This window comes from Streptomyces sp. CHD11 (assembly GCF_018638295.1).
GTDB lineage: Bacteria > Actinomycetota > Actinomycetes > Streptomycetales > Streptomycetaceae > Streptomyces.
This window is the reverse complement of sequence record NZ_JABTTS010000005.1, coordinates 56,233-170,861: the sequence shown is the minus strand read 5'-3', so window position 1 is coordinate 170,861 and position 114,629 is coordinate 56,233. Positions and strand designations below refer to the sequence as shown.

At 71.7% G+C, this 114,629-nt stretch carries 105 protein-coding genes, 3 pseudogenes and 1 riboswitch (1 of these 109 running past the window's edge); of the genes and pseudogenes, 60 read left to right on the top strand and 48 right to left on the bottom strand.

All coding sequences use genetic code 11. The annotated features are described in order from the left end of the window. From gap to pgi, 6 genes are all read left to right on the top strand, one after another. Positions 1-505: the 3' portion of a type I glyceraldehyde-3-phosphate dehydrogenase gene (gene gap / locus HTV45_RS07425; protein WP_215204824.1), read on the top strand. 503 nt of this gene lie to the left of the window's left edge; 505 of the gene's 1,008 nt are visible here — the last part of the coding sequence; the start codon falls outside the window, past its left edge; its stop codon occupies positions 503-505. A gap of 162 nt (positions 506-667) precedes the next feature. Further along, positions 668-1,879, top strand: a complete 1,212-nt coding sequence (gene pgk / locus HTV45_RS07420) for a phosphoglycerate kinase (protein WP_215204823.1) — start codon at positions 668-670, stop codon at positions 1,877-1,879. A gap of 40 nt (positions 1,880-1,919) precedes the next feature. After that, on the top strand, positions 1,920-2,675 hold the full coding sequence (gene tpiA / locus HTV45_RS07415; RefSeq protein ID WP_215204895.1) for a triose-phosphate isomerase: 756 nt from the start codon (positions 1,920-1,922) through the stop codon (positions 2,673-2,675). A gap of 101 nt (positions 2,676-2,776) precedes the next feature. Further along, positions 2,777-3,007, top strand: a complete 231-nt coding sequence (gene secG, locus HTV45_RS07410) for a preprotein translocase subunit SecG (RefSeq protein ID WP_215204894.1) — start codon at positions 2,777-2,779, stop codon at positions 3,005-3,007. Positions 3,008-3,218: 211 nt separating this feature from the next. After that, on the top strand, positions 3,219-3,554 hold the full coding sequence (locus HTV45_RS07405; RefSeq protein WP_079110552.1) for an RNA polymerase-binding protein RbpA: 336 nt from the start codon (positions 3,219-3,221) through the stop codon (positions 3,552-3,554). 165 nt (positions 3,555-3,719) lie between these two features. Beyond that, on the top strand, positions 3,720-5,375 hold the full coding sequence (gene pgi / locus HTV45_RS07400; protein ID WP_215204822.1) for a glucose-6-phosphate isomerase: 1,656 nt from the start codon (positions 3,720-3,722) through the stop codon (positions 5,373-5,375). A gap of 216 nt (positions 5,376-5,591) precedes the next feature. Here the strand turns inward: pgi and HTV45_RS07395 are convergent, their stop codons facing one another. Genes HTV45_RS07395 through HTV45_RS07385 form a run of 3 tightly spaced genes read right to left on the bottom strand, consistent with a single transcriptional unit; the run spans position 5,592 to position 9,179 of the window. Beyond that, complete coding sequence (locus HTV45_RS07395; RefSeq protein ID WP_215204821.1) at positions 5,592-7,874, bottom strand: ABC transporter permease; 2,283 nt, start codon at positions 7,872-7,874, stop codon at positions 5,592-5,594. 40 nt (positions 7,875-7,914) lie between these two features. Next, positions 7,915-8,667, bottom strand: coding sequence for an ABC transporter ATP-binding protein (locus tag HTV45_RS07390; RefSeq protein WP_215204820.1), 753 nt, complete (start codon positions 8,665-8,667; stop codon positions 7,915-7,917). Then, complete coding sequence (locus HTV45_RS07385; RefSeq protein WP_215204819.1) at positions 8,664-9,179, bottom strand: PadR family transcriptional regulator; 516 nt, start codon at positions 9,177-9,179, stop codon at positions 8,664-8,666. The genes HTV45_RS07390 and HTV45_RS07385 overlap by 4 nt, the downstream gene beginning before the upstream one ends. A gap of 127 nt (positions 9,180-9,306) precedes the next feature. Here HTV45_RS07385 and HTV45_RS07380 point away from each other — a divergent pair, with 127 nt between their 5' ends. The 5 genes from HTV45_RS07380 to HTV45_RS07360 all read left to right on the top strand — a co-directional run bounded on the left by HTV45_RS07380 (position 9,307) and on the right by HTV45_RS07360 (position 16,009). Further along, positions 9,307-10,578 (top strand): ABC transporter substrate-binding protein, encoded by a 1,272-nt coding sequence (locus tag HTV45_RS07380; RefSeq protein ID WP_215204893.1) that lies wholly within the window; start codon positions 9,307-9,309, stop codon positions 10,576-10,578. Positions 10,579-10,771: 193 nt separating this feature from the next. Continuing rightward, on the top strand, positions 10,772-12,391 hold the full coding sequence (locus HTV45_RS07375; protein ID WP_215204818.1) for a glycoside hydrolase family 13 protein: 1,620 nt from the start codon (positions 10,772-10,774) through the stop codon (positions 12,389-12,391). Between the two features lie 80 nt (positions 12,392-12,471). Continuing rightward, complete coding sequence (locus HTV45_RS07370; RefSeq protein ID WP_215204892.1) at positions 12,472-13,800, top strand: ABC transporter substrate-binding protein; 1,329 nt, start codon at positions 12,472-12,474, stop codon at positions 13,798-13,800. A gap of 5 nt (positions 13,801-13,805) precedes the next feature. Continuing rightward, entirely contained in the window at positions 13,806-15,173 is a 1,368-nt protein-coding gene (locus HTV45_RS07365; protein WP_215204817.1) for an ABC transporter permease subunit, read from the top strand. Beyond that, complete coding sequence (locus tag HTV45_RS07360; protein WP_215204816.1) at positions 15,170-16,009, top strand: carbohydrate ABC transporter permease; 840 nt, start codon at positions 15,170-15,172, stop codon at positions 16,007-16,009. Before HTV45_RS07365 ends, HTV45_RS07360 begins: the two co-directional genes overlap by 4 nt. A gap of 150 nt (positions 16,010-16,159) precedes the next feature. Here the strand turns inward: HTV45_RS07360 and pgl are convergent, their stop codons facing one another. From pgl to tkt, 5 genes are read right to left on the bottom strand one after another with little or no spacing between them, the layout of a single operon-like run. Further along, entirely contained in the window at positions 16,160-16,930 is a 771-nt protein-coding gene (gene pgl / locus HTV45_RS07355) for a 6-phosphogluconolactonase (RefSeq protein ID WP_215204815.1), read from the bottom strand. After that, positions 16,927-17,979 carry a glucose-6-phosphate dehydrogenase assembly protein OpcA gene (opcA, locus tag HTV45_RS07350; RefSeq protein ID WP_215204814.1) on the bottom strand — a complete coding sequence of 351 codons (1,053 nt, stop codon included), beginning with the start codon at positions 17,977-17,979 and terminating at the stop codon, positions 16,927-16,929. Before opcA ends, pgl begins: the two co-directional genes overlap by 4 nt. Beyond that, entirely contained in the window at positions 17,976-19,499 is a 1,524-nt protein-coding gene (gene zwf / locus HTV45_RS07345) for a glucose-6-phosphate dehydrogenase (RefSeq protein WP_215204813.1), read from the bottom strand. Before zwf ends, opcA begins: the two co-directional genes overlap by 4 nt. A gap of 4 nt (positions 19,500-19,503) precedes the next feature. Continuing rightward, positions 19,504-20,622, bottom strand: coding sequence for a transaldolase (gene tal, locus HTV45_RS07340; RefSeq protein WP_215204812.1), 1,119 nt, complete (start codon positions 20,620-20,622; stop codon positions 19,504-19,506). 34 nt (positions 20,623-20,656) lie between these two features. Further along, positions 20,657-22,762, bottom strand: a complete 2,106-nt coding sequence (tkt, locus tag HTV45_RS07335; protein WP_215204811.1) for a transketolase — start codon at positions 22,760-22,762, stop codon at positions 20,657-20,659. A gap of 366 nt (positions 22,763-23,128) precedes the next feature. Between tkt and HTV45_RS07330 the strand changes: the two genes are divergently transcribed. The 4 genes from HTV45_RS07330 to HTV45_RS07315 all read left to right on the top strand — a co-directional run bounded on the left by HTV45_RS07330 (position 23,129) and on the right by HTV45_RS07315 (position 26,475). Next, the gene (locus HTV45_RS07330) at positions 23,129-24,082 is read left to right on the top strand and encodes a heme o synthase (RefSeq protein ID WP_215204810.1); all 954 of its coding nucleotides are present in this window, start codon (positions 23,129-23,131) and stop codon (positions 24,080-24,082) included. Positions 24,083-24,175: 93 nt separating this feature from the next. Beyond that, on the top strand, positions 24,176-24,508 hold the full coding sequence (locus HTV45_RS07325; RefSeq protein ID WP_215204809.1) for a hypothetical protein: 333 nt from the start codon (positions 24,176-24,178) through the stop codon (positions 24,506-24,508). 84 nt (positions 24,509-24,592) lie between these two features. Further along, positions 24,593-25,699 carry an amidohydrolase family protein gene (locus tag HTV45_RS07320; protein WP_215204808.1) on the top strand — a complete coding sequence of 369 codons (1,107 nt, stop codon included), beginning with the start codon at positions 24,593-24,595 and terminating at the stop codon, positions 25,697-25,699. Positions 25,700-25,740: 41 nt separating this feature from the next. Continuing rightward, positions 25,741-26,475 (top strand): nucleotidyltransferase, encoded by a 735-nt coding sequence (locus tag HTV45_RS07315; protein WP_215204891.1) that lies wholly within the window; start codon positions 25,741-25,743, stop codon positions 26,473-26,475. Here HTV45_RS07315 and HTV45_RS07310 read toward each other — a convergent pair. From HTV45_RS07310 to HTV45_RS07300, 3 genes are all read right to left on the bottom strand, one after another. Further along, positions 26,433-27,443: a heme A synthase gene (locus tag HTV45_RS07310; protein WP_215204890.1), complete on the bottom strand. Its 1,011-nt coding sequence runs from the start codon at positions 27,441-27,443 to the stop codon at positions 26,433-26,435. The genes HTV45_RS07315 and HTV45_RS07310 overlap by 43 nt on opposite strands. A gap of 70 nt (positions 27,444-27,513) precedes the next feature. After that, positions 27,514-28,284: an ABC transporter permease gene (locus tag HTV45_RS07305; protein ID WP_215204807.1), complete on the bottom strand. Its 771-nt coding sequence runs from the start codon at positions 28,282-28,284 to the stop codon at positions 27,514-27,516. Positions 28,285-28,372: 88 nt separating this feature from the next. Next, a complete protein-coding gene (locus HTV45_RS07300) occupies positions 28,373-29,296 on the bottom strand; it encodes an ABC transporter ATP-binding protein (RefSeq protein WP_215204806.1) in 924 nt (307 codons plus the stop codon). A gap of 322 nt (positions 29,297-29,618) precedes the next feature. On the opposite strand from HTV45_RS07300, the gene HTV45_RS07295 reads away from it, so the two are divergent. The 14 genes from HTV45_RS07295 (at position 29,619) to HTV45_RS07230 (ending at position 39,755) form a co-directional block, all read left to right on the top strand. Beyond that, positions 29,619-30,332, top strand: a complete 714-nt coding sequence (locus tag HTV45_RS07295) for a metalloregulator ArsR/SmtB family transcription factor (protein ID WP_215204805.1) — start codon at positions 29,619-29,621, stop codon at positions 30,330-30,332. Further along, positions 30,329-31,750, top strand: a complete 1,422-nt coding sequence (gene sufB / locus HTV45_RS07290) for a Fe-S cluster assembly protein SufB (RefSeq protein ID WP_215204804.1) — start codon at positions 30,329-30,331, stop codon at positions 31,748-31,750. Before HTV45_RS07295 ends, sufB begins: the two co-directional genes overlap by 4 nt. A gap of 58 nt (positions 31,751-31,808) precedes the next feature. Next, positions 31,809-33,026, top strand: a complete 1,218-nt coding sequence (gene sufD, locus HTV45_RS07285; RefSeq protein ID WP_215204803.1) for a Fe-S cluster assembly protein SufD — start codon at positions 31,809-31,811, stop codon at positions 33,024-33,026. Continuing rightward, a complete protein-coding gene (locus HTV45_RS07280; protein WP_215204802.1) occupies positions 33,023-33,340 on the top strand; it encodes a non-heme iron oxygenase ferredoxin subunit in 318 nt (105 codons plus the stop codon). The genes sufD and HTV45_RS07280 overlap by 4 nt, the downstream gene beginning before the upstream one ends. 7 nt (positions 33,341-33,347) lie before the next feature. Then, positions 33,348-34,112, top strand: a complete 765-nt coding sequence (sufC, locus tag HTV45_RS07275) for a Fe-S cluster assembly ATPase SufC (protein WP_215204801.1) — start codon at positions 33,348-33,350, stop codon at positions 34,110-34,112. Next, entirely contained in the window at positions 34,109-35,380 is a 1,272-nt protein-coding gene (locus HTV45_RS07270) for a cysteine desulfurase (RefSeq protein WP_215204800.1), read from the top strand. The genes sufC and HTV45_RS07270 overlap by 4 nt, the downstream gene beginning before the upstream one ends. 11 nt (positions 35,381-35,391) lie before the next feature. After that, positions 35,392-35,856 (top strand): Fe-S cluster assembly sulfur transfer protein SufU, encoded by a 465-nt coding sequence (gene sufU, locus HTV45_RS07265; protein WP_215204799.1) that lies wholly within the window; start codon positions 35,392-35,394, stop codon positions 35,854-35,856. Further along, entirely contained in the window at positions 35,853-36,185 is a 333-nt protein-coding gene (locus HTV45_RS07260; protein WP_103542438.1) for a metal-sulfur cluster assembly factor, read from the top strand. Before sufU ends, HTV45_RS07260 begins: the two co-directional genes overlap by 4 nt. Before the next feature lie 60 nt (positions 36,186-36,245). After that, positions 36,246-36,566, top strand: coding sequence for a multidrug efflux SMR transporter (locus HTV45_RS07255; protein WP_215204798.1), 321 nt, complete (start codon positions 36,246-36,248; stop codon positions 36,564-36,566). Next, the gene (locus HTV45_RS07250) at positions 36,566-37,108 is read left to right on the top strand and encodes a TetR/AcrR family transcriptional regulator (RefSeq protein ID WP_215204797.1); all 543 of its coding nucleotides are present in this window, start codon (positions 36,566-36,568) and stop codon (positions 37,106-37,108) included. The genes HTV45_RS07255 and HTV45_RS07250 overlap by 1 nt, the downstream gene beginning before the upstream one ends. A gap of 301 nt (positions 37,109-37,409) precedes the next feature. Then, complete coding sequence (dapD, locus tag HTV45_RS07245) at positions 37,410-38,399, top strand: 2,3,4,5-tetrahydropyridine-2,6-dicarboxylate N-succinyltransferase (RefSeq protein ID WP_215204796.1); 990 nt, start codon at positions 37,410-37,412, stop codon at positions 38,397-38,399. Between the two features lie 124 nt (positions 38,400-38,523). After that, positions 38,524-38,763 carry a hypothetical protein gene (locus HTV45_RS07240; protein ID WP_215204795.1) on the top strand — a complete coding sequence of 80 codons (240 nt, stop codon included), beginning with the start codon at positions 38,524-38,526 and terminating at the stop codon, positions 38,761-38,763. Between the two features lie 216 nt (positions 38,764-38,979). Further along, on the top strand, positions 38,980-39,396 hold the full coding sequence (locus HTV45_RS07235) for a phage holin family protein (RefSeq protein WP_215204794.1): 417 nt from the start codon (positions 38,980-38,982) through the stop codon (positions 39,394-39,396). Continuing rightward, positions 39,393-39,755, top strand: coding sequence for a DUF3618 domain-containing protein (locus tag HTV45_RS07230; RefSeq protein ID WP_215204793.1), 363 nt, complete (start codon positions 39,393-39,395; stop codon positions 39,753-39,755). Before HTV45_RS07235 ends, HTV45_RS07230 begins: the two co-directional genes overlap by 4 nt. 36 nt (positions 39,756-39,791) lie before the next feature. Here the strand turns inward: HTV45_RS07230 and HTV45_RS07225 are convergent, their stop codons facing one another. Next, on the bottom strand, positions 39,792-41,603 hold the full coding sequence (locus HTV45_RS07225; RefSeq protein WP_215204792.1) for an endonuclease/exonuclease/phosphatase family protein: 1,812 nt from the start codon (positions 41,601-41,603) through the stop codon (positions 39,792-39,794). Between the two features lie 212 nt (positions 41,604-41,815). Here HTV45_RS07225 and HTV45_RS07220 point away from each other — a divergent pair, with 212 nt between their 5' ends. Both HTV45_RS07220 and HTV45_RS07215 read left to right on the top strand, forming a co-directional pair. After that, complete coding sequence (locus tag HTV45_RS07220) at positions 41,816-43,252, top strand: hypothetical protein (RefSeq protein ID WP_215204791.1); 1,437 nt, start codon at positions 41,816-41,818, stop codon at positions 43,250-43,252. Positions 43,253-43,365: 113 nt separating this feature from the next. Further along, positions 43,366-44,802, top strand: a complete 1,437-nt coding sequence (locus tag HTV45_RS07215; protein ID WP_215204790.1) for an alkaline phosphatase PhoX — start codon at positions 43,366-43,368, stop codon at positions 44,800-44,802. A gap of 175 nt (positions 44,803-44,977) precedes the next feature. Here HTV45_RS07215 and HTV45_RS07210 read toward each other — a convergent pair whose 3' ends face one another. The 8 genes from HTV45_RS07210 to HTV45_RS07175 form a co-directional block, all read right to left on the bottom strand. Continuing rightward, positions 44,978-46,168 (bottom strand): TerD family protein, encoded by a 1,191-nt coding sequence (locus HTV45_RS07210; RefSeq protein WP_215204889.1) that lies wholly within the window; start codon positions 46,166-46,168, stop codon positions 44,978-44,980. An 85-nt stretch (positions 46,169-46,253) separates the two neighbouring features. Next, positions 46,254-46,478 (bottom strand): hypothetical protein, encoded by a 225-nt coding sequence (locus HTV45_RS07205; RefSeq protein WP_215204789.1) that lies wholly within the window; start codon positions 46,476-46,478, stop codon positions 46,254-46,256. A gap of 134 nt (positions 46,479-46,612) precedes the next feature. Beyond that, entirely contained in the window at positions 46,613-47,602 is a 990-nt protein-coding gene (locus tag HTV45_RS07200) for a zinc-dependent alcohol dehydrogenase family protein (protein ID WP_215204788.1), read from the bottom strand. Beyond that, positions 47,599-48,483: a carbohydrate ABC transporter permease gene (locus HTV45_RS07195; protein WP_251691540.1), complete on the bottom strand. Its 885-nt coding sequence runs from the start codon at positions 48,481-48,483 to the stop codon at positions 47,599-47,601. Before HTV45_RS07195 ends, HTV45_RS07200 begins: the two co-directional genes overlap by 4 nt. Beyond that, the gene (locus HTV45_RS07190) at positions 48,483-49,427 is read right to left on the bottom strand and encodes a carbohydrate ABC transporter permease (RefSeq protein ID WP_215204787.1); all 945 of its coding nucleotides are present in this window, start codon (positions 49,425-49,427) and stop codon (positions 48,483-48,485) included. Before HTV45_RS07190 ends, HTV45_RS07195 begins: the two co-directional genes overlap by 1 nt. Next, positions 49,424-50,794 carry a sugar ABC transporter substrate-binding protein gene (locus HTV45_RS07185; protein ID WP_215204786.1) on the bottom strand — a complete coding sequence of 457 codons (1,371 nt, stop codon included), beginning with the start codon at positions 50,792-50,794 and terminating at the stop codon, positions 49,424-49,426. Before HTV45_RS07185 ends, HTV45_RS07190 begins: the two co-directional genes overlap by 4 nt. A gap of 128 nt (positions 50,795-50,922) precedes the next feature. Beyond that, positions 50,923-51,705 carry a DeoR/GlpR family DNA-binding transcription regulator gene (locus tag HTV45_RS07180; protein WP_215204785.1) on the bottom strand — a complete coding sequence of 261 codons (783 nt, stop codon included), beginning with the start codon at positions 51,703-51,705 and terminating at the stop codon, positions 50,923-50,925. A 312-nt stretch (positions 51,706-52,017) separates the two neighbouring features. Beyond that, positions 52,018-52,827, bottom strand: coding sequence for an NAD(P)-dependent oxidoreductase (locus HTV45_RS07175; protein ID WP_215204784.1), 810 nt, complete (start codon positions 52,825-52,827; stop codon positions 52,018-52,020). Positions 52,828-53,063: 236 nt separating this feature from the next. Between HTV45_RS07175 and HTV45_RS07170 the strand changes: the two genes are divergently transcribed. Both HTV45_RS07170 and HTV45_RS34140 read left to right on the top strand, forming a co-directional pair. After that, a complete protein-coding gene (locus HTV45_RS07170) occupies positions 53,064-54,023 on the top strand; it encodes a 5-dehydro-4-deoxyglucarate dehydratase (protein ID WP_215204783.1) in 960 nt (319 codons plus the stop codon). Next, positions 54,020-55,186, top strand: a complete 1,167-nt coding sequence (locus tag HTV45_RS34140) for a hypothetical protein (RefSeq protein ID WP_308309251.1) — start codon at positions 54,020-54,022, stop codon at positions 55,184-55,186. Before HTV45_RS07170 ends, HTV45_RS34140 begins: the two co-directional genes overlap by 4 nt. 38 nt (positions 55,187-55,224) lie before the next feature. On the opposite strand, the pseudogene HTV45_RS34135 reads toward HTV45_RS34140, so the two are convergent. The 3 genes and pseudogenes from HTV45_RS34135 to HTV45_RS07155 form a co-directional block, all read right to left on the bottom strand. Further along, positions 55,225-55,860, bottom strand: a pseudogene (locus HTV45_RS34135) (DUF2332 family protein); the annotation flags it as partial. Between the two features lie 91 nt (positions 55,861-55,951). Beyond that, positions 55,952-57,094 (bottom strand): citrate synthase, encoded by a 1,143-nt coding sequence (locus HTV45_RS07160; protein WP_215204781.1) that lies wholly within the window; start codon positions 57,092-57,094, stop codon positions 55,952-55,954. Positions 57,095-57,318: 224 nt separating this feature from the next. Beyond that, positions 57,319-58,533: a septum formation family protein gene (locus HTV45_RS07155; protein ID WP_215204780.1), complete on the bottom strand. Its 1,215-nt coding sequence runs from the start codon at positions 58,531-58,533 to the stop codon at positions 57,319-57,321. Positions 58,534-58,621: 88 nt separating this feature from the next. On the opposite strand from HTV45_RS07155, the pseudogene HTV45_RS07150 reads away from it, so the two are divergent. Beyond that, positions 58,622-59,012, top strand: a pseudogene (locus HTV45_RS07150) (hypothetical protein). Here the strand turns inward: HTV45_RS07150 and HTV45_RS34130 are convergent. Next, positions 59,004-59,153: pseudogene (locus HTV45_RS34130) on the bottom strand (IS5/IS1182 family transposase); the annotation flags it as partial. The pseudogenes HTV45_RS07150 and HTV45_RS34130 sit on opposite strands and share 9 nt — an antisense overlap. 141 nt (positions 59,154-59,294) lie before the next feature. On the opposite strand from HTV45_RS34130, the gene HTV45_RS07145 reads away from it, so the two are divergent. The 15 genes from HTV45_RS07145 (at position 59,295) to HTV45_RS07075 (ending at position 75,448) form a co-directional block, all read left to right on the top strand. Next, positions 59,295-60,509, top strand: coding sequence for a helix-turn-helix domain-containing protein (locus HTV45_RS07145; RefSeq protein ID WP_215204887.1), 1,215 nt, complete (start codon positions 59,295-59,297; stop codon positions 60,507-60,509). Between the two features lie 125 nt (positions 60,510-60,634). Continuing rightward, on the top strand, positions 60,635-61,057 hold the full coding sequence (locus HTV45_RS07140) for an ATP-binding protein (RefSeq protein WP_215204779.1): 423 nt from the start codon (positions 60,635-60,637) through the stop codon (positions 61,055-61,057). After that, the gene (locus tag HTV45_RS07135; protein WP_215204778.1) at positions 61,054-61,263 is read left to right on the top strand and encodes a hypothetical protein; all 210 of its coding nucleotides are present in this window, start codon (positions 61,054-61,056) and stop codon (positions 61,261-61,263) included. The genes HTV45_RS07140 and HTV45_RS07135 overlap by 4 nt, the downstream gene beginning before the upstream one ends. A 108-nt stretch (positions 61,264-61,371) precedes the next feature. Beyond that, complete coding sequence (locus HTV45_RS07130) at positions 61,372-61,965, top strand: TIGR03086 family metal-binding protein (protein WP_215204777.1); 594 nt, start codon at positions 61,372-61,374, stop codon at positions 61,963-61,965. A gap of 513 nt (positions 61,966-62,478) precedes the next feature. Further along, the gene (locus HTV45_RS07125; RefSeq protein ID WP_215204776.1) at positions 62,479-63,168 is read left to right on the top strand and encodes a GntR family transcriptional regulator; all 690 of its coding nucleotides are present in this window, start codon (positions 62,479-62,481) and stop codon (positions 63,166-63,168) included. Beyond that, the gene (locus HTV45_RS07120) at positions 63,165-64,073 is read left to right on the top strand and encodes a dihydrodipicolinate synthase family protein (RefSeq protein WP_215204775.1); all 909 of its coding nucleotides are present in this window, start codon (positions 63,165-63,167) and stop codon (positions 64,071-64,073) included. Before HTV45_RS07125 ends, HTV45_RS07120 begins: the two co-directional genes overlap by 4 nt. Continuing rightward, positions 64,070-65,809: an L-arabinonate dehydratase gene (gene araD / locus HTV45_RS07115; RefSeq protein WP_215204774.1), complete on the top strand. Its 1,740-nt coding sequence runs from the start codon at positions 64,070-64,072 to the stop codon at positions 65,807-65,809. Before HTV45_RS07120 ends, araD begins: the two co-directional genes overlap by 4 nt. Positions 65,810-65,905: 96 nt before the next feature. Then, positions 65,906-66,838: a carbohydrate ABC transporter permease gene (locus tag HTV45_RS07110; RefSeq protein WP_215204773.1), complete on the top strand. Its 933-nt coding sequence runs from the start codon at positions 65,906-65,908 to the stop codon at positions 66,836-66,838. After that, on the top strand, positions 66,835-67,731 hold the full coding sequence (locus HTV45_RS07105) for a carbohydrate ABC transporter permease (protein ID WP_215204772.1): 897 nt from the start codon (positions 66,835-66,837) through the stop codon (positions 67,729-67,731). Before HTV45_RS07110 ends, HTV45_RS07105 begins: the two co-directional genes overlap by 4 nt. Further along, the gene (locus tag HTV45_RS07100; RefSeq protein ID WP_215204771.1) at positions 67,728-68,909 is read left to right on the top strand and encodes a Gfo/Idh/MocA family protein; all 1,182 of its coding nucleotides are present in this window, start codon (positions 67,728-67,730) and stop codon (positions 68,907-68,909) included. The genes HTV45_RS07105 and HTV45_RS07100 overlap by 4 nt, the downstream gene beginning before the upstream one ends. Beyond that, complete coding sequence (locus HTV45_RS07095) at positions 68,906-69,751, top strand: PmoA family protein (protein ID WP_215204770.1); 846 nt, start codon at positions 68,906-68,908, stop codon at positions 69,749-69,751. Before HTV45_RS07100 ends, HTV45_RS07095 begins: the two co-directional genes overlap by 4 nt. Further along, positions 69,748-71,286 (top strand): glycoside hydrolase 43 family protein, encoded by a 1,539-nt coding sequence (locus HTV45_RS07090; RefSeq protein ID WP_215204769.1) that lies wholly within the window; start codon positions 69,748-69,750, stop codon positions 71,284-71,286. The genes HTV45_RS07095 and HTV45_RS07090 overlap by 4 nt, the downstream gene beginning before the upstream one ends. After that, positions 71,283-72,638, top strand: coding sequence for a sugar ABC transporter substrate-binding protein (locus HTV45_RS07085; RefSeq protein ID WP_215204768.1), 1,356 nt, complete (start codon positions 71,283-71,285; stop codon positions 72,636-72,638). The genes HTV45_RS07090 and HTV45_RS07085 overlap by 4 nt, the downstream gene beginning before the upstream one ends. 230 nt (positions 72,639-72,868) lie before the next feature. Then, complete coding sequence (locus HTV45_RS07080; RefSeq protein WP_215204767.1) at positions 72,869-74,206, top strand: polysaccharide lyase family 1 protein; 1,338 nt, start codon at positions 72,869-72,871, stop codon at positions 74,204-74,206. A 177-nt stretch (positions 74,207-74,383) separates the two neighbouring features. After that, on the top strand, positions 74,384-75,448 hold the full coding sequence (locus tag HTV45_RS07075; protein ID WP_215204766.1) for a dienelactone hydrolase family protein: 1,065 nt from the start codon (positions 74,384-74,386) through the stop codon (positions 75,446-75,448). Between the two features lie 280 nt (positions 75,449-75,728). On the opposite strand, the gene HTV45_RS07070 is transcribed toward HTV45_RS07075, so the two are convergent. Both HTV45_RS07070 and HTV45_RS07065 read right to left on the bottom strand, forming a co-directional pair. Next, entirely contained in the window at positions 75,729-76,202 is a 474-nt protein-coding gene (locus HTV45_RS07070) for a GNAT family N-acetyltransferase (RefSeq protein ID WP_215204765.1), read from the bottom strand. Between the two features lie 3 nt (positions 76,203-76,205). After that, positions 76,206-76,979, bottom strand: a complete 774-nt coding sequence (locus HTV45_RS07065) for an IclR family transcriptional regulator (RefSeq protein WP_215204764.1) — start codon at positions 76,977-76,979, stop codon at positions 76,206-76,208. A gap of 140 nt (positions 76,980-77,119) precedes the next feature. On the opposite strand from HTV45_RS07065, the gene HTV45_RS07060 reads away from it, so the two are divergent. Continuing rightward, positions 77,120-78,649, top strand: a complete 1,530-nt coding sequence (locus HTV45_RS07060) for an aldehyde dehydrogenase (NADP(+)) (RefSeq protein ID WP_215204763.1) — start codon at positions 77,120-77,122, stop codon at positions 78,647-78,649. Positions 78,650-78,655: 6 nt separating this feature from the next. Here HTV45_RS07060 and HTV45_RS07055 read toward each other — a convergent pair whose 3' ends face one another. Both HTV45_RS07055 and HTV45_RS07050 read right to left on the bottom strand, forming a co-directional pair. After that, entirely contained in the window at positions 78,656-79,318 is a 663-nt protein-coding gene (locus HTV45_RS07055; RefSeq protein WP_215204762.1) for a response regulator transcription factor, read from the bottom strand. 93 nt (positions 79,319-79,411) lie between these two features. Further along, positions 79,412-81,136 carry a histidine kinase gene (locus tag HTV45_RS07050; protein WP_215204761.1) on the bottom strand — a complete coding sequence of 575 codons (1,725 nt, stop codon included), beginning with the start codon at positions 81,134-81,136 and terminating at the stop codon, positions 79,412-79,414. A 285-nt stretch (positions 81,137-81,421) separates the two neighbouring features. Here HTV45_RS07050 and HTV45_RS07045 point away from each other — a divergent pair, with 285 nt between their 5' ends. The 4 genes from HTV45_RS07045 (at position 81,422) to HTV45_RS07030 (ending at position 84,614) form a co-directional block, all read left to right on the top strand. After that, positions 81,422-81,958: a hypothetical protein gene (locus tag HTV45_RS07045; protein ID WP_215204886.1), complete on the top strand. Its 537-nt coding sequence runs from the start codon at positions 81,422-81,424 to the stop codon at positions 81,956-81,958. 53 nt (positions 81,959-82,011) lie between these two features. Beyond that, entirely contained in the window at positions 82,012-82,620 is a 609-nt protein-coding gene (locus tag HTV45_RS07040; protein ID WP_215204760.1) for a DUF1349 domain-containing protein, read from the top strand. Between the two features lie 135 nt (positions 82,621-82,755). Continuing rightward, the gene (locus HTV45_RS07035; protein ID WP_215204759.1) at positions 82,756-83,466 is read left to right on the top strand and encodes a DsbA family oxidoreductase; all 711 of its coding nucleotides are present in this window, start codon (positions 82,756-82,758) and stop codon (positions 83,464-83,466) included. A gap of 95 nt (positions 83,467-83,561) precedes the next feature. Next, entirely contained in the window at positions 83,562-84,614 is a 1,053-nt protein-coding gene (locus HTV45_RS07030) for an aminotransferase class V-fold PLP-dependent enzyme (RefSeq protein ID WP_215204758.1), read from the top strand. Positions 84,615-84,737: 123 nt separating this feature from the next. Here the strand turns inward: HTV45_RS07030 and thpD are convergent, their stop codons facing one another. The 5 genes from thpD to HTV45_RS07005 form a co-directional block, all read right to left on the bottom strand. Further along, positions 84,738-85,640, bottom strand: coding sequence for an ectoine hydroxylase (thpD, locus tag HTV45_RS07025; RefSeq protein WP_215204757.1), 903 nt, complete (start codon positions 85,638-85,640; stop codon positions 84,738-84,740). 6 nt (positions 85,641-85,646) lie between these two features. Continuing rightward, on the bottom strand, positions 85,647-86,045 hold the full coding sequence (locus HTV45_RS07020) for an ectoine synthase (RefSeq protein WP_215204756.1): 399 nt from the start codon (positions 86,043-86,045) through the stop codon (positions 85,647-85,649). Between the two features lie 30 nt (positions 86,046-86,075). Further along, on the bottom strand, positions 86,076-87,347 hold the full coding sequence (ectB, locus tag HTV45_RS07015) for a diaminobutyrate--2-oxoglutarate transaminase (protein ID WP_215204755.1): 1,272 nt from the start codon (positions 87,345-87,347) through the stop codon (positions 86,076-86,078). Between the two features lie 74 nt (positions 87,348-87,421). Then, a complete protein-coding gene (gene ectA / locus HTV45_RS07010) occupies positions 87,422-87,928 on the bottom strand; it encodes a diaminobutyrate acetyltransferase (protein ID WP_215204754.1) in 507 nt (168 codons plus the stop codon). 482 nt (positions 87,929-88,410) lie between these two features. Beyond that, positions 88,411-89,511 carry an aminotransferase class V-fold PLP-dependent enzyme gene (locus HTV45_RS07005; RefSeq protein WP_215204753.1) on the bottom strand — a complete coding sequence of 367 codons (1,101 nt, stop codon included), beginning with the start codon at positions 89,509-89,511 and terminating at the stop codon, positions 88,411-88,413. A 195-nt stretch (positions 89,512-89,706) separates the two neighbouring features. Between HTV45_RS07005 and HTV45_RS07000 the strand changes: the two genes are divergently transcribed. The 5 genes from HTV45_RS07000 to HTV45_RS06980 all read left to right on the top strand — a co-directional run bounded on the left by HTV45_RS07000 (position 89,707) and on the right by HTV45_RS06980 (position 94,427). Then, complete coding sequence (locus HTV45_RS07000; protein ID WP_215204752.1) at positions 89,707-90,555, top strand: ABC transporter substrate-binding protein; 849 nt, start codon at positions 89,707-89,709, stop codon at positions 90,553-90,555. 4 nt (positions 90,556-90,559) lie between these two features. After that, the gene (locus HTV45_RS06995; RefSeq protein WP_215204751.1) at positions 90,560-91,396 is read left to right on the top strand and encodes an amino acid ABC transporter permease; all 837 of its coding nucleotides are present in this window, start codon (positions 90,560-90,562) and stop codon (positions 91,394-91,396) included. Beyond that, the gene (locus HTV45_RS06990; RefSeq protein WP_215204750.1) at positions 91,393-92,190 is read left to right on the top strand and encodes an amino acid ABC transporter ATP-binding protein; all 798 of its coding nucleotides are present in this window, start codon (positions 91,393-91,395) and stop codon (positions 92,188-92,190) included. Before HTV45_RS06995 ends, HTV45_RS06990 begins: the two co-directional genes overlap by 4 nt. Positions 92,191-92,211: 21 nt before the next feature. Next, the gene (locus HTV45_RS06985; RefSeq protein WP_215204749.1) at positions 92,212-93,303 is read left to right on the top strand and encodes an amidohydrolase family protein; all 1,092 of its coding nucleotides are present in this window, start codon (positions 92,212-92,214) and stop codon (positions 93,301-93,303) included. A 200-nt stretch (positions 93,304-93,503) separates the two neighbouring features. Next, positions 93,504-94,427: an SCO1860 family LAETG-anchored protein gene (locus HTV45_RS06980; RefSeq protein ID WP_215204748.1), complete on the top strand. Its 924-nt coding sequence runs from the start codon at positions 93,504-93,506 to the stop codon at positions 94,425-94,427. 95 nt (positions 94,428-94,522) lie between these two features. On the opposite strand, the gene cobC is transcribed toward HTV45_RS06980, so the two are convergent. From cobC to cobM, 6 genes are read right to left on the bottom strand one after another with little or no spacing between them, the layout of a single operon-like run. Next, entirely contained in the window at positions 94,523-95,593 is a 1,071-nt protein-coding gene (gene cobC, locus HTV45_RS06975) for an Rv2231c family pyridoxal phosphate-dependent protein CobC (RefSeq protein ID WP_215204747.1), read from the bottom strand. Next, the gene (locus tag HTV45_RS06970; RefSeq protein ID WP_215204746.1) at positions 95,583-96,485 is read right to left on the bottom strand and encodes a sirohydrochlorin chelatase; all 903 of its coding nucleotides are present in this window, start codon (positions 96,483-96,485) and stop codon (positions 95,583-95,585) included. The genes cobC and HTV45_RS06970 overlap by 11 nt, the downstream gene beginning before the upstream one ends. After that, the gene (locus HTV45_RS06965; protein ID WP_215204745.1) at positions 96,482-97,087 is read right to left on the bottom strand and encodes a precorrin-8X methylmutase; all 606 of its coding nucleotides are present in this window, start codon (positions 97,085-97,087) and stop codon (positions 96,482-96,484) included. The genes HTV45_RS06970 and HTV45_RS06965 overlap by 4 nt, the downstream gene beginning before the upstream one ends. Then, positions 97,084-98,769 carry a precorrin-3B C(17)-methyltransferase gene (gene cobJ / locus HTV45_RS06960; RefSeq protein ID WP_215204744.1) on the bottom strand — a complete coding sequence of 562 codons (1,686 nt, stop codon included), beginning with the start codon at positions 98,767-98,769 and terminating at the stop codon, positions 97,084-97,086. The genes HTV45_RS06965 and cobJ overlap by 4 nt, the downstream gene beginning before the upstream one ends. Next, positions 98,766-100,001, bottom strand: coding sequence for a precorrin-6y C5,15-methyltransferase (decarboxylating) subunit CbiE (gene cbiE / locus HTV45_RS06955; protein ID WP_215204743.1), 1,236 nt, complete (start codon positions 99,999-100,001; stop codon positions 98,766-98,768). The genes cobJ and cbiE overlap by 4 nt, the downstream gene beginning before the upstream one ends. Continuing rightward, a complete protein-coding gene (cobM, locus tag HTV45_RS06950; RefSeq protein WP_215204742.1) occupies positions 99,998-100,816 on the bottom strand; it encodes a precorrin-4 C(11)-methyltransferase in 819 nt (272 codons plus the stop codon). The genes cbiE and cobM overlap by 4 nt, the downstream gene beginning before the upstream one ends. 98 nt (positions 100,817-100,914) lie before the next feature. On the opposite strand from cobM, the gene HTV45_RS06945 reads away from it, so the two are divergent. Beyond that, positions 100,915-101,643 (top strand): ZIP family metal transporter, encoded by a 729-nt coding sequence (locus HTV45_RS06945; RefSeq protein ID WP_215204741.1) that lies wholly within the window; start codon positions 100,915-100,917, stop codon positions 101,641-101,643. A 17-nt stretch (positions 101,644-101,660) separates the two neighbouring features. Here HTV45_RS06945 and cobI read toward each other — a convergent pair whose 3' ends face one another. From cobI to HTV45_RS06900, 9 genes are all read right to left on the bottom strand, one after another. Further along, a complete protein-coding gene (gene cobI, locus HTV45_RS06940; protein ID WP_215204740.1) occupies positions 101,661-102,401 on the bottom strand; it encodes a precorrin-2 C(20)-methyltransferase in 741 nt (246 codons plus the stop codon). Further along, positions 102,386-103,846 carry a cobyrinate a,c-diamide synthase gene (locus tag HTV45_RS06935; RefSeq protein WP_215204739.1) on the bottom strand — a complete coding sequence of 487 codons (1,461 nt, stop codon included), beginning with the start codon at positions 103,844-103,846 and terminating at the stop codon, positions 102,386-102,388. The genes cobI and HTV45_RS06935 overlap by 16 nt, the downstream gene beginning before the upstream one ends. Then, complete coding sequence (cobO, locus tag HTV45_RS06930) at positions 103,840-104,448, bottom strand: cob(I)yrinic acid a,c-diamide adenosyltransferase (RefSeq protein ID WP_215204738.1); 609 nt, start codon at positions 104,446-104,448, stop codon at positions 103,840-103,842. The genes HTV45_RS06935 and cobO overlap by 7 nt, the downstream gene beginning before the upstream one ends. Then, positions 104,448-106,442 carry a putative cobaltochelatase gene (locus tag HTV45_RS06925; protein WP_215204737.1) on the bottom strand — a complete coding sequence of 665 codons (1,995 nt, stop codon included), beginning with the start codon at positions 106,440-106,442 and terminating at the stop codon, positions 104,448-104,450. The genes cobO and HTV45_RS06925 overlap by 1 nt, the downstream gene beginning before the upstream one ends. Further along, entirely contained in the window at positions 106,439-110,092 is a 3,654-nt protein-coding gene (gene cobN / locus HTV45_RS06920) for a cobaltochelatase subunit CobN (protein ID WP_215204736.1), read from the bottom strand. Before cobN ends, HTV45_RS06925 begins: the two co-directional genes overlap by 4 nt. Next, positions 110,089-111,600, bottom strand: coding sequence for a cobyric acid synthase (locus HTV45_RS06915; RefSeq protein ID WP_215204735.1), 1,512 nt, complete (start codon positions 111,598-111,600; stop codon positions 110,089-110,091). The genes cobN and HTV45_RS06915 overlap by 4 nt, the downstream gene beginning before the upstream one ends. Continuing rightward, on the bottom strand, positions 111,597-112,538 hold the full coding sequence (locus HTV45_RS06910) for a cobalamin biosynthesis protein (RefSeq protein ID WP_215204734.1): 942 nt from the start codon (positions 112,536-112,538) through the stop codon (positions 111,597-111,599). The genes HTV45_RS06915 and HTV45_RS06910 overlap by 4 nt, the downstream gene beginning before the upstream one ends. Before the next feature lie 118 nt (positions 112,539-112,656). Continuing rightward, positions 112,657-112,801: riboswitch (cobalamin riboswitch) on the bottom strand. 196 nt (positions 112,802-112,997) lie between these two features. Next, positions 112,998-113,219 carry a hypothetical protein gene (locus tag HTV45_RS06905; protein WP_215204733.1) on the bottom strand — a complete coding sequence of 74 codons (222 nt, stop codon included), beginning with the start codon at positions 113,217-113,219 and terminating at the stop codon, positions 112,998-113,000. Positions 113,220-113,250: 31 nt separating this feature from the next. Then, positions 113,251-114,498 carry an inorganic phosphate transporter gene (locus HTV45_RS06900; RefSeq protein WP_215204732.1) on the bottom strand — a complete coding sequence of 416 codons (1,248 nt, stop codon included), beginning with the start codon at positions 114,496-114,498 and terminating at the stop codon, positions 113,251-113,253. Positions 114,499-114,629: the final 131 nt, after the last annotated feature.

Here is a 114,629-nt window from a genome sequence, read left to right as displayed (position 1 = left end):
CTTCGGCATCGTCAAGGGCCTGATGACGACGGTGCACGCGTACACCAACGACCAGCGGATCCTCGACTTCCCGCACAAGGACCTGCGTCGCGCGCGTGCCGCCGCCGAGAACATCATCCCGACCACCACCGGTGCCGCGAAGGCCACCGCGCTGGTGCTGCCGCAGCTCAAGGGCAAGCTGGACGGCATCGCGATGCGCGTCCCGGTCCCGACCGGCTCGGTCACCGACCTGGTCGTCGAGCTCGGCCGCGAGGTCACCAAGGAAGAGGTCAACGCCGCCTTCCAGAAGGCCGCCGAGGGCGAGCTGAAGGGCTACCTCGAGTACACCGAGGACGCGATCGTCTCCTCCGACATCGTCAACGCCCCGGCGTCCTGCACCTTCGACTCGTCCCTGACCATGGTCCAGGACGGCAAGAGCGTGAAGATCATCGGTTGGTACGACAATGAGTGGGGCTACTCCAACCGCCTGGTCGACCTGACGGTCTTCGTGGGCAACCAGCTCTGATCGTGGAGCAGACGGCCTGATATGAGTGCAGGGCTCGGCCGGTGCGGCAACGCGCGGGCCGAGCCCTGACGCACGTATCGGAACAGCCGCTCTTCTTCGATCACGAGCGATCACGAGCGATCACGAGCTCAGCCGAACACGAGCTCTAGCCAGGGAGCCCCTATGAAGACGATCGACGAACTCCTCTCCGAAGGCGTCGCGGGCAAGCGGGTCTTCGTCCGCGCCGACCTCAACGTGCCGCTGGACGGCACCGCCATCACCGACGACGGCCGTATCCGCGCCGTGGTGCCCACCGTCAGGGCACTCGCAGGGGCGGGCGCCCGCGTGGTCGTGGCCTCGCACCTGGGCCGCCCCAAGGGCGCCCCGGACCCGGCCTTCTCCCTCGCCCCGGCCGCCGCGCGCCTCGGTGAACTCCTCGGCGCCGACGTCGCCTTCGCGACCGACACCGTCGGTGACTCCGCCACCGCCACCGTCGCCGGCCTCGCCGGCGGACAGGTCGCGGTCATCGAGAACCTGCGCTTCAACGCCGGCGAGACCAGCAAGGACGACGCCGAGCGCGGCGCCTTCGCCGACCGGCTGGCCGCCCTCGCCGACGCGTACGTGGGCGACGGCTTCGGAGCGGTGCACCGCAAGCACGCCTCGGTCTTCGACCTCCCGGCGCGGCTGCCGCACTACGCCGGACACCTCATCGCCACCGAGGTCGGCGTGCTGAAGAAGCTCACCGACGACGTCCGGCGGCCCTACGTGGTCGCCCTCGGCGGCGCCAAGGTCTCCGACAAGCTCGCCGTCATCGACCAACTGCTCGGCAGGGCCGACCGCATCCTCATCGGCGGCGGCATGGCGTACACCTTCCTCAAGGCCCAGGGCCACGAGATCGGCTCGTCCCTGCTGCAGGAGGACCAGATCCCGGTCGTACGGGAGTACATGGAGCGCGCCGGGAAGACCGGCGTCGAACTGGTGCTGCCGGTCGACACCCTGGTCGCGGCCGAGTTCCCCGACATGAGGACCAAGGCGCCGGCCCACCCCGACACCGTCGCCGCGGACGCCATGCCGGCCGGCCGGATGGGCCTGGACATCGGCCCGCAGACCCGCAAGCTGTACGCCTCGAAGCTCGCCGACGCCGGCACCGTCTTCTGGAACGGTCCCATGGGCGTCTTCGAGCACCCCGATTACGCCGAGGGCACCAAGGCGGTCGCCCAGGCCCTCATCGACTCCCCGGGTTTCACCGTGGTGGGCGGCGGAGACTCCGCCGCCGCGGTCCGTACCCTGGGCTTCGACGAGCAGGCATTCGGCCACATCTCGACCGGAGGCGGCGCCTCCCTCGAATACCTCGAGGGCAAGACGCTCCCCGGCCTCGCCGCACTGGAGGACTGACCCTCACATGACCGCACTGGAAACAGGCCGCACGCCGCTGATGGCGGGCAACTGGAAGATGAACCTCAACCACCTCGAGGCCATCGCCCACGTCCAGAAGCTCGCCTTCGCCCTGGCCGACAAGGACTACGAGGCCGTCGAGGTCGCCGTCCTGCCGCCCTTCACCGACCTGCGCTCCGTGCAGACGCTGGTCGACGGTGACAAGCTGAAGATCAAGTACGGCGCCCAGGACATCTCGGCGCACGACGGCGGTGCCTACACCGGCGAGATCTCCGGCTCCATGCTGGCCAAGCTGAAGTGCACCTACGTGGCCGTCGGCCACTCCGAGCGCCGGCAGTACCACGCCGAGACCGACGAGATCGTCAACGCCAAGGTGAAGGCCGCCTACAAGCACGGCATCACCCCGATCCTCTGCGTCGGCGAGGAGCTGGAGGTCCGTGAGGCGGGCAACCACGTCGCCCACACCCTCGCCCAGGTCGAGGGCGGACTGAAGGACCTGCCGGCCGAGCAGGCCGAGACGGTCGTCGTCGCCTACGAGCCGGTGTGGGCCATCGGCACCGGCAAGGTCTGCGGCGCCGACGACGCCCAGGAGGTCTGCGCCGCCATCCGCGGGAAGATCGCCGAGCTCTACACCCAGGAGCTGGCCGACCGGGTCCGCATCCAGTACGGCGGCTCGGTCAAGTCCGGCAACGTCGCCGAGATCATGGCGCAGGCCGACATCGACGGTGCGCTGGTCGGCGGCGCCTCGCTGGACGCCGACGAGTTCGTCAAGATCGCCCGATTCCGCGACCAGTGAGTATGCGGTAACGGCGATTCGTCGTACCCTTGCGGGGTCCAGCAGTGTGCTGGGCCCCGCGTCGTCCATCCGAGTCCGAGGAAGTTGGTCCAGCCGTGATTATGGGGTTCACCATCGCCCTGATCGTCTTCAGCCTGCTGCTGATGCTGCTGGTGCTGATGCACAAGGGAAAGGGCGGCGGTCTCTCCGACATGTTCGGTGGTGGCATGCAGTCCTCCGTCGGCGGCTCCTCGGTCGCCGAGCGCAACCTCGACCGGATCACCGTCGTGGTCGGTCTGCTCTGGTTCGCGTGCATCGTCGTGCTCGGCATCACCATGAAGACGAACAACTGACCCGAGGGCGCATTCCGCTCGCATTTCCGGTTGAGGCCCCATGTTCGGTACGCGCGGCTGAGCGCTTGCCTATCATGGGGCTTGCGTCTGGGAGCGAGGGAAGGTAACTCCTATCACTGGACGCGCGTTGGGCCTTACGTAGACTGAGGCGCCCGCGGCGAAGCGGAAGGCCGACTCGCTTCGCGGCACCATCACGCAGGGAGTTACGACCGTGGCAAGTGGCAACGCGATCCGGGGAAGCCGGGTCGGGGCGGGGCCGATGGGCGAGGCCGAGCGCGGCGAGTCCGCGCCGCGGCTGCGCATCTCCTTCTGGTGCTCCAACGGGCACGAGACACAGCCGAGCTTCGCGAGCGACGCGCAGGTGCCCGATACCTGGGACTGCCCCCGCTGCGGATTCCCGGCCGGGCAGGACCGCGACAGCCCTCCGGACCCGCCGCGTACCGAGCCCTACAAGACCCACCTGGCCTACGTGCGGGAGCGCCGCAGTGACGCGGACGGCGAGGCGATCCTCGCCGAAGCGCTCGCCAAGCTGCGGGGCGAGATCTAGGGCCTTTCCGGCCGCGGCGCACCCAGGACCTGCGGGCAGGTCCTGGGTGCTTCCGACGGGCCGGTTCCGGACCCCGGACTCCTCCGGCCTTCTTCACCGCTGATCAATTAGGTTGGGAACAGCCGGCACAGCGGGGACACCCAAGGAAGAAGGCTGAAGTCCGAGATGAACGCAGACGGCCGTACGAGGCTCAATCAGACGCCCGAATGGACCGCACTGGCCAAGCACCGTGAGGAACTCGGCGAGGCGCGGCTGCGCGAACTGTTCGCCGCCGACCCCGGCCGCGGCACCGGGTACACCCTCCGGGTCGGTGACCTGTACGTCGACTACTCCAAGCACCTGGTCACCGACGAAACCCTGCGGCTGCTGAGGGAGTTGGCCGCCGCCACCGACGTGTTCGGGCTGCGCGACGCCATGTTCCGCGGCGAGAGGATCAACACCACCGAGGACCGGGCCGTGCTGCACACCGCGCTCCGGGCCGCCCGGGACTCGGTGATCGAGGTCGACGGGGAGAACGTCGTACCGGCCGTGCACGCCGTCCTCGACCGGATGGCCGACTTCGCCGGCCGGGTCCGCTCCGGTGAATGGACCGGCCACACCGGCAAGCGCATCCGCAGCATCGTCAACATCGGCATCGGCGGCTCCGACCTGGGCCCCGCCATGGCGTACGAGGTGCTGCGCGCCTGGACCGACCGGGACCTCACGCTCCGCTTCGTGTCCAACGTGGACGGCGCCGACCTGCACGAGGCGACCCGGGACCTGGACCCGGCCGAGACGCTGTTCATCGTCGCGTCGAAGACCTTCACCACCATCGAGACGGTCACCAACGCGACCTCGGCGCGGACCTGGCTGCTCAACTCCCTCGGTGGGGAAGAGGACGCCGTCGCGAAGCACTTCGTCGCCCTGTCGACGAACGCCGGCAAGGTCGCCGACTTCGGCATCGACACGTCGAACATGTTCGAGTTCTGGGACTGGGTCGGCGGCCGCTACTCCTTCGACTCGGCGATCGGGCTGTCGCTGATGATCGCCATCGGCCCGGACCGCTTCCGGGAGATGCTCGACGGATTCCGCACCGTGGACGAGCACTTCCGCACCGCCCCCGCCGAGTCCAACGTGCCACTGCTGCTGGGCCTGCTGGGCGTCTGGTACGGCAACTTCCACGACGCGCAGTCGCACGCGGTCCTGCCGTACTCCCACTACCTGTCGAAGTTCACCGCCTACCTCCAGCAGCTCGACATGGAGTCCAACGGCAAGTACGTCGACCGGGACGGGCGCGAGGTGGAGTGGCAGACCGGCCCGGTCGTGTGGGGCACGCCGGGCACCAACGGGCAGCACGCCTACTACCAGTTGATCCACCAGGGCACGAAGCTGATCCCGGCCGACTTCATCGGCTTCGCCGAGCCCGTCGCCGAGCTGAGCGACGAACTCAAGGCGCAGCACGACCTGTTGATGGCCAACTTCTTCGCTCAGACGCAGGCTCTCGCCTTCGGCAAGACCCCGGAGGAGGTGCGCGGGGAAGGGGTGCCGGAGGAACTGGTCCCGCACAAGACGTTCAAGGGCGACCACCCCACCACCACGATCCTCGCGCGCGAGCTGACGCCGTCCGTGCTCGGCCAGCTCGTCGCCCTGTACGAGCACAAGGTGTTCGTACAGGGCGCGATCTGGAACATCGACTCCTTCGACCAGTGGGGCGTCGAACTCGGCAAGGTCCTCGCCAAGCGCGTCGAGCCCGCGCTCACGGAAGGCGCGGATGTCCCGGGCCTGGACGCGTCCACCAAGGCCCTGGTCGCCACCTACCGGGAGCTGCGCGGCCGGCGCTGACCCCACGCGGCCGGCGCTGACCCTACGCGGGTGAGCGGACGGTGGCCGTGGGCCTCGTATGCCGCCCCCGCCGCCCCTTCCCGGTCCCGTCCCCCGGGGGCTCCGCCCCAGGTCCGGGAGCCGGAGGGGCTGGAAGTCAGCCCCTCCGGCGTCTGAGGAGCCGGGGTCTGGGGCGGAGCCCCGGGTTCGGGACGGGAAAGGGCGGCGGGGGCGAATTCAGGCCACCGCGCTCAGGGTGTCCGCGAGACGACGTCGGGCCGCTCGCGCGGCGGGAAGAGCGGCGAGGGCGCCGGCGCCCAGCACGGCGGCCGTCCCGAGCAGCAGCAGGAGCACGGGTGAGGGCCCCTGGGCGATCCCGGCGCCGATACCGCTCGATCTCCCCTGCGCGTCGATCAGCCAGTGCGCCAGCGGCAGACCGAGGGCCAGGGCGAGCAGCACGGCCGCCAGGGCCGTACCGGCGGTGGCCGTGACCGTGACGGCGGTGATCTGGCGGGGGGAGAGCCCGACGGCCTTGAGCGCCAGCAGATCGCGCTCGCCCTCACGGACCGTGCCGCCGATGGCCGTCAGCAGTTCGATCAGCCCGATCAGCGAGAGGATCACGATCAGCCCGAGCACGACCGCGCGCAGCGGGGACAGCCCGTCCGCCGGATTGGCCACCGTGTGCACCTCCAGGTGACCGCGGCCCGCCGAGGCCAGCCGGGCGGCGACCGCGTCCGGGTCGGCACCCGGCTCCAGCCGCAGCTGGTAGAGGCTGGGCCTGAGGTCCGGGTCGTTGGCGCGGAGGGTGTCGAGCGAGGTGGAGATGACCCGGCCGGCGTTCTCCGGTTCGATGCTGCGGCCGACGATGTGCAGGATCTGCGGCTGGTCGCCGACGGTCATCCGCACCCAGTCGCCCACCTGGACGTGCAACAGGTCGAGCAGGCCCTGCCCGGCCACCGCCTCGTCCGGCCCGCGCGCGGCGCGGCCCTCGGCCAGCGTGAACGGGTACGGCTCCCGTTGGGTGCCCAGTCCGCGCAGGGCGATGGTCGCGGTCTGGCCGGGGACCAGCGCGGCCACCTCCACGCCCGGGTAGGCCGCGGCGACCTGCGGATCGCGCTCCAGCAGGGCACGGGTCCCCCGGTCGCCCAGCGAGGCGTCCGCGCGGACACCGAGCGCGGTGGGCAGGCCCATCCGCTCGGGACTGGTGTGGAAGCGGTCGATGGTGGTCCAGGCGCTCAGCGCCACGACGATCAGCAGCAGCGGCAGGGCCAGCCTGCCCACCGCGCCCAGTGAGCGCGACCGGCGGGCGAACGCCTTGTGCCAGCCCAGGACCAGCGCCGGCGGCACCCGCGCTCCCAGCGCCCGCCGCGCCACACCGCTCAGCCGGCCCGCCGGTGAGGCCGCGGGCCGCGGCACCGGGACCGGCGGCACCCGGCCCGCCCGCCAGGCGGCCAGGCCGGTGGTCGCGCCGATGAACAGCACCGCCCCGGCCGGCACCGTGACCAGTGCCACGGTGTGACCGGGCAGCCCCTGCCACACGGCTACCGCGTCGCCGAGCCGCCCCGGCACCGCACTGCCCAGCACCTCGGTGAGCGCGGCGGCGGCCACCGCCCCGAGCAGGGCGTAGACCAGGTGCTGGACCAGGAAGACCCGGACGACCTGACCGGGCGTGAAGCCGATCGCCTTCAGGATGGAGAGGTCGCGCAGATGCCCCCGGATCCGGGTGGCGATCGCCCCGTGCACGGCGAATCCGGCGGCGGCCAGCGCGCCGAGCCCGAACAGGCCCAGCACCTGCCCCAGGAGCCGGTTGTCACCCTGTGCCTCGGCGCGCGCCTGCTGCCAGGTGGCCACCTCGCCGATCGCCCCGGCGCCCAGCTCGGTCACCGCCCGCTGCACCGCGTACCCGGTGTCGCCCGGGTCGGTCAGCCGCAGCCCCATCACCTGGCTGTCCGGGTCCGGCACGGCCGGGGGCAGAACCCACACCAGGCCCGTGCGCTCGCCCGGCCGGTAGCGGGGTTCGGCACTGTCGGCGATGCCCACCACGGTGAGCTTCCGCGCGGTGCCGGGCACGGTGAGCGTGTCGCCGGGGGCCGTCAGCAGCGCGCGGGCGAGCCGGCTCTCCAGCACCACCCCGTCCGGGGCGGCCGGGTCCAGCCAGTGTCCGGAGGTGACCAGCGGGCGGCCCACCCGCGGCTCGGCGGAGGTGCCGCGCAGCTCCACGGAGGCACGGCCGGCCTGCGAGGCGAGGGTGAGCGAGGCCGCCGGGTAGGGGCCGGCGACGGCCTCCACCCCGTCCAGACCGGCCAGTCTCCCGGCGTCGGCGGCTGCGGTGGTGTGCAGCGTGACGTGCGCGCCGTGCGCCTGGGTGAAGACCCGCTGCCAGGGATTGGTGGCGTACCCGAACAGGGCCGCGGCCAGCAGCAGGGAGACGACGATGCCCGCGGTGGCGAGCACCAGGAACAGCGCCTCGCCGCGGTGCGTCCGCAGATCGGAGTGCGCCCAGCGCAGAGTCGCTCGCACCGGCGGTCAGCTCCTCGGGGGACGGTCGTGGCAGCGCATGTCAGTCCCTGAGCTCCAGCACACCCGATGCCCCGGCACGGCGCGGCGGCGTGCCGCCGTCGAGTTCCGCGTCGTCGGCGATCCGGCCGTCGAAGAAGCTGATCACCCGGTCCGCGGCGCTGGCCAGCCGGGCGTCGTGGGTGACCAGCGCGATGGTCTGCCCACGCCGGTGGAAGCGGGACAGCAGCCGCATCACCTCGCGGGTGCCCTTGCTGTCCAGGCTGCCCGCGGGCTCGTCGGCCAGCAGCAGCGGCGGATGGTTGACCAGCGCCCGGGCGAGGGCGACCCGCTGCTGCTCACCTCCGGACAGCTCGCCCGGCATGCTGCGCTCCTTGCCCTCGAGGCCGAGTTCGCTGAGGAGCTCCTCCCGCCCGGCGCGGGCCTTCTTCGGCGGTACCCCGGCGAGCAGCGCGGGCAGCTCCACATTGTCGGCGACCGACAGATCGGAGACGAGGTTGAAGAACTGGAAGACGATCCCGATGCGCCTGCGGCGCTCCACGGCCCAGCGGGCCTCGCTGTAGCCGTCGGTGCGCTCGCCGTCCAGCCAGAGACTGCCCGCGTCCGGCCGCTGTAGCCCGCCGAGCAGATGCAGCAGCGTCGACTTGCCCGCACCGGACGGACCGGTGATCGCCACGAACTCACCGCGCGTCACCCGGAGGTCGACGCCGCGCACGGCATGCGCCGGGGCGCCCTCGCCGTGGTGCGTCTTGACCAGGCCTTCGGCGCGCAGCACTTCAGCGACGCTCTCGCTCACCGAAGCTCCTCCAGCTCTTCCTGGCACCGTTCCAGCCAGTCGAGGTCGGCCTGCAGATGCAGCATGGCGCCCTCGATCAGCAGTTGGGAGATGCGGTTGTCCCGGTCCTCTGCGGCGGCCAGCTTCGACAGCTGCCGCATGGTGTTCAGATACTGTCGCCGCTGCCTGTTGATCAGGGCGATCCGGTCGGTGAGACCGGTCTGCGGGGCCAGCGCCAGTTTCATGAAGAACTCGTCCCGCACCCGCGGTTCGTCCGCCGTCTCCTCGTACCAGACGCGCAGCGCCTCCCGCCCGGCGTCGGTGAGGTGGTAGACCTTCTTGTTGGGCCGGCTGGACTGCTCGACGGCCTCGCCCTCGATCAGTCCGGTCTTCTCGAGGCGGCCGAGGGTGACGTAGATCTGGCCGACGTTCGGCTGAGGGTACGCGGAGCCCAGCAGTTGCTCAAGGTCCTGCTTGAGCTCATATCCGTGGGCCGGGCCGCGGGCGAGCAGCGCCAGGAGGGGCAGCCGCACTCGTGCTCTCCTCCTCGCGTCCTGTGGGCAATGTGCCGCAGGCCCTAGTATCGCCCATACCTAACAGGTATACATGGCCACTGACCCCGGCAAGGGTGCCCGGGTGCCGGTGTACAGGGAGGAACCTATGCGGTGGATCCATGCCGCGGGTAGGGGCCTTCTCGTCCTGGTCGTCGTCCTGACCGGTTACGTCGCCTCCGGCGCGCGGACCGACCAGGCAGGCGGGAGCGGTCGCGGACCGCTCACCCTGGCCACCGCGGGCGATCTCACCGGGTATCTCGGGTCGGTGCTCGAAGGCTGGAACCGTACCCATCCCGGCGAGAAGGTCACCCTCGTCGAACTGCCCGACTCCGCCGACGAGACCCGGGCACAGATGATCACGGACCTGCGCGGCGGTGAGCGAGGCCGGTTCGACGTGCTCAACATCGACGTCAGCTGGACCTCGGAGTTCGCCGCCGCCGGCTGGATCCGCCCGCTGCCCCGGGACCGCTTCCCGCTCGACACCTTCCTGCCCCCGGTCGTGGCCACGGCGACCTACGACGACCGGCTGTACGCCGTCCCGTACGTCACCAACGCCGGGCTGCTCCTGTACCGCGCGGACGTCCTCGCCGAAGCGGGCGTCCCGCCGCCGCGCACCTGGGCCGAGCTGGAGCGGGCCGCGAAGACGGTCGCCCCCGCGTACGGACTCGACGGCTACGCGGGCCAGTTCCTCCCCTACGAGGGCCTCACCGTGAACGCGGCCGAGGCCGTGTACTCGGCGGGCGGCACCATCCTCGGCGACGAGGGCGAGCGGGTCACCGTGAACTCCCGGGCGGCGAGGAAGGGCATCGGCTTCCTCGCCCGCGGGGTCAGTGAGGGCTGGATCCCGCAGGAGGCGCTGGCGTACAAGGAGGAGGAGTCCAAGCAGGCCTTCCAGGACGGGCGGCTGCTCTTCCTGCGCAACTGGCCCTATGCCTACGTCGCCGCCTCCGCGTCCGGTTCCAGGGTCGCCGGCCGGGTCGGCGCCGTACCGCTGCCGGGCCCGGACGGCCCGGGCACCAGTGTCCTCGGCGGCTCGAACCTGGCGGTCAGCAGCCATGCCCGGCACCCCGACTCCGCCGCGCGGCTGATCGCGTACCTCACCAGTGAGCGCGTCCAGCGCCAGGTGCTCACCCGGGGCGCGCTGCCGCCGGTACGGGCCGACGTGTACGCGGATCCGGCGCTGATCCGGCGCTTCCCGTATCTGCCGACCCTGCGCGAGAGCGTGCTCGCCGCCGCTCCGCGCCCCAAGAGCCCGCACTACGACCAGGTGAGCCTGGTGGTGCAGGCGGTGGTGCACGACGCGATGACCGGGCGGCAGACGCCCGAGGCCGCGGTGCGCCGGCTGGCGGGCGAACTCGCCGCCGTCTCCGCGCGGTAGAGCGATCGCGACCCTCTTCTAGTTACTTGTTAGGTAACGCGGGTGTCTCAAAGGTGCCTGGTGTGCCTCGGTATGTACCGATTCATGCGCCACAACCGCCCAGTAGCTCGGGCAACTTCATTGACACCCTCTCGACATGTCTACCTAACATGTATGCATAACGAACGAGGCTCCTCACAGACAGGTCACTGGGGTGAACAGGCAGCACTGGTGGCGGGACGCGGTGATCTACCAGGTGTACGTCCGCAGCTTTCTGGACAGCACCGGTGACGGCATCGGCGATCTCGCCGGGGTCAGGGCGGGACTGCCGTACCTGAAGAAGCTCGGCGTGGACGGGATCTGGCTGAGCCCCTTCTACCCCTCGCCGCAGCACGACCACGGCTACGACGTGGCCGACTACCGCGACGTCGACCCCGTCTTCGGCGACCTCGCCGAATTCGACCGGCTGACGGCCGCCGCCCGCCGCCTCGGCGTCAAGGTCCTGCTGGACATCGTCCCCAACCACTGCTCCAGCGAGCACCTCTGGTTCCGCGAGGCACTCGCCGCTGCCCCCGGCGGCCCGGAACGCGCCCGGTTCCACTTCGCCGACGGCCGCGGGCCGGACGGCGCCGAGCCGCCCAACAACTGGCACGCCATGTTCGGCGGCCCCGCCTGGACCCGTGTCACCGAGCCCGACGGCAGCCCCGGCCAGTGGTACCTGCACATGTTCACGCCCGAACAGCCGGACTGGAACTGGCGCGACCCCGACGTCGCCGCCGACTTCGACCGCACCCTGCGCTTCTGGCTGGACCGGGGCGTCGACGGCTTCCGCATCGATGTCGCCGCCGGCCTGTTCAAGCACCCGGCACTGCCCGACTCCCCGGACCCGGAGGCCGACGCCCGCACCCGCGACTCGGTCAACCCGCTCGCCTGGAACCAGCCCGAGGTGCACGACGTGTGGCGGCACTGGCGCGCCGTGTGCGAGGAGTACACCGCCCGCGACGGCCGCGAACGCCTCCTGGTCGGCGAGGTCTCCGTCCCCACCGCCCGCGAGCACGCCCGGTACGTCCGCGCCGACGAGCTCCATCAGGCCTTCTTCTTCGACCTGCTGGGAGCCCCCTGGGACGCCGACGCCTTCCGCAAGGTCATCGCCGAGGCCATGCAGGACATCGCCGGCACCGGTTCCACCGTCACCTGGGTCCTCAACAACCACGACCAGGTCCGCACCGTCACCCGCTACGGCGAACCCGCCCCCGAGGGCAGCGGACTCGGCGCCGCCCGCGCCCGCGCCGCCGCCCTGCTGATGCTGGCGCTTCCCGGAGCCGCGTACATCTACCAGGGTGAGGAACTGGGCCTGCCCGAGGTCATCGACCTGCCCGACGACGTGCTCACCGACCCGATCTTCCGCCGCACCGGCAGCCGCGCGCGGATACGGGACGGCTGCCGGGTGCCGCTGCCCTGGTCGGGGCACGCCTCCCCGTTCGGCTTCACCTCCGGCGCCGAGGGTGCCAAACCCTGGCTGCCGCAGCCGGAGTACTTCGCCGAGTACGCCACCCACCGCGCCCTCGCCGACACCCGCTCCTCCTGGCATCTGTACCGCGACGGTCTGCAACTGCGGTCAGCCCTGCCCCAGCTGGGTGAGGGGACGCTGAGCTGGCTGGACACCCAGCCCGGCGTCCTCGCCTTCGCCCGCGGCGACGACCTCGTCTGCGCCGTCAACTTCACGGCCGCCCCCGTACCCGCTCCGGTCCCCGGCACCCCGCTGCTCGCCAGCGGGCCCTGCCCGCCCGGAGTGCTGCCCGGCTCCACCGCCGCCTGGTGGATCGACTCCTGAGCGGGGCGCCCGAGGCGGGCGCCGTGCTTACGAAGCAAGCAAGTCCGGTCAACTCCCGTATCCCCGAAGGGACATCGATGATGATGCGACGACGTACCACCCTGCTCACCGGATGCACCGCCCTCGTCCTCGCGCTCGGCGCGACCGCCTGCGGCGGCGGCGAGCCCGTCGCGGCCGGCGGCGGCGACAAGTCGCTCGACGGCCAGAGCGTCACCGTGGCCGGTGTCTGGTCCGGCAGCGAGCAGAAGAACTTCCAGAAGGTGCTGGACGCCTTCACCGAGAAGACCGGCGCCAAGACCCAGTTCGTCTCCACCGGCGACAACGTCTCCACCGTCGTCGGCAGCAAGATCGAGGGCGGCAACGCCCCCGACGTCGTCATGGTCCCGCAGGTCGGTGTGCTCAAGCAGTTCGCCGAGAACGGCTGGCTCGAGCCGCTGGACAAGAAGGTCGGGGCAACCGTCGGCGAGAACTTCGCCGACGTCTGGCAGAACTACGGCACCGTCGACGGCGAGCTGTACGGCCTCTACTTCAAGGCCGCCCACAAGTCCACCGTCTGGTACAGCGCCGAAGCCCTCGAACAGGCCGGCGTCACCCCGCCGAAGACCTACGACGCCATGCTCGAGGACGGACGGACCATCTCCGACTCCGGGCTCGCGGCCTTCTCCGTCGCCGGGCAGGACGGCTGGACCCTCACCGACTGGTTCGAGAACGTCTACCTCTCCCAGGCCGGACCCGAGAAGTACGACGCCCTCGCCGCGCACGAGATCAAGTGGACCGACCCCACCGTCGTCGAGGCGCTCACCACCCTCGGCGAGCTGTTCAAGGACAAGCAGCTGATCGAGGGCGGCCAGAAGGGCGCCCTCAACACCGACTTCCCCGGCTCCGTGGAGAAGGTCTTCGGACCCGAGGCCGAGGCCGCCATGGTCTACGAGGGCGACTTCGTCGCCGGCGTCGCCAAGGACCAGTTCGGCAGGAACATCGGCACCGACGCGAACTTCTTCCCCTTCCCGCCGGTCGGCGACGGCCGGGCCCCCGTGGTCAGCGGCGGTGACGCGGCCGTCGTCCTCAAGGACGGCAAGAACGGCAAGGCCGGTATGGCGCTCCTGGAGTACCTGGCGACCCCCGAGGCCGCCGCGGTGTGGGCCGAGGCGGGCGGCTTCCTGTCCCCGAACAGCAAGCTCGACCCCGCCTCCTACGGCGACGACGTCACCCGCGCCACCGCCGAGTCCCTGATCGAGGCCGGTGACTCCGTCCGCTTCGACATGTCCGACCAGGCCCCCGCGGCCTTCGGCGGCACCAAGGGCGCCGGCGAGTGGAAGATCCTCCAGGACTTCCTGCGCGACCCGTCCGACCCGGCGAAGACCGCGGCCGAGCTCGAGAAGGCCGCCGCCAAGGCCTACGGGAACTGACGGCCATGACCGCCACCCTGGTGAAAGAGGCGAGCCCTCCGGCACCTGTGCACCCCGACAGCGCGCGCGCCCGGCGCCAGCGCCGTCGGGGGCGGGTCATCGCCCTGCTGTTCGCGTTCCCCGCGCTGCTCCTGCTGGGCGCGCTGGTGGTCTACCCGGTGCTGTTCTCCATCGGCCGCAGCTTCTTCGACGCCTCCGGCAACGAGTTCGTGGGCGGCGGGAACTACACCGAGATGTTCCGGGACCCGACCACACTCAAGGCCGTCCGCAACACCGCCATCTGGGTGGTGGTCGCGCCGACCCTGCTGACCGGGCTGGGGCTGATCCTGGCCGTCCTGGTGGAGAAGGTCCGCTGGGCCACCGCCTTCAAGCTGCTGCTGTTCATGCCGATGGCGGTGTCCTTCCTGGCGGCCGGCATCATCTTCCGGCTCGCCTACGACGAGGACCCGGACAAGGGTGTCCTCAACGCCGCCGTCGTCTCCGTCCACGATGCCTTCGAGGGCAGCTCCTCGTATCCGGCCGCCCGCGCACGCGAGGGGGAGGGGCTGATCAAGGGGACGGACGGTTCGTACGTCACCGGTGCGCAGGTGTCGCCCGGCGGGACGGCGGCCGTGCTGGGGCTGGTCGGGGTCGCCCCCAAGGACCTGCCCGGGGACGCCGCACCCGCCCTCGCGGCGGCGGCCGGGAAGGCCGGCGCCGACGAGGTGCGCGGTGTGGTGTACCTCGACTTCACGCCCGGCGGAGGAGGGGAGCCGGGCGTGGTGGACCAGGAGGAGAGCGGACTGCCCGGGGTCACCGTCGAGGCGGTGCGCGACGGTGACACGGTCGCGCGCACGACGACCGCGGCCGACGGATCCTTCCGGTTCACCGGTCTGGACGGCGGCGCGTACGCCCTGAAGCTGCCCTCGTCGAACTTCGCCCCGCCCTACGACGGCATCTCCTGGCTCGGCCCGGCGCTGGTCACTCCGGCGATCATCGGGGCGTACCTGTGGATCTGGACCGGGTTCGCGATGGTGCTGATCGGCGCGGGGCTCGCCGCGCTGCCCCGGGACGCGCTGGAAGCGGCCCGTATGGACGGCGCGGGCGAGTGGCAGATCTTCCGCCGGATCACCGTCCCGCTGCTCGGGCCGGTCCTCACCGTCGTCTTCGTGACCCTGGTGATCAACGTGATGAAGGTCTTCGACCTCGTCTACATCATCGCGCCCGGGCCCGTGCAGGCGGACGCGACCGTGCTCGCGACCCAGATGTGGCTGGTGTCCTTCGGCGGCGGCAACAACCAGGGGCTGGGCAGCGCGCTCGGGGTCCTGCTGCTGCTCCTGGTCATCCCGGCCATGGTGTTCAACGTCCGCCGGTTCCGAAGGAGTGAGCGATGAACGCGGTGCGGCGTGCGCTGGGCAACGTGGTGGTGCAGGCGTTCCTGGTGGTCATCGGACTGGTGTGGATGACCCCGCTGGCGGGCCTGTTCCTGTCCTCGCTGCGGTCGGCGGAGGACACCGCGAAGGGCGGGTGGTGGACCGTTTTCACCGGCCCGGGTCAGCTGTCCTTCGAGAACTACTCGGCGCTGCTGGAGAACTCGGGCATCACCCAGGCGTTCTGGAACACCGTGCTGATCTCGGTGCCGACGACCGTACTGGTCGTGGTGCTGGCGGCGCTCGCCGGATACGCCTTCGCCTGGCTGGACTTCCCGGGGCGGGACGCCGTCTTCCTCGCCGTCGTCGCGCTGTTGGTCGTGCCCGTGCAGATCGGGCTGCTGCCGGTCGCCAAACTCTTCGGACAGCTGGGCCTGTTCGGGACGATCCCCGGCGTCGTGCTCTTCCACGTGGCGTACGGGCTGCCGTTCGCGGTGTTCCTGCTGCGGAACTACTTCGCCGAGATGCCGAAGGAGATGCTGGAGGCGGCGCGGATGGACGGGGGCAGCGAGTGGCGGATCTTCACCCGGCTGGTGCTGCCGGTGGGGCGGCCGGCGATCGCCTCCCTCGCGATCTTCCAGTTCCTGTGGGTGTGGAACGACATGCTGGTCGCGCTGCTCTTCGCGGACAGCTCCTCGCAGCCGCTCACGGTGCAGTTGCAGTCGCAGATCCGGCAGTTCGGCAGCAACATCGATGTGCTCGCGCCGGGGGCGTTCCTGTCACTGATCGTGCCGGTGGTCGTGTTCTTCGCGTTCCAGCGGCACTTCGTGCAGGGGGTCATGGCGGGGTCGGTGAAGTAGGGGAGCGGCGGCGGGGACGGTGGGGGATCCCGCCCCCGCCGCCGCCCCTTCCCTTCCGGTCTCCGGGGCCGCGCCCCGGACCGCCATCGGCCCTGGACGGGCTGCCGTGTCCTCGGACTCCTCCGGAGGGGGTGCCTCCAGACGGGCCGTCTACGCCGACGCCGGTGGGTAGAGGGCGCGGGGCAGCTGGGAGGCCGCTGCCGCGTCCAGGAGCCAGAGAGTGCGGGACCGGCCCTGGGCGCCCGCTGCCGGGGCCTGGATCTCGCCGGCGCCCGAGAGGGCGATCGCCGCTGCCTCCGCCTTGTCCTCGCCCGCGGCCAGCAGCCAGACCTCCCTGGCCGCCCGGATCGCCGGAAGGGTCAGCGTCACCCTGGTCGGCGGGGGTTTGGGGGCGCCGTGGACGCCCACCACCGTGCGCTGCGACTCACGGACCGCGGGGTGTTCCGGGAAGAGGGAGGCCACGTGCGTGTCCGGGCCCACGCCCAGCATCAGGACGTCGAAGTCGGGCACCGGGTCACCCGCGGCGGCCAGTTCCTCCGCGTAGGCGGCCGCCGCCGCGTCCACGTCCGAGCCGTGCGGCCCGTCCGACGCGGGCATGGCGTGCACCCGCTTCGGGTCCAGCGGCACCGCGTCGAGCAGTGCCTCGCGGGCCTGGGTGACATTGCGGTCCGGGTCGCCCTCCGGGAGGAAGCGTTCATCGCCCCACCACAGGTCCAGCCGGGACCAGTCGACCGCGTCCCGGGCCGGGGCCCCGGCCAGCGCGGCCAGCAGACCGTTGCCGTTGCGGCCACCGGTCAGGACCACGGACGCCGAGCCCCGAGCGGTCTGCGCGTCCACGATCCGGGTGATCAGGCGGGCCGCGGCCGCCCGCGCCATCAGGTCCTTGTCCCGGTGCACGACCAGCTGTGGTGTCGTACTCACTTCGCCGCCGCCCTCTTCACCGGTGCCTGCGCCGTCGCCTGGGCCGCGGGAGCTTTCGCAGCCGACTCGACGGGGGCGGGGATCCCTTCCCGTTCTCCTTTGGCCGGTGCTCCGTCCCCACCCGGTGACTTCAGGCGCTCCACGCCGTAGCGCAGGGCGGAGGCGTAGGTGTCGTCCGGGTCGAGGCGGCGCAGTTCCTCCGCGATCAGCTCGGCCGTCTCCCGGCGCTTGAGCGCCACCCCGCGCTGGGGCTGGCCCTGTATGGAGAGGGTCGCCAGCGATCCGTCGGCGCGGTCCAGCGAGATCGGGCCGCAGTCGGTGTCCATGCGCACCGCGGTGAGCCCGGGGCCGTGGGAGCGCGAACGCCTGACGGGTACGTCCAGCCGGTCCGCGAGCCACATCGCCAGCAGCTCACAGCTCGGGTTGAACTCCTCGCCCTCCACCTCCACGCTCTGTACCTCGCACGCGACCTGGTCCAGCGCCGCGGCCAGCATCGAGCGCCAGGGCGTGATGCGTGTCCACGACAGGTCCGTGTCGCCGGGGGTGTAGGCGGCGGCGCGGGCGGCGAGCTCCTCCACCGGCTTCTCGCAGGCGTAGGTGTCGGTCACCCTGCGCTGGGCCAGCGCGCCCAGCGGGTCCTGCGCCGGGTCCAGCGGGGCGTTGACCGGCCACCACACCACGACCGGGGCGTCGGGGAGCAGCAGCGGAAGTACCACCGACTGGGCGTGGTCGACGACGTCGCCGTAGAGACGCAGGATGACGGTCTCGCCGGTACCGGCGTCCGCGCCGACCCGCACCTCGGCGTCCAGCCGGGACCGGGTGCGGTCGCGGAGCGAGCGGGAGACGCGCTTGATGACGACGAGGGTGCGCGAAGGGTGCTCGTGCGAGGCGTCGCTCGCCGCCCTCAGCGCGTCGTAGGCGTTCTCCTCGTCCGTGACGATGACCAGCGTCAGCACCATGCCGACGGCAGGTGTGCCGATGGCGCGGCGGCCCTTCACCAACGCCTTGTTGATCTTGCTGGCCGTGGTGTCCGTGAGGTCTGTTTTCATGGCCGGCGCCAGCTCCGTCCGTCTCGCTCGAGCATGTCGTCCGCCTCGACGGGTCCCCAGGTGCCGGCCGGGTACTGGGCCGGCCTGCCGTTGGCGTCCCAGTACTCCTCGATCGGGTCGAGGATCTTCCAGGACAGTTCGACCTCCTCCGTGCGCGGGAAGAGGTTGGAGTCGCCGAGCAGGACATCGAGGATGAGGCGCTCGTACGCCTCGGGGCTGGACTCGGTGAAGGACTCGCCGTAGGCGAAGTCCATCGACACGTCCCGGATCTCCATCGACGTGCCCGGCACCTTGGAGCCGAAGCGTACGGTGACGCCCTCGTCGGGCTGGACGCGGATGACGATCGCGTTCGAGCCCAGTTCCTCGGTGGCGGTGGAGTCGAAGGGGGAGTGCGGCGCCCGCTGGAAGACCACCGCGATCTCGGTGACCCGGCGGCCCAGCCGCTTGCCGGTGCGCAGGTAGAAGGGGACACCCGCCCAGCGGCGGTTGTCGATGCCGACGCGGATCGCCGCGTAGGTGTCGGTCTTCGAGGAGGCATCGATGCCCTCCTCCTCCAGATACCCGACCGCCTTGGCGCCGCCCTGCCAGCCGGCCGCGTACTGCCCGCGCACGGTGTCCCGGCCCAGGTCCTTCGGCAGCCGGACGGCACCGAGCACCTTGGTCTTCTCGGCCGCCAGCGAGTCCGCGTCGAAGGAGGCGGGCTCCTCCATGGCGGTCAGCGCGAGAAGCTGCAGGAGGTGGTTCTGGATGACGTCACGGGCCGCGCCGATGCCGTCGTAGTAGCCGGCCCGCCCGCCGATGCCGATGTCCTCGGCCATGGTGATCTGCACGTGGTCGACGAAGGACCGGTTCCAGATCGGCTCGAACATGGTGTTGGCGAAGCGCAGCGCCAGGATGTTCTGGACGGTCTCCTTGCCCAGGTAGTGGTCGATCCGGAACACCTGGTCCGGGGCGAACACCTCGTGCACGATGCGGTTCAGTTCCTCGGCCGACTTCAGGTCGTGGCCGAACGGCTTCTCGATGACCGCGCGCCGCCAGGAACCGCCCGTCTGGTCGGCCAGCCCGTGCTTCTTCAGCTGCTGGATGACCACCGGGAACGAACGCGGCGGCACCGACAGGTAGAAGGCGAAGTTGCCGCCCGTGCCCTGGGCCTTGTCCAGTTCCTCGATCGTGCCGCGCAGCCGCTCGAAGGACTCGTCGTCGTCGAAGGTGCCCTGCACGAAGCGCATGCCCTGGATGAGCTGCTGCCAGACCTCCTCGCGGAAGGGGGTTCTGGCATGCTCCTTGACCGCGTCGTGGACCTCCTGCGCGAAGTCCTCGTTCGCCCACTCCCGGCGGGCGAAGCCCACCAGCGAGAAGCCCGGCGGCAGCAGCCCCCGGTTGGCGAGGTCGTACACGGCCGGCATGAGCTTCTTCCGCGACAGGTCACCCGTGACGCCGAAGATGACCAGGCCCGACGGCCCCGCGATACGCGGGAGCCGTCGGTCCGCCGGGTCACGCAGCGGATTGCTGCTCGACAAGGTTTCAGCCCTCCGAGGGGGCGAGGCGCTGCAGCTCGGCCTCGGTCGACTTCAGCAGGTCGTTCCAGGAGGCCTCGAACTTGTCGACGCCCTCGTCCTCGAGCAGCTGCACCACGTCGTCGTACGCGATGCCGAGCGCCTCGACCGCGTCGAGGTCGGCGCGCGCCTGCTCGTAGGTGCCGCGGACGGCGTCGCCCCGGATCTCGCCCTGCTCCTCGGTGGCGTACAGCGTCGCCTCGGGCATGGTGTTCACCGTGTTCGGCGCCACCAGCTCGTCGACGTACATGGTGGCCTTGTAGGCCTTGTCCTTCACACCGGTCGACGCCCACAGCGGACGCTGCTTGTTGGCGCCGGCGCGCTCCAGCGCGCTCCAGCGGTCCGAGGAGAAGACCTCCTCGTACGCCTGGTAGGCCAGACGCGCGTTGGCGATCGCGGCCTTGCCGCGCAGCGCCTCGGCCTCGTCGGTGCCCAGCGCGTCGATGCGCTTGTCGATCTCGGTGTCCACGCGGGACACGAAGAAGGACGCCACGGAGTGGATCTTCGACAGGTCCAGACCGCGCTCCTTCGCCTTCTCCAGACCGGTCAGGAACGCGTCCATGACCTTGCGGTAGCGCTCCAGGGAGAAGATCAGCGTGACGTTGACGCTGATACCCAGGCCGATGGTCTCGGCGATGGCCGGGATACCGGCCTCGGTCGCCGGGATCTTGATCAGCGTGTTGGGCCGGTCCACCAGCCAGGCAAGCTGCTTGGCCTCGGCCACCGTCGAACGGGTGTTGTGCGCCAGCCGCGGGTCGACCTCGATCGAGACCCGGCCGTCCTGGCCACCGGTGGCGTCGAAGACCGGGCGCAGGATGTCGGCGGCGTCGCGGACGTCCGCCGTGGTGATCATGCGGACGGCCTCTTCGACGGTGACCTTGCGGGCGGCGAGGTCGGTCAGCTGCGTGTCGTAGCCGTCGCCCTCGGAGATCGCCTTCTGGAAGATCGTCGGGTTGGTGGTGACGCCCACGACGTGCTGCTGGTCCATCAGCTCGGCGAGATTGCCGGACGTGATGCGCTTGCGCGACAGGTCGTCCAGCCAGATCGCGACGCCCTCGTCGGAAAGGCGCTTCAATGCGTCTGTCATGGAAATTCCATCTCCTACGTGTCGTATATGGGCGTCAGCGCTGGGCTGCGGCAATCCCAGTAGTTGAATCAAGTACAGTCCGCGCGACGGCGGCCACGTTCTCGGCGGTGAAGCCGAACTCCTCGAACAGCACCTTGCCGTCGGCGGAGGCACCGAAGTGCTCCAGGGACACGATCCGGCCGGTGTCCCCGACGAACCTGTGCCAGGTGAGGCCGATCCCCGCCTCGACAGCCACCCGCGCCCTCACGGAGGGCGGCAGGACGCTGTCCCGGTACCCCTGGTCCTGCTCCTCGAACCACTCCACGGACGGCATCGACACCACGCGCGTGGGCACACCGTCGGCCTGCAGCCGCTCGCGTGCCCCGACGGCCACGTGGACCTCGGAGCCGGTCGCGATCAGGATGACCTCGGGCTCACCGCCCTCGGCCTCGAACAGCACGTAGCCGCCGCGCGCCGCGTCCTCGTTCGGCTCGTACGTCGGCACGCCCTGACGGGTCAGCGCCAGACCGTGCGGGGCGCCCTTGCCGAACTCCTTCGTCCAGCGGGTGAGGATCTCCCGCCAGACGATCGCGGTCTCGTTGGCGTCCGCCGGGCGGACGACGTTCAGCCCCGGAATGGCACGCAGCGCCGCCAGGTGCTCCACCGGCTGGTGCGTCGGTCCGTCCTCGCCCAGACCGATGGAGTCGTGCGTCCACACGTACGTCACCGGCAGGTGCATCAGCGCCGACAGCCGCACCGCGTTGCGCATGTAGTCGGAGAACACCAGGAAGGTGCCGCCGTAGATACGGGTGTTGCCGTGCAGCGCGATGCCGTTCATCTGGGCGGCCATCGCGTGCTCACGGATGCCGAAGTGGATCGTGCGGCCGTACGGGTCCGCCTCGGGCAGCGGGTTGCCGGCCGGGAGGAACGACGACGTCTTGTCGATCGTGGTGTTGTTGGAGCCCGCCAGGTCGGCCGAGCCGCCCCACAGCTCCGGGACCACCGCGCCGAGCGCCTGGAGCACCTTGCCGGACGCGGCACGGGTGGCGACGCCCTTGCCCGGCTCGAACACCGGGATGGACTCCTGCCAGCCCGCCGGCAGGTCGCCCGCGGCGATCCGGTCGTACTCGGCGGCACGCTCCGGGTTGTTGTCCCGCCACTGCTGGTAGGACTTCTCCCACACCGCGCGGGCCGCCTCGCCCCGCTCCAGCGCCTTGCGGGTGTGGCCGATGACCTCGTCGGTCACCTCGAACGACTGCTCGGGGTCGAAGCCCAGTACCCGCTTGGTGGCCGCGACCTCGTCGTCGCCCAGCGCCGAGCCGTGCGCGGCCTCGGTGTTCTGCGCGTTCGGGGCGGGCCAGGCGATGATCGAGCGCATGGCGATGAAGGACGGGCGGTCCGTGACCTTCTTCGCCTCCTCGATCGCGTCGTGGAGCGCGTGCGGGTCCAGGTCGCCGTCCGGCTTCGGGGCGACCCGCTGCACGTGCCAGCCGTACGCCTCGTACCGCTTGACGGTGTCCTCGGAGACGGCCGTCTCGGTGTCGCCCTCGATCGAGATGTGGTTGTCGTCCCACAGCAGGACCAGGTTGCCCAGCTTCTGGTGCCCGGCCATCGAGGACGCCTCGGCGGAGATGCCCTCCTGGAGGCAGCCGTCACCGGCGATGCAGTACACGAAGTGGTCGAACGGGGACTCGCCCTCGGCGGCCTCCGGGTCGAACAGGCCGCGCTCGTAGCGGGCGGCCATCGCCATGCCCACCGCGTTCGCGACACCCTGGCCCAGCGGGCCGGTCGTGGTCTCCACACCCGTGGTGTGGCCGTACTCCGGGTGGCCCGGGGTCTTCGAACCCCAGGTGCGGAACGCCTTCAGGTCGTCCAGCTCCAGGCCGAAGCCGGCCAGGTAGAGCTGGGTGTACAGGGTCAGGGACGAGTGCCCGGCGGACAGCACGAAACGGTCGCGCCCGACCCAGTCGGCGTCCGCCGGGTCGTGCCGCATCACCTTCTGGAAGAGGGTGTACGCGGCAGGTGCCAGGCTCATCGCCGTACCCGGATGGCCGTTACCGACCTTCTGTACGGCATCGGCGGCCAGGACGCGGGCGGTGTCGACGGCCCGCTGGTCCAACTCGGTCCACTCGAGGTCTGTGGTGGTCGGCTTTGTGCTCACCCTGAGTCAGGGCTCCTCTCCACATGGATTCGGATGCCGGTGACTGCCCACCGGCGTGGTCGAGCCTACCCCCGTAGGACAGGCGTTTTTCCAGGTCATTCCAGAGTGCGGGCACCTTTTCGGATCCGCCTGCCGAGTGCGGGTTTCCGCGTTCGGCAGATGAATACGGAGCCGCTCATCCGGGTGCTCAATCGAGCCCCCGGACGCACCTCGGAGGGCCCCGTCCGAACCGCCGGGGAAGGCACCTTCCAACACGGGCCGACCCCCGCGAATATCCGGGTCTGGGCAACGTCTACAGTGGCGTGGTACGCGCGAGTCCTTACCCCCGCTTCACCTGGGGAGGCTTGCTGGGATGTCTCTGTAGGGGTGTACGTGACGGCCGTTGAATCCCGTCCAGCCGGGGTGCTGGGGACCAGTCGGAGCACTGCCCACCGGCCGTTCGGGGCCCGTGTGATGGCCTTTGTGGCGCTCACCAAGCCGCGGATCATCGAGTTGCTGCTCATCACCACGGTCCCGGTGATGTTCCTGGCGCAGCGGGGTGTGCCCGACCTGAAGCTGGTGTTGCTGACCTGCGTCGGCGGCTACCTGTCCGCGGGCGGCGCCAACGCGCTGAACATGTACATCGACCGCGACATCGACGCGCTGATGGACCGCACCTCGCAGCGTCCGCTGGTGACCGGCATGGTCGGCCCGCGCGAGTGCCTCGCCTTCGGTATCGCCCTCGCGGTCGTGTCGACCCTGCTCTTCGGCCTCACCGTCAACTGGCTGTCGGCCTGGCTCTCCCTCGGCGCGCTCCTCTTCTACGTCGTCGTCTACACGATGATCCTCAAGCGCCGTACGTCGCAGAACATCGTCTGGGGCGGCATCGCCGGCTGTATGCCGGTACTGATCGGCTGGTCCGCCGTCACCGACTCGATGGCGTGGGCCCCGGTCATCCTCTTCCTCGTCATCTTCTTCTGGACGCCGCCGCACTACTGGCCGCTGTCGATGAAGGTGAAGGACGACTACGCGCGCGTCGGCGTGCCGATGCTGCCGGTCGTCGCCGGGAACAAGGCCGTCGCCAAACAGATCGTGCTCTACAGCTGGGTCATGGTCGGGGTGTCGCTGCTGCTCACTCCGCTCGGCTACACCGGCTGGTTCTACACGGCCGTCGCCCTCGCGGCGGGCGGCTGGTGGCTGTGGGAGGCCCACGCGCTGCTCCACCGCGCGAAGGCCGAGGTGACGGGCGGGAAGCTCAAGGAGATGCGCCTGTTCCACTGGTCCATCACCTATGTGTCGCTGCTCTTCGTGGCCGTCGCGGTGGACCCGTTCCTGCGGTAGCCGCAGCCGGACCGCCGCTCGGGCGGGGTGCGTGGCCAAGGCCACGGACCCCGCCCGTCGCCGTCCGCTCTACCCGTCGGTAGCATCCTGGTCATGGCAGACACGCAGCAGGTGGACCCGAAGGCAGGGAAGAAGGCGGCCCGGCTCGCCCAGCAGATCGGCGGCTTCGCCGGGGCGCACGGCGGCGCCGAGGGGAAGATCCAGTACCTCGGACAGCGCGGCGCCCGGATCGTCCTGGTGGGCGAGGACGGCGCGTGGGGCGACCTCGTCGCGCCCTCCACGGAGATCGCGCGGCAGTCCGCCGAGAAGGCGGGCATCACCGTCCACGAGGACTTCGACGGCGACTTCGCGGCGAAGGTGAGGACGGGTCCGTACGAGTGGAGCCGCATGGCGGGCATCCAGGTCGGCGGCCCTTCCAACGGCTGAAGCCGCTCCGGGCAACACCTACTGACCGGTTCACCCGTTAGGACCTGTAGGCAGTGACAGCGTCCACACGGGGAGAGTCCGGAGATGATCGACCCGCCGTCCCTCGTGGACCAGTACTGCCACGGCGTACTCCGCACGGAGCTGGGCCTCGGCACCTTCGAGGCCCAGCTCGCCCGCACCGAGGGGCCACCCGCCCCCGGCACCACCCTCTTCGACACCCAGACCGGGTTCGCCGTACGGCGCTGGTGCCCGCCGCTGCTCGGCCTGGAGCCGCACTGCCCGCCCGCCCGGTATCTCGCCCGGCGCCGTGAGCTGGGCGTGATGGAGGCCGGGCGGCGGCTGCTGCGGGGCAGCGGGATCACCGCCTACCTGGTGGACACGGGGCTGCCCGGCGACCTCACCGGGCCCGCCGAGCTGGGGCGGGCGGGCGAGGCCGACGCGCACGAGATCATCCGCCTCGAACAGCTGGCCGAACAGGTCGCCGACACCTCCGGCACCGTCGCGTCCTTCCTCGCCAACCTCGCCGAGTCCGTGCACGCGGCCGCCGCGCACGCGGTCGCCTTCACCTCCGTCGCCGGCCTGCGGCACGGTCTGGCGCTCGCCCCCGACCCGCCCGGGCCGGGGGAGGTGCGCGGCGCGGCGGGGCGCTGGCTGGCCGGGCGCAGGCCAGGGGGCCGGCTGAGCGACCCGGTGCTGCTGCGGCATCTGCTGTGGGTCGCCGTGGCCTCGGGCCGGCCCCTCCAGCTCCACGCCGGGCTCGGCGCGCCGGGCGCCCGCGTCGACCGCACCGACCCGGTCCTGCTCACCGACTTCGTCCGGGCCACCGCGGGCCTCGGCACCGACCTCGTGCTGCTGCACGGCTACCCGTACCACCGCCACGCCGCCCATCTCGCCGGTGTCTTCCCGCACGTCCACGCGGACTGCGGGGCCGCGCTGGTCCGCACCGGCGCCCGCGCGGCGACCGTCCTCGCGGAGATCCTGGAGCTCGCCCCCTTCGGCAAGATCCTCTTCTCCACCGGCGCCCGCGGTCTGCCCGAGCTGCACGTGGTCGGCGCGCACCTGTTCCGTGAGGCACTCGGCCGGGTGCTCGGCACCTGGGTGGCCGAGGGCGCGTGGTCGCCGGACGACGCCCGGCGGGTGGCCCGCATGATCGCTTCGGGAAACGCGGGCAGGGTGTACGGGCTGGGGTGAGCGGGGTGTACGGGCTGGAGTGAGCGGTGAAGACGGGGCCGATGCCGACCGACGCCCTGCTCGCCCGCTTCCTCGACGGCCTGGCGCCGCTCGGCCCCGTCGCCGTATGGGCGCACGGCTCGCCGGCCGGGGGCGACTATGTGGAGGGCCGCAGCGACCTGGACCTGATCGCGGTCCCGGACCATCCGGTCGGCCCGCGGACGGTGTGGCGGATCGCGCTGCTGCACGCCCGGCTACGGGCCGAGCCGCTCGCCGACCGGCTCCACTGCACCTACCTCACCCCGGACACCGCGGCGGGCGCCGGGCGGCGCCATCCCACCTGGGCGCACGCGCAGCTGTTCAAGCGCCCCGTCACTCCCGTCACCCGGACCGAACTGCACGCCTTCGGCCGCGTCCTGCGCGGGGTGCCGCCCGCGGACGTACTGCCGCCGGTGCCGGACGGTGAACTCGCCGCGTTCGTGGTGCGCGACCAGCGTGACTTCTGGCGGCGGGAGGTGGACCGGACCGCCCACTGGACGCAGGACGTGTGGGTCGACCTGGGCCTGCCGACCTTCGCCCGTGCCACCGTCACGCTGCGTGAGGGCCGCCTGATCTCCGAGCGGGAGGCGCTGGACGTGCTGCCCGGCCCCGGTGCGCCCGGCGAGGTCGTCGACGACATCAGAAGGCGGCGCTACGACGACACCGCGCCGCCGGCCGGGGACCGGGTACGGCGCCGGGCCCGCCTGACCCGGGCCTACCTCGGGCCGGCGATCGACGCGCTGGTGGCCGGCTCCTGAGCGGGTGGCACGAGGGCGTCCGGGGTCGTGGCCTCCGGGCGCTCGCGCAGCGACAGCAGGACCCGCACCACCCAGATCCACATCACGCACGAGCCGAACATGTGCAGGCCGACCAGGACCTCGGGGAGGTCGGTGAAGTACTGGACGTAGCCGATGGCGCCCTGGGCGAGCAGGATCAGGAACAGTTCGCGGGTGCGGGCCAGCGGAGCCCTGGGGGCGTCGACCGCCTTCAGGACGAACCACAGCGCGAACGTCAGCGTCACCACGATCCACGCCAGTACGGCGTGCAGCTTGCTGACCGTCTCCCAGTCCAGCGGTATCCGCTCGACCTCGCTGGAGTCACCCGCGTGCGGACCCGCGCCGGTGACCACCGTGCCGACGGCGATCAGCAGCACGGTGGCGGCCACCAGGAACCACACCAGCTGCCGCACGGCCGGGCCGACCAGCGGACGGGGTTCCCCGTCGCCCTCGCGGACGCGCTGCCACATCACCGCGGCGACCGCGATCAGCGCCGAGGAGAGCAGGAAGTGGGCCGCGACCGTGTACGGGTTCAGGCCGACCAGGACCACGATGCCGCCGAGGACCGCGTTGCCCATGACGATCCAGAACTGCGCCCAGCCCAGCCGGGTCAGGCCGCGCCGGAACGGCTTCTGGGAGCGCGCGGCGACGATCGCCCAGCCGACGGCGGCACACAGTACGTACGTCAGCAGGCGGTTGCCGAACTCGATGACGCCGTGCAGGCCCATCTCCGAGGTGTTGACGAGCGAGTCGTCGGTGCACTTGGGCCAGGTCGGGCATCCCAGGCCGGACCCGGTGAGCCGGACGGCACCGCCGGTGACCACGATGAGCACCGCCATGGCGAGAGCGGAGAGGGCCGCCCGGCGGACGGTCCGGGGGTCCGGGGTCCAGCGTGCGGCGATGAAGGCGAGGGGATTGCGCAGGGCCGCCTGGGCGTCGGCGCGGGTCACGTTCGGCACCCGCCCATCGTAGGGCGCCGCTTGTGCACGCTTTCACGAGGGTCCGTCCCGGGCGTCCCGGCTACTCCCACCGGAAGTACCTCCCGGCCGCCGCGAGCCCGGCGACCGCCCAGAGGGCGAGGATCCCGAGGCTGCCCCACGGCATCCCGGCCCCGTGCTGGAGCACGTCCCGCAGCCCTTCCGAGAGGGCCGAGATGGGCAGCAGGCCGAGCACGTCCTGGGCCGCGTCCGGGAACCTGTCCAGCGGTACGACCACCCCGCCGCCGACGAGCAGCAGCAGGAAGACCAGATTGGCGGCGGCCAGCGTCGCCTCGGCCCTGAGCGTGCCCGCCATCAGCAGACCGAGCCCCGAGAAGGCGGCCGTGCCCAGGAGCAGCAGCAGGAACACGGACAGCGGATCACCGTGCGGGGACCAGCCGAGCGCGAGGGCCACGACCGTCACCAGCAGCACCTGGAGCACCTCGGTGACCAGGACGGACAGCGTCTTCGCGGTCATCAGCCCCCAACGCGGCAGCGGAGAGGAGGCCAGCCGCTTCAGCACGCCGTACCGCCGCTCGAAGCCGGTCGCGATGGCCTGTCCGGTGAACGCCGTCGACATCACCGCGAGGGCGAGGATGCCGGGGGCGAGGAAGTCCACCGCCTCGCCCTCGCCGAGGTCCACCACGTCGACGGTGCCGAAGAGCACCAGCAGCAGCGTGGGGATGATCACCGTCAGCAGCAGCTGCTCGCCGTTGCGCAGCAGCATCTTGGTCTCGAGCACCGCCTGGGCGGCGATCATGCGGGCCAGGGGTGCCGCGCCCGGCTTCGGTGAGTAGGTACCGGTAGCGGTCACGCGCGCAACTCCTTGCCGGTCGTCTCGGGACCGGGTCGTCCCGCGGCGTGATGCCCGGACCCCCGGCCGGTTCGTGTCCGGGCCCGCATCATGAGCGCAGCTCCTTGCCCGTCAGTTCCAGGAAGGCGTCTTCCAGGGTGTGCCGTTCCACCGAGATCCGGTCCGGCATCACCCCGTGCTGCGCGCACCACGAGGTCACCGTGGCGAGCAGCTGCGGGTCGACCTCACCGGTGACCCGGTACGAGCCCGCGGTCACCTCGGCGGCCGTGGAGCCGTCGGGCAGCGCCTTCAGCAGCGAGACCACGTCCAGGCCCGGCCGGCCGGAGAAGCGGAGCGTGTTCTCGGCGCCGCCCCGGCACAGCTCCTCCGGGGAGCCCTGGGCGATGACCCGGCCGGCGTCGATGATCGCCACGTCGCCGGCGAGCTGCTCGGCCTCGTCCATGTAGTGGGTGGTGAGGATGACGGAGACGCCGTCGTCGCGCAGGTCCCGGACCAGGTCCCAGGTGGCGCGGCGGGCCTGCGGGTCGAGGCCGGCGGTCGGCTCGTCCAGGAAGACCAGCTCGGGGCGCCCCACCACGGCCATCGCCAGCGCGAGCCGCTGCTGCTGGCCGCCGGAGAGCCGCCGGTAGGAGGTCCGGCCGCAGGAGCCGAGCCCCAGGCGCTCGATCAGCGCGTCCACGTCCAGCGGATGGGCGTGCAGTCTCGCCACGTGCCGGAGCATCTCGTCGGCGCGCGCGCCCGAGTAGACGCCGCCGGACTGCAGCATCACACCGACCCGGGGCCGCAGCTCCGCCGACTGCCGTACCGGGTCGAGGCCCAGGACGCGCACGGTGCCGGAGTCCGGCCGCCGGTACCCCTCGCAGGTCTCGACCGTGGTCGTCTTGCCCGCCCCGTTGGGGCCGAGCACGGCGGTCACGCCCTGCCGGGCCACCAGGTCGAGGCCGTTCACCGCGGTCTTCGTGCCGTACCGCTTCACCAGGGCCTGCACCTGGACCACGGGCTCACTTCGCATGGGACACGATTCTAGGGAGGCGCCGGCGGCGTCAGGGCGCCGGGTGCTGGTACCCCTCCTCGCGTCCACGCGGGGGCGGTGCGTGGCCGGCCGGCCCTCGGCGGCTGCGCCGGTGAGGGGGTCGCGGACGACGAGAGGGCCGGTCGGAGCGGGTGCGGGGACGGTCCGGCAGCGTTCCGGTGCCGTCGCGGAGCGGCACCGGCCTGATCGACCAGAGATCGTTTCCGCAGGTCGGATTAGGTTTACCTAAGTGACGCAGCGCACCGTCGGGCCGGAAGGGCGCGGCTTGCCGGGGCCGGATGAATTACGCAACAATGGTGTTGTGAAATACGTCGGCGAGGCTCCCCACGAGGAACTGGCAACCGGTGAGCGGTCCACCCGCAACCGTGTGGCCCGCTCCGTCCTGGACCACGGCCCGTCGACCGTCGCCGAGCTTGCCGAGCGTCTCGGACTCACCCAGGCGGCCGTACGCCGGCACCTGGACGCGCTGGCCGCCGACAACGTCGTGGAGGCCCGCGAGCGCCGGGTCTACGGCGCGCGCACGCGCGGGCGCCCGGCCAAGGTCTTCGCCCTGACCGACTGCGGACGCGACGCCTTCGACCAGTCCTACGACACACTGGCCGTGGACGCCCTGCGGTGGATCGGCGAGCGGGAGGGCGGCAGCGAGGCGATCGCCGCGTTCGCCCGCGCGAGGATCGCCGCCCAGGGCGAGACATACCGCAAGGCGGTCGAGGGCGTGGCCCCCGAGGAACGGACGGAAGCGCTGGCCAAGGCCCTGAGCGTGGACGGGTACGCTGCCACCGCGCGCAGCGCACCGGTCGGCGAGCAGCTCTGCCAGCACCACTGCCCGGTGGCCCACGCCGCCGAGCAGTTCCCGCAGCTGTGCGAGGCCGAGACGGAGTTCTTCGCCGAGCTCCTCGGTACGCATGTGCAGCGACTGGCAACCATCGCGCACGGCGACGGCGTCTGCACGACGTTCATCCCCAAGATTTCCCACCAAGCATCTGAAAGCACGTCCGGGAGGAACCCCGCATGACACTCCCCACGGAGACTGCCCACCCCGAGCTCGAGGGTCTGGGTACGTACGAATACGGCTGGGCCGACCGTGACGACGCCGGAGCGTCGGCGCGCCGCGGTGTGGACGAGGACGTCGTCCGGGACATCTCCGCCAAGAAGGACGAGCCGGAGTGGATGACCAAGCTCCGCCTCAAGGGCCTGCGCCTGTTCGCGAAGAAGCCCATGCCGAACTGGGGCTCCGACCTCTCCGGCATCGACTTCGACAACATCAAGTACTTCGTGCGCTCCACGGAGAAGCAGGCGGAGTCCTGGGAGGACCTGCCCGAGGACATCAAGAACACCTACGACCGCCTCGGCATCCCCGAGGCCGAGAAGAACCGCCTGGTCGCCGGTGTCGCCGCCCAGTACGAGTCGGAGGTCGTCTACCACCAGATCCGTGAGGACCTGGAGGAGCAGGGTGTCATCTTCCTGGACACCGACACCGCCCTGAAGGAGCACCCGGAGCTCTTCAAGGAGTACTTCGGCACGGTCATCCCGGTCGGCGACAACAAGTTCGCGTCGCTGAACTCCGCGGTGTGGTCGGGCGGATCCTTCATCTACGTCCCGCCGGGCGTGCACGTCGAGATCCCGCTCCAGGCCTACTTCCGGATCAACACCGAGAACATGGGCCAGTTCGAGCGGACCCTGATCATCGTCGACGAGGGTGCCTACGTGCACTACGTCGAGGGCTGCACCGCCCCGATCTACAAGTCGGACTCGCTGCACTCCGCGGTCGTCGAGATCATCGTCAAGAAGAACGCCCGCTGCCGCTACACGACCATCCAGAACTGGTCGAACAACGTCTACAACCTGGTCACCAAGCGCGCCGTGGCCTACGAGGGCGCGACCATGGAGTGGGTCGACGGCAACATCGGCTCCAAGGTGACGATGAAGTACCCGGCCGTCTACCTGATGGGCGAGCACGCCAAGGGCGAGACGCTGTCCATCGCCTTCGCCGGCGAGGGCCAGCACCAGGACGCCGGCGCCAAGATGGTGCACATGGCCCCCAACACCTCCTCCAACATCGTCTCCAAGTCGGTGGCGCGCGGTGGTGGCCGTACCTCGTACCGGGGTCTGATCGAGATCGGTGAGGGCGCCCCGGGCTCCAAGTCCAACGTGCTCTGCGACGCGCTGCTGGTCGACACCATCTCCCGCTCGGACACCTACCCCTACGTGGACGTCCGCGAGGACGACGTGTCCATGGGCCACGAGGCGACCGTCTCCAAGGTCTCCGAGGACCAGCTCTTCTACCTGATGAGCCGCGGTCTGACCGAGTTCGAGGCGATGGCGATGATCGTGCGCGGTTTCGTCGAGCCGATCGCCAAGGAACTGCCGATGGAGTACGCGCTCGAGCTCAACCGGCTGATCGAGCTGCAGATGGAAGGCGCGGTCGGCTAGAGCACCACGCCGTTCCGTCAAGCCCCTTACGCAAAGGAAAGCGAGCACTACGACAGCCATGGCTGAGGCTCAGAACTCCCCCACCTCCGGCTACGCTCCGGCGGGGGGACCCCCGCCCGTGGGCAGCACCACCGCGGGCTCGATCGCGGTGGCCGCCGAGTCGACCGTCGCCACCCGCATGAGCGCGCCCCCGTCCTTCGACGTGGCGGACTTCCCCGTCCCTCACGGCCGTGAGGAGGAATGGCGGTTCACCCCGCTGGACCGGCTGCGCGGTCTGCACGACGGCACCGCCACCGCCACCGGCGGCGTCAAGGTCGCCGTCGAGGCGCCCGAGGGCGTCACCGTCGAGACGGTCGGCCGCGACGACGCGCGGCTCGGCCGTGCCGGCACCCCGGTGGACCGGGTCGCCGCCCAGGCGTACTCCGCCTTCGAGCAGGCCTCGGTCGTGACCGTGGCGAAGGAGACCGTCCTCACCGAGCCGATCCGCATCGCGGTGCACGGCGAGGGCGGCACCGCCTACGGTCACCAGGTGATCGAGCTCGGCGCGTTCGCCGAGGCCCTCGTGGTCATCGACCACACCGGTGACGCGGTGCTCGCCGCCAACGTCGACTTCGTCCTCGGTGACGGCGCCAAGCTGACCGTCGTCTCCGTCCAGGACTGGGACGACAAGGCGGTGCACGTCGCCCAGCACAACACGCTGATCGGCCGCGACGCCTCCTTCAAGTCGGTCGTCGTCACCTTCGGCGGCGACGTCGTACGCCTCCACCCGCGCGTGTCCTACGCCGGTCCCGGTGGCGAGGCCGAGCTCTTCGGTCTGTACCTCACCGACAAGGGTCAGCACCAGGAGCACCGCCTCCTGGTCGACCACAACGTCCCGCACTGCAAGTCCAACGTCGTCTACAAGGGCGCGCTCCAGGGCGACGACGCGCACGCCGTGTGGATCGGTGACGTGCTCATCGAGGCCAAGGCCGAGGGCACCGACACCTACGAGATGAACCGCAACCTGGTGCTCACCGACGGCGCCCGCGTCGACTCCGTGCCCAACCTGGAGATCGAGACCGGCGAGATCGTCGGCGCCGGACACGCCTCCGCGACCGGCCGCTTCGACGACGAACAGCTCTTCTACCTGATGGCCCGCGGCATCCCCGAGCAGGACGCCCGGCGACTGGTCGTGCGCGGCTTCTTCGCCGAACTCGTCCAGCAGATCGGCCTCCCGGACATCGAGGAGCGCCTGCTCGCCAAGATCGAGGAGGAGCTGGAGGCCGCGGTCGGATGACCTTTCAACGCGCCTGTGGGCTGAGTGAGCTGGAGGAGGACACCCCGAAGCGGGTGGAACTCGACGGTACGCCGGTCTCCCTCGTGCGCACCGAGGGCGAGGTGTTCGCGATCAACGACATCTGCTCGCACGCGAACGTCTCCCTCTCCGAGGGCGAGGTCGACGACTGCCACATCGAGTGCTGGCTGCACGGCTCGCGCTTCGACCTGCGTTCCGGCAAGCCCGACAGCCTTCCGGCCACGCGCCCCGTTCCCGTATACCCCGTAAAGATCGAAGGGGACGACGTGCTCGTCTCCCTCTCCCAGGAGTCCTGAGGCACCCATGGCAACGCTTGAAATCCGAGACCTGCACGTCACCGTCGAGGCCGACAACGCCACGAAGGAGATCCTCAAGGGCGTCGACCTCACCGTGAAGCAGGGCGAGACGCACGCCATCATGGGCCCCAACGGCTCGGGCAAGTCGACTCTCGCCTACGCGCTCGCCGGTCACCCCAAGTACACCGTCTCCGGCGGCACCGTCACCCTCGACGGCGAGGACGTCATGGAGATGTCCGTCGACGAGCGCGCCCGCGCCGGTCTGTTCCTCGCCATGCAGTACCCGGTCGAGGTCCCCGGCGTCTCGGTCTCCAACTTCCTGCGCACCTCCGCCACCGCCGTCCGCGGCGAGGCCCCGAAGCTGCGTACCTGGGTGAAGGAGGTCAAGGAGGCCATGCAGCGCCTCAACATGGACCCGGCCTTCGCCGAGCGCAACGTCAACGAGGGCTTCTCCGGCGGTGAGAAGAAGCGCCACGAGATCCTTCAGCTCGAGCTGCTCAAGCCGAAGATCGCGGTGCTCGACGAGACCGACTCCGGCCTGGACGTCGACGCCCTGCGCGTCGTCTCCGAGGGCGTCAACCGGGTCCGCGAGGCGGGCGAGGTCGGCACCCTGCTGATCACGCACTACACGCGCATCCTGCGCTACATCAAGCCCGACCACGTCCACGTGTTCGCGAACGGCCGCATCGTCAAGTCCGGCGGCCCGGAGCTGGCGGACACGCTGGAGGCCGAGGGCTACGAGGCATACGTGAAGGGTGGCGCATCCGAGTGACACAGCTGCCGGGCCTCCTCACCGTGCCTGATCTTCTGGGCGAGGCGATCCGCAAGGACTTCCCCATCCTGGACCGCCAGGTCCACGACGGCCGGAAGCTCGTGTACCTGGACAACGCGGCGACCAGCCAGAAGCCGCGTCAGGTGCTCGACGCCATGAGCGAGTACTACGAGCGCCACAACGCCAACGTCCACCGCGGTGTGCATGTGCTCGCCGAGGAGGCCACGGCGCTGTACGAGGGCGCGCGCGACAAGGTCGCGGAGTTCATCAACGCCCCCTCCCGCGACGAGGTGATCTTCACCAAGAACGCCTCCGAGTCGCTCAACCTCGTGGCCAACATGCTCGGCTGGGCCGACGAGCCCTACCGGGTGGACCACGAGACCGAGATCGTCATCACGGAGATGGAGCACCACTCCAACATCGTGCCGTGGCAGCTGCTCGCGCAGCGCACGGGCGCGAAGCTGAAGTGGTTCGGCCTCACCGACGACGGCCGGCTCGACCTGTCCAACATCGACGAGATCATCACCGAGAAGACGAAGATCGTCTCCTTCGTGCTGGTGTCCAACATCCTGGGCACGGTCAACCCGGTCGAGGCGATAGTGCGCCGCGCCCAGGAGGTCGGTGCCCTGGTGTGCATCGACGCCTCGCAGGCCGCGCCGCACATGCCCATGGACGTCCAGGCCCTGCAGGCCGACTTCGTGGCCTTCACCGGCCACAAGATGTGCGGTCCGACCGGCATCGGCGTGCTCTGGGGCCGCCAGGAACTGCTGGAGGACCTGCCTCCGTTCCTCGGCGGCGGCGAGATGATCGAGACCGTGTCGATGAGTTCGTCGACCTACGCGCCCGCCCCGCACAAGTTCGAGGCGGGCACCCCGCCGATCGCCCAGGCGGTCGGTCTGGGCGCGGCGATCGACTACCTGTCGGCCATCGGGATGGACAAGATCCTCGCCCACGAGCACGCCATCACCGAGTACGCGGTGAAGCGCCTCACCGAGGTCCCGGGCCTGCGTTTCATCGGCCCGCCCACGGCCGAGGACCGGGGCGCCGCCATCTCGTTCACCCTGGGTGACATTCACCCGCACGACGTGGGCCAGGTCCTCGACGAGCAGGGCATCGCGGTGCGGGTCGGCCATCACTGCGCGCGCCCCGTCTGCCTGCGGTACGGAATTCCTGCGACCACTCGGGCGTCGTTCTATCTGTACTCCACGCCGGCCGAGGTCGACGCACTGGTCGAGGGCCTGGAGCACGTACGGAACTTCTTCGGATGAGGGGCTGAGGCGTGAGGCTGGACTCCATGTACCAGGAGGTCATCCTGGACCACTACAAGAACCCGCACGGCCGGGGGCTTCGGGATGGCGACGCCGAGGTGCACCACGTCAACCCGACGTGCGGTGACGAGATCACGCTGCGCGTGAAGTACGACGGCACGAGGATCAGTGACGTCAGCTACGAGGGGCAGGGCTGTTCCATCAGCCAGGCATCCGCCTCCGTACTGAACGACCTGCTGGTCGGCAAGGACCTCGCCGAGGCGCAGAGGATCCAGGTGACCTTCCTGGAACTGATGCAGTCCAAGGGGAAGATCGAGCCCGACGACGCGATGGAGGAGATCCTGGAGGACGCGGTCGCGTTCGCCGGGGTCTCCAAGTACCCCGCCCGGGTGAAGTGCGCCCTCCTCAGCTGGATGGCGTGGAAGGACGCGACGGCCCAGGCTCTGGGCGCCGACGCCGAAAGGACAACGGCATGAGCGAGACCGTGGAGATGAAACCGGCTTCCGAGGAGGAGGTCCGTGAGGCCCTGCTGGATGTCGTCGACCCCGAGCTGGGCATCGACGTCGTCAACCTCGGCCTGATCTACGGCGTCCACATCGACGACTCCAATGTGGCGACCATCGACATGACCCTGACCTCGGCGGCCTGCCCGCTGACCGACGTCATCGAGGACCAGGCGAAGTCCGCCACGGACGGCCTGGTCAACGAGCTGCGCATCAACTGGGTCTGGATGCCGCCGTGGGGACCGGACAAGATCACCGACGACGGCCGCGAGCAGCTTCGGGCGCTGGGCTTCAACGTCTGACCTCCGCCCGCACTCCGTTCTGGTGCGCGGCCCCCCGATGCGTTGTGTACGCTCGTACACATGGGATACCTGCTGCTGGCCGGAGCCATCGCCGCCGAGGTGTGCGCCACCACCGCCATGAAGTACAGCGACGGCTTCAGCAGGCTCTGGCCCTCGCTGCTCACCGTGCTCGGATACATCGTCTCCTTCGCCCTCCTCGCCCAGACGCTCCGAACCATCGCAGTCGGCACGGCCTACGCCATCTGGGCGGGGGTGGGCACCGCCGCCATCGCCACCATCGGAGTGGCCTTCCTCGGCGAGGGACTGACCGTCACCAAGGCCGCCGGGATCGCGCTGATCATCATCGGCGTCGTGGTGCTGAACGTGGGCGGCGCGCACTGATGGCCCGGCGCCACGACCCCGAGCGGCGCCAGCGGATCATCGACGCGGCGATCCGCGTGGTGGGCCGCGGCGGCATCGCCGGGCTCAGCCACCGCACCGTCGCCGCGGAGGCGGACGTGCCGCTCGGCTCCACCACGTATCACTTCAGGACGCTCGACGAGCTGATGGTCGCCGCACTGCGGCAGGCCAACGAGGGCTTCGCCAAGGCGGTCGCCGCGCGGGGCGGGCTCGAGGACCCGCGCGCCGATGTGGCGACCGAACTCGCGGCGCTGATGGGCGAATGGCTCGCCGGCGACCGCAACGGGGTCGAGCTGGAGTACGAGCTCTATCTGGCCGCCCTGCGCCGCCCCGCCCTGCGCCCCGTCGCCGCCGAGTGGTGCGAGGGCCTCACCGAACAGCTGTCCCGCCGCACGGACCCGGTCACGGCGCGGGCGCTGGTCGCCCTGGTGGACGGCATCTGCCTCCAGGTACTGCTGACCGGCACGCCCTACGACGAGGCGTACGCGCGGGAGGCGCTGAGCAGGGTGATCGTGGCGGGGTGAGGGTGAGGGTGAGGGTGAGGGTGAGGGCGGGGGACCGGGGCCGTCGTCCGCTGTGGCGGGCACCTCCGCCGGTGGCGCCGGGTGCACGCGTCGCGGGCGCCGCGGAGCGGGTGGGCGGTGCGTGGCCGTGGCCGGGCGCCGGGTGGTGTCCGGTCGCCGGGCCGTCGCGACGGGCCCGGCGGGGGACGGTCCGGCCTGGTGGCGTGGTGCCCGCCCGGTGCGGGTGCGGGCGCTCGACCGGCACGTGAGATGCCCGGGGACCGGTTCGCGTCCGTGGGCGCCGGACGGTTAGGTTGCCCTTATGACCGACACGACTGCTCAGAGCGCCATCGGCGCCGTGGCCGCCGGCCTCGCCACCCTCGCCGCCGACGGCACCGTCCTCGACACCTGGTACCCCGCCCCCGAGCTCGCCGCCGGCCCCGGTCCTTCCGGCACCGAGCGGCTCTCCGCCGAGCGGGCCGCCGAACTGCTGGGCGGCGGCGCCCCCGCGGCGGTCGGGCCGGACGCCCGCCGGGGCGTCGAGGTCGTCGCGGTCCGCACGGTCATCTCCTCGCTGGACGAGAAGCCCGTCGACGCGCACGACGTGTACCTGCGCCTCCACCTGCTCTCGCACCGCCTGGTGAAGCCGCACGGCCAGAACCTGGACGGCATCTTCGCCCACCTCGCCAACGTCGCCTGGACCTCGCTCGGTCCGGTCGCCGTGGACGACATCGAGAAGGTGCGGCTGAACGCCCGCGCCGAGGGCCTGCACCTCGCCGTGACGTCCGTCGACAAGTTCCCGCGCATGACGGACTACGTCGCGCCCAAGGGCGTCCGCATCGCCGACGCCGACCGGGTGCGGCTCGGTGCGCACCTCGCCGAGGGCACCACCGTCATGCACGAGGGCTTCGTCAACTTCAACGCCGGCACGCTCGGTACGTCGATGGTCGAGGGCCGCATCTCCGCGGGTGTCGTGATCGGCGACGGCTCCGACATCGGCGGCGGCGCCTCGACCATGGGCACCCTGTCCGGCGGCGGCAACGTGCGCATCTCCGTCGGCGAGCGGTGCCTGATCGGCGCCGAGGCGGGCGTCGGTATCGCCCTCGGTGACGAATGCGTGGTCGAGGCGGGGCTGTACGTCACCGCCGGTACCCGGGTCACGATGCCCGACGGCGAGGTCGTCAAGGCGCGCGAGCTGTCCGGCGCCTCCCACATCCTCTTCCGCCGCAACTCCGTCACCGGCACGGTCGAGGCCCGCCCGAACAACGCGGTCTGGGGCGGCCTCAACGACGTTCTCCACAGCCACAACTGAACCGTCCGTCACGCCCGTACGGGTTACTCCCCGTGACCTCCGGGTCGTTTTGGCAGATGAACGGGTGGACACAGGGTCCGATCAGCCGCCGGAACGACTGACATACAGGAATTGGGGACGGGCGATGGCGAACAAGTGGGTGCGGGGCGTACTGCGCTGCGTGGTCGGAGTGATGGGCGTGGCGGCCATGCTGATGCTGTGCGGGACGCTGGCCGGCACCGCCCACGCGGACGAGACCTCCACCGGCTCGAACAACGGCCACCGGGTGGCACTGCTCAACACCGACGTCGGGCAGATCGACGACCCCGCGGAGGATGTGCTGGAGCACTTCCTGCTGCTCGGGGACGGGTACGTCTGGGACTGACGGGTGGGCGGCCGGAGGGCTGCCCCGGCGGGCCGGATCCTCACTCGGCGGGGGTCCGGCCCGTCTCCGTGTCCAGGCCGGGGACCTTCGTGGGCCCGCCCGTCATGGCGTGAAGTCCCGCTTACGCGTTTCGGTGGATATGCGTAAGCATCGCTTTATGGATAGGGCGGGGTGCGCAGGGGTACTCGGGTCTCCCGACCCGAGAGGAGGCGCATCGTGACCGGAACCATCGAGCGACGGCCGGTTCGGGACGAGCACAGCGTGGGCGAGCTCGTCGGACAGGCCACCGAACAGATCTCACGGCTCGCACGGCAGGAAGTGGCGCTCGCCAAGGAGGAACTGGCGGAGAAGGGCCGCCGCGCCGGGAAGGGCGGCGGGATGCTGGGGGCGGCGGGCGCGTTCGGTTATGCCGGGCTGCTGGCGCTGGCCGGTACGGGTGTCGCTGCGCTGGACCTGGTGCTGCCCCTGTGGGCCGCGGCGCTGATCGTCACGGGCGTGCTGTTCCTCATCGCCGGGGTGCTGGCCCTCGCCGGCCGTGGGCAGTTGCGCCGGGCCACACCGCCCAAACCGGAGAAGACGCTCGGCAGTGTGAAGGCCGATGTGGACGAGATCAAGGGAAGGGCGCACCGATGACGCACGACGTGAGGCGCTCGGGCTCACCCGCGGGGGCCCATGTGGACGCGGACGCGGAGCGTGCCGTGGCGGGGCGGGGGGCCAAGGGGCCCGATGAGCTGCGGCAGCAGATCGAGCGGACCCGGCACGAACTCGGCGACACCGTGGAGGAGTTGGCCGGGAAGATGGATGTGAAGGGGCGGGCGAAGGCGCGGGCGGACGATCTGCGGGACCGGGCCGGGGCCATGACCGTGCAGATGCGCAGCAGCGCCGCGCACGCCGGGCAGGCCGGCCTGCGGCACCGCAAGCCGGTGATCATCGCGGGCGCGGTGGTCGCCGCCGCCGTCGGCGCGGTGATGGTGCGGCGCCACCACTGCTGAGCCGGCCGCGGGCAGTCGCGTTCCCGGGTGGTTCCCCTACGGGCGGAAGCGCAGGACCTGCGGGTCGTGGTCGCTGATCTGGTCGTGGAACTCCGCGTTGATGTGCACGCTGTCGTAACTGAAGCGGCGGATCGACCCAGAGATCAGGATCTGGTCCAGGACCTGGCTGTTGCCCTGGTAGACGTACGAGTAACGCTCCTGCCTGGGCAGGGACTTGATCGCCGACCAGAGAGTGCCGCGGCCCTCCAGGATGGCGGTGGTCTCGGAGAACTCGAAGTCGTTGATGTCGCCGAGGGCGACCACCCGCGCGTTCTTCTGGGTCTTCAGGATCTTCGCGGTGAAGTCGTGGACCGCTGCGGCCTGGAGGTGACGCTGGGTCTCCGAGCCGCGGGACGGGGGCTGGTACTGCGAGGTCAGACCCTGGTCGCCGCCCTTCGAGGCGAAGTGGTTGGCGATGACGACGACCGTGCGGCCCCGGAACCTGAACTCTCCGGCCAGGGGCTTGCGGCTGTCCTCGAAGGCGGCGGAAGCCGGGTCGATCCGGCCGGGGGAGAGGGTCAGCGCCGCCTGGCCGCGGACCTTCGTGACATCGGTGGGGGTGGTGGCGTCGCCGCCGGGACGGTCGGTGAAGGAGACCCGGGCCGGGTTGAAGAGGAACGCCTGGCGGATGTTGCCGCCCGGCTGGCCGCCGTCCGCCTTGTCGGCCGGGTCGATGGCGCGCCAGTCGTAGCGCGGGCCGCCCGCCGCCTCGATGGCGTCGATCAGCGTGGCCAGGGTCCGGTCCGCGGCGACCGTGCCGTCGTCGGTAGCGCCGTTGTTGTCCTGGATCTCCTCCAGCGACACGATGTCGGGCGAGCGGAGGTGGTCCACGATCGCGGTGGCGTGGGCGTCGAAGGTGTCGTCGGAGGGGTCGAGGTTCTCGACGTTGTAGGTCGCGATCGCCAGTTCGGAGCGGTGCTGCCGGCGGGTCGTCTCGCGCCGCAGATTCCCGGACTCCAGGGCGCCCAGCGTGTTCGCCACCAGGGTGTAGCCGCCGAACTGGTTGTAGTCCAGAGGGCCCGTGGTGTCGCCGGTGAGGGTGTCGCCGACGTTCGCGTCGGGGAAGCCGGCCGGGCTGCCCAGCGACTGGATCTGCAGCCGGCCGGTGTTCTGCGAGCCGTACGAGCCGTAGACCGTGCCGCCGCGCAGGTTGCGGTGCTCCCAGGGCTTCACCGTGACCCAGAGTTCCGTGTAGGGGTCGGTGGCGCCCACCACCCGGGTGTCGGACACCTGGACGTTCATGCCCTCCAGCGACTCGTAGAGGTCGAGCGCGTACCGGCCGGGACGCAGCGGCAGGTCGCCGACCGAACCGTCCGGGACCGGGGTGTACGCGGCCGGTACGGAGCTCGCGGTGACCGGCGTCGCGGCCGGGACCGGGTTGCCGCTGGAGACGACCGTGAAGGACGCGCGGGTGATCTCCGTCAGGGACTGGTTGCCGGAGGAGGTACCGCCGGGAACGTACTCCGACACCGTGCCCGAGACACTGACGGCGTCGCCGACCGCGACACCCTGCGGGGTGGACGACCCCGTGAAGACGAAGACGCCCTCACTGGTGGCCGGGTCGGAGTCCGGCGCCGGGTCCTGTATCCAGAAGCCGCGGGACGAGCCGTAGGCGCGGACGCCGGTGACGATTCCGGTCACACCGGTGACCTGCTCGCCCGCGTACGGGGAGGTGCGGGTGTCACCCTGGATGTCATGGATGCGAACGGAGTCCGCGTGCGCGGGCGAGGCGAGGACGATGGTGGACGCCGCGGTGCACACGGCGGCGACGGTGAGCGCGGCGAGACGCGCGGACGGCTTGCTGGGCAACGGAATTCCTCCGGGAACGTGATCTACGCCGGGATGAGGGTGGAGCGTGGGTCACTGCCTGTCTACGCGCGTCAATCTCCAGCCTGGCCAAGCCACTTGTCAAGGTTTCGGCCATGTACGGTCACGGAAGGTGAGAGGAAGCGGGCGGCATGGGGGGAAATCCGTCTAGGCTGAGTGGCCGAGTCGTAAGAAGGCCTAGGAGAAACAAGCCGATGTCAGACAGCTCCATCCTGCCGCCGGCGCGGCTGCGCCCCGAACCGGAGCTGGCGCGCGACGCCCTGTCCACCCCGGTGCTGTCCCGCGCCGCCCGGCTCGCCCGCTGGGCCGGGCCCGCGACCCGCGTGGACGCCGGTGGCGGACTCGTCGAGGACCAACTGCGGGCGGCCGCCGCGGAGCTCGAACTGACCGGTGACGACGCCGCCGCCCACGCCAGTGAGGCCTGGCGGGTCGCCGTCGACACCGGACTCGTCGAGGTCGTCGACGAGGAGCAGGGCACGGTCGCCGCGGGCGCCGAACTGGCGCTGCTGACCGGGGGATCCCCGCAGGACGTGCTGGAGGTGTGGCTCGCCGCCCTGGAGACGCTGATCGGCGACGCGAGCGTCCCGGATCTGGACGGACTTCTCGACGCCCTCGCCGGAAGCGAGGGCTCCGGGGAACCCGACCTCGGCGCACTCGACTTCGACCCCGAGGCCGAGGCCGACTTCCTGGACGGAGTGCTCGGCAACCTCTACCTGTTGACGGTCGGGGCGGAAACCCCCGGCGGAGCGCCCGTGCCGCTGCCCGCGCTGGCCGCGTCGGTGATCGTGCCCGACGACATGCCCGAGCCCACCAACGACGTCCTGGAGCAGGTCTCCGACGCCATGATGCGGCTGGACGACCAGTTCCGCATGCTCGAGCCGGTCGGCGTCGTGGAGTACCAGCCGGTCGACGAGGCGTTGATGGCCGACGCCGACGAGGAGCCCGCCGCACCGGACGACGACACGGACGTGTCCCGCTACGGCATGGTGCGGCTCACCCCGCTCGGCCTCTACGGCCTGCACGCCCGGCTGCTGGAGGCCGGATTCGAGGCGCCCGCGGTCGGTGACCTCGCCGACAAGGGAGCCGACGCGCTGCTCGACGGCACGGCCGTCTTCCCGCCGGCGGCCGCCCACGCGGAGACCGAGCAGTGGCTCGCCCGGCGGCAGCCCCTCGAGTCGGCGCGCGAGCTGCTCGCCGCCGCCCGCGGCGCCGACGAGGGCGCGCCCCTGCGGCGGCTGCGCTGCCAGCAGGCGCTGTCACTCGTCGGCGCGTCGGCCGAACCCGCCCTGCGGGAAGTCCTGGACGATCCCGAACTGGGCGGACTGGCGCGGGTGTGGCTGGCCGAGCACGGAGCGGCCGACGTACCGCCGCCCTCCGAGGCCCTCATCTTCTGGCTGACCATCGACACGGTCGCCGCCCAGCTCGCCGCGGAGGGCAACTCCGAGGAGCTGCGCTCCCTGGTGGAAGGGCTGGCCCAGCAGCACAGCGGCTTCTTCGACACCGCCTGGCGGGTGGGCCACCCGGCCACGGCGGACGTACTGGAGGCCATGGGGCGGCTGCACCCGGACAAGAAGGTGGCGAAGGAGGCGCGGAAGGCCGCGTTCAAGGCCCGGTCCCAGCACGGGGGCTGAGTTTCACGGACCCGAGAGGTGCCGTGACCCCCGCCGTTCGACCGGCGTTCAGGTGAGGGCGGAAGCGTGACGTGCGCACCGCCACGGTCCGCCCACCCTCACCTGGAGCCGGCATGCCGCTCACCCGCAGGGACTTCGCCAGAACGTCCGCCCTCACCGGCGCCGGGATCGCGCTGGCGGGCACGGCCGGCGCCCTCGCCTCCGCGCCCCACGCGCTCGCCTCCGCCGACGTCGCCGGGGAGGCGGCCGGCCGGCACGGGGGCGCCGGCTACGGACCGCTCGTGCCGGACCCGGAAGGGCTCCTCGCCCTGCCCGCGGGGTTCACCTACCGCGTCCTCACCCACGCCGGCAGGACCCGCCTGGAGTCCGGTGAGTTCACGCCCGCCGAGCACGACGGAACGGCCGCCTTCCCCGGCCCGCGCGGCAGCGTCCTCCTGGTCAACAACCACGAGATGGACGGCCCGCGCGACGAGGCCGAGTTCCCGGTGCCGCTCACCGAGGGCCTGGTCTACGACCCGGCCGCACCCGGCGGCTGCACGATCGTCGAGGTGCGCCCCGACGGCGCCGTCGCCGAATGGGTCGGCATCGCCGGCACGGCCGACAACTGCGCGGGCGGCAGCACCCCCTGGGGCACCTGGCTCACCTGCGAGGAGAACTCCGACCGGGCCGGCGAGAACGGGATGACCAGGGACCACGGCTACGTCTTCGAGGTCGACCCCGCCGACCGGCGCGCCAACCTGGACCCCAGGCCGCTGAAGTTCCTCGGCCGCTACGACCACGAGGCCGTCGTCATCGACCCCAGGCGCGGCCACGCCTACCTCACCGAGGACGCCGACGAGCCCAACGGCCTCTTCTACCGCTGGACCCCGCCGCAGGGCTTCCGCCACGGCCCCGGCAGGTTCCGCGCCCTCGCCGACGACGCGGGTGTCCTCCAGGCGCCCACGTGCTACGACTCCGGCGGCCGGTACGTCGACGACCTCTCCCGGGCCACCAGGACCGGCACCGTGTACGGCGTCGACTGGGTGGACGTGCCCGACCGCGACGCCCGCGAGGTGGCGGTCCGTGAGCAGTTCGGTCCCGGCGAGGTCACCCGCGGCCGGAAACTGGAGGGCATGTGGTGGGGCGACGGCGGGGCGTACCTCGTCTCCTCCTACGCCCGCGACGAGAGCCCCGAGCAGCACGACGGCCAGGTCTGGTTCTACGACCCCAGGCGCCGCACCCTGACACTGAAGGTGCTGCTCGGCGCCGACCGGGACCCGGCGAGGGACGGCTCCTTCGACGGCCCGGACAACATCACCGTCTCGCCGTACGGCGGCCTGATCATCGCCGAGGACGGCGACGGCGCCCAGCACCTGTTCGGGGCCACCGACAGCGGACGCACCTACCCCATCGCCCGCAACGAACTGAACATCGGTACCGAGGAGGAGCCGGAGTACAGCGAGTTCACCGGCGTGACCTTCTCCCCGGACGGCAGGACCCTGTACGCCAACATCCAGGAGCCGGGGATCATGCTCGCCGTCACGGGGCCCTGGAAGCGGCAGCGGCGTTAGAGCAGCGGGTCACATGTAGGAGAACCGGCACACCTTCGGTGGTCTGTCGGACGCCGCCTTCCGGATGATTCCGCTGCTCGAGGCCGGGCGGGACGCCGACTGGCCGTGGGCGGCGGCGGGATGAGGTGACACCGGGCGTCTCGTGACCGGGACGCCCGGTGTCCCGCTCCCGCGGCTACAGCGACTGGGCGGCGGGCTTCACCATGCTGCGAACCGTGCGCCCCTTCACGAAGTCGCCCATCGCGGTCATCTCCCACTCGCCGGAGAACTGGCGGATCAGCTTCGCCATCATCACGCCCGTCTGCGGTTCGGCGCCCGTGAGGTCGAAGCGGACCAGTTCCTCCCCGGTGGTGGTGTCCAGGAGGCGGCAGTAGGCCTTGGCGACCTCGGTGAACTTCTGGCCGGAGAAGGAGTTGACCGTGAAGACCAGGCCGGAGACCTCCATGGGGAGCCGGCCGAGGTCGACGATGATCGTCTCGTCGTCCCCGCCGCCCTCTCCGGTGAGGTTGTCGCCGGAGTGGCGGACCGCGCCGCCCACGATCTGGAGCTTGCCGAAGTAGCAGCTGTCGATGTGGTTGCGCTGCGGGCCGAAGGCGATGACCGAGGCGTCGAGGTCGATGTCCTTGCCCCGGTAGGCCGGCTCCCAGCCCAGGCCCATCGTGACCTGGGAGAGCAGCGGGCGGCCGCCCTTCATCAGCGAGACGGTCTGGTTCTTCTGGAGGCTGACCCGGCCCTTGTCGAGGTTGATCTTCCCGGTGCCGGGGGCCGCGGCGGGCGGTGCCGGGGGCGCGGCGGGGGCGGCCGCAACGGGGGGTGCCTGCGGTGCGGCCACCGGCGGGGCGGGAGGTGCCGCCGGCTGGGCGGGGGCGGCCGGTTCCTCGACCGTGACGCCGAAGTCGGTGGCGATGCCGGCGAGGCCGTCGGCGTAGCCCTGGCCGACGGCGCGGGCCTTCCAGACGCCGTTGCGCAGATAGACCTCGACGACCACCAGGGCCGTCTCGGAGCCGAGCCCCGGGGGAGTGAACGAGGCCAGGACGGCGCCGGTGTCCGCGTCGCGGAGGGTGGCCGTCGGCTCGATGCCCTGGAAGGTCTGGCCCGCGGCGTCGGGGCTCGCGGTGACGACGACCTTCTCGATGCCGGGGGGCACGGCGCTGGTGTCGACCGTGATGGCGTCGGGGGCGGTGCCGCCGCCGGAGCGGTAGGTCACGCCGGGGCCGGCGGGCTGGTTGTAGAAGATGAAGTCGTCGTCGGAGCGCACCTTGCCATCGGCGGTGAGCAGCAGGCCCGATACGTCGAGCCGCACCGGAGCGGCGACGTCCACCGTCACGCGGGCGGTGGGGAGGGGGATGTTCGAGCCGGGGGTCATAGCTGTCATGCCGGGTGAACGAGCGGGACCGTTTTGCCGTTCCCTTACCTGTGGCCCGTATGGCGCAGTCGGTTTCCGGCCGGGCTCAGCGGCGGTTGCGGGGGTGGTTCCGGGCGGTCCGCTCGTTGCCGCGCTTGTAGTTCCCCGTCCAGCGGGCCATGACGAGCTGGGGGTCGGGGGCGGTGGTGACCTCGCTGAGGAACCGGGCGGCCCGGTCGCCGTGGAGGGTGGTGGCGGGGCGGTGGTGGTGGGTGATGCGGACGGTGCCGCCGGTGTGGGCCTCGTAGGCGAAGCCGCTCGGTCTGGCCATGCCGGGGATCGTACGGCGGCGGGGGCGGGGTGGCCCAGGGGTTTTCCCGGGGACAGCCCCGCCCCGTCCTCAGCGGCTCCGCCGCCGGGCCCCGGAACGTGCCCGCCCCTCGCCCGGAGCGGTGGGCCGGGAGGTCAGGGGACCACCACGATCTTCCGGCCCACACCCGCCGCGAACTGGTCCAGGGCCTGCGGGTACCGGTCCAGCGGGAGACGGTCGCTGATGAAGACGTCCGGGTCCAGTACACCCCCGGCGAACAGCTCCGCCGCCCGCTCGTAGCTGTGCAGCACGGCCATCGACCCGGTGATCGTGATCTCCTGGTTGTAGATCCGGTACGGATCGATCTGCACCCGCGTCGCGTAGTCCGCGACCCCGAACTGCAGGAAGGTGCCGGCCTTCGCCACCCGGTCCAGCCCGTCCTGGATCGCCGCGGCGTTTCCCGTCGCGTCGATCACCAGGTCCCACCCCTGCGGCCGGTCGAGTTCGTCCGGGTTCGCCGCCGACCCGGTGACCCCCAGCCGCCGTGCCGTCTCCAGCCGCGCCGGATTCAGGTCCACCATGTCGACGCTCGCCGCGCCGGTCCGCTTGGCCAGCTCCAGCATCATCAGCCCCATGGTTCCGGAGCCGTAGATCAGGACGTGCGCGCCGAGGCGCGACTGGAGCACGTCGTAGCCGCGCACCGCGCAGGACAGCGGCTCGATCAGCGCGGCGTCCTGGGTGCGTACGTGCTCGGGGAGTTTGACGCAGTTCGCCACCGGAGCCACCGCGTACTGGGCGGCGCCGCCCGCCGTGGTGACGCCGATCGCCGCCCACCGCTCGCACATGTTGTTGTGGCCGACGCGGCAGTAGCGGCACTCGTGGCAGTACAGGGAGGGGTCCACCGCCACCTGGTCGCCGAGCGCGAGCTCGGTGACCAGGGAGCCGACGCCGACGACCTCGCCGGCGAACTCGTGGCCGGGCACGATCGGCAGCTCGGGGGCGAACTCGCCCTGGAGGATGTGCAGATCCGTACCGCACAGCCCGCAGGCCGCGACCTCCACGACGACGTCGCGGGGTCCTGGCGTCGGGTCCGGGACCTCGGCGACGACGGCCTTGCCCACGGACTCGATGACGGCGGCCTTCATTTGACGGCTCCCAACGACAGGCCCTGGACGAGTTTGTCCTGGGCGGCGAACCCCGCGGCGAGCACCGGCAGGGAGATGACGAGCGAGGCGGCGCACACCTTGGCCAGGAAGAGGCCCTGGCTGGTGATGAAGCCGGTGAGGAAGACGGGGGCGGTCTCGGCGACCACGCCTGTCAGTACCCGGGCGAACAGCAGTTCGTTCCAGCTGAAGATGAAGCAGATCAGCGCCGTCGCCGCGATGCCGGGCAGGGCGATCGGGGCGACCACGCGGCCCAGGACCGTCGGCAGTCTCGCCCCGTCGATCTGGGCCGCCTCGATGATCTCGACCGGCACCTCGGCGAGGAAGGACTGCATCATCCACACCGCGATCGGCAGGTTCATCGCCGTGTAGAGAATGACCAGCGCCCAGATGTTGTCGAGCAGGCCGGTGTTCTTCGCGAAGAGGTAGATCGGCAGCAGGCCGGCCACCAGCGGCAGCATCTTGGTGGAGAGGAAGAAGAACAGGACATCGGTCCACTTCTTCACCGGCCGGATGGAGAGCGCGTACGCGGCGGGCACGGCAAGGAGCAGGGTCAGCAGCGTGGAGACCACCGAGGCGGTCATGGAGTTGATCATCGCCGGCCAGGGGCTGGCGCCGCCGGTCAGTCCGAAGAACTCGCGGTAGCTGTCCAGCGTCAGCGGGGCGGTCACCGAGGGCGGGTTGGTCGCCGCGTCGGCCTCGGAGTGGAAGGACGTGAGGAGCATCCACAGCAGGGGCGCCACGAAGACGAGACCGGCCAGCCAGGCGACGATGCCCAGGGCACTCTCCCGGAGCCTGCCGCCCGGCCCGGGACGCCGGGCCGTTGCGGTGGTGGCGGCCGGAGTGGTGGTGACGGTGGCCATCAGCGGGACCCCTCCTCACGGAACAGCGACGACACGACGCGCAGCGCGAAGATCGCCAGGATGATCGAGCCGATCACGACGATGACGCCGGCCGCGGAGGCGAGACCGTTCTCGTGGGCCTGGTAGAAGGTCTGGTAGATCGTGTACGGCAGGTTGGCGGTGCCCAGCCCTCCGGAGGTGATCGTGAACACCGCGTCGAAGTTCTGCACGATGTAGATGGAGCCGAGCAGCACGCCCAGTTCGAGATAGCGGCGCAGATGCGGCAGCGTGATGTGGACGAACACCTGCCAGTCGCTCGCGCCGTCCATCCGGGCGGCCTCGATCAGCTGGGAGTCGCGGCTCTGCAGTCCGGCGAGCAGGATCAGCATCATGAACGGCGTCCACTGCCAGATCAGCGATGCCTCCACCGCTATCAGCGGCATCTCGGAGATCCAGTCCGGCTGCGCCGCACCGTCCCCGCCGATGGCGTGCAGGATGCCGTTGAACAGGCCGTACTCGGGGTTGAACAGCACGTGCTTCCACAGCAGCGCGGCGGCGACCGGCACCAGCAGGAACGGGGCGATGAGCATGGTGCGCACCACGGCCCGGCCGCGGAAGCGGCGGTCGAGGAGCAGCGCGAGCAGGAGACCGAGGAGCAGGCTGACCAGTACCACGGTGACGGTGAGCAGGATGGTGGTCCAGATCGACTTCCGCAGGGCGGGGTCGCTCAGCACGTCACCGTAGTTGGAGAAGCCGGCGAAGCTGCGGTCGTCGGGGTAGAGCGCGTTCCAGTCGAGGAACGAGATCACCAGCGTGGCCACGAAGGGCAGCTGCGTCACGACGATCATGAAGATCAGCGCGGGCAGCAGTGGGGCGCGGGTGGCCCAGGCGCGCATGCGGTTCGGCGGCGGGGCCGCCGGCCGCTGGGGAGCGGCGGCGGCCCGGTCCGTCTTCGTCAGGGTCATGACGCCTCGTACTTCTCGGCGACGGCCTCGGCGAGCTTCTGGGCCTTGTCCAGGGCGCTGTCCACCGACTGGCGTCCGGCGATGGCGGAGCTGATCTCCTGGGAGACCTTGGTGCCGAGGTCGGTGAACTCGGGGATGCCGACGAACTGGATGCCGGGCGCGGGCCGGGGCTGCACCCCCGGGTCCTCGGGCTTGGCGCTCGCGATGGCGTCCCGGGTGACGTCCGCGAAGGCGGCGGCCTGCTCGCGGTAGTCCGGGATGTCGTAGGTCGAGGCGCGCTTGCCGGCCGGGACGCTGGACCAGCCGACCTTCTCGCCGACGAGCTTCTCGTACTCCTTGCCGGACGCCCAGGAGATGAACTTCCAGGCGTCGTCGGCGTTGTCGGACGCCTTCTGGATGCCCCAGGCCCAGGTGTAGAGCCAGCCCGAGCTGTCGGTCTTCTCGACCGGCGCGGGGACGTAGCCGATCTTGCCCTTGACCGGGGAGCCGTCGGCCTCCAGGGAGCCGGCGCCGGCCGTGGCGTCGTACCACATGGCGGTCTTGCCCTGGGTCATGTTGTTCAGGCACTCGGCGTAGCCGGCCTGGGCCGCGCCGGCCTCGCCGTGCTCGCGGACCAGGTCGACGTAGAACTGCGTGGCCTCCTTGAACTCATCGGAGTCCAGGCGGGGCGTCCAGTCCTCGTCGAACCAGGTACCGCCGAAGGTGTTCACCACCGTGGTCAGCGGGGCCATGACCTCGCCCCAGCCGGGCAGGCCGCGCAGGCAGATGCCCTTCATACCGGGGTTCGCGGTGTCCACCTTCCCGGCGAGGTCGGCGACCTGCTTCCAGGTGGGCTTCTCGGGCATGGTCAGTCCTTCCTTCTCGAGGACGTCCTTGCGGTACATCAGGAAGGAGGACTCGCCGTAGAACGGCTCGCCGTAGAGCTTGCCGTCCTCGGCGGTGAGGGCCTTGGTCATCGGCGGCAGGATGTCGTCCTGGTCGAAGGCGGTGTCGCCCTCGACGTAGGAGTCCAGGGTGTGCAGCCAGCCGTTCTTGGCGTAGATCGGGATCTCGTAGTTGCTGAGTGTCGCGACGTCGTACTGGCCGGCCTGGTTGGCGAAGTCCTGGCTGATCTTGTCTCTGACGTCGTTCTCCGGCAGCACCGTGAAGTTCACCTTGATGCCGGTGTCCTTGGTGAAGTTGTCGGCGGTGAGCTTCTGCAGATCGACCATCTGCGGGTTGTTCACCATCAGGACGTTGATGGAACGGCCGTCGGACGATCCTCCGGACCCGCCGGCGCCCGAACAGGCGGCGAGCGGGGTGATCAGCGCCGCTGACGCGGCCACTGCGAAGAGGGAACGGGGTATGCGTCGGCTCTCGGTTCGCATGCGGTACTCCTGGTCGTATGGGGACAAAGCGGGAGCTGTGGGTTGTGCGGGCCCGCGGTGGGTGGCGGACCCGGTGCTGCGGAAAGCGGGGTTGCGGGGACGTGGTGGTGCGGCGGGCACCCCGGTGGTCAGACGCGGATGACCTGGGGGCCGAGCAGGGAGTGGCGGTGGGCCTCGGAGGCGGGGAGCAGGGTGCTGGTGACGATGGCGTCCAGGGCGCCGATCTCGGCGAAGCGGCAGAAGCTGACCGCGCCGAACTTGGTGTGCACCCCGGCGAAGACGGTGCGCCGCGCCGAACGGATGGCCTGCGCCTTCACCTCGCTGACCGCCGGGTCCGGGGTGGTCAGGCCGTGTTCGCGGGAGACGCCGTTGGCGCCGATGTACGCCAGGTCGATGACGAATCCGGCCAGCATCCTCGTGGTCCAGTGGTCGACGGTCGCCAGCGTCCCGGGGCGGACCCGGCCGCCGAGCAGCAGGACGGAGACGTTCTCGGCCTCGGCCAGGGCGCCGGCGGTCGGCAGGCTGGCGGTCACCACGGTCAGCGCCCGGTCGCGGGGCAGGGCCTCGGCGATGAGCTGCGGGGTGAAGCCCTCGTCGACGAAGACCGTCTCCGCGTCCCCGAGCAGCTCGGCCGCGGCGGCCGCGATCCTGCGCTTCTCGGGTACGTGGCTGGTGGCGCGGAAGGCCAGGGTCGTCTCGAAGCCCGCGCTCTCCACCGGGCAGGCGCCGCCATGGGTGCGGCGGAGCAGTCCGTGGTCCTCCAGGACGCGCAGGTCCCGCCGGACGGTCTCCCGGGCCACGCCCAGCTCGGTGGCGAGCGCGGTGACCTCGACCGAGCCGGTGGCCCGTGCCAGGAGAACGATCTCGCGCTGGCGCTCCTCGGCGGTCTTCGCCGCTCTGGCCGTCGTCATCGCCGACACCCGCTTCCGTACGGTCTTCCTTGCCTGATCGCCTCCGTCCGGCCGAGCGGAGCTGCCCGTTCGGGCCCGGTGGCGTCCATGGGGCAAGTTGTACAGCGGTGCTCGACTGCTGAACAGGCCTGTTACGGATCCGATGCTGCCCGCTTGTGCCCGTTTGGCGCGATGGTTGCCCGTCTTCGACCTGCATGCCCGCGGGCCCCGACGTGGGTTCGGGCAGGGTGGATGCCCGAATGCTGGAGCGGACGGGCCCGTTCGGTGCCCGTCCGCTCCTGTGAGTGTCGTGAAATCCGCCGCGGTGGCCGGTCAGTACGGCCAGAGGGGCGGGTCGGTGACGAAGTGGCCGCCCAGGCGGTCGTGCGCCGGATCGTCCGGGGCCGGCTCGCCCTGCTCGGCGATCAGCTTGGCCGCGTACGGCTCGGAGTCGTCGCGCGGCTCGTAGCCGAGCGCCCGCGCGGAGGTGAGGTCCCACCACAGGCGGGTGTTGGCGGAGGAGCCGTGGACCACGGTGTGCCCGACGTTCTCGGCGGTCAGCGCCGCGTGGAGGAGGCGCGCGCCGTCGCCGGGGCTCATCCACAGCGAGAGCATGCGCACGCTGGTCGGCTCGGGGAAACAGGAGCCGATGCGCACGGAGACGGTCTCCAGGCCGTGTTTCTCCCAGTAGAGCTGGGCGAGGTCCTCGCCGAAGCACTTGGACAGGCCGTAGAAGGTGTCCGGGCGGTGCGGGGTGCCGACGGTGATGAGGGGATCGTCGCCCCGCGGACGCGGGGTGTAGCCGGTGGCGTGGTTGGAGGAGGCGAAGACGACGCGCCCCACCCCTTCCTCGCGGGCCGCCTCGTACAGGTGGTAGGTGCCCTCGATGTTGGCCTTGAGGATCTTCTCGAAGGAGGACTCCAGCGAGATGCCCGCGAGGTGCACGATCGCGTCGACCCCGCGGACGGCCTCGCGTACGGCGTCCCTGTCGGCGAGGTCCGCGACGATCGCGTCGGGTTCGCCGTCGACGGGGCGCAGGTCGAACAGGCGCAGCGTGTAGCCGTATTCGGGGAGCAGGTCCCGCATCAGGGTGCCGAGGCCGCCGGCGGCGCCGGTGAGCAGAACGGTGCGGGGAGCGGGCATCCTCGGGTCTCCTTGCGGCGCCGGACGAGGCGCCCGTGCAGGTGGGCGCACAACATTCATATGCGTGGACACGCTAAGGAGATGGTCCGTGGCCCGTCAAGTATCCCGCGGCTGCCGCGCGACGTCCCGCCGAACGCGGGAATTGGCTGTTGTGCGGCCCGACGCGGTGCTTGACCGGCGTCCCCGGGGCGCCTTAGCGTGGGGGCCGTTCAGGGATATGGACATGAATCAAGAATATGGACCAGGGAGAGCTCGTGACCTCAGCCCCTCTCGCCGCCCGACTCGAAGTCCCCAGCGGGCCGTTGTTCTTCCCGGTCACCGCGTACGGGCCGGACGGCGCCGTCGATCTCGACACCTACCGGCTGCATGTGCGGCGCGGGGTGGAGGCCGGGGCCGCCGCGGTGTTCGCCGCCTGCGGGACCGGGGAGTTCCACGCGCTGACGCCGGAGGAGTTCGAGAGCTGCGTCCGGGCCGCCGTGGAGGCCACCGAGGGGCGCGTACCGGTGGTCGCGGGCGCCGGCTACGGCACCGCGCTCGCGGTCCGCTACGCCCGGCTCGCCGGGGACGCCGGGGCCGACGGGCTGCTCGCCATGCCGCCGTACCTGGTCAAGGCGGGTCAGGAGGGACTGCTGCGGCACTACCGGGAGATCGCCGCGGCCACCGCGCTGCCCGTGATCGTCTACCAGCGCGACAACGCCGTCTTCACGCCGGAGGCCGTCGCCGGGCTGGCCCGCACCGACGGCATCATCGGCCTCAAGGACGGCCACGGTGACCTCGACCTGATGCAGCGCACCGTCAGCGCCGTCCGCGCGGCGGACCCCGGGGACTTCCTCTACTTCAACGGGCTGCCCACCGCCGAACTCACCCAGCCCGCCTACCGGGGCCTGGGCATCACCCTGTACTCGTCCGCGGTGTTCTGCTTCGTGCCCGAGATCGCCCTCGCCTGCCACACCGCCCTGCGCACCGGCGACGAGGCCGGCGTGAACCGTCTGATCGACGGCTTCTACCGGCCGTTCGTCGAACTGCGAGCCAAGGGTCACGGGTACGCCGTCTCCCTCGTCAAGGCCGGCGTCCGGATGCGCGGCCTGGACGTGGGGGAGGTGCGGCCGCCGCTGCACGAACCCGCGGGGGATCATGTCAAGCAGCTCGCTCAACTGATCGAGCGGGGACTCGCGCTGCTCGAGGAGGACCGGTGAAGGCATCGGCGTTCGTCTATCCCTGGGACGTCAACGGGGACCCGGAGGCCCCCGCGCGGATCGCCGCGCTCGGCACGGCGCAGGTGACCCTCGCCTCCGCCTACCACTCCACCCGCGCGCTGACCCCCCGTCACCCGCGCCACCGCGTCGTCACCGCCGGACACGCCGCCGTGCTCTACCCGGTGGGGGAGGACCGCTGGTCCGGCCGCGCCCTGCGCCCCTGTCCGGCCGGTGACTGGGCGCCCGGCGACGCCTTCGGCGAGGCGGCGGCAGCGCTCACGGACGCGGGCCTGGAGGTGCACACCTGGGTCGTGCTCGCCCACAACTCCCGCCTGGGCGCGGAGCATCCGGACACCTCGGTGGTCAACGCCTACGGCGACCGTTACCCCTGGGCGCCGTGCGTCGCCCAGCCGGCCACCCGCGCCTACCTGACCGACCTCGCCGCCGAAGCGGCGGTCCGCCCCGGCGCCCGCGGCACCGAACTGGAGTCCCTCGGCTGGTACGGACTGGCCCACCTGCACGCCCACGACAAGACCGCCGGGGTCGGCCTCGGGGACGCCGGGCAGTACCTGATGTCCCTCTGCTTCTGCCCGTCCTGCCGCGACGGCTACGGCACCCACGGCCTGGACGCCGACGAGCTCGCCGCCTCCGTACGCACCGCACTGGAGCCGGTGTGGCAGGGGGCGCCCTCCGACGGCGGCTGGGCGGGCGTCGGGAAACTCCTCGGCCAGACCCCGGCGGACGTCACCCGCGCCTGGCGCGACGAGACGGCCCGCACACTGCAGGAGGAGGCGGTGGCCGCCGTACGGGAGGAAGCGCCCGAAGGCTTCCAGGTGTTGTTGCACGCCGACCCGGTCTCCTACCACTGCGGCGCCAACGCGGGCGTCGACCCGGCGCACATCCTCTCCGTCGCCGACGGTGTGGTCGTCCCCTGTACCGGAGGACCCGGCTCGCTGACCCCCTTCGCCCGGGAGGCCGGCCCGGACACCGTCCTCGCCGCCAACCTCACCGTCGTCTCCGGCATGGGCGGCAGCCCCGCCACTCTTGCGGCCGACGCGGCGGAGGCCCGCCGCCTGGGCGCGACGGAACTGCGGCTGTACCACGCGGGGTTGGCGTCGGACGGGGATCTTTCGACGGTGCGCTCGGTACTGGCCGGGCTCTGAGACGACAGGCTCTGGTGGCCGGAGGCCTGCTGCGGGCGGGCGAGTGCGGCGGCTGCGGTGAGACGTGTACGGCGGGCTTCGTGCTCGGGCCAGATGAGGGTCTGGAGCCAGGCGAGGGTGTCGGGATCGGCGGGGTTCAACGGATTCAGGTCGATTCCCGCGCGCCACGAGATGTCCGGCATTGCGACCGGGGGCTTGAGACCATCGCCGAGGTGGATGCCGATGGAGACGGGGCTGGGCCCGCTCACCGGGTCGAGGCGGACGTCGCCGCTGAACGTGTAGGAGTACTGATCCGGGATCAAGCACAAGCCGGCGGCCGCACCGATTTCGAGGAGGGCGACCGCCCCGGGGACGAACTGCAGGCTCAGCAGGATCGCCGCGCAGCGGGCAGCCTCGTTGGTCTGCGTCGCTCGCGCGCGGATCGTGGCTTCTACAGTCGTCCACCGGGTGGTGAGTAGTTCGCGTAAGGAGTCCACGTCCCCGGGTCGTGCGCCGTGCCATTGAGCTGCGGCGAACACCAGGTTGGGCTGCTGCTTGCCGGGCGGCAGCGGGGTCAGCAGCGCAAGCAGGTCAGTGTCCTCGGCGATCGCCTCGGCCCATCGCTGCAAGGTCGGGGACGATCCAGCGGCCTGGTCGGTGGCGAAGGCACGATACCGTTCGGCGATGGCGTGCATGTCATGACGGGAGGCGCGATGTCCTCCAGTGTTGCCGTTCATGGCCGGTGAGAATGCCGGGACACCCACGTTGAGGTCGACGTTGACAGGATCAACATGCACCGCCGTGGCACTGAACCTGCCGGAGATATCTGGCGAGGGCTCGTGGGCGCAGACGCAGTCCGTGGGGGTACTCCTCGAGAGCATGAGCCATGAGGCCCGGAATGCGGGCGAGAGTGAAGATGACTTCGCCGGCGTGGTCGGGCAGGTCCGCCGCGAGAATCAAGCCCCCCAGAGCGGCATCGATGTTCGGGTGCAAACTGTGCACGCGTGCCATCTGGACAGCGAGGTCGTTTATCAACTCGACCGTCGCAGGGCACACAGCGGCTACGCAGTCGAGGAGCAGGACAGCGCGGGGATCAGGACCGACATACACCTTGTGCCCGAACCCCGGCACCGGCGCCAAGGGCACGGTTCGGGCTGCATCCCACTCACGCAGCGCCGCCGCAGCAGCCCGGCTGGCACCCGCTTGGAAGGGGCCGCTCATCGCAGCCAGCCCGGCGAGAAGCACTGTCCACGGATCGGTACGGACTCCGGCTGCAGCGCGTGCGGCAACCGTGGAGGCCGTGAGCTCGTGGTCAACAAGGACGCTCAGGGCCACGTCAATGGCCTGGGTGACGGCCGGATACCAAGCCTCGTCGGCAGCATCGGGCGCCCAAGTGCGGGCAAGCCGTTCGGCGACCGTGCCATCGCGGAGCCCGGTCAACGCCACAGTGGAGGCTGCGACCGCTGAGGTCGCAACGTCCCGGCAATGGTCGGGATCAATCTGCTCACGGAACTCGTCTTGAGCGGCCAACTGCATCACGGTCCAGCGGATCGTGTCCGTGGCTCGCCCCACGTCGGGTGTCGCGGTCTCGGAGTTCGCGCGCCAAACTGCGCCCGGTGTGTCGAGTACGTGGCATGCCGTCCGTTCGAATCCCCATCCAGCGCAGTCCGCCACGTCGACCCCGCGGAAGGCGAGTCGCCCGGAGGCGTCCAACTGCGTGACATCGGACTCGATCAGTGGCGCCCACGCGCCCGCCCGAGGCCGATCCCGGGCCCGGGCCAGCGCCAGCACGTCATCGCGCCGGAAACGCGAAACCCGCTGCCCTTCAGGATCCGTTGCCACTTCCCGCGAGATCACCCCGCGCGACACGTAGGCATACAGCGTCGACAACCGCACCCCCAAGGTCGCGGCCGCCTGCTCCGAAGACATCCATTGGCTCCGCACCCCACGATGGTGAGCTGCTCGGCATCCACACGCCGCGCCGACCCCGAGACAACCGGCACGGGACATACTCCATCAAGCTCAATCAACGTCCCCGGTCAGTACATCTAGTAACCTCTGCCGCCCTGTGCCGGCGGATGACATGCACCCGTTTGCGGGTGACCAGGCCGCCCTGTTTCGGGCCGCCCGGTCACGGACTTCCGTCACCTGCTTCAGGTGGTGCCCCTGGTGGTGACGACGTAGCAACTGGCACGCCTTCCACCTTGTTCCCATTTTTTCTGATTCGGCCACATATGCCAGTAGTGCCCGGTCCGGTCCGATCCGGAGATCCATGCCCCGGGAGCGGTGTCATAGGCGGCGCGGCAGGCGTCGGCTGCTTTCTCCCGGGTGGCCGTGCTGCCCGGGTAGGGGCCCGCGCCGAGTGCTCTCTGGGCGAAGACCCTGCCGTCGTGCGCGCCCGAGCACGGTACGTCCACGACGGTGTCCAAGAGCCGCTGGCCCGTGCTGAAGTCGACGCAGCCACCGGGCTTCACCGAGTCGGCGGAACGGACCGCCTCGCGGGCCGGTAGGACGGATCCGTCGGGCTTCGTGGCGGGCTTCGACACACCGTGACCGGAGAGTCGGAGGTCAATGGTCAGGGAGGTCATGTCCTCGAACGCGCTGCCCTTCTTCCCCAGGGTCGTCGAGAGGTCGGCTCGCACGTGTGTGACGCGGCCCCGGCCGTCCACGGAGACGGTCGCCGGCATCGGGGCGCTCTTGCCGGAGGATCCGGTGGGGAAGGGGGTGAACAGCTCGCGCATGAGGTCCTCGGGGAACAGTTGCCCGGCGGCGCTGGTGGACATGTCCGCCTCATAGGTGCGCCGGGAGCCGTCGGTCCGCCGGGATGTCGCCTCCGTGGCACCGAGTCCTTCAAGGAGGGTGCCGCCCACCGGTCCTTCGGATCCGCGCAGGTGGTCGATGCCGTCGATGCCGAGGTCCGGACCGGTGTTGCCCGTCGTGTACTGGAGCCAGTACGCCGCCGACCCGGCGCGGTAGTGGATGCGTCGGAGGTCGACGAGGACGCGTGCCGAGGGGTCGGCGTTTCCCTTGCCCGGAGTGGCGCCCAGGAGCGTGTCCTTCGTTTCGCGGGGGAGCTGTTTCGACAGTCGCCACTTCGTGGTCGCCTCGCCCGTTCCCTTCCTGAAGTCCATCCGCCCGCTGACGGTTTGCACCGCCCGGCCCTTCTTCGATTCGAAGGTCATGGTCTGGACGAAGTCGGCACCGCCCGCCTTCTGTGTCTGGCGCAGGGCGAGGTAGACCTGGAGGCCAAGCTTTCGGTCGAAGACGGGGTGCTTGGCGACGGGGGTCTCCTGGTCGCCGGAGCAGGCAGTCAGGAGTAAGGCCGCGATGGTGAGCGCCGCACCTGTCCGGGCAAGGTGTCTGATCATGTCCGTAAGACACGGCCGGGTTGTGGAGGGTTGCATCGGAACCCGGGTGCCGGTGTCGATGGCAGTGCCTGTCGGCAGGACTACCCGCATGGCACCGTTGCTTCTCACCGACATCGAACAGGCTGTACGCGGCAGTTGGAGTGCCGAGACGTGCACACCCGAGTGCCGGTCGCGCTGTACCGGGGCAACCCGGCCCGGGACCAGTGCGGGGTGATCGCCATGGTGCTCAATGACCTGCTGGGGGGCGAGCTGATACGGGGGAGGTCCACGTCGACGGAGAACGCGTGGACTACCACTGGTGGAACCGCCTGGGCATGGGTGTCGAGATCGATCTCACCCGTGAACAGTTCGGTCCGGAGGAGATCGTCACCGAGGGCGTCGTCATTCTCCGCCCGCCCGAGATGGTCAGGCTGCGCGAGGAGTACGAGCTTCTCCGCGACCGCGTTCTGGAGAAGCTCAGTAGGGCTCTTTCATCCTGAACAGTCGCAGGTCAGTAGTACGTGGACGGCTTGGTCGGCTTGAACGGCGCGGCTGATGCGGCGGGTGGAGGAGCGTGCTCCGCGCATGATGCGCCAGGACGTGAGTCGGGCGAAGGCACGTTCGCCGAGGGCCCGACGACGATGCCGTGGGCGCGGGCCGGGATCGGGTCCTGTGTGCGGCCGGGTGTCTACGAGGGCCTTACGCGGGTGGCCCCGCACAGTGCCGCCGCGGGCGGTGATATCGGTGCTTTCTCCCCGTCGTGGCGGGCGTACCGTGGCTGCGTGGCAAACGAAGACCTGGGGAAGACCCTGCGCCGCTTGCGCCGTCTGGCCTCTCTGACGCAAGAAGAGCTGGCCGAGCGCTCCGAAGTGTCCGTCGATGTGATCCGCCATCTCGAACAGGGGCGGAAGCACTCGGCACGTCTTCCCACGCTGCACGCGCTGGCGAACGGTCTCGGCGTGGAGTTGACCACGCTTCTGGGCGACCCACCGGCGGTCTCCTCGACAGGGGAGAACGATGGACCGCGTTTCGTGTCGGTGCGCCGCGCCATCATGCCGGCACTCTTCGTACGGGAGCCCGCGCCGCCAGGGTCCGACTTCTCGCCGGACCGGCTGCGGGAGCAGATCGCGGAAGGCTGGACGCAGTACCACTCCGCCGAGTTCGACACGGTGATGAAGGCGCTGCCGGAACTGATCTCGGATGCACACGCTGCCACGGCCTCGGGGAACCACGACGACCGCCGGGCCGGCTTCGCCGCACTGGGCAAAGTCCTTCAGCTCGCCGGACACGTCGCCGTGCGGATGGGAAAGACGGATCTTGCTCTCATCAGCCTGGAGCGTGCGATAGAGGCTGCGGGGCAGTCCTCTGATCCGTTGCTTCTGCCGATGATCGTCAATTCCACGGCGTGGACGTACCAGCGGCAGGGGCGTCTGGACGACGCGCTGAGTGTCGCGCTTCGGGCCGCCGAGGACATGGCGAACGCGAGTCGTACGGAGACAGCCGACGGCTTGAAGGTGTGGGGCGCGCTGACCATGAGTGCTGCCACGTCGGCCGCACGGAGCGGCGACTACGAGCGCGCGGCAGCGATGATGGAATCGGCGGAGAAGGAAGCCGCCCGCGTCGCCACGTTGCCCGATGGCGGAGACAACCGCATGGTCAGCGTCTTCAGCCCGTCGTCGGTCCGCATCGAACGCGTCCGGCTCGCGGTGCAGTACGGGCACCCGCAGGACGCTCTGGTGTTGGCCAAGGGGATGCGGCTGAGCAAGGACACACCGCCCTCCTGGCGTACGTGGCTGCTCCTGGACGTGGCACGAGCCCACACGGACATGGGCGACGCGGCCGGAGCGGTGAAGACCCTGGAGTCCCTGCGCCGTGTGGCACCGACCTGGATGCAGCACCACACATTGGCCGTGGCCATCGTGCGTGACCTCTGGGCACTCCCCAACCATCCGCCGGGCCTGCGGCCGTTGGCGGAGTTTCTGGGGGTCGGCGAATAGCGTGGTGAAAGTGGGGCGTTGCGTCCCTGTCAGCGTTCCCGGCATGTCGCTTGCATGAGAGGACAGCGCCCCGGCGGCCGTGCGAACGGCCTCTGGGCTTGGCCGATCCGAGAGAGCAGACCGACATGCCGCAACCTGCAACGCGGGTTCGTAGGACCGGACACCCCTGGTACGGCGAGACCCTGCCCCGTCGGCCCGAGAGTGCCGCGCCCGCTCGGCGCCTGGTCCGCGCCGCGTGTGCCGCGTGGCGCCTGGACGACTTGGCCGAGGACGGTGCCCTCATCGTCTCCGAACTGGTGTCGAACGCGATCCAGCATGCCCGGCGGGGCTCCATCCGGGTGGTGGTCGAGAGGCCCGACGCGACATGCGTGCGCATCGGCGTCGTGGATTTCTCGAAGGACCTGCCGGTGCGCAGGGCGCCGGGCCCCGAGGACGAAGGAGGGCGCGGCCTCGCTCTTGTGGCGGCGCTGGCGACGCACTGGGGTACCGAGCCACTGCCGTGGGGGAAACAGGTGTGGGCGGAGCTGCACGGGAAGGGACGTGGATGACCGGCGAACAGACGCGGCGCGCGTGGGTGGGCGACCTGGTCCATGACGGGAACGCCGGCCGGCGCGGGATCGTCGCGGACGTGCACGGTGGCGTGACGTGGATGCTGCGGTCGGAGCACGGGCCGGTTCGGTGGACCTCGCGGCAGCCGGAGCGGCTGCGGGTGATCAGGACCCGTGAGGAGAGGCTGCGGGACCGCGATGCCTGACGCCCACCACGACGGCAGCCCCGGTTCGACCGGGAGGGCAGGGGGCGATGAGTTCCGTCGTTCCGGTCGGTCTACCTCTTCAGGACCACCATCAGGAGGAGCGGCCCGATGACCGACAGCATGTTTGATCTCGGACCACAGGCCCGGATCGTGGCGCGCCTCGCCGAGGGCGTCACCGAGCCGCGGCTGGCGCACCGGACGCCCTGTCCGGAGTACGCCGTACGCCATGTGCTGGGCCACCTCCTCGGGCTGGCCGTCGCCTTCCGCGACGCCGGGCGCAAGGATCTGGGCGTCACCACGGACACCAGCCCGGAGGGCGCCCTGCCCGACATCGGCCCCGGCTGGCGCGAGGAACTGCCCAAGGTGCTCGACGAGCTCGCCGAGGTCTGGCGGGACCCCGCCGCCTGGACCGGCATGACCCGTGCGGGCGGCGTGGAGCTGCCGGGCGAGGTCGCCGCCGCGGTCGCCGCCGACGAACTGGTGATCCACGGCTGGGACCTGGCCCGCGCGACCGGACAGCCGTACGCGCCCGACCCCGCGGCGCTGGAGGCCGCGCACGCCTTGCTGCTGGCCGCCGCCGAGGAGGGTGACCGGGGCGACGGCATCTTCGGCCCCGTGGTCCCCGTCCCGCCGGACGCGACGCTTCTGGACCGGACGATCGGCCTCAGTGGCCGGGACCCGGGCTGGACGCGGCCCGCATGACGCGGACACGCGGGCCGGCGAGGGGCGCGTAGCCTCCCCGCGTCGCTCGCACCCTCCCCGCGTCTTCCCGCCCCTCGGATCCGGGCACCTCCTCCGCGGAGAAGGGCGCCAAGGTGTGGGTCGGGCGTGGAGCCCCCGGTGCGTTCGCCGAGTTGCGGCGGCACACGGATACGGCGCGGACCGGCGCCGTACGGGATCTCCTCTCCGCACGCCGACCGCCGACCGCTGACCAAGCCCGTGGCCCCTCCCGCGCGCCGGGCGACGGGGAGGCCCGCCGGGTTCTTCGGGTGCCCGGACGCCCGCTCGCGTCGCGACAGTGAACCGGTGCGCCGGACACGCCGCGCGAGAAGGTAGTAAGCCCTTTCTGTCGGAACCCGACTTCCTTTGTCAGAAGCATTGACGAGACTCCGCGCCCCCTCCTACGGTCATCCGCGTCGTACTTCGTACGTCATATATGAGACGCGATACGCGAGATCCGATACGCGATCCTTACGCGAGATCCGAGAGGCGCGCATGACCTCTGTGCCCACGCCGATCCCCTCACGCACGCAGTACGTGCTGGAGGAGATCAAACGCCGCATCCTGACCGGCCGGCTGACACCGGGCCAGGCCCTGGTCGAGACCGACCTCGCCGCACAGTTCGGGGTGTCCAAGACTCCGGTGCGGGAGGCGCTCAAGACCCTGGCCGGCACGGGTCTGGTCGTGATGAGCCAGTACAAGGGCGTCACGGTGCGCATGGTCGACGCGGACATGGCCCGCGAGGTCTACGACGTGCGGCTGCTCCTCGAGCCCGAGGCGCTCAGGCGCGCCGTGCGCCGCGGTGCCTCCCTGGACGCCGCACGCGACGCGCTGACCCGGGCCGACGGCGCCGGGGACACCGCCGAACGGTCCCTCGCCAACCGCGCGTTCCACCGCGCCCTCTACGTGCCGTGCGGCAATCCGCTGCTCGGCCGGATGCTCGACGAGGTGCGTGACCAGGCCGCCCTGGTCTCCGCCGTCGCCTGGGCCGCCGACCCCTCCTGGGAGCGGGAGGCCGGCGAGCACCGGGAGATCCTGCGGCTCGCCCTCGACGGGGACGCGGACGGCGCGGCACGCGCCCTGCACGCGCACATCGCGTCGTTCGTGCGGCGGGCCTTCCCCGAAGCGGAGTTCGACGGGGAGTCCACGGCCCCGGAAGCCCAGGAAGAGGACGGTCGGTCATGACGGCGACGTTCGAGACCCAGCGGGCGGCGCTGGCCGGCGTGGTGGCGATCCCGGTGACCCCGTTCGCCGAGGACGGCTCCATCGACCCGGTGACCTACCGGGCACTGCTGTGTCGTCTCCTCGACGCCGGCATCACGACTCTCACCCCCAACGGCAACACCGGCGAGTTCTACGCCCTGACTCCCCAAGAGCGCCGTCTGGTCACCGAGCTGACCATGGAGGAGGCCGGTGGCAGGTCCGCCGTCCTGGTAGGGGTGGGCCACGACGTGCCCACCGCCGTCGGCTCCGCGAGGCACGCCTGTGAACTCGGCGCGCAGATGGTGATGGTGCACCAGCCGGTCCACCCCTACGTCTCGCAGAGCGGCTGGGTCGACTACCACCGGGCCATCGCCGGGGCCGTGCCCGAACTGGGCGTCGTCCCCTACATCCGCAACGCCCAGCTCTCCGGCGCCCGCCTCGCCGAACTCGCCGACAGCTGCCCCAACGTCATCGGCGTGAAGTACTCGGTCCCGGACGCGGCCAGGTTCGCCGCGTTCTCCCGGGACGCGGGGCGGGAACGGTTCGTGTGGGTGGCGGGGCTCGCCGAGCCGTACGCCCCCTCCTACTTCTCGGCCGGAGCCACCGGCTTCACCTCGGGCCTGGTCAACGTCGCGCCGTCCGTCTCGCTGCACATGCTGGAAGCGCTGCGCTCCGGCGACTACCCGACCGCCATGAAGGTGTGGGAGCAGATCCGCCGCTTCGAGGAACTGCGCGCCGCCAACGGCTCCGCCAACAACGTCACCGTCGTCAAGGAGGCCCTCGCCTCCCTCGGCCTGTGCCGCCGTGAGGTCCGCCCGCCGAGCAGGCCGCTGCCGGAGAGCGAACGCGCCGAGGTCGCCGCGATCGCCGCGGGGTGGTCGATATGAACCCCGGGAAGTCCCCCGAGCAGCTCCGCAGCCACCAGTGGTACGGCGGCGGCGTCGCGACTGGGCTGCGCTCCTTCAGTCACCGCGCCCGCACCCGTCAGCTCGGCTACCTGCCCGAGGAGCACCTGGGCAAGCCGGTCATCGCGATCCTCAACACCTGGTCCGACATCAACCCCTGCCACGTCCACCTGCGCGACCGCGCCCAGGCCGTCAAGCGGGGGGTGTGGCAGGCCGGCGGCTTCCCCCTCGAATTCCCGGTCTCCACCCTCAGCGAGACCTTCCAGAAGCCGACCCCCATGCTCTACCGCAACCTCCTCGCCATGGAGACCGAGGAGCTGCTGCGGTCGTACCCGGTCGACGGGGCCGTGCTGATGGGCGGCTGCGACAAGTCCACGCCCGCCCTGCTGATGGGCGCCGCCAGCGCCGGCCTGCCCGCCGTGTTCGTGCCCGCCGGGCCCATGCTGCCCGGACACTGGCGGGGGGAGGTGCTCGGTTCCGGCACCGACATGTGGAAGTACTGGGACGACAGGCGGGCCGGCGTCATCGGCGACTGCGAGATGCAGGAACTGGAGAGCGGCCTGGCCCGCTCGCCCGGCCACTGCATGACGATGGGGACGGCGTCCACGCTGACCGCCGCCGCCGAGGCCCTCGGCGTCACGGTCCCGGGCGCGTCCAGCATCCCGGCCGTCGACTCCGGGCACGACCGGATGGCCGCGAAGTCGGGCATGACCATCGTCGACCTGGTCCGCAGGGACCGGAAGCTGAGCGACATCCTCACCGCGGACGCCTTCGAGGACGCGGTGACCACCGTTCTCGGACTCGGCGGCTCCACCAACGCCGTCATCCATCTGATCGCCATGGCCGGACGCGCCGGCGTCAAGCTCACCCTGGACGACTTCGACCGCGTTGCCCGCACCGTCCCGGTGCTGGCCAATGTGCGGCCCGGCGGTCAGACGTACCTGATGGAGGACTTCCACTTCGCGGGCGGTCTGCCCGGGTTCCTCTCCCGCATACCCGACCTGCTCCATCTCGACCGCCCCACCGTCTGCCACGACACCCTGCGCGAGCAGCTCGCCGGCGCGCGGGTGCACGACGACGACGTCATCCGCACCCGGGACAACCCGGTCGCGGAGGAGGGCGGGGTCGCCGTCCTGCGCGGCAACCTCTGCCCCGACGGCGCCGTCATCAAGCACATCGCCGCCGCACCGCACCTGCTCAAGCACACCGGCCGCGCCGTCGTCTTCGACGACTACCGGCAGATGCAGCGGACCATCGACGACCCGGCGCTGAACATCACCGCCGACAGCGTGCTGGTGCTGCGGGGCGCCGGACCCAAGGGCGGTCCCGGCATGCCCGAGTACGGGATGCTGCCGCTGCCCGGCCACCTGCTCAAGCAGGGCGTGCGGGACATGGTCCGGATCTCCGACGCCCGGATGAGCGGGACCAGCTACGGCACCTGTGTGCTGCACGTGGCCCCCGAGTCGCATGTCGGCGGACCGCTGGCCCTGGTGCGTACCGGGGACTCGATCACCCTCGACGTCGAGAGCCGCGCGCTCAGGCTCAACGTCGACGACGAGGAGCTCCAGCGGCGCCGGGCGGAGTGGACACCGCCGCCCGAGCGCTACGAGCGCGGCTACGGCGCGCTCTACAGCGACCAGATCACCCAGGCCGACACCGGCTGCGACTTCGAGTTCCTCGCCCGCCCGGGCACGGTCCAGGACCCCTACGCGGGCTGATCCGTGCGATCGGGCGGATTCCGCACACCTATGAAGAAAGCGCTTGCACCGCTCAGGCACCACACAGCACGACGTACCGAGAAACGGAGAACAGTCATGGCCCGAGCCGCAGCCGTGGCGAAACCGCCCGCGCCACCCCGGCGGCGCCGTGCCTCCGCCACGCCCCGCAGGCTGCCCTACCTGCTGATCGCGCCGGCCGCCCTGCTCATGCTGGGATTCATCGCCTACCCGGTCCTCAGCGTCTTCTACTACAGCCTGCAGGAGTACAACCCCACCAAACCCTGGCGGAACGGCTTCGCCGGCTTCGACAACTTCACCCACATCTTCACCGAGGACCCGCTCTTCTGGGACACCCTCGTCTTCAGCGCCAAGTGGGTCTTCGTCGAGGTCGGCCTCCAGCTGATGTTCGGTCTCGCCCTCGCCCTCATCGTCAACCAGACCTTCGTCGGCCGCTCCCTCGGCCGCGCGCTGGTCTTCTCCCCCTGGGCCGTCTCCGGCGTGCTGACCTCGGCGATCTGGGTGCTGCTCTACAACTCCCAGACCGGCATCACCCGCTACCTCGCCGACATGGGGCTCGGCGACTACGGGGTCAGCTGGCTGTCGGACACCTCCACCGTCTTCCCGGCGGTGGTCGTCGCCGATCTCTGGCGCGGTGTCCCCTTCTTCGCGATCCTCATCCTCGCCGACCTCCAGTCCGTCTCCAAGGACCTCTACGAGGCCGCCGAGGTCGACGGGGCGAGCCGCTTCCAGCAGTTCCTCCACATCACGCTGCCGCACCTGAAGGACGCCATCATCCTCTCCACCCTGCTGCGCGCGGTGTGGGAGTTCAACAACGTCGACCTGCTCTACACGCTGACCGGCGGCGGACCCGCGGGCGTGACCACGACACTGCCGCTCTACATCGCCAACACCTCGGTCGACGCCCATGACTTCGGCTACGCGTCGGCCCTGACGACGGTCGCGTTCGTGATCCTGCTCTTCTGCTCGATGGTCTACCTGCGGCTGAGCAAGTTCGGAGGCGAGAAGTGATCACCAAGGAGGCCACCGTGGCCGCCCCCGCGCCCGCGCGCACCGCCCCCGAACCGCCGCGTCCGGCGCCCAGACGCCGGGCCTGGGACGAGGCACCCCGCTGGCAGATCTACCTGCCCCTGGGCATCTACCTCGTCTTCACCCTCATCCCCTTCTACTGGATCCTGCTCTTCGCGCTGCGCCCGGCCGGCTCCACCTCGCTGGTGCCCTGGCCGATGACGGGCGCCCACTTCGAGAAGGTCTGGACGGACCGCGGCTTCGCCACCTTCTTCTACAACAGCGTCCTGGTCGGCGTCGCCACCCTGCTCATGACGACCCTGGTCGCGCTGGCCGGCGGTTACGCGCTCGCCCGGTTCGACTTCAAGGTCAAACGGACGTTCATGCTGACCCTGCTCTGCTCGCAGTTCGTGCCCGGCGCGCTGCTCCTGGTCCCGCTGTTCGAGATCTTCGCCGAACTGCAGATGATCAACTCCCTGGTCAGCGTCATGATCGCCGAGACGGTCTTCCAGCTGCCGCTGTCGATGATCCTGATCAGCAACTTCATCAAGAACGTGCCGTACTCCCTGGAGGAGGCCGCCTGGGTCGACGGCTGCGACCGGTTCAGGGCCTTCCGGGTGGTCGTCCTGCCCCTCCTGAGGCCGGGCCTGATCGCCGTCGGCTCCTTCGCCTTCGTGCACTCCTGGAACCACTTCCTGTTCGCCCTGATGTTCCTCAACAACCAGGAGAAGCAGACCATCCCGGTCGGCCTGAACACCCTGATGAGCGCGGACAGCGTCGACCTCGGCGCCCTCGCGGCGGGCGGCATCATCGCGGCCGTCCCCGTGGTGATCGTGTTCGCCTTCATCCAGAAGTGGCTGATCACCGGGTTCAGCGCGGGGGCGGTGAAGGGATGAGCGCGCCCCGGCCCCCACTCGGCCCGCCCTTCCCCGTCGTCCTCGCCGGTGCCCGCGGCCACGGCCGGTGGCACCTCGGGAACATCCGCCGGCTCCAGGAGAAGGGCGTCGTACGGCTCGTCGGCATCTGTGAGACCAGCCCGCTCACCGAGGACGAGTCCGGCGGGGAACTCCCCGCCCAGTCCACGGACCTCGGCGCGCTGCTCGACTCCACCGGGGCCCGGATCGCGGTCATCTGCACCCCGATCCCCACCCACACCGGCCTCGCCCTCGCGGCGGCCGGACGGGGGGTGCACCTCCTGCTGGAGAAGCCCCCCGCGCCGTCGTACGCCGAGTTCCGCCGGATGGCCGACGGGGTCGCGGCGGCCGGGGTCGCCTGCCAGATCGGCTTCCAGTCACTGGGCTCGGCCGCCGTGCCCGCCATCCGCGAGCTGGTCGCCGGGGGCGCCGTCGGCCGGGTGACGGGCATCGGCGGGGCCGGCGCCTGGATACGGCCCGAGGCGTACTTCCGCCGGGCGCCCTGGGCGGGCCGGCGCCGGATGGACGGCGTCGACGTGATCGACGGGGCGCTCACCAACCCCCTCGCGCACGCCGTCGCCACCGCCCTCGCGCTCGACGGGAGCACCCGCGCCGAGGACGTCGCCGGCATCGAGACCGAGCTGCTGCGCGCCAACGACATCGAGTCCGACGACACCTCCTGCGTACGGATCACCACCGTGCGCGGCGGTTCGGTCACCGTCGCCGCGACGCTGTGCGCAGAGCGGGAGGAGGAGCCGTACGTCATGGTGCACGGCACCCGCGGCCGGATCACCTTCTGGTACAGGCAGGACCGGATCCTGCTCCAGCGCGCCGGGCACAGCCCCGAGGAGACGCGGTTCGACCGCACCGACCTGCTGGAGAACCTCGCCGCCCACCTCACCGACGGCACCCCCCTGCTGGTCACCCCGGACGGGACGGGCGCCTTCATGCGGGTCGTCGAGGCGATCCGTGAGGCCCCCGATCCGGCCCCGCTGCCTGCCGGTGCCTGGCACCGCGTCCCCGGCGAGGACCGCCGGGTCGTGCCCGGCATCGACGCCCTGGTCGCCGCCGCCGCCGACACCCTGTCCCTCTACTCCGAGCTGGGCGCCCCCTGGGCCCTGCCCGCCCACCACCCGCCGAAAGAGGTGAGCAGCCGATGACCGGCGACGACCAGGTGGTGCTGCGTGTCGCGGACCGGCCCGTCGGCCGGTACGTCACCCGGCCCGAGCTGCCCGGCCGGCTTTCCCCGCGGCCCTATCTGCACCCCGTCACGACCCTGGCCGGCACGGCCGTCACCGAGCTCGGCCCCGCCGACCACCCACACCACCTCGGCGTCGGTGTCGCCGTTCCCGACGTCGAGGGGTTCAACTTCTGGGGCGGACGCACCTACGTCCGGGGCCGGGGCCCGACCGAGCTGGACAACCACGGTAGCCAGCGGCACGCCGCCTACCGGCTGCGCGACCCCGGCGGATTCGTCGAGGAACTGCGCTGGGTGGCGGCGCCCGGTGAACTGCTGCGCGAGCGCCGTACCGTCACCGCCACCGAACTCACCGGCACCGCCTGGGCGCTGGACCTCACCTTCTCCCTGACCAACACCACGCCGGGCCCGCTGTCCCTCGGCAGCCCCGCCACCAACGGCCGCCCCGGCGCCGCCTACGGGGGCTTCTTCTGGCGGGCCCCCAAGGAGGAGACGGCACCGCAGGTGTTCACCGCCCGCGCCGAGGGCGAGAGCGAGGTGCACGGCAGCACGGCCGACTGGCTGGCCCTCACCGGATCCGCCTGGACCCTGGTCTTCGCGGGGGCCACCGCACCGACCCGGCAGGACCCCTGGTTCGTCCGCACCGCCGAGTACCCGGGCGTCGGCTCCTCCCTCGCCCACGCCGCCCGGCTGGCCCTCCCGCCCGGTGGGACGCTGGTCCGCCGGATCGTCACCGTCGTCGCCGACGGCCGCCTCGGCCGCGACGAGGCCGCCGCCCTGGTCCGCAGGGCGGTGAGCACGTGAGCGCCGAACCGGCGGACCTCACCTACCGCAACCCCGTCCTGAACGCCGACTGGTCCGACCCGGACGTGATCCGGGTCGGCGACGACTTCTACCTGACCGCCTCCAGCTTCGGCCGCGTCCCCGGACTGCCCCTGCTGCACTCCCGCGACCTGGTCAACTGGACCCTCGTCGGCCACGCTCTCGAACGCCTCGAGCCCGAGGCCGAGTTCGCCACCCCCCGGCACGACTGCGGGGTCTGGGCCCCCGCCCTGCGCCACCACGGCGACCGCTTCTGGATCTTCTGGGGCGACCCCGACCAGGGCATCTTCCAGGTCAACGGCCCCGGGATCCGGGGCCCCTGGAGCCGGCCGCTCCTGGTGAAGGCCGGAAAGGGCCTCATCGACCCCTGCCCCCTGTGGGACGACGAGACCGGCGAGGCGTATCTCGTGCACGCCTGGGCCAAGTCCCGCTCCGGCGTCAAGAACCGCCTCACCGGCCACCGGATGCACCCGCACGGCACCGAACTCCTCGACGAGGGCAAGGTGATCGTCGACGGCGACCGCATCCCCGGCTGGTTCACCCTGGAAGGGCCCAAGCTCTACCGGCACGACGGCTGGTTCTGGATCCTCGCCCCCGCCGGGGGAGTGGAGACCGGCTGGCAGGGGGCCTTCCGCTCCCGCGCGTTCTTCGGCCCCTACGAGGAGAAGGTGGTCCTCGAGCAGAAGGACACCGGCGTCAACGGTCCCCACCAGGGCGGATGGGTGCGCACCCCGTCCGGCGAGGACTGGTTCCTGCACTTCCAGCAGCGCGGCGCGTACGGCCGTGTCGTGCACCTCCAGCCCATGCGCTGGGATCAGGAAGGCTGGCCGGTGATCGGGGACGACGGCGCCCCCGTCGCCGTGCACCGCCGCCCCGATCCGCCCGCGCAGCCGCCCGCCGCGCCCGCCACCGACGACGACTTCCCCGGCGGGCGCCCCGGCCGCCAGTGGCAGTGGGCCGCCAACCCCCGGGACGGCTGGGCCACCCAGCACTCCGCCGACGGACTGCGGCTGACCTGTGTCCGCTCCGCCGACGCGCACGACCTGCGCGCCCTGCCCCACGTCCTCACCCAGCGGCTGCCCGGCACCCCGTGCACCGTCGAGGTGGACCTGCGGCTCGACAGCGAGGAACCGGGAGCACGCGCCGGACTCGCGGTCCTCGGCGACGCCTACCGCTGGATCGGGCTCCAGCGGGACGCCGGCGGCGCGGTGCACCTGGTGCACCGGTTCGCCGAGACGGTCGCCGAGAGGGAACGGGACGCCGCTCATCCACGCCCCGCTCCCGGCGGCCGGGCACGGCTGCGCATCGACATCGGTGACGGTGCGCGCTGCCGCTTCTCGTACGACACCGGGGACGGCCTGCGCCCCTCCGGTCAGGTCTTCGCCGCCACGCCGTGGCGCTGGGTCGGTGCCCTGCTCGGTCTGGTCGCCCTGGCGCCCTCCGGTCGGGGACACGCCGGCACCGCCACGTTCACGCAGTTCAGGATCCGTATCCAGGAGAAGAGAGCCGACCAATGAGGATCAGCATGCTCACCAACAGCACCGGCAGAGGCCGCCGCACCTCGGCCGCCGTGGCCCTCGGGGCCGTGCTCGCCCTGACCGCCACCGCCTGCGGCGACGACGGCAGCGGCGCGGACGGCGCCGAGGGCAGCGGCAAGGGCAAGATCGTCTTCTGGGACAACAACGGCGGTGTCCGCACCGACATCTGGAAGGAGATCATCGCCGACTTCGAGAAGGCCAACCCCGACATCGACGTCCAGTACGTCGGCATCGCCTCCACCGAGTACCAGTCCAAGGTCGACACCGCCATCCAGGCCGACGGTCTGCCGGACGTGGGCGGCATCAGCGCGTCGATGCTCGCGGGCTTCGCCGCCCAGGGCGCGCTCGACCCGCTGGACGACCGGCTGGGCGAGTCGGCGCTGAGCGGCAAGCTCAACGAGGACATGGTCGAATCGATGCGGGCGGCCGGCGGCGGTGACGACCAGCTGTACTCCGTGCCGACCTCGGCCAACAACGGCGTCCTCTACTACCGCACCGACCTGTTCGAGAAGGCGGGCCTGGAGGAGCCGACCACCTGGGACCGGTTCTACACGGCCGCGGAGAAGCTCACCGACAAGGGCGACAACAAGTTCGGCTACACCATCCGCGGGGGCGCCGGTTCGATAGCCCAGGCCCTGGACGCGATGTACGGCCAGTCCGGTATCACCTCGTTCTGGGACTCCACCGGCAAGAAGACCACGGTCAACGACCCGGGGAACGTGACGGCCCTGGAGAAGTACGCGGGACTGTTCAAGGAGGTCACCCCCGCCGCCGACCTCAACAACGACTTCACCAAGATGGTCGCGCAGTGGGACTCCGGTGAGATCGGCATGCTGAACCACAACCTGGGCTCGTACCAGGACCACGTGAAGGCGCTCGGCGCGGAGAAGTTCCGGGGCATCCCGCAGCCCACCGGGCCCGGCGGCAAGCGGGTGCAGGTCTCCAACCCGGTCGACGGCGTCGGCCTGTTCAAGACCTCCGAGAACAAGGAGGCCGCCTGGAAGTTCATCGAGTTCGCCACGTCGGCGCAGTCCAACTCGAAGTTCAACGAGTCGGCGGGACAGGTGCCGGCACACCTGGACGCCGCGAAGGACGGATGGATCTCCGAGGCGGAGCCCACGAAGCTGGCGGCGGACGCGCTGAGTGACGGGTCGACGAGCATCGTGCAGCTTCCGTACTACCTGCCGGACTGGAACACCATCTCCAAGGCGGAGAGCGAGCCGAGCTTCCAGAAGGTGCTGCTGGGCGACATGAGCGCGAAGTCCTTCCTGGACGGGCTGGCCGAGAAGCTGGACGCCGCGCAGGCTGAGTGGGATGAGCAGATGGGCTGATCCGGATCGGTTCCGCCGAGGGGCGGCCTGTGGTTTCGGGCTGCGGGCCGTCCGTGGCTGATCGCGCCCACGCGGCGGAGCCGCATATCGGGTACAGCCCCGCGCCCCCGGAAGGGCGCTTCCCGTCCGCCCTCGCTGAAAGGCGCAGTGGGGTGGTCCCGGAGTCGTGGATCACCTGGCCGGAGCCCGTCGCGTAACACCCCCTGGACCACGAGAAGGAGAGCCGCACCATGAACAGATCGAAATGGCATGTGCATGCCACTCTGAGAGCCGCCTCCCTGGCCGGCTGCACCGCCCTCGTCCTGACGCTGACCGGCACCGGCGCCGCCCAGGCCCACTCCCCGTCGCACCACCACCGCGACGTCGCCCGGCAGACGCTGCCCGCGGGCGACGGCTGGGCCTCCCACGGCACCGGCACCACGGGAGGGGCCCGCGCCGCCGCCGAACACGTGTACACCGTGACCGACTGGGCCGAATTCAAGGCGGCCCTGGCGGACGGCGGCGACGCACCGAGGATCATCAAGGTGAGGGGGACCATCGACGCGGTCTCCGAGGGCTGCGCCGCGCTCGCCGCGCCCGGGTACGACTTCGACGCCTACCTCGAGAAGTACGCCCCGGAGACCTGGGGCCTGGAGCAGGACCTGAGCGCCGAGCCCGACGACAGCCCGGAGGGACTGCGCAGGGCCTCCGCCGAGCGGCAGGACGCGGCCATCAAGGCGCCCATCCCCTCCCGCACCACGATCATCGGCGTCGGCCGGAACGCCGGCATCAAGGGCGCCAGTCTGCAGATCAAGGGCGTGGACAACGTCATCGTCCGCAACCTCACCCTCGAGAGCCCGGTCGACTGCTTCCCGCAGTGGGACCCGACCGACGGGGACCGGGGCAACTGGAACTCCGAGTACGACACCGCCGTCGTGTACGGCTCCACCCACGTCTGGCTGGACCACAACACCTTCACCGACGGAGAGCACCCCGACAGCGAGGCGCCGACCCACTTCGGCATGCTCTACCAGCAGCACGACGGCGAACTGGACATCGTGCGGGGCGCCAACCACGTCACCGCCTCCTGGAACGTCTTCACCGAGCACGACAAGACGATCCTCATCGGCAACAGCGACAGCGAGTCCACCGCCGTCGGCGACCGGGGCAGACTGAAGGCGACCTTCCACCACAACCTGTTCTCGGGCCTGGTCGAGCGCGCTCCGCGGGTCCGCTTCGGACAGGTCGACGTGTACAACAACCACTTCGTGGCCGAGGCCGGCTACTCCTACAGCTTCGGCATCGGCAAGGAGTCCCAGCTCGTCGCCGAGCACAACGCGTTCACCCTGCCGCGGGGCGTCAGCCCGGCCAAGATCCTCAAGCGGTGGAACGACTCGCCGCTCACCGCCCGGCACAACCTCGTCAACGGCGAGCGGACCGACCTGATCGCCGCGCACAACGCGGAGCTCCCCGACGCACCCCTGAGGTCCGGCGCCGGCTGGACGCCCACCCTGCGCACCGCGGTCCACCCTGCCTGGGCGGTCCCGGTCCTGGTCGGGCTCGGCGCGGGCGCCGGCCGTCTGCGCTGACCCCGCCCCCATCCGGCCGGCGCGGTCCGCCCCCACTGCGGACCGCGCCGGCCCGTCTCCGTCACCCAAGGAGCACCGCATGCCCTCGCCCCCGTCCCGAAGGAACGTGCTGCTCGCCGGAGCCGAGGCCGCCTCCCACACCAGGGAGACCTGGCTCGGCGACCGGCGGCCCCGCGGATGACCTCCGTCCCGGGCCCGCCCGGACTGCTCCGGGCGCTCAAGGACGACCTGACGTTCCCGCTCGCCTGGGGCGCCTCACCCGTCCGCGACATCGCGGCGTGGCGCCGGGCGGCCCGGGCCAAGGTCGAGGAACTGCTCGTCGTGCCACCCCAGGACGACATCCCGTACGCCCCCGAGTACACGGCCGGGCCCGCAGCGGACGGCTACGACAGGGAGCTGGTGACGCTCTCGCTCACCCGGCACACCCGGGTCCGCGGCGCCCTGCTCACCCCGCACGGCACCGGCCCCTTCCCGGCCGTCCTGCTCCTGCACGACCACGGCTCCCGCTTCGACATCGGCAAGGAGAAGTGCGTCCGGCCCTGGTACGACGACACCCGGCGCGCCTCCGCGAGGGAGTGGGCCGGGCGCCACTTCGACGGGCGCTTCACCGGTGACGAACTCGCCCGGCGCGGCCATGTCGTGCTCTGCACGGACGCACTCGGCTGGGGTGAGCGCGGACCCCTGGTTCATGAGCAGCAGCAGGCCCTGGCGAGCAACCTCTACCACCTCGGCTCCTCCCTCGCCGGTCTCCACGCCCGCGAGGACCAGCGGGCCGCGGCCTTCCTCGCCGGGCTCGACCGGGTGGACGCCCGCCGGATCGCCGCCGTCGGCTGGTCGATGGGCGGCTACCGAGCCTGGCAGGCCGCGGCCCTCAGCGACCACGTCGCGGCGGCGGCGAGCGTCTGCTGGATGACCGGGCTCAAGGACATGATGGTGCCCGGCAACAACACCCTGCGCGGGCAGTCGGCGTTCCACATGCTCCATCCCGGGCTCGCCCGGCACCTGGACATCCCCGATGTGGCGAGCATCGCCGCGCCGAAGCCGATGCTCCTCTTCCACGGCGGGCTCGACGCCCTGTTCCCCGCCGCCGGGGTACGGGTCGCCCGCGACAGGCTGCGCGCCGTCTGGCGTGCCTGGGGTGCCGGGGGGCGGCTGCGGCTGAAGACCTGGCCGGAGCACGGCCACACCTTCGACGCCGCGATGCAGGACGAGGTGTACGCCTGGCTGGACGCCGTCCTGTGAGACGGCCGGGGCGGGGCGGGGCGTGCGCGTGTCCGGGCGGCAGGCCGCGCTGACGAGGTGCCGGCGCCATCGACCCGATCGAGCAGCTCCTCGGCGTCAGGTGACCGGGCACGAGGCGGACGGGCCGCCCCCGGGGGGAGGGGAGCGGCCCGTCCGCTCGTAGAGACGGTCCGGGGGCCGAAAAGGTTCAGTCCCCGCGCGGCCGCGTTCCCCGCCGGCCGGGGCCGCCCGGCGGTGGAGGAGCCGGCGATCCGCCTCCGCCGCGCGGGGCGGAGCCGGGTCAGCCCTCCAGGGTGAGCAGGAGCTCCTCGATCTCCGTCCCCCGCGCGGGGGCGTACGCGACGGCCCGCGCGGAGACCTCGAAGCCGCACCGCTCCAGGACCCGCCGCGATCCCGCGTTGTCGGCGGCCACGCGCGCGTACAGCGGGCGCTCGTCCACCTCGGCCAGCAGGGCGCGCAGCGCGGCCGTGGCGACGCCCTGGCCCCAGTAGGCGCGGTCGACCCAGTACGTCACCTCGCGCTCGCCCGCCTCCCCGTACACCGCGGCGCTCCCCACCACGTCCCCGTCGCCCAGCACCGTGCGCGCCACGATCCGCGGGGAGTTGCGGACGCGCGCCCAGTGGGCGTCGAAGCGGTCCCGGTCGGCCGGGTCCTCAGGGGTGAAGGCGGCCATGCGCAGCGCCTCCGGGTCGTTGGACTGGCGGTAGAAGACCGGCAGATCGCTGTCGTGCACCGGCCGCAGGGAGATGTCCACGGGTCAGATCCTCCGGGTGGCCAGGGCGAGCCGGTCGCGGGCGTCGAACAGGGCGTCCTTGACCATCTGCTCGTGCGCGGGGGTCAGCCGGGCGACCGGCACCGAGCAGCTGATCGCGTCCCGCGCGGGGGTGCGGTAGGGGATCGCCACACCGAAGCAGCGCAGCCCCAGCGTGTTCTCCTCGCGGTCCACCGCGAAACCCTGCTCCCGTACCTGGTGCAGCTCCTCGATGAGCCGCTCCCGGTCGGTGAGGGTGTGTTCGGTCAGCGCGGGCAGCGTCTCCGGGAGCATCTTGCGCACCTGCTCGTCCGGGTACGTGCTCAGCAGCGCCTTGCCCAGCGACGTCGAGTGCGCGGGCAGCCTGCGGCCGACCCGGGTGAACGGGCGCAGGTAGTGCTGGGACTGCCGGGTGGCGAGATAGACGACGTTGGTGCCGTCCAGCCGGGCGAGGTGGATGGTCTCGGTGGTGTCGTCCGAGAGCCGGTCCAGCGTGGGCCGGGCGGCCGCGACGACCTCGTCGCCGTCGATGTACGACGTGCCCACCAGCAGCGCCCGGACGCCGATGCCGTACCGGGTGCCCGTCGCGTCCGTCTCCACCCAGCCGAGCTCCACAAGGGTGCGCAGCAGCATGTAGAGGCTCGACTTGGGGTACCCGACGGCCTCCTGGACCGCCGCCAGGGAGTGCATACCGGGGCGCCCGGCGAAGTATTCGAGCAGTTCAACGGTCCGCACCGCGGACTTGACCTGCGCCCCGCCGCCTGTCTCGCCAGCCGACATCGCCCTTGACCCCTTCGTTCGCCGGAAATAGTCTCCGAAGTGCATTCATCTACAGAGACAGCGTTCAGTATATCGAACACCGCTGATGGATGGCGTACGTACTGCGGCATCGCACGCGGCAATCAAGTGGAGGGACCCCGGTGGCAGCAGCACCAGTCTGGAGTGTCGACCCCCGAACCGGGAAGCAGCGCGAACAGGTTGCGGTGGAGGCCACAGCCCAGGAGGTGGACGCCGCCGTCCGCGCGGCGCACGACGCGCGCGGCGCGCTGGCGGACCGCGCCGTCCGCGCGGCCTTCCTGCGCACGGCCGCGGATGAACTCGAGGCCGCCCGTGACCAGCTCGTCGAAGCCGCCGACGCGGAGACCGCGCTCGGCCCGGCCCGGCTCACCGGCGAGCTCGCGCGTACCTGCTACCAGCTGCGCGCCTTCGCCGGCATCGTGGAGGAGGGCGCCTTCCTCGACGTCGTCATCAACCACCCCGACGACACCGCGACCCCGCCCGTGCCGGACCTGCGCCGCTACAAGATCCCGCTGGGCGTCGTCGCCGTCTACTCCGCGTCCAACTTCCCCTTCGCCTTCTCCGTGGCCGGCGGCGACACCGCCAGCGCGCTCGCGGCCGGCTGCCCGGTCGTGGTCAAGGCCCACCCGGACCACCCCGGACTGTCCGAGCTGGTGGCCAGGGTGCTGCGCCGGGCCGCGGCCCGGCACGACATCCCCGACGGCGTACTCGGTCTGGTGCACGGCTTCGACGCCGGTATCGAGCTGATCCGGCACGCGCAGGTCTCGGCGGCCGGGTTCACCGGTTCCGTCCGCGGCGGCCGGGCCCTCTTCGACGCGGCCGCCGCACGGCCCGTTCCCATCCCCTTCCACGGTGAGCTGGGCTCCCTGAACCCGGTCGTCGTCACCGAGGCCGCCGCCGCCGAGCGCGGCGAGGCCATCGGCGCCGGGCTGGCCGGCTCGATGACCCTGGGCGTCGGCCAGTTCTGTGTGAAGCCGGGCCTCGTGCTGGCTCCCGCAGGACCGGCCGGTGACGGACTGCTCAAGTCCCTCACGGAGGCGGTCAGCGACACCGACGCGGGCGTCCTGCTCGACCACCGCATGCGCGACAACTTCGTCGCCGGGGTCGCCGAGCGCACCGGGCTGCCCGATGTGGAGTCCCCGGTCACCCCGGGCGCCGGGGGTGAGCACACCGTCAGCGCGGGCTTCCTCACCGTCCCCGCGAGCCGGCTGGCCCAGGAGGGCGCCCACGACCTGCTCCTGGAGGAGTGCTTCGGACCGGTCACCGTGGTGGCCCGCTACGAGGACGACAGCGAGGTGCGCGGTGTGCTCGCACGGCTGCCGGGCAACCTCACCGCGACCGTGCAGCTGTCCGCCGGGGAGGCGGCCGGGGAGGGCCGCGGTGCCGAACTGGTGCGGGAACTCACGCCGTTGGCCGGACGCGTGCTGGTGAACGGCTGGCCGACGGGCGTCGCGGTCGCCCCGGCCCAGCATCACGGCGGCCCGTACCCGGCGACGACCTCCACGTCCACGTCGGTGGGCGGCACGGCCGTGGAGCGATGGCTGCGGCCGGTCGTCTACCAGACCACGCCCGAGGCGCTGCTGCCCGCTGAGCTCAGGGACGACAACCCGCTGGGGCTGCCCCGGAGGTTCAACGGCACGCTGGAGCGCTGAGGCGGCTCACCCCGTGGTCGGCTCCAGGCCCGCGTCGCGGGCCAGGAGCGCCGCCTGGACCCGGTTGTGACAGTCGAGCTTGGTCAGGATGCGGCTGACGTAGGTCTTCACCGTGGCCTCGCTCATGTGCAGCCGGGCCCCGGCGTCCGCGTTGGACAGGCCCTCCCCGAGCAGGGCCAGCACCTGGCGTTCGCGTTCCGTCAGGCCGGCCAGGCGCCTGCGTGCCTCCTCGCCGCGCACGGTGGCGGCGGGGGAGGCGAGGGAGTCCACCACGTGCCGGGTGGCGGCCGGGGACAGATAGGCGTTGCCGGCCGCCGCCGCGCGGACCGCGTGGATCAGTTCCCCCGGGGCGGAGTCCTTCAGCAGGAAGCCCGCGCTGCCGTGGCCGAGTGCCCGCAGGACGTTGTCCCGTTCCCCGAACGTCGTCAGGATGAGCACGCGTGTCCGCGGCGCCGCCCGGCCGATCTCGGCCAGCGCGGCCAGTCCGTCCAGCACGGGCATCTGGATGTCCAGCAGGGCCACGTCGACGGCGGTGCTCCGGACGGTCTCCACCGCTTCCCGGCCGTCCCGCGCCTCGGCGACGACATCGATGTCGTCCGCCGAGGTCAGGATCATCCTGATGCCGGCCCTGATGAGCGGCTCGTCGTCGGCGACGAGGACCCGGATCACGCGGCCTCCTGCGCGGTGTCGGTGTGACAAGCGGATGATGCGACTCGCCCATCATGCCCGATTCCGTCGCGGGTGCGGTGATGTACCGCCCGGTCAGATGTCGTGCGGGTAGGACTCCTTGGCGGACAGCTTCCCGTCACGGAAGCAGAACCGGTAGACGATGTCCTCCTCGTCGTCCACGAAGTGCTCGCAGACCGCGTCCGCGGGCAGCGGCGGGCCGTCCTCCTCCACGCCGTCGAGGAGCATCGAGTCGCCGGCCGGGAACTCGTCCCTGATGTCCGCCTCGGCGTCGCCGATCCGGGCCGAGTCGTAGACGCTCGCCGGGATGACGCCCGCCTCCACCTCGTCGATCAGCTTCGACACGCCCCACACCAGCAGGGCGACGGTGCCCACGACGAGGACGACGGCGGTGAGGGCACATCCCAGGGCGACGTTCTTCTTGCTGCTCATGATGGCGGCGAACTCCTTCTGCGGGTCGGACCGGTGTCCGTTGACCGCTCCACCGTCGCCCGCCGGCCCCTCGCCGGTCTGCCACCGGAAGTCGTCGTCCGCGGCGACGGAAGTCGCGCCGTCCGGCCGGGCCGGACTCTCGCCGTCCGCGTAGGGCAGCACCCCGGCGAGACGGAAGCCGCCCGCGGGGGTGCGGCCGGTGTGCACCATGCCGCCGACCAGCCGGGCCCGCTCCTGAAGCCCCGCCAGCCCCTGGCCCCCGCTGATCGCGGCCGGGCCCGACGCCCCGGCCGGTGCGGGCCCGTTGGCCACCTCGATCACCAGGCTGTCCGGTTCGTAGCGCAGGGACACGGTGATCGCGGCGCCCGGCGCGTGCTTGTGCGCGTTGGTCAGGCCCTCCTGGGCGATGCGGTACACCGCGTGGTCGGCGGCGGGCGCGAGCGGCCGTTCGGTGCCGGAGCGGTGCAGCCCGACCTTCGTGCCCGCGGCCCGGGACGACTCGATCAGCTTGTCGACGGAGGCCGCCACCCGGGCCGTCGAGGGCCCGGCGCCCTCGTCCTCGGAACCCGGCTGGGGCGCTTCCACACCGTCCCGCAGGATGCCCACGGCCTCGCGCAGCTCCTGCATCGCCGTCCGGGAGGCCTCCCGGAGGATGCCCACCCCCTCCCGCTGGCGCCCCTTCAGCTCGGGGTCCACCTCCAGCGCTCCGGCGTGCACGGCGATCAGCGCGAGCTGGTGGCCGAGACTGTCGTGCATGTCCTGGGCGATGCGCTGGCGTTCCATCAGCCTGGCCTGCCGTGCCACCATCACCTGCTCGCGGACCAGTTGGGCGTTGTGCCGCTGCAGGGCGTCCAGCAGGTTGTGGCGCTGCGCGCGGTAGCGGGAGGCCAGCCCCGGCACGACCGCCAGCACCAGGAACGGGCCGCCGCTCAGCGTGGCCGTCAGCAGGAGCGACATCCCGAGATCCTCGGGGTCCGAGCTGATGACGACGGCGAGGAGATAGCACACGAGCCCGGCCGCGTAGGCGCCCAGCGCCCGCGCCGGGCGTTTGATGCGGCTGCCCGCCGACCAGCTCACGCAGACCAGCAGCGCGAACGCGCCGCCGATCGTGCCGGCCAGGGCCGACGAGACGATCAGCACGGTCGTCGGCCACGCACGGCGGGTGAGCGACAGTACGGCGACGAGCAGGGCGATGGCACCGCCCCGTGCCCCGGATCCGGTCTCCGCCGCGTAGAGCAGACCGGCGGTGCCGGAGAGGACCACGACGTAGGCGATCTCCCCGGCGACCCGCTTGCGGGTCCAGGGCGAGGCGGCGGCGAGACGGGAACGCAACGGCCGGCGGGCAGGCGATATCTCTTCTGGGTCCACGCGCAGACCATAGAGGGCCGCCTCCGGGCCCCCGCATCCCCCCTTCGGCGCGGTACCGGGCGACGAAAGTGAACACGCCCGCGCCGCCGGCCCTGTCCTCTTCCGTCGCTGCGGACAGCGACTTACGGAGACTGACCAGGGCCGGGGATCGGGGAGAGGATGGCTCTGCCGGCCGGGGGAACGGGAGCGCCGGCGTCCGACACCGACGACTGACGGAGCGCAGCAGTGGACACCAGACAAGAGCACGTGAACGACCGTTTCACCGTCCGGCAGAAGACCAGCCTCATGATCAACAGGTACGTCGTGACCGAGACCCTGCCGGACGGCTCGGACGGCAAGGTCCTCGCCTTCGCCGAGCAGAAGCGGATGACGCTCAAGGAGCAGATGACCTTCTACACCGACGAGTCCAGGCGGCAGGTGCTGTTCACCGCAGCGGCACGCCAGATCGTCGACCTGGGCGCCTCCTACGACGTGCGGGACGCGGGCGGCGGCGTCGTCGGCACGTTCAGCAAGAGGTTCGGCTCCTCCCTGCTGCGCTCGACGTGGGAGATGGACCAGCCGGGTTCGATCGCCGCCGTCGGGCGCGAACGCAACCGGTTCGTGGCGGTGGCGCGCCGTCTCTGGGGGCTGGTGCCGCTCGACTTCGTACCGTTCATGTGGCCGTACCACTTCGACTTCACCTCGGACGGCGGGCAGGTGATGCGGGTGGACAAGAAGTTCGGACTGCGTGACCGCTATGTCGTCGACGTGCAGTCGCCCGCGCTCGACCTGCGTCTCGCCATCGCCCAGGCCGTGGCCCTCGACGCCCTCCAGTCCCGCTGACCGGGACGCCACCCCGGGCCGCGGCGCCGGGCTCCGCCTGGGACAATCCCGTCATGGACCTGAAAATCGCCGAACTCCCCTTCCCCTTGCGCACCTACGGCCCCGACGGCTCCTGGTCGTACGAGGACGGCGTCCTCAGCGGATGGGCCGGGCCCCGGCAGGACCGTTTCGTGCCGCCCACCGGTGAGGCACTGGAACCGGCCGCCGACGCGCCGCGTCTGCTGGGTGCCCCCGAGGGCGACTTCCAGCTGATCGCGCGGGTCACGGTCGGCTTCGCCGGCACCTTCGACGCCGGGGTGCTGTACGTCCACGTCGGCGAACGGGCCTGGGCCAAGCTCTGCCTGGAGTACTCCCCGGACGTCCCCACCGTCTGCACGGTGGTCACCCGGGGTCACTCGGACGACGCCAACTCCTTCACCGTCGACGGCAGCTCCGTCTGGCTCCGGGTGAGCCGCACCGGCCGCGCCTTCGCCTTCCACGCCTCCCGCGACGGCGAGCGCTGGACCTTCGTCCGGTTCTTCACCCTCGGCGACGAGGAGGAGACCGGTGCCGCCCTGGTCGGATTCATGACGCAGTCGCCGATGGGGGAGGGCTGTGTGGTGACCTTCGACCACCTCGAGTACCGGCTGCACTGGCCGCACGATCTGCGCGACGGCAGCTGAGGAAAGCCGGAGCGGGCGGGAGCGGTGAAAGGGCGGGAAGAGCGGGGCAGGGGGAATGAAAGCAGCTCCTTGAATGTTCATGCGGTTGCCGGAGGGAGCCTCCGCGCCCGCCACGATCCTGGAGAGAGCCGACTCATGCGCGTCGAGATCTGGAGCGACATCGCCTGCCCCTGGTGCTACGTCGGAAAGGCCCGCTTCGAGAAGGCGCTGGCGTCCTTTCCGCACCGCGAGCAGGTCGAGGTGGTGCACCGTTCCTTCGAACTGGACCCGGGCCGGGCCAAGGGCGACATCCAGCCGGTGATCACCATGCTCACCAAGAAGTACGGCATGAGCCGGGCACAGGCCGAGGCCGGCGAGGACAACCTCGGTGCCCAGGCCGCAGCCGAGGGCCTGCCCTACCGCACCCGGGGCCGTGACCACGGCGGCACCTTCGACATGCACCGCCTGCTGCACCACGCCCGCGAGCAGGGCCGCCAGGTGGAACTGCTCGACCTGCTCTACCGGGCGAACTTCGCCGAGGAACGGTCCGTCTTCGACGACGACGAACGGCTCGTCGAACTCGCCGCCGGGGCCGGTCTCGACACCGACGCCGTGCGCGCGGTCCTCGCCGACCCCGCGGCCTACGCCGACGAGGTCCGCGCCGACGAGCGCGAGGCCGCGGAACTCGGCGCGAACGGTGTGCCGTTCTTCGTGCTCGACCGCAAGTACGGCGTCTCCGGCGCGCAGCCCGCGGAGGTCTTCACCCAGGCACTCACCCAGGCCTGGGGCGAGCGCCCGCCGCTGACGATGGCCGGCGGCGGCGCGGAGGTGTGCGGCCCGGACGGATGCGCGGTACCGCAGCAGTAGACACGCAGGTCAGCACGTACACATAAGGCTTCCTTCGCGGTACCGCGCGGAATGCGGCAATGGACGGGAGGCCGCCGGGGCCGCAGAGTGGTTCCATGGCAACTTTCGACCACCTCGTCCGTGCCGAGTTCGCCCCGCGGAACACCTACCTCAACACCGCGAGCAACGCTCTCCTGCCCGCCCGCACCGTCGCCGCGCTCCAGGACGCCGCCCGGCTGCGCGCGGAGGGCCGCTCGCTGGATCCGCTGTTCGCCGATGCCGAGGCCTGCCGCGCCGCCTACGCCCGGCTGGCCGGCGTCCCCACCCGGCGGGTCGCGGCCGGCGCCACGGTCGCCCTGCACACCGCGCTGATCGCCGCGTCGCTGCCGCCGGGCGCCGAAGTCCTCACCGCCGAGGGTGACTTCACCTCCGTGCTGAACCCCTTCCACACCCGCGGCGACCTCAAGGTGCGGTCGGCCCCGCTGGAGCGGCTCGCCGAATCCGTCAGGCCCGGCACCGCGCTCGTCGCGGTCAGCGCCGCGCAGTCCGCGGACGGCCGGGTCGCCGACCTCGACGCGCTGGGCGAGGCGGCCCGCGGCCACGGGGCGCGTACCTACGTCGACTTCTCCCAGGCGGCCGGCTGGCTGCCGGTGACGGCCGACGCCTGCGACTACAGCGTCACCATCACCCACAAGTGGCTGCTCGGCCCGCACGGCGTGGCCTTCCTCGTCGTCCCCGAGGACTTCGGCGATCTGACACCGGTGCAGGCGGGCTGGGTCGCGGGGGAGGACCCGTGGGACAGCTGCTACGGCCCCGTCACCGAACTCGCCCGTTCCGCCAGGCGGTTCGACTCCAGCCCGGCCCTGCTGGACCACGCGGGACTGCGCGCCTCCCTCGAACTCGTCGAGGAGATCGGCGTGGACGCGATCCGTGGCCACGACCTGGCCCTCGCCGACCGCTTCCGCGCGGGGCTCGCCGACCTCGGCCGCACACCCGTGCCGGCACCCGGCTCACCGATCGTGTCCGTGCCCGGACTCGGCGCCCGGCAGCCGGAACTGGCACAGGCCGGCATCCAGGTGTCGAACCGTGCGGGCCATCTGCGGGCGTCCTTCCACCTCTACAACACGCGGGACGACGTGGACCGGCTGCTGGACGTGCTGTCCGGCTGACCGTCCGCCGGTGCGCACGGCAGCGGGCCGGTGCCTCCCTGTCCCACACGAGGAGGCCCGGCCCGCAGTCCTTGAGGTGCGCCCGCGTCACCGCCGTGACGCCCGCCGCACCGTCCCGCCGCCCTACTTCACCGGGGTGAAGTCCCGCGCCCCGATGTACTCGGGCCGCCGGATCGGGGCCGCGAACGGCTCGACCGCCGCGTTCTCGACGCTGTTGAAGACGATGAACACGTTGCTGCGCGGGAACGGCGTGATGTTGTCGCCGGAGCCGTGCATGGCGTTGCAGTCGAACCAGGTCGCCGAGCCGGCCCTGCCGGTGAACAGCTTGATGCCGTACTCCGACGCCATCTTCGTCAGCGCCTCGTCGGACGGCGTCCCCGCGTCCTGCATCTGCAGGGACTTCTTGTAGTTGTCCTTCGGCGTGGCCCCCGCGCACCCGAGGAACGTCTTGTGCGACCCCGGCATGATCATGAGACCGCCGTTGGTGTCGTAGTTCTCGGTGAGCGCGATCGAGACCGAGATGGTGCGCATGTTCGGCAGACCGTCCTCGGCGTGCCAGGTCTCGAAGTCCGAGTGCCAGTAGAAGCCGCTCGCCCCGAAGCCCGGCTTGACGTTGATCCGCGACTGGTGGACGTAGACGTCGGAGCCGAGGATCTGCCGTGCCCGGCCGACGACCCGCTCGTCGCGTACCAGGTTCGCGAAGATCTCGCTGATCCTGTGCACCTCGAAGACGGACCGGATCTCCTTGGACTGCGGCTCGATGATCGAGCGGTCGTCCGCGCGGATGGCCGGGTCGGCGATGAGCCGCTCCAGCTCGTTCCGGTAGACACTCACCTCGTCCGGCCCGATGAGCTGGTCGATGGCGAGGAATCCGTCGCGGTCCAGGGACCGCAGATCACCGGCCGGGACGGGCCCGGGGGCGTCCGGGCCGCCCCAGACCACCGGGTCCTGCCGGGGGGTTGCCACCTCGGTGGCACCGCGGGTGGGGTAGAGATCGGTGACGTTCGTGGTCGTGGTCGTGGTCACGGTGACTCACACCTCCTCGGTGAGCAGCGGGTATACGCCGTTCTCGTCGTGGTCCTCCCGTCCGGTGACGGGCGGGTTGAAGACACAGATGCAGTGGAAGTCCTCCTTGACCTTGAGCGTGTGCCGCTCATGGCCGTTGAGGAGATACATGGTGCCGGGGGTGATGTGGTACGTCTCCCCCGTCTCGCGGTCGGTCAGCTCGGCGTCGCCCTTGGTGCAGACGACGGCCTCGATGTGGTTCGCGTACCACATCGACGTCTCCGTACCCGCGTACAGAATCGTCTCGTGCACGGAGAAGCCGACCTTCTCCTTGGCCAGGACGATGCGCTTGCTCTCCCATGTGCCGGACGCGGACTTCACGTGCCGGTCGGTGCCTTCGAGCTCCTTGAACGAACGGACGATCACGGTGGTGCGATGCCTCCTCGGCTTGGTGTTTCAGGCGGTTTCGCGGGCGGCGCGGGCGAGGATCCGCAGACCCTCGTCCAGCTCGCCCGGGGTGATGGTCAGTGCGGGGAGCAGCTTGACGACCTCGCTCTCCGGGCCGGACGTCTCGATCAGCAGGCCGAGCTCGAAGGCGCGCTGGGCGATCCGGCCCGCGCGGGCCTTGTCGTGGAACTCCATGCCCCACACGAGGCCGCGGCCCCGGTACTCCTTGACGTCGGCGGGGTTCTCCTCGGTGATGGCGATCAGCGCCTGCTCGACCTGCTCGCCGCGCGAGCGGGTCTGCTTCTCCATCGCCGAGCCGTCGGCCCAGTACGCCTCCAGGGCCGCGGTGGCCGTGACGAAGGCGGGGTTGTTCCCGCGGAAGGTGCCGTTGTGCTCGCCCGGCTCCCAGACGTCCAGCTCGGGCTTGAACAGGGTGAGCGCCATCGGCAGTCCGTAGCCGCTGATCGACTTGGAGACGGTGACGATGTCGGGCGTGATGCCGGCCTCCTCGAAGGAGAAGAAGGCGCCGGTACGGCCGCAGCCCATCTGGATGTCGTCGACGATGAGCAGCATGTCCTGGCGTTCGCACAGCTCGGCCAGGGCGCGCAGCCACTGCGGACGGGCGACGTTGATGCCGCCCTCGCCCTGCACGGTCTCGACGATCACCGCGGCGGGCTTGTTGAGGCCGGACCCCTGGTCCTCCAGGAGCCGCTCGAACCACAGGAAGTCCGGAACCTGGCCGTCGAAGTAGTTGTCGAACGGCATCGGCGTGCCGTGCACCAGCGGGATGCCGGCGCCGGCCCGCTTGAACGCGTTGCCGGTCACGGCGAGCGAGCCCAGGGACATGCCGTGGAAGGCGTTGGTGAAGGACACGATGGCCTCGCGCCCCTTCACCTTCCGCGCCAGCTTCAGCGCGGACTCCACGGCGTTGGTGCCCGTCGGCCCCGGGAACATGACCTTGTACGGAAGGTCGCGCGGGCGCAGGATCCAGTTCTGGAAGGACTCCAGGAAGGCGCGCTTGGCCGTCGTCGACATGTCGAGACCGTGCGTGACGCCGTCCCGCTCCAGGTAGTCGATCAGCGCCCGTTTCAGCACGGCGTTGTTGTGCCCGTAGTTGAGTGAACCCGCTCCGGCGAAGAAGTCGAGGTACTCGTGGCCGTCCTCGTCGTACATACGGCTGCCGTGCGCACGGTCGAAGACGGTGGGCCAGCCGCGGCAGTAGCTTCGTACCTCGGACTCGAGGGTCTCGAAGACGCTGAGGTCGGGCTGGGTGATGGTCACGAAGAATCGCTCCTCGGTGGCGTGGGAGGTCAGAGGGAGTCGGAAGATCGGGGGGAGGGGCCGGTCCGGCCCGGTCAGGGTGCGAACGGCCCGATGCGGTACAGCACCTCGGGGTCGTGCGGCCCGTCGGGGAACCGGCCGGCGTCGAACAGCACCTCGCGCTCCAGCAGGGCGCCGTGGCGCTCCGCGAACGCGGTGAACAGGCGCTCGGACGCGGTGTTGCCCGGGGTGATGGTCGTCTCGACGGTGTCCACCCCGTGTTCGGCGGCGGTCCGGGCGGCCAGACCGTCGAGCAGGGCCGCGGCGAGTCCGCGGCCACGGTACGACGCGTCGACCGCGACCTGCCAGACGAACAGGGTGCGCGGGCTGTCCGGCCGCAGGTATCCGCTGACGAAGCCGATCGGCTCGCCGCGCTCGTCGCGAGCGACGGCCGAAGTGGCGGCGAAGTCACGGCACCACAGCAGATAGCTGTACGACGAGTTCAGGTCGAGGACCTTCGAGTCTTTGGCTATCCGCCACAGCACGGCTCCGTCCGCCACGGTGGGGCGGTCGATTTGCAGGTCTGCTTGTGCGGCAGTCATGCGAATTGAACTTACCCAGGTAAATTCAAAATTGCATCGTCTGTCGGGGTTACGTACAGGCTCGATCCATGTTATCGCGCGAGCAGGCGAGCCCGCGCGGAAAGTCGACGATATGCACCCTTTGCCCTGGGATGAAGGGTGCAAAACGGGCGCCCTGTGGAACCGATCACAAGTGTGTAACTCCCGTGACGGCCCGCTTCCGCTCTGCTGAATCGTGGCGTTTAGGACCGGAGAAAGCGGGCAGAAGAAGACGGGAAGCTGCTCCGGAAAGTAATGGAGATATAAGCGAAAGAATGTCACGGGGGCGTCTGTGCGGGTGAATGCGATAATCCCACGGAATTCAGATCACGGACACCGGGCCGACGCTCTCGCGCAACAGGCCGGCGCGAGAGTCGTGCCGTTCGTCCGCCTCGGCGGGGTGGACGGGCACCCCGTGCGGACCGGTGCCCGCCCGGCCCTCGCCGGGCCCGGCCCGCGGACGCCTACCGCCAGGCCTTGTCCGCCGCCTCCAGCGCCGCGGGGAGGTTCACCGTCAGATCCGCACCGCTCATCGCCGTGCCCAGGGCCGTCAGGCAGGCGCGTACCGTGCCGGGGGTCGACCCGGGACCGTAGTGGTTGACGCGGATCATCTCCCCCGCGAGTGCGCCGCCGCCCGCCGCCAGCGGGGCGGCCGGATCGGCGGCCAGGGCGCGGGCCACCAGTTCCGAGGCCGCGGTGCCGCCCGGCGCCCGCAGCGTCGTGGCGACGGGTGCCGCCTCGGCCGCGGCCCGCACGTACGGCTCCAGCCCCCCGCCCAGGGCGAGCGCCCCCGCCCGGGCCGCCGCCGCGGCAGACGCGTGCCGGGACATCACCGTGTCCAGCCCCACCGCCTCGATCCGCTCCACGCACGCCTCCAGCGCCAGCATCTCCAACTGCGCCGGCGCGTGCGGCAGCGCCGTACGGCCGCCGTCGATCCAGCGCTCCTTCCAGTCGAGGAGGGAGAGGTAGGAACGGCGCGGCGCCCGCGGGTTCGCGGCCATCCGCGCCCACGCCCGCTCACTCACCGACACCGCCGAGACCCCGGCCGGACCGCCCATCGCCTTCTGCGCCCCGATCACGCACAGGTCCACGCCCCATGTGTCCGGCAGCACCGGTTCCGCCCCGATCGAGGCGACCGCGTCCAGGTAGAAGAGCGCCCCGTGCGCCCGGGCCACCTCGCCGATCTCCGCGACCGGGTTGGTGTTCCCGGTGGCGGCCTCCGCGTGCACCAGGGACACGAAGCCGATCTCCGGGTGCTCCGCGAAGGCGTCCCGGACCTGCCCGGCCGTCACCGCCGTGTGGAACGGCACCGTCAGGTCGATCACGGTGGCCCCGCAGTCCCGCAGCCAGTCGCCGAAGGTCTGGCCGTAGGGGCCGGTGATGATGTTCAGCGCGGTCGTGCCGGGACCGGCGGTCGCACGGATCGCGCCCTCCAGCGGGAGCAGCGCCTCCCCCTGCGTGATCACGACGTCCTGGCGGGTGCCCAGCAGCCTTGCCACCCGGTCCTCGATCGAGGCGAAGTGCGCGGCGCTCATCGGGGGCAGATCGAGGAGGAGGTGGGTCACGGCGGGGCTCTCTTTGCTTCGCGACGGTGGTGGGTACGTTCGACGAGGTCGAGGGTAGACCTTGGCCCGGAGGGCGGCCCGGCCGCGGGGTTCCGGGGCCGGGCCGCCCTCCGGCCACCGGCCACCGGAATGGTTTGGGTATCTCAAACCCTTCCTTATAATCGGAACGCATCGTTCCTTGATCAGGAGGCTCTCGTGAAGACGCTCCCCGGCCGCCGGACCCGCATACTGGCCGCCACCACCGCGACGGCCGGGCTGGTACTCCTGACCGCCTGCACCTCCAGCGACGACGGGGGCGGCGGCTCCACGACCGCCGGCGGCGTCGAACTCGTCAAGGCGGGGCAGCTCACCACCTGCACCCACCTCCCGTACCCGCCCTTCCAGTCGGAGATCGACGGCAAGGTGCAGGGCTTCGACGTCGCACTGATCGACCTGGTCGCCGAGGACCTCGGTGTGCGGCAGGAGATCCTCGACACGCCCTTCGAGAACTTCAAGACCGGCGCCTTCCTCAACGCCGGTGAGTGCGACCTGGCGGCGGCCGGGATGACCATCACCGAGGAGCGCAAGAAGAACGTCGACTTCTCCGACCCGTACTTCAACGCCACGCAGGCCGTACTCGTCGACCGGGGCAGCGGCGTCACCTCCCTCGCCGACGTGAAGTCCCAGGGTGTCAAGCTCGGCGCCCAGGCGCAGACCACCGGTGAGGACCACGTCAAGGAGGAGGGCCTGGACCCCGTCTCCTTCGAGTCCTCCGACGCCGTCCTCAACGGACTGCGCACCGGCCAGGTCAAGGCCGTCGTCATCGACTACCCCGTCGTCCAGGGCTGGCTGAAGGACAAGGCCAACGCCGACGCCTTCGAGGTCGCCGAGCAGATCGACACCGGCGAGGAGTACGGCGTCACGGTGAAGAAGGGCAACACCGCGCTGCGCGAGGCGGTCAACAAGGCCCTCGCGGACGCCGAGGCCGACGGCACGTACAAGAAGCTGTACGAGCAGTGGATCGGCCCCTACGACGAGTCCGCCGCCTCGCCGGCCGCGTCCTGACCCGATGACCGATACGGAGAAGCCGCCGGTCCGGCCGAAGAGGAAGGGCCTGACCAGGCGGCAGAAGCGCAGCCTGTCACGCGGCGTCCAGTACGCCGTCTTCGTCGCGGCCGTGATCGCCTTCGCGGTCTCGGCCGACTGGGACAGACTGCAGAACCAGTTCGCGCAGATCGACATCGCCGAGCGGATGTTCCCGGAGGTCATCACGCTGGCGCTGAAGAACACCGTGCTCTTCACGGTGACCGGCTTCGCAGTCGGGCTCGCCCTCGGCATGGTGATCGCGCTGATGCGGCTGTCGTCCGTCGCGCCGTACCGCTGGCTGGCCGGCGTCTACATCGAGATCTTCCGCGGCCTGCCCGCCCTGCTGATCTTCATCTTCATCGGCGTCGCCGTGCCGCTCGCCTTCCCCGGCACCGAGATCATCGGCGGCACCTACGGCAAGGTCGCCCTCGCGCTCGGCCTGGTGGCGGCCGCGTACATGGCGGAGACGATCCGGGCCGGCATCCAGGCCGTACCCAAGGGGCAGATGGAGGCGGCCCGTTCACTGGGTTTCTCGCCCGCCCGGGCCATGATCTCCGTCATCGTCCCGCAGGCCTTCCGGATCATTCTCCCGCCGCTCACCAACGAGCTGGTCCTGCTCTTCAAGGACTCCTCGCTGGTGCTCTTCCTCGGCGTCACCCTGGGGGAGCGCGAACTGTCCAAGTACGGCCGCGATCTGGCCAGCCAGACCGCCAACTCCACCCCGATCCTGGTGGCCGGCCTGTGCTACCTGCTGATCACCATCCCGCTCGGCTTCGTCGTGCGCCGCATGGAGGCCAAGGCCCAGGAGGCCGTGAAATGACCCCGAGCCCGCCGGAGATCCGCGTCAGCGGTCTGCACAAGTCCTTCGGTGACAACCATGTGCTGCGCGGCATCGACCTGGAGATCGGCCAGGGCGAGGTCGTCTGCGTCATCGGCCCCTCCGGGTCCGGCAAGTCGACCCTGCTGCGCTGCGTGAACCTGCTGGAGGAACCCACCGGGGGAGAGGTCCACGTCGGCGGAACGGAACTCACCGATCCGGACGTCGACATCGATGCCGTACGCCGCCGCATCGGGATGGTCTTCCAGCAGTTCAACCTGTTCCCGCACCTCACCGTGACCGAGAACCTCACGCTGCCGCAGCGCCGGGTCCTGCGCAGGGGCAAGGCGGAGGCCGGGAGGGTCGCCGCCGAGAACCTTCGGCGCGTGGGCCTCGCCGAGAAGGCCGACGCCTACCCGTCCTCCCTCTCCGGCGGTCAGCAGCAGCGCGTCGCCATCGCCCGCGCGCTGGCGATGGGCCCCGAGGTGATGCTCTTCGACGAGCCGACCTCGGCGCTCGACCCCGAACTGGTCGGCGACGTCCTCGCCGTGATGCGGATGCTCGCGAACGAGGGCATGACCATGATGGTCGTCACCCACGAGATGACCTTCGCCCGCGAGGTCGCCGACCGGGTCGTCTTCATGGACGGCGGAGTGGTGGTCGAGGACGGCGCCCCCGAGCAGGTCATCGGCCGGCCGCGGCACGAACGCACCCGGCACTTCCTCTCCCGCCTCCTCGACCCCGCCATGGCGGACGTCGAGGAGGAGACCTCCGACCAGGTGGGCAAGTCGCCGTAGTCCCTCACTAGGGTGCCGGGTATGAGCGAACGCGCGGTGCTGCACGTGAAGGGGCGGATCCTCGTCGGTCCGGACGAGGTACGGAGCGAGCTGTGGGTCGTCGACGGGCGGATCTCCTACGACCGTCCCGCCGGCGCCCGCGACGTCCGCACCGTCGACGGCTGGGTGCTGCCCGGTCTGGTCGACGCCCACTGTCATGTGGGCCTGGACCGGCACGGCGCCGTCCCCGACGACGTCGCCGAGAAGCAGGCGCTCACCGACCGAGACGCCGGCGCCCTGCTGCTGCGGGACGCCGGGTCGCCGTCCGACACCCGCTGGACCGACGACCGTGAGGACCTCCCGAGGATCATCCGGGCCGGCCGGCACATCGCCCGCACCCGCCGCTACATCCGCAACTACGCCTGGGAGGTCGAACCCGGAGATCTCACCGCGTACGTCGCCCAGGAGGCCCGGCGCTCGGACGGCTGGGTGAAACTGGTCGGCGACTGGATCGACCGCGACCTGGGCGATCTCTCGGCCTGCTGGCCGCGCGGGGCCGTCGAGGCCGCGATCGCCGAGGCGCACCGGCTGGGCGCCCGCGTCACCGCGCACTGCTTCGCCGAGGACTCCCTGCGGGACCTGGCCGAGGCCGGCATCGACTGCGTCGAACACGCCACGGGCCTCACCGACGACACGATCCCGCTCTTCGCCGAACGGGGCGTCGCGATCGTCCCCACCCTCGTCAACATCGCCACCTTCCCCGCCCTCGCCGACGGCGGCGAGTCCCGGTTCCCGCGCTGGTCGGCCCATATGCGCCGGCTCCACGAACGCCGCTACGACACCGTGCGCTCCGCCTACGACGCCGGCATCCCCGTCTTCGTCGGCACGGACGCGGGCGGCGCCCTCCCGCACGGCCTCGCGGCCGACGAGGTCGCGGAACTGACCAAGGCGGGGATCCCGCCCGTCGAGGCGCTGGCCGCCGGCACCTGGGCGGCCCGGAAGTGGCTCGGCCGCCCCGGCCTGGCGGAGGGGGCCCCTGCCGACCTGGTGGTCTACGGCTCCGACCCGCGCGCGGACGTCCGGGTGCTGGCGGATCCGCGCCGGGTGGTGCTCGGCGGGCGCGTGGTCGCGTAGTCGCGCACGCCCCGCTGAAGCGCCGGAGGGTGACGGCGGGGAACAGCCGTACCACGGGATTCGAACGGAAGCGCTGGTCCGCCCCGAAGGAGTGAAGAGTCGGTGGATCGCTGACGGACCGTCGTACGCGCGGACATCCTTTCGGGGTCCCAGTCATGTCTCGTGGGGGTCCCACCACCTTGTACACCATCAACTTCCTTATGCCCGCACGCCGTTGGGCCGCCGTTGTCACGGCCACCGCCCTCGCCGCGGGTCCCGCCGCGCTGGCCGGCGCGGGTTCCGCGCACGCCACCGAGGGGCACGGCAGCGCGAGCGCCGCCGTACTGCGCACCGGGCTCGACGTGTCCCTGCTCAACAAGACCGTGCACGCCCCGCTCGCCGTCACCCTCAACGAGGTCCACGCACCGCGGAGCGCGCGGAAGACGGCGCTCACCGCCGCCCTCGACGGTGTCGACGGCGGCAAACCCTTCAGCGTGCTGCGGGCGGAGGTGGCCGACGCGGAGGCGACGGTGAACGGCGACCGGGCCGAGGCGTCCACCACCCTCGCCAAGGCCCGGCTCCATGTGCCCGGTCTTCCGCTGCTGCCGGTCGTCGAGCTGGAGGCGGTGAGCTCCAGGGCGGTCTGCGGGGCCGGGGAGGTCCCGCACGCCTCGGTGACCCTGCCCGCCGCGGTGACGGTCCTCGGCAAACGCGTCGCGCTGACCGCCGAGGGCCCCACCCATGTCGAGGTGCCGGGCGTCGGGTCGGTCAGGCTGGACCTGTCGAAGACCGGGACCACGTCGACCACGGCCGCCGCGACCGCGCTGCGGCTCGAGGTCTCCGTCAACCCGTTGAAGCTCAACGTCGCCGAGGTCGACGGCACGCTGACGTTGGCCGAGGCCGCGTGCGAGGCCCCTGCCGGGGCAGCGGCCGAACCGGCGCCGGCCGAAGCCGGGGAGGCGGCAGCGGACGCGCCCGCGGGGGTCCAGCCGCAGGGGGCGCGGGCGGAGCAGGCTGCCCCCGCCGCCGATCTGGCCGAGACCGGGGGTGACTCGACGACTCCGTACATCGCGGCCGGCGCGGTCGCTCTCCTTGGGGCCGGGGGCGCGGCGGTGCTGCTGTCGCGCCGGGGCCGCAGAAGCTGACGCGGCGGGAGGAGCCCGCCCCCGCCGCCCCTTCCCTGCCCCGTCCCCGGGGGCGAAGCCCCGGTTCCGGGACGGGAAGGGGCGGCGGGGACGATTCAAGGTGAGAGCAGCGACCGGCTCAGCGCGGACAGAAAACCGTCCGTCGTCGCCCGGTCCCGTACCGCCAGCCGGAGCCAGTCCCCGTCCAGACCGGGGAACGTGTCCCCCCGCCGCACCGCGTAGCCGAGGGCGCGCAACCGCCGCCGCACCGCCGCCGCCTCCGGCATCCGGACCAGCACGAACGGGCCCTCGGCCGGTTCCGTGATCCGGACCCCGCGGGCCGCGAACTCCCGCAGCCCCGCCACCAGATACCCCCGGTCGGCCGCCCCGCGCCGCGCCGCGGCGGCCGCCTCCGCCAGCGCCCGGGGGCCCACACACGCCTCCGCCGCCACCAGCGCCGGCGTCGACACCGGCCACAACGGCTGCGCGCGCTCCAGCTCCGCGACGGTCTCCGGGGCCGCCAGGACGTAGCCGATCCGCAGCCCCGCCAGCCCCCATGTCTTGGTGAGGCTGCGCAGCACGACGAGCCCGGGGACGTCCGTGCGGCCGGCCAGTGCCTCCCGCTCGCCGGGCACCGCGTCCATGAACGCCTCGTCCACCACCAGCGTGCGTCCGGGCCGGGCCAGCGCGGCCACCGTGGCCGCCGGGTGCAGCACCGACGTGGGGTTCGTCGGGTTGCCGATCACCACCAGGTCCGCGTCCCCGGGCACCGCCGCCGGGTCCAGCCGGAAGCCGTCCGCTTCCCGCAGCAGCACCCGGTCCACCGTGTGCCCCGCGTCCCGCAGCGCCGCCTCGGGCTCCGTGAACTGCGGGTGCACCACCACCGGCCGACGCACCTTCAGCGCCCGCGCCAGCAGCACGAACGCCTCCGCCGCCCCGGCGGTCAGCAGCACCCGTTCCTCCGCGTGGCCGTGCCGCGCCGCCACGGCCGCCCGTGCGGCCCGCCCGTCCGGGTAGGCGGCGAGTCCGGACAGCGACGCGGCGATGTGTTCCCGCAGCCATGCCGGAGGCGTGTCCGTACGGACGTTCACCGCGAGGTCGGTCAGCGCGGAGCCGTCGTCGCGGACCTCGGCGTCACCGTGGTGGCGCAGGTCGTGCCCGCCGGCACCCGCCGGATCAGTGCGCATGGGAGTGCGCGTGACCGTGGCCGTGGTGGTGGCCGTCGTCGTCGGGGTGGAAGTGCGGCTGCTGGGGGAGACCCACCTTGTCCTCGAAGCCGGGGAGCGCGATCCGGTACACACACGTGTCGCAGTTCATCCTGAGGTCACCCTTCACGGCCTCCTCGTACCGCTCCATCACCAGATCCAGCAGTTCCGGTTCCGGTCCGATGACGTCCGCCGACCGTACCCCGGTCCCCGGACGCGCCGCCGCCCACTGCGCCGTCTGCCGCCGCACCCGGTCCGGCAGGATCCCGGTGAACAGGAAGTACGGCAGGACCACGATCCGCCGGGCGCCCAGCCGCACGCACCGCTCCAGCCCTTCCGGCACGTCCGGCGCCGCCAGCGACACGAACGCCGTCTCGACAGCCGCGTAGCCCCGCCCCTCCCACAGCAGCCGTGCCGCCTTGAACACCTCGGCGTTGGCATCCGGGTCCGTCGACCCGCGCCCCACCAGCAGGACCGTCACCTCGGACGGGTCCCAGGACGGATCCAGCGCCTCGGCCAGCCGCCGCTCCAGCACCCTCAGCAGCCCCGGGTGCGGACCCAGCGGACGGCCGTAGGTGTACGAGACGCCCGGGTGGCGTTCCTTCTCGCGGGCCAGCGCCGCCGGGATGTCCCCCTTGGCGTGCCCGGCGGACACCAGCATCAGCGGAACGGCCGCGAACCGCCGCACCCCCCGCCGCACCAGTTCCGCGACGGCCTCGCCCAGGGGCGGCGGGGACAGCTCGATGAACCCTCCGGCGACGGGCAGGCCGGGGTGGCGGCGCCCCAGTTCCCGCACGAAGTCGCGGAACGCCTCCGCTCCGGCGTCGTCCCGGGTGCCGTGGCCGGCGATGAGCAGGGCGGGCGGGGTGGTCACAGGGTCTCCTCGGACTCGGTGGTGGATGCGAGTGGGACGGGGTGGTACAGCAGGGCGTTGAGCGCGGCGGCCGCGACCGCGGAGCCGCCCTTCTCGGACACGTTGCTCACGGCGGGCAGTCCGCTCTCCCGCAGCGCGGCCTTGGACTCGGCCGCGCCGACGAAACCGACGGGCAGTCCGATGACGAGCGCGGGGGAGGCGTCCAGCGTCAGGAGCTCCTCGAGAGCGGTCGGGGCACAGCCGATCACCCACAGGGCGCCCGGACCGACCTCCTCGTACGCCAGCCGCACGGCGTGCGCCGAACGTGTGAGTCCCGGCCCGGACCCGGCGTCCCGCAGCCGGCACACGGTCTCCCGGCGGGTGATCCCGGCCGCCACCATCTCCACGTCGGCCACGACCGGCGCCCCGGCGTGCAGCGCGGCATGCGCCCTCGCCAGCGGGCCCTCGTCCATGACGAGATCGGAGGCGTACTCGAGATCGGCGGAGGAGTGCACGACCCGCTCCACCACCGCCCGGGTCAGGGGCGGCAGGTGCGAGGTGTCGAGGCGGGCCCGCAGCCGCCGGAAGGACTCCCGCTCGATGGGGTGCACCACACGGTTCACCGTGACTCCTCCTGCCAGCGGTAGCCGCGCGGGGTGACCATGCGCCCCGCGATCTCACGGGTCGCCGTGTTGCCCACGGTCACGACCGTCATCATGTCGACCGTCGCCGGATCCAGCGCGGCCAGTGTGGTGAGCCGGCTCGACTCGTCCGTCCGGGAGGCGTTGCGCACCACCCCGACCGGTGTCGCCGGGTCCCGGTGCTCCGCGAGGATCGCGAGAGCCGTCGGAAGCTGCCAGTCACGGCCCCGGCTGCGCGGGTTGTAGAACGTCACCACGAGGTCCGCCTCCGCCGCCGCGCGCACCCGCCGTTCGATGACCTCCCACGGTGTGTGCAGGTCGGACAGGCTGACCGACACATGGTCGTGGCCCAGCGGCGCCCCCAGGATCGCCCCGGCCGCCAGCGCCGCCGTCACACCGGGCACCCCGACCACGTCGATGTCGTCGGACGCCTCCGCGAGCGCCGGGGAGGCCATCGCGTACACCCCCGCGTCCCCGCTGCCGATCAGCGCCACCGCCTGCCCGCGCCGGGCCTCGGCGACGGCGGTACGGGCCCGCTCCTCCTCCGCCCCGAGACCGGACTCCAGGACCCGGGTGCCGGGGCGCAGCAGATCGCGGATCTGGTCGACGTACTGGTCGAGCCCCACCAGTACGGAGGCGCGCCGCAGTTCGGCCTTCGCCCGCGGGGTGAGCAGATCCCGCGCACCGGGCCCCAGCCCGACCAGCGCGAGCCGCCCCCGCCCCGGACGCCGTACGACCGCGCAGGTCGCCATCGCGGGCCGCCCCGCCGACTTCCGCTTGGGTACCAGGAGTTCGCCCCCGCCGACCAGCGCGGCGGCCTCCGCGACCGACGGGGTGCCGACGGCGGCCAGCGGTGCTTCGGAGGGGTTGGGCACCTCGACGCGCGCCAGCTCCCCGGCGGAGTACGTCACCACGGGCACCCCGAGCCGCCGGGCCGCCGCCACGATGCCGGGCTCGCCCGCCTTGGCGTCCACGGTGGCCAGAGCGGCGACCGACGCCGCCGACAGACCGGCCGTGCGCAGGGCCTCCTCGATCAGGCCGAGCACCTCCTCGACGGGCGCGCCCCTCGAGGCACCCACCCCGACGACGAGCGTCGGCGGCCGGAGCACCACCTCCCGCTCACCCGGCGCGTGCAGCCGGTCCGTGACGCGGATCGTGTACGCCCCCTCCTCCGCGACCGGCAGCGGCGGCAGCGGCCAGCTCACCTCGGCGCGCAACGCGACCGCCTCGCGGTCGAGCAGGGCCCGGGACACGGCGGCGACGTTCCCCTCCACCGGCAGACCGAGCGTGTCCAGACCGGGCAGCCGGACCGCGTCCGTCGCCGTCGTCACCACGGGCCGCGCCCCCAGCACCTCGCCGACCGCGCGGGCGAGTTCGTTCGCCCCGCCCCCGTGCCCGCCCACCAGCGACACGGCGAAGCGTCCGCCCTCGTCGACACAGACCACGCCCGGATCGTCCGCCTTGTCGCCGAGCAGCGGCGCCACCAGCCGGACCACGGCCCCCGTGGCGAGAAAGCACACGAGCTGCTCGCACTCGGCGAACGCCGCCCGCACGGCGTCCGGCACGGGACGTCCCGCGTAGACGCGGGTACGGTCCGGCCACGCCGCGGCCAGCCGGTCCCGTGCCGCCGCTCCCGCCGCGGTGGCGGAGATGAGGCCGATCACTGGGCAGCTCCTTCACTGTGCGCCGGAGGCCGGATGCCCCACAGCAGGAAAACCGGATTGGCGGCCGCCAGCCGGGTCACGTCGCCCGGCAGCGGAGCGAGCCGCGACGACTGCACCAGCACCGCCTCGCAGGAGAGACCGGCTTCCGTCAGCGCCCGGCGGGCCGCCGGGACCCGGTCCAGCGCCGCCAAGGCGACGACGACCGCCCGCCGCGCCCGCCGCGCGCACGCGGTGACGACCGCCGGCAGTTCGCGTCCCCCGCCGCCGACGAACACGGCGTCCGGGACCTCGTCCAGTCCGGACAGCGCCCCGGGCGCCGCGCCGTGCACCACCCGCACGTCGACCCCGTGCGCGACGGCGTTGGCGCGGATCCGCTGCACGCCGTCCGGTGTCTTCTCGACGGCGGTGACGGCGGCTCCCAGCCGCGCGCACTCCACGGCCACCGATCCCGATCCCGCGCCGACGTCCCACACCAGCTCACCGGGGCGCGGCCCCAGCCGGGCCAGGGCCAGGGCCCGCACCTCGAACTTGGTGATCATGGAGTCGCGGTGATCGAACTCCGCCTCGTCCAGCGCCCAGCCGGCGGGCTGCCCGATTCCTCCCGCGACGGTCCGCACGGGCCCGACGACCCGCGCCTCGTCCAGGCACAGCACCACACTCACCGCCGCACCCCAGTCACGCGCGGCGGCCCCGGCGGGCGTCACCCGCTCCACCCGCTCCCCGGCGGAACCCAGCGCGGTGGCGACGACCAGCACCCGAGCGGTGTTCCGCAGCGCCGCCCCCAGCTCGGCCGGACCCGCCCCGGGACCCGTCAGCACGGCCACCTTCGGGAACGCCCGGCAGAGATTCACCGCCGTACGCGTGTCCCTGCCGTGCGCGCTCACCACCACGGCGTCGTCCCACGCCAGCCCGGCCCGCGCGAACGCGGCGGCCACGGACGGGACACCTGGCCGTACATCGAGCCGCTCCGGCCCGAACCGCTCGGCCAGAGCCCGCACGATCCCGAAGAACCCCGGATCACCGGACGCCAGCACCAGCACCGGCCGCTCCTCGGCGACGTACGTCCCGATGGTGTCGAGCGCGGGCGCCAGCGGCCCGAGCACGATGCGTTCGGCCCCCTCCGGCAGCCGTACGGCGTCCAGATGCCGCCGCCCGCCCACGACCAGCTCCGCCCCCGCCGTCACCCGGGCATCGACCGCCGCCCCGGTCCCGGTCCCGACGACGGTGATCATGTGCTCGCACCCCGCGAACGCAGCGCACGGCGCGCCTGCGGATCCGCCTTGCGGAAGCCGTGGAAGTGACCCGGGTGGTACAGATGCGACCGTGTGCCGTGCGCGTCCAGCGCCGGACCGACCAGGAACAGCGTGTGCTTCCACAGCCGGTGTTCCTTGACCGTCTCCTCCAGCGTGCCGATCGTGCACCTCACGACCAGTTCCTCCGGCCAGGTCGCCTGGTACGCGACGACGACCGGGGTGGCCGTCGGGTAGCCGCCCTCCAGCAGTTCCCGCACCAGCTGCCCGCTGCGGGCGGCCGACAGGAAGACCGCCATGGTGGTGCCGTGCCGCGCGAACTCGCGGACCTCCTCGCCCGGGGGCATCGGTGTCTTGCCCCCGCCGAGCCGGGTCAGCACGACCGACTGCGCCACCTCGGGAATGGTCAGCTCCCGCCCCGCGATCGCCGCGACGGCTGAGAACGACGACACACCGGGCACGATCTCCGTCGCGAGACCGAGCTCCGCACACCGGTCGACCTGCTCCTGCGTCCCGCCCCACAGCGCCGGGTCACCGGAATGGATCCGGGCGATTCGCAGCCCGTCCGCGTGGGCCCGCCCGTAGACGGCCACCACGTCCTCCAGGGACATCGTCGCCGAGTCGAGGATCTCGGCGTCCTCGCGCGCGTGCCGCAGGACCTCCTCCTGCACCAGGCTGGCGGCCCAGATCACCACATCGGCCTCGGCGATGGCCCGCGCGGCACGGAACGTCAGCAGATCGGCGGCGCCGGGGCCGGCCCCGACGAAGGTCACCTTGCCGGTGGTGGCGTCGGCCATGGGATGGGGTCCTCTCCTGCGGGTCACGGGATCAAGAAGTGGGCGGTGGGCGGCTGTCACGCGTGCGCGACCGGCCGCCGATCGGATACGAAGAACACATGGCGGTCCTCGTCGCGCTCGGCGCGTTCCTGATGACGCTGGCCGGCGGCTGGTCGGCGCACCGCGTGACCGACCGCCGCCACCTGGTGCTGGGCCTGGCAGGCGGCCTGATGCTCGGCGTCGTCGGCCTGGAACTCCTCCCGGAGTCCCTGGAGGCGGCCGGTGCCGAGGTGCACGGGGTACCGGCGGCCCTGCTGCTCTTCGTGGGCGGCTTCCTGCTCGCCCATCTGGTGGAACGCCTGCTGGCCCACCGGCAGGCCGCCCACGGCGCCGGGGAGGGCAACGGCCGAACCCCCGAAATGGGTCTCACCGCCGCTGCCGCGATGGTCGGCCACAGCGCCATGGACGGCGTGGCGATCGGCGCGGCCTTCCAGGTCGGCGGCGGTATGGGCGCCGCCGTCGCGGTGGCCGTCATCGCCCACGACTTCGCGGACGGCTTCAACACGTACACCCTCACGCGCGTCTACGGGAACGCCCGCCGCCGCGCGCTGGCGATGCTGTTCGCCGCCGCGGCGGCACCGGTGGCCGGCGCGGCGTCCACGCTGTTCTTCACCATCCCGGAACCGCTGCTCGGCGGCTACCTCGGCCTGTTCGGCGGCGCCCTGCTCTACATCGCGGCGGCCGAGATCCTGCCCGAGGCCCACCACGAGCACCCGGCCCGTTCCACCCTGCTGTGCACGGTCGCGGGCGTGCTGTTCATCTGGCTGGTGGTGGGCGCCGTGCACTGAGCACGGACCGGACCGGCTCACAGTTTGCCGCCCCGCCCGCCGTCGCGCCGGGGCGGTGCGATGAGCGTCGACAGATACGGCAGCGGCGCCCCGTCCAGCTCGGCGGCCGGCCGCACCGACTCCTCCGGCAGCCCGAGCGCCGACCCCCACACCGCGTCACCGATCCGCCCGGTCTCCCGCAGCGCCTCGGCGACCTCACCGGCCTGCCGCCCGAACTTGTACGCGACGACGGTCCCGGGCCCGGCCAGGGCGTCCTTGAGCACGGCGGCCCCCGCGGTCACCGGAACCAGCGTGAGCGGCTCGGTCCCCTCGGTCAGCACGGCACCGGAACGCGCCGCGAGCTCCTGCATGGCGGTGATCCCCGGAACGGTCTCGACCACGGTGTCCGGCACCAGCGCCACGAGGGTCTGCGCGAGATACGTGAACGTCGAGTACACGTTGGGGTCCCCGATGGTCGCGAAGGCGACGGCACGGTGCTCCCGCAGCAGCCCCGCGACCCGCTCACCGGCGGCGTCCCAGGCCGCCTCGCGCCGCGCCCGGTCGGTCCGCTCGTTCAGCGCGAACACCACCCGGACGACCTTCCCGGCGGGCACGTGGTGCAGCACCGTCGCCTCGGCCCGCCCCCGCTCGCCGCTGTCCATCACGGGTACGACCACGACATCCGCGGCCCGCAGCGCGTTGACCCCCTTGACGGTCACCAGCTCCGGATCCCCGGGCCCGACGCCCACCCCGATCAGCCTGCTCATGATGTGCGGCACCTCTCCACGAACCGACGGGCGACACCGGGCTCGGACGCCCAGTGCGTGTGCAGATAGCTCGCGTGCACACCGCGCTCCACGAATCCCTCCACACGCCGCTCGGGCGCCCGCATCCCCCAGGCGGGAGCGTCCCCGGCCCCCGGCTCGACCACGGTCCGGTGGAACTCGTGCCCGCGCATCCGCGTCCCCGCGGCGGCGAGCGCGCTGTCGCTCACCGCGACGGCGTCCCGGTACCCGAGGGTCAGCCGCTCCGCCATCCGCGCGGAGGCGTCCAGCACCCCGCACATGGGCAGCCCGTCCAGCTCCCGGCACAGATACAGCAGCCCGGCGCACTCGGCGGCGACTGGAGCCCCGGCGAGGGCCAGTTCGCAGACGGCCTTCCGCAGCGACTCGTTGGCGGACAGCTCGGAGGCGTACACCTCGGGAAATCCGCCACCGACGACCAGCCCGGCCGTCCCCTCGGGCAGTTCCTCGTCCCGCAACGGGTCGAAGACGACCACCTCGGCCCCGGCAGCGGAGAGCAACTCGGCATGCTCGGCGTACGAGAAGCTGAAGGCGCTCCCACCCGCGACGGCCACTCGCACGGCTCGCCCGGCGCGATCCAGCCCGTCCGGCGTTCGAGGGCGAGGCCCGTCGAGGGCCGAACGGGGGTCCGGGGGCAGAGCCCTCGGGGAGGGGACGGGAAGGGGCGGCGGGGGTGACGAAACCAGAGCCGCACCCGCGTCCCACCCCGCACCCGCCAGGGACCCCGCACTGCGCGCAAGCGCGACCAACGCCGACAGATCACACCCGTCAGCCACCTGCGCGCCCATCGCCGAGACGGCCTCGACAGCAGCGGCCCCCCGCTCGGCCACGGGCACCAGCCCCAAGTGCCGCGACGGCACATCGACCTGCCGGGCCCGCCGCAAGGCACCGAGCGCCGGCACCCCCACGGACTCCAGCGCCTGCCGCAACAATTCCTCGTGCCGGTCCGAGGCGACCTTGTTCAGGATCACGCCCCCGATCCGCACCTCCGGATCCCAGCTCACGAACCCGTGTACCAGCGCCGCCACCGACCGCGACTGCGACGACGCGTCCACGACCAGCACGACCGGCGCCCGCAGCAGCTTGGCGACCTGCGCGGTCGAGGCCAGCTCCCCTTCCCCCGCGGCCCCGTCGTACAGCCCCATCGCCCCCTCGACGACGGCGACGTCACACCCCCGCGCGCCGTGCGCGAACAGCGGAGCCACCAGCTCCGGACCGCACAGATACGCGTCGAGGTTCCGCCCCACCCGCCCGGTGGCCAGGCAGTGGTACCCGGGATCGATGTAGTCGGGCCCCACCTTGTGCGGAGACACGGCGAACCCCCGCGCGGACAGCGCGGCCATCAACCCGGTGGCGACGGTGGTCTTGCCACTGCCCGACGCGGGCGCGGCGATCACCAGCCGAGGGACGGAGTTCACCACTCGATGCCTCTCTGCCCCTTCTGCCCCACGTCCATGGGGTGCTTCACCTTGGACATGTCGGTCACGAGGTCGGCGACCCCGACCAGCTTCTCCGGCGCGTTCCGTCCCGTGATCACCACATGCTGCGTTCCCGGCCGCTCCCGCAGCACGGACACCACCTCGTCGGTGTCCACCCACCCCCAGTGCATCGGGTACGCGAACTCGTCGAGCACGTACAGCCGGTACGTCTCGGCTGCGAGGTCCCGCTTGACCTGCTCCCAGCCCTCGCGGGCCTTCTCCTCGTTGCTGAGGTCGTCCCCCCGCGGATCGCGCTGGATCCACGACCAGCCCTCGCCCATCTTGTGCCAGTCGACGGAGCCGCCCTCGCCGGAGGCACCGAGCACCCGCAGCGCGTTCTCCTCGCCGACCTTCCACTTCGCCGACTTGACGAACTGGAACACCCCGATCGGCCACCCCTGGTTCCAGGCCCGCAGGGCGAGCCCGAACGCGGCGGTCGACTTCCCCTTGCCGATGCCCGTGTGCACGACGACCAGCGGACGGTTGCGCCGCTGCCGGGTCGTCAGCCCGTCGTCCGGTACGACACTCGGCTGCCCCTTCGGCACTACGCGGCCCTCCTCGAAGTCCCCTGCACATCCCTGACCAGCCCGGCGATCGAGTCGGCCCGCAGCTCGTCCAGCGTCACGGCACTGCCGCCCAGCTCACCGGCCAGCCGCCCGGCGAGCCCCAGCCGCACCGGCCCGGACTCGCAGTCCACGACCACCGAAGCGACCCCCTCGGCCGCGAACAGCCGCGCCGCACGCGAGGCCAGCGCCACCGGCTCGGGACCACCGGTCGCCCGCCCGTCCGTCACCACGACGACCAGTGGCCGCCGCGCGGGGTCCCGCAACCGCTCCACCCGCAGCACGTCGTGCGCCCTGAGCAGCCCCGCCGCCAGCGGCGTCCGCCCACCGGTCGGCAGTCCTTCCAGCCGGGCCGCCGCGGCGTCCACCGACGACGTGGGCGGCAGCGCCACATCGGCCGCCGACCCCCGGAAGGTCACCAGCCCCACCTTGTCCCGCCGCTGGTAGGCGTCGAGCAGCAGCGACACCACGGCACCCTTCACGGCGCCCATCCGCTGCCGCGCTGCCATGGACCCGGAGGCGTCGACGACGAACAGTACGAGATTGGACTCGCGTCCCTCGCGCGTCGCCTGCCGCAGATCGTCCCGCCGCACCACCAGCCCGGGCCCCGACCGGCCCCGCGCCCGCTGATACGGCGCGGCCGCCCGCACGGTCGCCGCCAGATGCAACGTGGTCAGCGCACCACTGGGCCGCCGCGCCCCCGTCGTCCGCCCGTGCTCGGTCCGCGCCCTCGACCGCCGGCCGGCGGCACCCTCACCGATCCCGGGCACGCTCAGCACCTTCGTCCGGAACGGCTCGGCGGCGCCCACCGGAGCCCGCTCACCGGAACCGGCCCCCGAGGGCTGTCCTGCCTCCCCGGCCTCCGCCTCGGTGCCGGCACCGCCCTCCGGGCCTTCCGGACCCTCAGCGGGCGGCTGCCCGCCGCCCCCGTCCGGCCCGTCAGGATCGGTGTCGGGATCGTCGTCGCCCCCGAACTCCTCCAGCGTCTCGTCGAGCTTGTCCTCGTCGAGCCCAGGCGCGTCGAACGGGTTCCGCCGACGGCGGTGGGGGAGGGCCAGCAGCGCGGCCTGCCGCACATCCTCGGCGAGTACGTCCGTCCGCCCCGCCCAGGCGGCCAGCGCGGTCGCCGTACGCGCCATCACGATGTCGGCCCGCATACCGTCCACCTCGAAGGCCGCACAGGTCGCCGCGATCTGCCGCAACGCCCCCTCCCCGAGCCGTACCGACGGCAACAGCTCCCGCGCCGCGACGATCCGCGCCCGTGCGGCGGCCTCCTCGCCGGCCCACCGCGCGGCGAACCCGGCGGGGCCGTCGTCGTACGCGAGCCGCCGCCGTACGACCTCGACCCGCTGGTCGGGCTCGCGCGAGGCGGCGACCTCGACGGTGAGGCCGAACCGGTCGAGGAGCTGCGGCCGCAGCTCGCCCTCCTCGGGGTTCATGGTCCCGACGAGCAGGAACTTCGACGCATGCCGTACGGAGACACCCTCGCGCTCGACGTACGAGGCACCCATGGCGGCCGCGTCCAACAACAGGTCGACCAGATGGTCGTGGAGCAGGTTGACCTCGTCGACGTACAGGATCCCGCGGTGCGCGTCGGCCAGCAGGCCGGGCTCGAAGGCCTTCACGCCCTCCGCCAGCGCCCGCTCGATGTCGAGCGCGCCCACCAGCCGGTCCTCGGAGGCCCCGACGGGCAGCTCGACCATCCGGGCGGGCCGCCCGGCACCGCCCCCGCGCTCGTGCGGCCCGTCCGGGCACCCGGGGTCGGGCGCCGACGGGTCGCAGGAGAACCTGCACCCGGGCACCACCGCGACTTCCGGCAGCAGCGCCGAAAGCGCCCGCACGGTGGTGGACTTGGCGGTGCCCTTCTCACCTCGGACGAGTACTCCACCGACCTGCGGTGACACCGCGTTGAGCAGCAGCGCGAGCCGCAGGTCGTCCTGTCCGACGACGGCTGTGAACGGAAAAGGGATGGTCACTGGTCGTCACCCTCCAGATCGCCTTCGAGTTCCAGGTAGGTCGCGCGCAGCCGTTCCAGCGTGTCCGCGTCCGGCTCCGCCCACAGTCCACGGTCGGCGGCCTCCAGCAGCCGTTCCGTGACGCCTCGCAGCGCCCAGGGATTGGACTTCCTCATGAAGTCGCGGTTCTCCGCGTCGAAGACGTACTCCGCGCTGAGCTTCTCGTACATCCAGTCGTCCACGACCCCGGCCGTGGCGTCGTAGCCGAAGAGGTAGTCGACGGTCGCCGCCATCTCGAAGGCACCCTTGTAGCCGTGGCGCCGCATCGCGGCCATCCAGCGGGGGTTGACCACGCGGGCCCGGAAGACCCGGTGCGTCTCCTCGCCGAGGGTCCTCGTCCTCACCTGGTCCGGTGTCGCCGAATCCCCCACGTACGCCTCGGGACTGGCCCCCGTCAGATGGCGCACCATGGCGACCATGCCGCCGTGGTACTGGAAGTAGTCGTCGGCGTCGACGAGATCGTGCTCGCGGGTGTCGACGTTCTTCGCGGCGACCGCGATCCGCCGGAACGCCGTCTCCATGTCGCCGCGCGCCGCACGCCCGTCGAGCCCGCGCCCGTACGCGTAGCCGCCCCACACCGCGTACACCTCGGCCAGGTCGGCGTCCGAGCGCCAGTTGCGGGCGTCGATCAGCGGCAGCAGACCGGCCCCGTACGCCCCCGGCTTCGAGCCGAAGACACGCGCCGTGGCCCGCCGCCGGTCGCCGTGCTCGGCGGTGTCCTCGTCGGCGTGCGCCCGTACGTAGTTGGACTCGGCCGGTTCGTCCAGCTCCGCCACCGCCCGCACCGCGTCGTCGATCAGCCCCACCACATGCGGGAACGCGTCCCGGAAGAACCCGGAGATGCGGACCGTGACGTCGATGCGCGGCCGGCCCAGCTCCTCGAGCCCGACCACCTCGAACCCGGTCACCCGGCGCGACGCGTCGTCCCACACCGGGCGGCAGCCCAGCAGCGCCAGGATCTCGGCGATGTCGTCGCCCTGGGTGCGCATCGCCGACGTACCCCACACCGTGAGGCCCACGGACTTCGGATACTCGCCCGTGTCCTGCAGATACCGCTGCACCAGCGAGTCGGCGAGCGACTGCCCGACCTCCCAGCTCAGCCGCGACGGGATCGCCTTGGGGTCGACGGAGTAGAAGTTGCGTCCGGTCGGGAGCACGTTGACCAGTCCGCGGGTGGGTGACCCCGAAGGACCGGCCGGGACGTAACCCCCGTCCAGCGCCCGCAGGATGTGCCCGATCTCGTCCGTCGTCCGGGCCAGCCGGGGCACGACCTCCTCGCAGGCGAACCGCAGCACGGCCACCGCGTCGGGGAGTTCCGTGCCCAGCACCTCCCGCACCAGCGCGGGAACGGCGCCGGCCGCCCAGCCGCGTTCCTCCAGTCCCTCCGCGAACCGCCGGCAGAGCTGCTCCAGCAGGTCGACCGCGTCGGCGCCCGTACGCGCCGGGCCGTCCACCAGATCCGTCAGCTCCGCCGCGACCTTCACCGGCGCGCCCGGCTCGGCCAGCAACTCCTTCTCCACCAGCCCGAAGTGCCCGGCCAGCGCAGCCCGCAGACCCGGCAGGGCGTTCGCCCGCCCGCCCCACACCTGTGAGGCGCGCAGCACCGCCAGCACCAGGTTCACCCGCGCCTCGCCGACCGGACCGCCGCCCAGGATGTGCAGGCCGTCGCGGATCTGCACGTCCTTGATCTCGCACAGATAGCCGTCGATGTGCATGACGAACGAGTCGAAGTCGTCGTCGTCCGGCTGGTCGTCCACACGCAGGTCGTGGTGGAGCTCGGCCGCCTTCACCAGCGTCCAGATCTGCGCCCGCACCGCCGGAGCCTTCTCCGGGTCCAGGTCCGAGACCAGCGCGTACTCGTCGAGCAGTTGCTCCAGCTTCGCGAGATCGCCGTAGGTGTCGGCCCGCGCCATCGGCGGCACGAGGTGATCGACGACCGTCGCGTGCCCGCGCCGCTTGGCCTGGGTGCCCTCGCCGGGGTCGTTGACGATGAACGGGTAGATCAGCGGCAGGTCAGCCAGCACCGCGTCCGGCGCGCACCCGGCGCCCAGCCCCAGCCCCTTGCCCGGCAGCCACTCCATCGTGCCGTGCTTGCCCATGTGCACGATCGCGTCGGCGCCGAAACCGTGCTCCAGCCAGCGGTAGGCCGCCATGTAGTGGTGGGACGGCGGCATGTCGGGGTCGTGGTAGATCGCGATCGGGTTCTCCCCGAAGCCGCGCGGCGGCTGGATCATCACCACGACGTTCCCGAACCGGAGCGACGCGAGGACGATGTCGTCCCCGTCGATGTACAGCGACCCCGGCGGCTCGCCCCATGCCTCCCGCATGCCGTCCCGCAGCTCTGGGTCCAGCTTCTCGAACCACGCCCGGTAGTCCGCCGGCGGTACCCGCGCGGGCGCCGCGGCCATCTGCTCCTCGGTCAGCCATTCCACGTCGTGTCCGCCGGCCTCGATCAGCCGGTGGATCAGCTCGTCGCCCTGCGATGGGTATCCGTCGACGGCGTAGCCCGCGTCCCGCAGCGCGTCCAGCACCCGTACCGCCGAGGCGGGGGTGTCCAGGCCCACCGCGTTGCCGACGCGCGAGTGCTTCGTCGGGTAGGCGGTGAAGACGAGCGCGACCTTCTTCTCGGAGTTCGGCCGGTGCCCCAGCCGGGCGTGCCGCACCGCGATGCCCGCCACCCGCGCCGCCCGTTCCGGGTCGGCCACGTACACCGGGACGTCGTCGGGGCCCTGTTCCTTGAAGCTGAACGGGACCGTGATCAGCCGCCCGTCGAACTCCGGGATGGCGACCTGCATCGCCGCGTCCATGGGGGACAGGGCGGCGTCGGACGCCTCCCACGCGGCACGCGAGGACGTGAGACACAGACCCTGCAGCACCGGCACGTCCAGGTCGGCGAGCGCTCCGATGTCCCAGGCCTCCTCGTCACCGCCCGCCGACGCCTGCGAGGCGTGCGTGCCGCCGGCCGCGAGCACGGTGGCGACGAGGGTGTCGGTCCTCGCCAGCAGCTCGTACAGTCCCGGGTCGGCGCCGCGCAGCGAACCGCAGTAGACGGGAAGGGCGTTGGCGCCCCGCGCCTCGATCGCGTCGCACAGCGTGTCCACGAAGGCGGTGTTGCCGCTCAGTTCGTGCGCGCGGTAGAAGAGCACGCCGACCGTCGGGCGTCCGGCCACCAGGTCCCGGGTGCCGTGGACGCCGAACTCCGGCATCGCGCGCGGCGGTTCGAAGCCCTCGCCGGTCAGCATCACGGTGTCCGACAGGAACCGGGCCAGCTCGGTGAGGTTGTCCGGACCGCCCTCGACGAGGTACCGCAGCGCCTCCGCCACCACCCCGGCCGGCACCGACGACTCGGCCATCAGCTCCGCGTCCGGCACGTTCTCCCCGCCGAGCAGCACCGTGGGCACCCCGGCCGCCCTCAGGGCCGCGAGCCCGTCCTCCCAGGCGCGTTTCCCGCCCAGCAGCCGGACGACGGCGACGTCCGTCCCGTCCAGCAGCGCGGGCAGTTCCTCCGCCACGTCCACGCGGGTCGGGTTGCCGATCCGGTAGGAGGCGCCGGAAGCACGGGCCGCCAGCAGGTCCGTGTCGGCGGTCGACAACAACAGCACAGTGCTCATACGGGCGCTCCCGGTGGAATGTAGGGCAGTCCTCGTGGCGCGCCGGACTCGATGAGCCGCCACAGCGCGTCCGTGTCCGCGTGCTGTTCGATCAGGTCGCCGAGCCGGTCGAGCTGCTCCTCGCGCAACGCGGCGAACGAGGTGCCGGGTGCCGGTACGAAGCGGCGTCCCGCGGCGGCGGCCACCTCGCGCAGGAAGGCGCGCCGGAAACCGTCCGACTCCAATGATCCGTGCCAGTGCGTCCCCCAGACCGCCCCTGCCCGGCAGCCGTCCAGGAAGGGGTCGCCTCCGAGGACCTCGGCGACACCGTGATGGATCTCGTACCCCTCGACGGACTCCCCGAGGGCCTCCCCGGCGGGCCGGGCGAGTGTCTTCTCGCGGGCGAACCGCACCCGTACGGGCAGGATCCCGAGCCCGTCCACGTGACCGGCGCGGCTCTCCACCTCGTCGTCGATGTGCTCGCCGAGGATCTGGAAGCCGCCGCAGATCCCGAGCACGGGCCGCCCCCGGGCCGCCCGCCGCCGCAGCGCGTCCGCCAGCCCGCGCTCCCGCAGCCACTCCAGCGCCCGTACGGTGCCGCGGGTGCCCGGTACGACCACCAGGTCGGCGTCGGCGAGTTCCTCGGGCCGGTCCACGAACCGCACCACGACACCCGGTTCGGCGGCGAGGGCGTCGACGTCGGTGAAGTTGGACATCAGCGGCACCGCGCAGACGGCCACCCGCAGCACGTCCTCACCGGCCGGAGCGGCCACCACCGACTCCCGTACGGCGCCGCGCAGGGACACCCTCAGTCCGTCCTCCTCGTCGATGCCGAGCCCGTGCCGGAAGGGCAGCACGCCGTACGTCCGCCGCCCGGTCAGGCCGTGCAGCATCTCCAGGCCCGGTTCCAGCAGGGACACATCGCCCCGGAACTTGTTCACCAGGAACCCGGCGACCAGATCCTGGTCCTCCCGGGCCAGCAGGGCGACCGTGCCGAAGAACGACGCGAAGACGCCGCCCCGGTCGATGTCGCCCACCACCAGCACGGGCAGCCCGGCGCCCCGGGCGATCCCCATGTTGACGATGTCCGTGCGCCTCAGATTGATCTCCGCCGGGCTGCCCGCGCCCTCGCAGATCACCGCGTCGTACGTCTCCCGGAGCTGCTCCAGGCAGTCCAGCACCGTGCCGAGCAGCCGCTGCTGCCGGCCGCCGTGGTAGCCGCGTGCGCTCATCTCACCGACGGACCTGCCCAGCAGCACCACCTGGCTGGACCTCTCGCCACCGGGCTTGAGCAGCACGGGGTTCATCAGGGCCGTCGGCTCGATCCGGCAGGCCTGCGCCTGCATGGCCTGCGCCCGGCCGATCTCGGCGCCCTCCCGGGTGACGAACGAGTTCAGTGACATGTTCTGCGCCTTGAACGGCGCGACCTTGACGCCGCGTCGTGCCAGCCACCGGCAGATCCCGGCGGTGACCACGCTCTTGCCGGCGTCCGAGGTGGTCCCGGCGACCAGCAGACCGCCACCGCTCATGACGCACGTCCCTTCACGACGCTCCGCGCGAGAACGCCGGCGCCGAGGGCGAGCCAGCCGACCCGCCGTGAGAGCCGTACCGCCCGCTCGATGTCGGCCACGGCCACGGCCCGCCCGCCGCCGCCCAGCACGGGCCGGTGCTCGACCCGTCCGCCGTAGGAGAGGGTCCCGCCGAGCCGTACGCCGAGGGCGCCCGCGAAGGAGGCCTCGACGGGGCCGGCGTTGGGGCTCGGGTGCTGCGCCGCGTCCGCGCGCCATGCCCGTACGGCCCCGCGCGGGTCAGGTCCCGCGAGCGCGGCGAGTGCGGCGGTCAGCCGCGCCCCCGGCCACCCGGCGACGTCGTCGAGGCGGGCGGAGGCCCAGCCGTAGCGGCGGTAGCGGGGGGACCTGTGGCCGACCATCGCGTCGAGTGTGTTGACGGCCCGGAACCCCAGCAGGCCGGGCACCCCGGCGACGGCGCCCCACACCAGCGCGCCCACCACGGCGTCGGAGGTGTTCTCGGCGACGGACTCGACCACCGCGCGGGCGATCCCGTCGGCGTCCAGCGCCTGCGGGTCCCGGCCGCACAGGTGCGGCAGACGGGACCGGGCCGCGTCGACGTCCCCGGCCTCCAGCGCCCGCCCGACGGCGCGGGCCTCACGGGCCAGCGAGGTGCCGCCCACGACGGCCCAGGTGGCGACACCGGTCAGGGCGGCGGAGGCGGCGGGGGAGGAGCGTACACAGTGGGCGGCGAGGCCTCCCAGGGCGACGGCCGAGCCGACGCACACGGCGGTGTGCACCGCGCCGCGTCCCCGGTCGTCCCGCCACAGCACCCGTTCCACGGCAGCCGCGGCCCGCCCGAAAGCGGCGACCGGGTGCCCGCGGCGGGGATCGCCGAGGAGCAGGTCGCCGAGGAGGCCGGCAGCGGCACCGTACGCGAACACGCGATCGGCACCCATGGGTTCAGCCGGTGACGGATCCGGAGGGAGTGGCCCCGAAGCGGGGTGGGGTGTCGCTGGTCGACCTCGGCAGGCTGCCGCGCATGGCGATGTGTCCTCACTCAGGGTGTCCACGCCCTGGTTCGACGAGACCGGCGGCGAGAGTTCCTGGCTCCCGGGGGTGTTTCACCCCCGGTGACAGTGGCGGGACCGCGCCGGAATCGCACCGGCTTCCTCTTCTGCCGCCGTATTGGCTGTGGCAGTCCACCACGGTCCCGGAAGGGTCGTCAACTTGCCGTTGACCAGCGAGGCTGAAGTGTGCTGAGGCCCACAGAGGGGTTCCGGTGGGTGAACGGCCGGCGGGACGCGCACGCGTCGGCGGGCGGTGCGGGAGCCGGGGCTCGCGCACCGCCCGCCGGACGGAGCCGGTCTTGCGGTCAGATCATGACCGGGCCGTGTTCAGGCCGGGCCGGGCCGTGCTCAGGCCATGATCAGGTAGATCCCGTACGCGACCGCCGCCGCGCACCCGGCGAAGCAGGCGTACGCGCTGGTGACCGCCAGGCCCGCGGACTGCCCCTGCGCGGCGGCCCGCTCCCGGCGGGACAGACCGCTGATGCCGAGGACGAACAGGCCCACCAGGGCCACCGTGACGACGAGGCTGACGCCGAAGACGGAGCCGAGGGCCACCCAGTCGATGCTCATGGTGCTCTTCTTCCTTCGTTCCGGGGCGCGGTCAGACTGCGGTCTTGGCCGGCGGCGCCGCCGGGTCGGCGGGGGCCGGGATGGTGGTGGCGAGTTCCTCGGTCGCGGCGCCCGCCGGGGGAGGGGTCACCGCGGCCATCGCCTGCGTCACCACGCCGGACGGCTCCTCGGCCGGTTCCTCGTGGTCGTTGACGTTGGTGTGGTCGACGATCTCGCGCCGGGAGATCTTCCAGATCGCCGCGCTGGAGACGATCAGGAAGACGGCCACCACTGCGGTGCCCCAGTCGCCGGCGCGGCAGACCCACTCGGCGACGGCCGCGACGAAGGCCGCCGCGGGCAGCGTCAGACCCCAGGCGGCGAACATCCGGGTGGCGGTCGACCAGCGGACGACACCGCCCTTGCGGCCCAGGCCCGCACCCATCACGGAACCGGAGACGGAATGCGTGGTGGAGAGGGAGAAGCCGAGGTGCGAGGAGGCCAGGATGACCGTCGCGGCACTGGTCTGGGCGGCGAAGCCCTGCTGCGGCTGGAGGTCGGTCAGGCCCTTGCCCATGGTGCGGATGATGCGCCATCCGCCGAGGTAGGTGCCCAGCGCGATGGCGATGCCCGCGGAGAGGATGACCCACATGGGCGGGTCGGAGTCGGGGGCGACGGCGCCGCCGGCGACCAGGGCGAGCGTGATGATGCCCATGGTCTTCTGGGCGTCGTTGGTGCCGTGGGCCAGGGAGACCAGGCCGGCGGAGGCGATCTGGCCGGCGCGGTAGCCCTTCTCGGCGGACTTGCCGTCGGCCATCTTGCCCATGCGGTAGGTCAGCCGGGTCGCGTACATCGCGGCGAGGCCTGCCACCAGCGGGGCGGCGATCGCGGGGATCAGTACCTTGGTGACGAGGACGTCGCCGTGCACCGCGCCGAAGCCGGCGGAGGCGACGGTGGCGCCGATCAGACCGCCCATGAGGGCGTGCGAGGAGCTGGACGGCAGGCCGACCAGCCAGGTCAGGAGATTCCAGAGGATCGCGCCGACCAGGGCGGCGAAGATGACCTCGGGACGGATGCCGGCCTCGTCGACGAGGCCCTTGGAGATCGTGTTGGCGACCTCCACCGAGAGGAATGCGCCCACGAGGTTCAGCACGGCGGACATGGCCACCGCGACCTTGGGCCTCAGCGCACCGGTCGAAATGGTCGTTGCCATCGCGTTCGCGGTGTCGTGGAAACCGTTCGTGAAATCGAACGCGAGTGCGGTTACCACCACAATCGCGAGGATCAGCGAGAAGCTTTCCATTTACCCAGGCAATCGTTCGAGGTCATTGGCTGGTTGAACGTAAGTAACCAGGGTGAACGGAAGATGAACTGGAACAGGCATCGTGGTGACCGTAAGAGGGGGTGATCGCTCCGCCGGTCGGCCCATGCGCG

Bases quoted from the DNA above. Each gene is read 5' to 3' on its own strand.
- pgk (WP_215204823.1), top strand. From the start codon at position 668: ATGAAGACGATCGACGAACTCCTCTCCGAAGGCGTCGCGGGCAAGCGG.
- tpiA (WP_215204895.1), top strand. From the start codon at position 1,920: ATGGCGGGCAACTGGAAGATGAACCTCAACCACCTCGAGGCCATCGCC.
- secG (WP_215204894.1), top strand. From the start codon at position 2,777: ATGGGGTTCACCATCGCCCTGATCGTCTTCAGCCTGCTGCTGATGCTG.
- pgi (WP_215204822.1), top strand. From the start codon at position 3,720: ATGAACGCAGACGGCCGTACGAGGCTCAATCAGACGCCCGAATGGACC.
- HTV45_RS07380 (WP_215204893.1), top strand. From the start codon at position 9,307: ATGCGGTGGATCCATGCCGCGGGTAGGGGCCTTCTCGTCCTGGTCGTC.
- HTV45_RS07370 (WP_215204892.1), top strand. From the start codon at position 12,472: ATGATGCGACGACGTACCACCCTGCTCACCGGATGCACCGCCCTCGTC.
- HTV45_RS07365 (WP_215204817.1), top strand. From the start codon at position 13,806: ATGACCGCCACCCTGGTGAAAGAGGCGAGCCCTCCGGCACCTGTGCAC.
- HTV45_RS07360 (WP_215204816.1), top strand. From the start codon at position 15,170: ATGAACGCGGTGCGGCGTGCGCTGGGCAACGTGGTGGTGCAGGCGTTC.
- opcA (WP_215204814.1), bottom strand. From the start codon at position 17,979: ATGAAAACAGACCTCACGGACACCACGGCCAGCAAGATCAACAAGGCG.
- tal (WP_215204812.1), bottom strand. From the start codon at position 20,622: ATGACAGACGCATTGAAGCGCCTTTCCGACGAGGGCGTCGCGATCTGG.
- HTV45_RS07325 (WP_215204809.1), top strand. From the start codon at position 24,176: ATGGCAGACACGCAGCAGGTGGACCCGAAGGCAGGGAAGAAGGCGGCC.
- HTV45_RS07320 (WP_215204808.1), top strand. From the start codon at position 24,593: ATGATCGACCCGCCGTCCCTCGTGGACCAGTACTGCCACGGCGTACTC.
- HTV45_RS07315 (WP_215204891.1), top strand. From the start codon at position 25,741: ATGCCGACCGACGCCCTGCTCGCCCGCTTCCTCGACGGCCTGGCGCCG.
- HTV45_RS07300 (WP_215204806.1), bottom strand. From the start codon at position 29,296: ATGCGAAGTGAGCCCGTGGTCCAGGTGCAGGCCCTGGTGAAGCGGTAC.
- sufB (WP_215204804.1), top strand. From the start codon at position 30,329: ATGACACTCCCCACGGAGACTGCCCACCCCGAGCTCGAGGGTCTGGGT.
- sufD (WP_215204803.1), top strand. From the start codon at position 31,809: ATGGCTGAGGCTCAGAACTCCCCCACCTCCGGCTACGCTCCGGCGGGG.
- HTV45_RS07280 (WP_215204802.1), top strand. From the start codon at position 33,023: ATGACCTTTCAACGCGCCTGTGGGCTGAGTGAGCTGGAGGAGGACACC.
- sufC (WP_215204801.1), top strand. From the start codon at position 33,348: ATGGCAACGCTTGAAATCCGAGACCTGCACGTCACCGTCGAGGCCGAC.
- HTV45_RS07260 (WP_103542438.1), top strand. From the start codon at position 35,853: ATGAGCGAGACCGTGGAGATGAAACCGGCTTCCGAGGAGGAGGTCCGT.
- HTV45_RS07255 (WP_215204798.1), top strand. From the start codon at position 36,246: ATGGGATACCTGCTGCTGGCCGGAGCCATCGCCGCCGAGGTGTGCGCC.
- HTV45_RS07250 (WP_215204797.1), top strand. From the start codon at position 36,566: ATGGCCCGGCGCCACGACCCCGAGCGGCGCCAGCGGATCATCGACGCG.
- dapD (WP_215204796.1), top strand. From the start codon at position 37,410: ATGACCGACACGACTGCTCAGAGCGCCATCGGCGCCGTGGCCGCCGGC.
- HTV45_RS07240 (WP_215204795.1), top strand. From the start codon at position 38,524: ATGGCGAACAAGTGGGTGCGGGGCGTACTGCGCTGCGTGGTCGGAGTG.
- HTV45_RS07230 (WP_215204793.1), top strand. From the start codon at position 39,393: ATGACGCACGACGTGAGGCGCTCGGGCTCACCCGCGGGGGCCCATGTG.
- HTV45_RS07220 (WP_215204791.1), top strand. From the start codon at position 41,816: ATGTCAGACAGCTCCATCCTGCCGCCGGCGCGGCTGCGCCCCGAACCG.
- HTV45_RS07215 (WP_215204790.1), top strand. From the start codon at position 43,366: ATGCCGCTCACCCGCAGGGACTTCGCCAGAACGTCCGCCCTCACCGGC.
- HTV45_RS07210 (WP_215204889.1), bottom strand. From the start codon at position 46,168: ATGACCCCCGGCTCGAACATCCCCCTCCCCACCGCCCGCGTGACGGTG.
- HTV45_RS07205 (WP_215204789.1), bottom strand. From the start codon at position 46,478: ATGGCCAGACCGAGCGGCTTCGCCTACGAGGCCCACACCGGCGGCACC.
- HTV45_RS07200 (WP_215204788.1), bottom strand. From the start codon at position 47,602: ATGAAGGCCGCCGTCATCGAGTCCGTGGGCAAGGCCGTCGTCGCCGAG.
- HTV45_RS07195 (WP_251691540.1), bottom strand. From the start codon at position 48,483: ATGGCCACCGTCACCACCACTCCGGCCGCCACCACCGCAACGGCCCGG.
- HTV45_RS07190 (WP_215204787.1), bottom strand. From the start codon at position 49,427: ATGACCCTGACGAAGACGGACCGGGCCGCCGCCGCTCCCCAGCGGCCG.
- HTV45_RS07185 (WP_215204786.1), bottom strand. From the start codon at position 50,794: ATGCGAACCGAGAGCCGACGCATACCCCGTTCCCTCTTCGCAGTGGCC.
- HTV45_RS07180 (WP_215204785.1), bottom strand. From the start codon at position 51,705: ATGACGACGGCCAGAGCGGCGAAGACCGCCGAGGAGCGCCAGCGCGAG.
- HTV45_RS07175 (WP_215204784.1), bottom strand. From the start codon at position 52,827: ATGCCCGCTCCCCGCACCGTTCTGCTCACCGGCGCCGCCGGCGGCCTC.
- HTV45_RS07170 (WP_215204783.1), top strand. From the start codon at position 53,064: ATGGACCAGGGAGAGCTCGTGACCTCAGCCCCTCTCGCCGCCCGACTC.
- HTV45_RS07160 (WP_215204781.1), bottom strand. From the start codon at position 57,094: ATGTCTTCGGAGCAGGCGGCCGCGACCTTGGGGGTGCGGTTGTCGACG.
- HTV45_RS07155 (WP_215204780.1), bottom strand. From the start codon at position 58,533: ATGATCAGACACCTTGCCCGGACAGGTGCGGCGCTCACCATCGCGGCC.
- HTV45_RS07140 (WP_215204779.1), top strand. From the start codon at position 60,635: ATGCCGCAACCTGCAACGCGGGTTCGTAGGACCGGACACCCCTGGTAC.
- HTV45_RS07135 (WP_215204778.1), top strand. From the start codon at position 61,054: ATGACCGGCGAACAGACGCGGCGCGCGTGGGTGGGCGACCTGGTCCAT.
- HTV45_RS07130 (WP_215204777.1), top strand. From the start codon at position 61,372: ATGACCGACAGCATGTTTGATCTCGGACCACAGGCCCGGATCGTGGCG.
- HTV45_RS07125 (WP_215204776.1), top strand. From the start codon at position 62,479: ATGACCTCTGTGCCCACGCCGATCCCCTCACGCACGCAGTACGTGCTG.
- HTV45_RS07120 (WP_215204775.1), top strand. From the start codon at position 63,165: ATGACGGCGACGTTCGAGACCCAGCGGGCGGCGCTGGCCGGCGTGGTG.
- araD (WP_215204774.1), top strand. From the start codon at position 64,070: ATGAACCCCGGGAAGTCCCCCGAGCAGCTCCGCAGCCACCAGTGGTAC.
- HTV45_RS07110 (WP_215204773.1), top strand. From the start codon at position 65,906: ATGGCCCGAGCCGCAGCCGTGGCGAAACCGCCCGCGCCACCCCGGCGG.
- HTV45_RS07100 (WP_215204771.1), top strand. From the start codon at position 67,728: ATGAGCGCGCCCCGGCCCCCACTCGGCCCGCCCTTCCCCGTCGTCCTC.
- HTV45_RS07095 (WP_215204770.1), top strand. From the start codon at position 68,906: ATGACCGGCGACGACCAGGTGGTGCTGCGTGTCGCGGACCGGCCCGTC.
- HTV45_RS07085 (WP_215204768.1), top strand. From the start codon at position 71,283: ATGAGGATCAGCATGCTCACCAACAGCACCGGCAGAGGCCGCCGCACC.
- HTV45_RS07080 (WP_215204767.1), top strand. From the start codon at position 72,869: ATGAACAGATCGAAATGGCATGTGCATGCCACTCTGAGAGCCGCCTCC.
- HTV45_RS07075 (WP_215204766.1), top strand. From the start codon at position 74,384: ATGACCTCCGTCCCGGGCCCGCCCGGACTGCTCCGGGCGCTCAAGGAC.
- HTV45_RS07065 (WP_215204764.1), bottom strand. From the start codon at position 76,979: ATGTCGGCTGGCGAGACAGGCGGCGGGGCGCAGGTCAAGTCCGCGGTG.
- HTV45_RS07045 (WP_215204886.1), top strand. From the start codon at position 81,422: ATGATCAACAGGTACGTCGTGACCGAGACCCTGCCGGACGGCTCGGAC.
- HTV45_RS07040 (WP_215204760.1), top strand. From the start codon at position 82,012: ATGGACCTGAAAATCGCCGAACTCCCCTTCCCCTTGCGCACCTACGGC.
- HTV45_RS07035 (WP_215204759.1), top strand. From the start codon at position 82,756: ATGCGCGTCGAGATCTGGAGCGACATCGCCTGCCCCTGGTGCTACGTC.
- HTV45_RS07030 (WP_215204758.1), top strand. From the start codon at position 83,562: ATGGCAACTTTCGACCACCTCGTCCGTGCCGAGTTCGCCCCGCGGAAC.
- ectA (WP_215204754.1), bottom strand. From the start codon at position 87,928: ATGACTGCCGCACAAGCAGACCTGCAAATCGACCGCCCCACCGTGGCG.
- HTV45_RS06995 (WP_215204751.1), top strand. From the start codon at position 90,560: ATGACCGATACGGAGAAGCCGCCGGTCCGGCCGAAGAGGAAGGGCCTG.
- HTV45_RS06990 (WP_215204750.1), top strand. From the start codon at position 91,393: ATGACCCCGAGCCCGCCGGAGATCCGCGTCAGCGGTCTGCACAAGTCC.
- HTV45_RS06985 (WP_215204749.1), top strand. From the start codon at position 92,212: ATGAGCGAACGCGCGGTGCTGCACGTGAAGGGGCGGATCCTCGTCGGT.
- HTV45_RS06980 (WP_215204748.1), top strand. From the start codon at position 93,504: ATGCCCGCACGCCGTTGGGCCGCCGTTGTCACGGCCACCGCCCTCGCC.
- cobC (WP_215204747.1), bottom strand. From the start codon at position 95,593: ATGCGCACTGATCCGGCGGGTGCCGGCGGGCACGACCTGCGCCACCAC.
- cbiE (WP_215204743.1), bottom strand. From the start codon at position 100,001: ATGATCACCGTCGTCGGGACCGGGACCGGGGCGGCGGTCGATGCCCGG.
- cobM (WP_215204742.1), bottom strand. From the start codon at position 100,816: ATGGCCGACGCCACCACCGGCAAGGTGACCTTCGTCGGGGCCGGCCCC.
- HTV45_RS06945 (WP_215204741.1), top strand. From the start codon at position 100,915: ATGGCGGTCCTCGTCGCGCTCGGCGCGTTCCTGATGACGCTGGCCGGC.
- cobN (WP_215204736.1), bottom strand. From the start codon at position 110,092: ATGAGCACTGTGCTGTTGTTGTCGACCGCCGACACGGACCTGCTGGCG.
- HTV45_RS06915 (WP_215204735.1), bottom strand. From the start codon at position 111,600: ATGAGCGGTGGCGGTCTGCTGGTCGCCGGGACCACCTCGGACGCCGGC.
- HTV45_RS06910 (WP_215204734.1), bottom strand. From the start codon at position 112,538: ATGGGTGCCGATCGCGTGTTCGCGTACGGTGCCGCTGCCGGCCTCCTC.
- HTV45_RS06905 (WP_215204733.1), bottom strand. From the start codon at position 113,219: ATGAGCATCGACTGGGTGGCCCTCGGCTCCGTCTTCGGCGTCAGCCTC.
- HTV45_RS06900 (WP_215204732.1), bottom strand. From the start codon at position 114,498: ATGGAAAGCTTCTCGCTGATCCTCGCGATTGTGGTGGTAACCGCACTC.